The 115015-nt window shown below is 61.4% G+C and carries 104 protein-coding genes and 1 pseudogene (1 of these 105 cut by a window edge); 52 read left to right on the top strand and 53 right to left on the bottom strand.

Annotated elements, in window-relative coordinates; all coding sequences use genetic code 11:
- The first annotated feature begins 76 nt into the window (after positions 1-76).
- Positions 77-1870 (top strand): PAS domain S-box protein, encoded by a 1794-nt coding sequence (locus tag MESOP_RS21685; protein WP_013895487.1) that lies wholly within the window; start codon positions 77-79, stop codon positions 1868-1870.
- 619 nt (positions 1871-2489) lie between these two features.
- Complete coding sequence (locus tag MESOP_RS21680; RefSeq protein ID WP_041164214.1) at positions 2490-2684, top strand: hypothetical protein; 195 nt, start codon at positions 2490-2492, stop codon at positions 2682-2684.
- Positions 2685-3410: 726 nt separating this feature from the next.
- Here the strand turns inward: MESOP_RS21680 and MESOP_RS21675 are convergent.
- Together MESOP_RS21675 and MESOP_RS21670 are read right to left on the bottom strand one after the other, a co-directional pair.
- Positions 3411-5993 (bottom strand): bifunctional diguanylate cyclase/phosphodiesterase, encoded by a 2583-nt coding sequence (locus tag MESOP_RS21675; RefSeq protein ID WP_041164916.1) that lies wholly within the window; start codon positions 5991-5993, stop codon positions 3411-3413.
- A 315-nt stretch (positions 5994-6308) separates the two neighbouring features.
- Positions 6309-7178, bottom strand: a complete 870-nt coding sequence (locus MESOP_RS21670) for a class I SAM-dependent methyltransferase (RefSeq protein WP_013895484.1) — start codon at positions 7176-7178, stop codon at positions 6309-6311.
- 863 nt (positions 7179-8041) lie between these two features.
- On the opposite strand from MESOP_RS21670, the gene cyoA reads away from it, so the two are divergent.
- Genes cyoA through cyoD form a run of 4 tightly spaced genes read left to right on the top strand, consistent with a single transcriptional unit; the run spans position 8042 to position 12160 of the window.
- Entirely contained in the window at positions 8042-9064 is a 1023-nt protein-coding gene (cyoA, locus tag MESOP_RS21660; protein WP_013895483.1) for a ubiquinol oxidase subunit II, read from the top strand.
- 2 nt (positions 9065-9066) lie between these two features.
- Positions 9067-11070: a cytochrome o ubiquinol oxidase subunit I gene (gene cyoB / locus MESOP_RS21655; RefSeq protein WP_041164913.1), complete on the top strand. Its 2004-nt coding sequence runs from the start codon at positions 9067-9069 to the stop codon at positions 11068-11070.
- A complete protein-coding gene (locus MESOP_RS21650; RefSeq protein WP_013895481.1) occupies positions 11067-11753 on the top strand; it encodes a cytochrome (ubi)quinol oxidase subunit III in 687 nt (228 codons plus the stop codon). The genes cyoB and MESOP_RS21650 overlap by 4 nt, the downstream gene beginning before the upstream one ends.
- Positions 11750-12160: a cytochrome o ubiquinol oxidase subunit IV gene (cyoD, locus tag MESOP_RS21645; protein WP_013895480.1), complete on the top strand. Its 411-nt coding sequence runs from the start codon at positions 11750-11752 to the stop codon at positions 12158-12160. The genes MESOP_RS21650 and cyoD overlap by 4 nt, the downstream gene beginning before the upstream one ends.
- A gap of 78 nt (positions 12161-12238) precedes the next feature.
- Here cyoD and MESOP_RS21640 read toward each other — a convergent pair whose 3' ends face one another.
- Positions 12239-14230 carry an AI-2E family transporter gene (locus MESOP_RS21640; protein WP_013895479.1) on the bottom strand — a complete coding sequence of 664 codons (1992 nt, stop codon included), beginning with the start codon at positions 14228-14230 and terminating at the stop codon, positions 12239-12241.
- Positions 14231-15133: 903 nt separating this feature from the next.
- Between MESOP_RS21640 and MESOP_RS35770 the strand changes: the two genes are divergently transcribed.
- Positions 15134-15310, top strand: a complete 177-nt coding sequence (locus tag MESOP_RS35770) for a hypothetical protein (protein WP_167313568.1) — start codon at positions 15134-15136, stop codon at positions 15308-15310.
- Here the strand turns inward: MESOP_RS35770 and MESOP_RS21635 are convergent.
- Positions 15272-15607 (bottom strand): DUF1003 domain-containing protein, encoded by a 336-nt coding sequence (locus tag MESOP_RS21635; RefSeq protein WP_224729887.1) that lies wholly within the window; start codon positions 15605-15607, stop codon positions 15272-15274. The two genes, MESOP_RS35770 and MESOP_RS21635, sit on opposite strands and share 39 nt — an antisense overlap.
- Positions 15608-15765: 158 nt before the next feature.
- Positions 15766-16998 carry an alpha/beta fold hydrolase gene (locus MESOP_RS21630; protein WP_245264930.1) on the bottom strand — a complete coding sequence of 411 codons (1233 nt, stop codon included), beginning with the start codon at positions 16996-16998 and terminating at the stop codon, positions 15766-15768.
- Between the two features lie 46 nt (positions 16999-17044).
- On the opposite strand from MESOP_RS21630, the gene xth reads away from it, so the two are divergent.
- Positions 17045-17830 carry an exodeoxyribonuclease III gene (gene xth, locus MESOP_RS21625; RefSeq protein ID WP_041164910.1) on the top strand — a complete coding sequence of 262 codons (786 nt, stop codon included), beginning with the start codon at positions 17045-17047 and terminating at the stop codon, positions 17828-17830.
- Between the two features lie 72 nt (positions 17831-17902).
- Here xth and MESOP_RS21620 read toward each other — a convergent pair whose 3' ends face one another.
- Entirely contained in the window at positions 17903-18151 is a 249-nt protein-coding gene (locus tag MESOP_RS21620; RefSeq protein WP_013895476.1) for a hypothetical protein, read from the bottom strand.
- Positions 18152-18425: 274 nt separating this feature from the next.
- On the opposite strand from MESOP_RS21620, the gene MESOP_RS21615 reads away from it, so the two are divergent.
- The gene (locus tag MESOP_RS21615) at positions 18426-21578 is read left to right on the top strand and encodes a GAF domain-containing protein (protein ID WP_013895475.1); all 3153 of its coding nucleotides are present in this window, start codon (positions 18426-18428) and stop codon (positions 21576-21578) included.
- Positions 21579-21613: 35 nt separating this feature from the next.
- Here MESOP_RS21615 and MESOP_RS21610 read toward each other — a convergent pair whose 3' ends face one another.
- The gene (locus MESOP_RS21610; RefSeq protein WP_013895474.1) at positions 21614-22123 is read right to left on the bottom strand and encodes a metallophosphoesterase; all 510 of its coding nucleotides are present in this window, start codon (positions 22121-22123) and stop codon (positions 21614-21616) included.
- 141 nt (positions 22124-22264) lie between these two features.
- Here MESOP_RS21610 and MESOP_RS21605 point away from each other — a divergent pair, with 141 nt between their 5' ends.
- The 11 genes from MESOP_RS21605 (at position 22265) to MESOP_RS21555 (ending at position 32779) form a co-directional block, all read left to right on the top strand.
- Entirely contained in the window at positions 22265-23233 is a 969-nt protein-coding gene (locus MESOP_RS21605) for a manganese catalase family protein (RefSeq protein ID WP_013895473.1), read from the top strand.
- 356 nt (positions 23234-23589) lie between these two features.
- Positions 23590-24324 carry a heme-binding protein gene (locus MESOP_RS21600; RefSeq protein ID WP_224729884.1) on the top strand — a complete coding sequence of 245 codons (735 nt, stop codon included), beginning with the start codon at positions 23590-23592 and terminating at the stop codon, positions 24322-24324.
- A 5-nt stretch (positions 24325-24329) separates the two neighbouring features.
- A complete protein-coding gene (locus MESOP_RS21595; protein WP_425339708.1) occupies positions 24330-26201 on the top strand; it encodes a methanol/ethanol family PQQ-dependent dehydrogenase in 1872 nt (623 codons plus the stop codon).
- Complete coding sequence (locus MESOP_RS21590; RefSeq protein ID WP_013895470.1) at positions 26182-27051, top strand: substrate-binding domain-containing protein; 870 nt, start codon at positions 26182-26184, stop codon at positions 27049-27051. Before MESOP_RS21595 ends, MESOP_RS21590 begins: the two co-directional genes overlap by 20 nt.
- On the top strand, positions 27048-27581 hold the full coding sequence (locus MESOP_RS21585; protein WP_013895469.1) for a c-type cytochrome: 534 nt from the start codon (positions 27048-27050) through the stop codon (positions 27579-27581). The genes MESOP_RS21590 and MESOP_RS21585 overlap by 4 nt, the downstream gene beginning before the upstream one ends.
- Positions 27578-28591 (top strand): cytochrome c oxidase subunit II, encoded by a 1014-nt coding sequence (gene coxB, locus MESOP_RS21580; protein ID WP_013895468.1) that lies wholly within the window; start codon positions 27578-27580, stop codon positions 28589-28591. Before MESOP_RS21585 ends, coxB begins: the two co-directional genes overlap by 4 nt.
- Positions 28588-30564, top strand: a complete 1977-nt coding sequence (gene ctaD, locus MESOP_RS21575) for a cytochrome c oxidase subunit I (RefSeq protein ID WP_013895467.1) — start codon at positions 28588-28590, stop codon at positions 30562-30564. The genes coxB and ctaD overlap by 4 nt, the downstream gene beginning before the upstream one ends.
- Complete coding sequence (locus MESOP_RS21570; RefSeq protein WP_013895466.1) at positions 30561-31166, top strand: cytochrome c oxidase subunit 3; 606 nt, start codon at positions 30561-30563, stop codon at positions 31164-31166. The genes ctaD and MESOP_RS21570 overlap by 4 nt, the downstream gene beginning before the upstream one ends.
- Entirely contained in the window at positions 31166-31507 is a 342-nt protein-coding gene (locus MESOP_RS21565) for a hypothetical protein (RefSeq protein WP_013895465.1), read from the top strand. Before MESOP_RS21570 ends, MESOP_RS21565 begins: the two co-directional genes overlap by 1 nt.
- Positions 31504-32382 (top strand): cytochrome c oxidase assembly protein, encoded by an 879-nt coding sequence (locus MESOP_RS21560; RefSeq protein WP_013895464.1) that lies wholly within the window; start codon positions 31504-31506, stop codon positions 32380-32382. The genes MESOP_RS21565 and MESOP_RS21560 overlap by 4 nt, the downstream gene beginning before the upstream one ends.
- Positions 32363-32779, top strand: a complete 417-nt coding sequence (locus MESOP_RS21555; protein ID WP_013895463.1) for a c-type cytochrome — start codon at positions 32363-32365, stop codon at positions 32777-32779. The genes MESOP_RS21560 and MESOP_RS21555 overlap by 20 nt, the downstream gene beginning before the upstream one ends.
- A 17-nt stretch (positions 32780-32796) precedes the next feature.
- Here MESOP_RS21555 and MESOP_RS21550 read toward each other — a convergent pair whose 3' ends face one another.
- The 8 genes from MESOP_RS21550 to MESOP_RS21515 all read right to left on the bottom strand — a co-directional run bounded on the left by MESOP_RS21550 (position 32797) and on the right by MESOP_RS21515 (position 39427).
- Positions 32797-33600 (bottom strand): ABC transporter permease, encoded by an 804-nt coding sequence (locus MESOP_RS21550; protein WP_013895462.1) that lies wholly within the window; start codon positions 33598-33600, stop codon positions 32797-32799.
- On the bottom strand, positions 33597-34322 hold the full coding sequence (locus MESOP_RS21545; protein ID WP_013895461.1) for an ABC transporter ATP-binding protein: 726 nt from the start codon (positions 34320-34322) through the stop codon (positions 33597-33599). The genes MESOP_RS21550 and MESOP_RS21545 overlap by 4 nt, the downstream gene beginning before the upstream one ends.
- Positions 34319-35281: a PQQ-dependent catabolism-associated beta-propeller protein gene (locus MESOP_RS21540; protein WP_013895460.1), complete on the bottom strand. Its 963-nt coding sequence runs from the start codon at positions 35279-35281 to the stop codon at positions 34319-34321. Before MESOP_RS21540 ends, MESOP_RS21545 begins: the two co-directional genes overlap by 4 nt.
- Positions 35269-36444 (bottom strand): type 1 periplasmic-binding domain-containing protein, encoded by a 1176-nt coding sequence (locus MESOP_RS21535; RefSeq protein WP_013895459.1) that lies wholly within the window; start codon positions 36442-36444, stop codon positions 35269-35271. The genes MESOP_RS21540 and MESOP_RS21535 overlap by 13 nt, the downstream gene beginning before the upstream one ends.
- Entirely contained in the window at positions 36441-37115 is a 675-nt protein-coding gene (locus MESOP_RS21530) for an ABC transporter ATP-binding protein (protein ID WP_049802469.1), read from the bottom strand. The genes MESOP_RS21535 and MESOP_RS21530 overlap by 4 nt, the downstream gene beginning before the upstream one ends.
- Complete coding sequence (locus MESOP_RS21525; RefSeq protein ID WP_013895457.1) at positions 37115-37882, bottom strand: ABC transporter permease; 768 nt, start codon at positions 37880-37882, stop codon at positions 37115-37117. The genes MESOP_RS21530 and MESOP_RS21525 overlap by 1 nt, the downstream gene beginning before the upstream one ends.
- A gap of 10 nt (positions 37883-37892) precedes the next feature.
- A complete protein-coding gene (locus MESOP_RS21520) occupies positions 37893-38927 on the bottom strand; it encodes an ABC transporter substrate-binding protein (protein ID WP_013895456.1) in 1035 nt (344 codons plus the stop codon).
- A 167-nt stretch (positions 38928-39094) separates the two neighbouring features.
- Entirely contained in the window at positions 39095-39427 is a 333-nt protein-coding gene (locus MESOP_RS21515; protein ID WP_013895455.1) for a hypothetical protein, read from the bottom strand.
- 137 nt (positions 39428-39564) lie between these two features.
- On the opposite strand from MESOP_RS21515, the gene MESOP_RS21510 reads away from it, so the two are divergent.
- The 5 genes from MESOP_RS21510 to MESOP_RS33045 all read left to right on the top strand — a co-directional run bounded on the left by MESOP_RS21510 (position 39565) and on the right by MESOP_RS33045 (position 44704).
- Positions 39565-40497 (top strand): NAD(P)/FAD-dependent oxidoreductase, encoded by a 933-nt coding sequence (locus tag MESOP_RS21510; RefSeq protein WP_013895454.1) that lies wholly within the window; start codon positions 39565-39567, stop codon positions 40495-40497.
- A 172-nt stretch (positions 40498-40669) separates the two neighbouring features.
- Positions 40670-41956: an SDR family oxidoreductase gene (locus MESOP_RS21505; protein WP_013895453.1), complete on the top strand. Its 1287-nt coding sequence runs from the start codon at positions 40670-40672 to the stop codon at positions 41954-41956.
- The gene (locus MESOP_RS21500; protein WP_013895452.1) at positions 41956-42438 is read left to right on the top strand and encodes a DUF2269 family protein; all 483 of its coding nucleotides are present in this window, start codon (positions 41956-41958) and stop codon (positions 42436-42438) included. Before MESOP_RS21505 ends, MESOP_RS21500 begins: the two co-directional genes overlap by 1 nt.
- A gap of 114 nt (positions 42439-42552) precedes the next feature.
- Positions 42553-42879 (top strand): low affinity iron permease family protein, encoded by a 327-nt coding sequence (locus MESOP_RS21495; protein ID WP_041164212.1) that lies wholly within the window; start codon positions 42553-42555, stop codon positions 42877-42879.
- Positions 42880-44383: 1504 nt separating this feature from the next.
- Entirely contained in the window at positions 44384-44704 is a 321-nt protein-coding gene (locus tag MESOP_RS33045; protein ID WP_013895449.1) for a hypothetical protein, read from the top strand.
- 47 nt (positions 44705-44751) lie between these two features.
- Here MESOP_RS33045 and MESOP_RS21485 read toward each other — a convergent pair whose 3' ends face one another.
- The 3 genes from MESOP_RS21485 to MESOP_RS21475 form a co-directional block, all read right to left on the bottom strand.
- Complete coding sequence (locus MESOP_RS21485) at positions 44752-45036, bottom strand: hypothetical protein (protein ID WP_013895448.1); 285 nt, start codon at positions 45034-45036, stop codon at positions 44752-44754.
- A gap of 90 nt (positions 45037-45126) precedes the next feature.
- Positions 45127-45486: a hypothetical protein gene (locus MESOP_RS36795; protein ID WP_013895447.1), complete on the bottom strand. Its 360-nt coding sequence runs from the start codon at positions 45484-45486 to the stop codon at positions 45127-45129.
- Positions 45487-45916: 430 nt separating this feature from the next.
- Positions 45917-46780, bottom strand: coding sequence for an ATP-dependent DNA ligase (locus MESOP_RS21475; RefSeq protein WP_013895446.1), 864 nt, complete (start codon positions 46778-46780; stop codon positions 45917-45919).
- A 395-nt stretch (positions 46781-47175) separates the two neighbouring features.
- Between MESOP_RS21475 and MESOP_RS21465 the strand changes: the two genes are divergently transcribed.
- The 3 genes from MESOP_RS21465 (at position 47176) to MESOP_RS36245 (ending at position 48329) form a co-directional block, all read left to right on the top strand.
- Positions 47176-47406, top strand: coding sequence for a hypothetical protein (locus tag MESOP_RS21465; protein WP_013895445.1), 231 nt, complete (start codon positions 47176-47178; stop codon positions 47404-47406).
- Positions 47357-47644: a DUF982 domain-containing protein gene (locus MESOP_RS33915; RefSeq protein ID WP_245264926.1), complete on the top strand. Its 288-nt coding sequence runs from the start codon at positions 47357-47359 to the stop codon at positions 47642-47644. Before MESOP_RS21465 ends, MESOP_RS33915 begins: the two co-directional genes overlap by 50 nt.
- Positions 47645-47768: 124 nt before the next feature.
- Positions 47769-48329 carry a hypothetical protein gene (locus tag MESOP_RS36245; protein ID WP_245264924.1) on the top strand — a complete coding sequence of 187 codons (561 nt, stop codon included), beginning with the start codon at positions 47769-47771 and terminating at the stop codon, positions 48327-48329.
- Between the two features lie 1224 nt (positions 48330-49553).
- Here MESOP_RS36245 and MESOP_RS33900 read toward each other — a convergent pair.
- From MESOP_RS33900 to MESOP_RS21430, 4 genes are all read right to left on the bottom strand, one after another.
- Positions 49554-49853, bottom strand: coding sequence for a DUF982 domain-containing protein (locus tag MESOP_RS33900; protein WP_083833279.1), 300 nt, complete (start codon positions 49851-49853; stop codon positions 49554-49556).
- 719 nt (positions 49854-50572) lie between these two features.
- A complete protein-coding gene (locus MESOP_RS21440; RefSeq protein WP_013895440.1) occupies positions 50573-50776 on the bottom strand; it encodes a hypothetical protein in 204 nt (67 codons plus the stop codon).
- Between the two features lie 1307 nt (positions 50777-52083).
- Positions 52084-52224, bottom strand: coding sequence for a hypothetical protein (locus MESOP_RS21435; protein ID WP_245264922.1), 141 nt, complete (start codon positions 52222-52224; stop codon positions 52084-52086).
- Positions 52225-52875: 651 nt separating this feature from the next.
- Positions 52876-53100 (bottom strand): hypothetical protein, encoded by a 225-nt coding sequence (locus MESOP_RS21430; RefSeq protein ID WP_013895437.1) that lies wholly within the window; start codon positions 53098-53100, stop codon positions 52876-52878.
- A gap of 319 nt (positions 53101-53419) precedes the next feature.
- On the opposite strand from MESOP_RS21430, the gene MESOP_RS21425 reads away from it, so the two are divergent.
- Positions 53420-53683: a hypothetical protein gene (locus tag MESOP_RS21425; protein ID WP_013895435.1), complete on the top strand. Its 264-nt coding sequence runs from the start codon at positions 53420-53422 to the stop codon at positions 53681-53683.
- Between the two features lie 447 nt (positions 53684-54130).
- Here MESOP_RS21425 and MESOP_RS21420 read toward each other — a convergent pair whose 3' ends face one another.
- The 4 genes from MESOP_RS21420 to MESOP_RS36790 all read right to left on the bottom strand — a co-directional run bounded on the left by MESOP_RS21420 (position 54131) and on the right by MESOP_RS36790 (position 55872).
- On the bottom strand, positions 54131-54622 hold the full coding sequence (locus MESOP_RS21420; protein WP_013895433.1) for a class I SAM-dependent methyltransferase: 492 nt from the start codon (positions 54620-54622) through the stop codon (positions 54131-54133).
- A gap of 134 nt (positions 54623-54756) precedes the next feature.
- Positions 54757-55113, bottom strand: a complete 357-nt coding sequence (locus tag MESOP_RS21415) for a VOC family protein (RefSeq protein ID WP_013895432.1) — start codon at positions 55111-55113, stop codon at positions 54757-54759.
- Positions 55114-55222: 109 nt separating this feature from the next.
- Positions 55223-55621 (bottom strand): MAPEG family protein, encoded by a 399-nt coding sequence (locus tag MESOP_RS21410; RefSeq protein WP_013895431.1) that lies wholly within the window; start codon positions 55619-55621, stop codon positions 55223-55225.
- An 89-nt stretch (positions 55622-55710) separates the two neighbouring features.
- Positions 55711-55872, bottom strand: coding sequence for a hypothetical protein (locus MESOP_RS36790; RefSeq protein ID WP_425339695.1), 162 nt, complete (start codon positions 55870-55872; stop codon positions 55711-55713).
- A 1060-nt stretch (positions 55873-56932) separates the two neighbouring features.
- Here MESOP_RS36790 and MESOP_RS21405 point away from each other — a divergent pair.
- Together MESOP_RS21405 and MESOP_RS21400 are read left to right on the top strand one after the other, a co-directional pair.
- On the top strand, positions 56933-57247 hold the full coding sequence (locus MESOP_RS21405) for a preprotein translocase subunit YajC (RefSeq protein WP_013895429.1): 315 nt from the start codon (positions 56933-56935) through the stop codon (positions 57245-57247).
- Positions 57248-57985: 738 nt separating this feature from the next.
- Entirely contained in the window at positions 57986-60142 is a 2157-nt protein-coding gene (locus tag MESOP_RS21400) for an amylo-alpha-1,6-glucosidase (protein ID WP_013895428.1), read from the top strand.
- A gap of 365 nt (positions 60143-60507) precedes the next feature.
- Here the strand turns inward: MESOP_RS21400 and MESOP_RS21395 are convergent, their stop codons facing one another.
- The 4 genes from MESOP_RS21395 to MESOP_RS21380 form a co-directional block, all read right to left on the bottom strand.
- Positions 60508-60804 carry a DUF982 domain-containing protein gene (locus tag MESOP_RS21395; protein ID WP_013895427.1) on the bottom strand — a complete coding sequence of 99 codons (297 nt, stop codon included), beginning with the start codon at positions 60802-60804 and terminating at the stop codon, positions 60508-60510.
- Positions 60805-60992: 188 nt separating this feature from the next.
- On the bottom strand, positions 60993-63161 hold the full coding sequence (locus MESOP_RS21390; protein ID WP_013895426.1) for an amylo-alpha-1,6-glucosidase: 2169 nt from the start codon (positions 63159-63161) through the stop codon (positions 60993-60995).
- 192 nt (positions 63162-63353) lie between these two features.
- The gene (locus tag MESOP_RS21385; protein WP_041164897.1) at positions 63354-64466 is read right to left on the bottom strand and encodes a glycosyltransferase family 4 protein; all 1113 of its coding nucleotides are present in this window, start codon (positions 64464-64466) and stop codon (positions 63354-63356) included.
- Between the two features lie 14 nt (positions 64467-64480).
- Positions 64481-65875 (bottom strand): Do family serine endopeptidase, encoded by a 1395-nt coding sequence (locus MESOP_RS21380; RefSeq protein WP_013895424.1) that lies wholly within the window; start codon positions 65873-65875, stop codon positions 64481-64483.
- A gap of 246 nt (positions 65876-66121) precedes the next feature.
- On the opposite strand from MESOP_RS21380, the gene MESOP_RS21375 reads away from it, so the two are divergent.
- The 6 genes and pseudogenes from MESOP_RS21375 to MESOP_RS21350 all read left to right on the top strand — a co-directional run bounded on the left by MESOP_RS21375 (position 66122) and on the right by MESOP_RS21350 (position 69328).
- A complete protein-coding gene (locus tag MESOP_RS21375; protein WP_013895423.1) occupies positions 66122-66481 on the top strand; it encodes a hypothetical protein in 360 nt (119 codons plus the stop codon).
- 268 nt (positions 66482-66749) lie between these two features.
- A pseudogene (locus MESOP_RS21370) lies at positions 66750-67219 on the top strand (Hsp20 family protein).
- Positions 67220-67294: 75 nt separating this feature from the next.
- Positions 67295-67789, top strand: coding sequence for an Hsp20/alpha crystallin family protein (locus MESOP_RS21365; protein ID WP_013895421.1), 495 nt, complete (start codon positions 67295-67297; stop codon positions 67787-67789).
- Positions 67790-67860: 71 nt separating this feature from the next.
- Entirely contained in the window at positions 67861-68607 is a 747-nt protein-coding gene (locus tag MESOP_RS21360; protein ID WP_013895420.1) for an NADH dehydrogenase ubiquinone Fe-S protein 4, read from the top strand.
- Between the two features lie 9 nt (positions 68608-68616).
- Entirely contained in the window at positions 68617-68937 is a 321-nt protein-coding gene (gene rpoZ / locus MESOP_RS21355) for a DNA-directed RNA polymerase subunit omega (protein ID WP_013895419.1), read from the top strand.
- Positions 68938-68962: 25 nt separating this feature from the next.
- Positions 68963-69328: an SPW repeat protein gene (locus MESOP_RS21350; RefSeq protein ID WP_013895418.1), complete on the top strand. Its 366-nt coding sequence runs from the start codon at positions 68963-68965 to the stop codon at positions 69326-69328.
- A 42-nt stretch (positions 69329-69370) separates the two neighbouring features.
- Here MESOP_RS21350 and MESOP_RS21345 read toward each other — a convergent pair whose 3' ends face one another.
- Genes MESOP_RS21345 through MESOP_RS33890 form a run of 3 tightly spaced genes read right to left on the bottom strand, consistent with a single transcriptional unit; the run spans position 69371 to position 72346 of the window.
- Entirely contained in the window at positions 69371-70540 is a 1170-nt protein-coding gene (locus tag MESOP_RS21345) for a two-component system sensor histidine kinase NtrB (RefSeq protein ID WP_013895417.1), read from the bottom strand.
- Between the two features lie 11 nt (positions 70541-70551).
- Positions 70552-72039, bottom strand: coding sequence for a circadian clock protein KaiC (gene kaiC, locus MESOP_RS21340; RefSeq protein WP_013895416.1), 1488 nt, complete (start codon positions 72037-72039; stop codon positions 70552-70554).
- On the bottom strand, positions 72026-72346 hold the full coding sequence (locus MESOP_RS33890; protein WP_013895415.1) for a circadian clock KaiB family protein: 321 nt from the start codon (positions 72344-72346) through the stop codon (positions 72026-72028). Before MESOP_RS33890 ends, kaiC begins: the two co-directional genes overlap by 14 nt.
- A gap of 257 nt (positions 72347-72603) precedes the next feature.
- Here MESOP_RS33890 and MESOP_RS21330 point away from each other — a divergent pair, with 257 nt between their 5' ends.
- On the top strand, positions 72604-73347 hold the full coding sequence (locus MESOP_RS21330; RefSeq protein WP_013895414.1) for a Crp/Fnr family transcriptional regulator: 744 nt from the start codon (positions 72604-72606) through the stop codon (positions 73345-73347).
- Between the two features lie 262 nt (positions 73348-73609).
- Positions 73610-74782: an MFS transporter gene (locus MESOP_RS21325; RefSeq protein WP_013895413.1), complete on the top strand. Its 1173-nt coding sequence runs from the start codon at positions 73610-73612 to the stop codon at positions 74780-74782.
- Between the two features lie 1468 nt (positions 74783-76250).
- On the opposite strand, the gene MESOP_RS21310 is transcribed toward MESOP_RS21325, so the two are convergent.
- On the bottom strand, positions 76251-77447 hold the full coding sequence (locus MESOP_RS21310; RefSeq protein WP_013895410.1) for an MFS transporter: 1197 nt from the start codon (positions 77445-77447) through the stop codon (positions 76251-76253).
- Between the two features lie 177 nt (positions 77448-77624).
- Here MESOP_RS21310 and MESOP_RS21305 point away from each other — a divergent pair, with 177 nt between their 5' ends.
- Positions 77625-78560, top strand: a complete 936-nt coding sequence (locus tag MESOP_RS21305; protein WP_013895409.1) for a LysR family transcriptional regulator — start codon at positions 77625-77627, stop codon at positions 78558-78560.
- Between the two features lie 1105 nt (positions 78561-79665).
- Here MESOP_RS21305 and MESOP_RS21300 read toward each other — a convergent pair.
- The 8 genes from MESOP_RS21300 to MESOP_RS21265 all read right to left on the bottom strand — a co-directional run bounded on the left by MESOP_RS21300 (position 79666) and on the right by MESOP_RS21265 (position 88282).
- On the bottom strand, positions 79666-79968 hold the full coding sequence (locus MESOP_RS21300; protein ID WP_013895408.1) for a DUF982 domain-containing protein: 303 nt from the start codon (positions 79966-79968) through the stop codon (positions 79666-79668).
- A 132-nt stretch (positions 79969-80100) separates the two neighbouring features.
- Positions 80101-81087: an ABC transporter ATP-binding protein gene (locus MESOP_RS21295; protein ID WP_023764958.1), complete on the bottom strand. Its 987-nt coding sequence runs from the start codon at positions 81085-81087 to the stop codon at positions 80101-80103.
- 44 nt (positions 81088-81131) lie between these two features.
- Complete coding sequence (locus MESOP_RS21290) at positions 81132-82091, bottom strand: ABC transporter ATP-binding protein (RefSeq protein WP_013895406.1); 960 nt, start codon at positions 82089-82091, stop codon at positions 81132-81134.
- A complete protein-coding gene (locus MESOP_RS21285) occupies positions 82088-83059 on the bottom strand; it encodes an ABC transporter permease (RefSeq protein ID WP_013895405.1) in 972 nt (323 codons plus the stop codon). Before MESOP_RS21285 ends, MESOP_RS21290 begins: the two co-directional genes overlap by 4 nt.
- Positions 83059-84075: an ABC transporter permease gene (locus MESOP_RS21280; RefSeq protein ID WP_041164208.1), complete on the bottom strand. Its 1017-nt coding sequence runs from the start codon at positions 84073-84075 to the stop codon at positions 83059-83061. Before MESOP_RS21280 ends, MESOP_RS21285 begins: the two co-directional genes overlap by 1 nt.
- A 58-nt stretch (positions 84076-84133) precedes the next feature.
- Positions 84134-85795 (bottom strand): ABC transporter substrate-binding protein, encoded by a 1662-nt coding sequence (locus tag MESOP_RS21275; protein ID WP_013895403.1) that lies wholly within the window; start codon positions 85793-85795, stop codon positions 84134-84136.
- A 2-nt stretch (positions 85796-85797) separates the two neighbouring features.
- Entirely contained in the window at positions 85798-86718 is a 921-nt protein-coding gene (locus MESOP_RS21270; RefSeq protein WP_013895402.1) for a proline iminopeptidase-family hydrolase, read from the bottom strand.
- A gap of 49 nt (positions 86719-86767) precedes the next feature.
- Positions 86768-88282: a leucyl aminopeptidase gene (locus MESOP_RS21265; protein WP_013895401.1), complete on the bottom strand. Its 1515-nt coding sequence runs from the start codon at positions 88280-88282 to the stop codon at positions 86768-86770.
- Between the two features lie 251 nt (positions 88283-88533).
- Between MESOP_RS21265 and MESOP_RS21260 the strand changes: the two genes are divergently transcribed.
- Together MESOP_RS21260 and MESOP_RS21255 are read left to right on the top strand one after the other, a co-directional pair.
- Entirely contained in the window at positions 88534-89436 is a 903-nt protein-coding gene (locus MESOP_RS21260) for a LysR substrate-binding domain-containing protein (RefSeq protein ID WP_013895400.1), read from the top strand.
- A gap of 238 nt (positions 89437-89674) precedes the next feature.
- Positions 89675-91132: an NCS1 family nucleobase:cation symporter-1 gene (locus tag MESOP_RS21255; protein WP_013895399.1), complete on the top strand. Its 1458-nt coding sequence runs from the start codon at positions 89675-89677 to the stop codon at positions 91130-91132.
- A gap of 67 nt (positions 91133-91199) precedes the next feature.
- Here MESOP_RS21255 and MESOP_RS21250 read toward each other — a convergent pair whose 3' ends face one another.
- The 5 genes from MESOP_RS21250 to tpiA form a co-directional block, all read right to left on the bottom strand.
- On the bottom strand, positions 91200-91745 hold the full coding sequence (locus MESOP_RS21250; protein WP_013895398.1) for a DUF1697 domain-containing protein: 546 nt from the start codon (positions 91743-91745) through the stop codon (positions 91200-91202).
- A gap of 25 nt (positions 91746-91770) precedes the next feature.
- Positions 91771-93408 (bottom strand): CTP synthase, encoded by a 1638-nt coding sequence (locus MESOP_RS21245; RefSeq protein ID WP_013895397.1) that lies wholly within the window; start codon positions 93406-93408, stop codon positions 91771-91773.
- Positions 93409-93672: 264 nt separating this feature from the next.
- Positions 93673-94800: a L,D-transpeptidase gene (locus tag MESOP_RS21240; RefSeq protein WP_013895396.1), complete on the bottom strand. Its 1128-nt coding sequence runs from the start codon at positions 94798-94800 to the stop codon at positions 93673-93675.
- 212 nt (positions 94801-95012) lie between these two features.
- On the bottom strand, positions 95013-95489 hold the full coding sequence (gene secG, locus MESOP_RS21235) for a preprotein translocase subunit SecG (RefSeq protein WP_013895395.1): 477 nt from the start codon (positions 95487-95489) through the stop codon (positions 95013-95015).
- Between the two features lie 167 nt (positions 95490-95656).
- Positions 95657-96427, bottom strand: coding sequence for a triose-phosphate isomerase (tpiA, locus tag MESOP_RS21230; protein ID WP_013895394.1), 771 nt, complete (start codon positions 96425-96427; stop codon positions 95657-95659).
- A gap of 143 nt (positions 96428-96570) precedes the next feature.
- On the opposite strand from tpiA, the gene MESOP_RS21225 reads away from it, so the two are divergent.
- From MESOP_RS21225 to MESOP_RS21205, 5 genes are read left to right on the top strand one after another with little or no spacing between them, the layout of a single operon-like run.
- A complete protein-coding gene (locus MESOP_RS21225) occupies positions 96571-98463 on the top strand; it encodes a SurA N-terminal domain-containing protein (protein ID WP_013895393.1) in 1893 nt (630 codons plus the stop codon).
- Positions 98460-99470: an anthranilate phosphoribosyltransferase gene (trpD, locus tag MESOP_RS21220; protein WP_013895392.1), complete on the top strand. Its 1011-nt coding sequence runs from the start codon at positions 98460-98462 to the stop codon at positions 99468-99470. Before MESOP_RS21225 ends, trpD begins: the two co-directional genes overlap by 4 nt.
- 3 nt (positions 99471-99473) lie before the next feature.
- Positions 99474-100286 carry an indole-3-glycerol phosphate synthase TrpC gene (gene trpC, locus MESOP_RS21215; protein WP_013895391.1) on the top strand — a complete coding sequence of 271 codons (813 nt, stop codon included), beginning with the start codon at positions 99474-99476 and terminating at the stop codon, positions 100284-100286.
- Positions 100287-100288: 2 nt separating this feature from the next.
- A complete protein-coding gene (gene moaC, locus MESOP_RS21210; protein ID WP_013895390.1) occupies positions 100289-100771 on the top strand; it encodes a cyclic pyranopterin monophosphate synthase MoaC in 483 nt (160 codons plus the stop codon).
- Positions 100771-101976, top strand: coding sequence for a molybdopterin molybdotransferase MoeA (locus tag MESOP_RS21205; RefSeq protein WP_013895389.1), 1206 nt, complete (start codon positions 100771-100773; stop codon positions 101974-101976). The genes moaC and MESOP_RS21205 overlap by 1 nt, the downstream gene beginning before the upstream one ends.
- A gap of 45 nt (positions 101977-102021) precedes the next feature.
- Here MESOP_RS21205 and MESOP_RS21200 read toward each other — a convergent pair whose 3' ends face one another.
- Complete coding sequence (locus MESOP_RS21200) at positions 102022-102852, bottom strand: alpha/beta hydrolase (RefSeq protein WP_013895388.1); 831 nt, start codon at positions 102850-102852, stop codon at positions 102022-102024.
- A 306-nt stretch (positions 102853-103158) separates the two neighbouring features.
- Between MESOP_RS21200 and MESOP_RS21195 the strand changes: the two genes are divergently transcribed.
- Both MESOP_RS21195 and kynA read left to right on the top strand, forming a co-directional pair.
- Entirely contained in the window at positions 103159-104784 is a 1626-nt protein-coding gene (locus MESOP_RS21195; protein ID WP_013895387.1) for an AMP-binding protein, read from the top strand.
- Entirely contained in the window at positions 104781-105617 is an 837-nt protein-coding gene (gene kynA / locus MESOP_RS21190; protein WP_013895386.1) for a tryptophan 2,3-dioxygenase, read from the top strand. Before MESOP_RS21195 ends, kynA begins: the two co-directional genes overlap by 4 nt.
- A gap of 4 nt (positions 105618-105621) precedes the next feature.
- Here the strand turns inward: kynA and kynU are convergent, their stop codons facing one another.
- From kynU to MESOP_RS21170, 4 genes are read right to left on the bottom strand one after another with little or no spacing between them, the layout of a single operon-like run.
- On the bottom strand, positions 105622-106869 hold the full coding sequence (gene kynU, locus MESOP_RS21185; RefSeq protein ID WP_013895385.1) for a kynureninase: 1248 nt from the start codon (positions 106867-106869) through the stop codon (positions 105622-105624).
- Between the two features lie 18 nt (positions 106870-106887).
- A complete protein-coding gene (locus MESOP_RS21180; RefSeq protein WP_013895384.1) occupies positions 106888-107811 on the bottom strand; it encodes an ABC transporter permease in 924 nt (307 codons plus the stop codon).
- A gap of 5 nt (positions 107812-107816) precedes the next feature.
- Positions 107817-108596: an ABC transporter ATP-binding protein gene (locus MESOP_RS21175; protein WP_013895383.1), complete on the bottom strand. Its 780-nt coding sequence runs from the start codon at positions 108594-108596 to the stop codon at positions 107817-107819.
- A gap of 57 nt (positions 108597-108653) precedes the next feature.
- Positions 108654-109640, bottom strand: a complete 987-nt coding sequence (locus MESOP_RS21170; RefSeq protein WP_013895382.1) for an ABC transporter substrate-binding protein — start codon at positions 109638-109640, stop codon at positions 108654-108656.
- Positions 109641-109766: 126 nt separating this feature from the next.
- Between MESOP_RS21170 and MESOP_RS21165 the strand changes: the two genes are divergently transcribed.
- The 3 genes from MESOP_RS21165 (at position 109767) to lexA (ending at position 112663) form a co-directional block, all read left to right on the top strand.
- Positions 109767-110564 carry a GntR family transcriptional regulator gene (locus tag MESOP_RS21165; RefSeq protein ID WP_013895381.1) on the top strand — a complete coding sequence of 266 codons (798 nt, stop codon included), beginning with the start codon at positions 109767-109769 and terminating at the stop codon, positions 110562-110564.
- Positions 110561-111535 carry a pyridoxal-phosphate dependent enzyme gene (locus tag MESOP_RS21160; protein WP_013895380.1) on the top strand — a complete coding sequence of 325 codons (975 nt, stop codon included), beginning with the start codon at positions 110561-110563 and terminating at the stop codon, positions 111533-111535. Before MESOP_RS21165 ends, MESOP_RS21160 begins: the two co-directional genes overlap by 4 nt.
- A gap of 375 nt (positions 111536-111910) precedes the next feature.
- Complete coding sequence (gene lexA / locus MESOP_RS21155) at positions 111911-112663, top strand: transcriptional repressor LexA (RefSeq protein ID WP_013895379.1); 753 nt, start codon at positions 111911-111913, stop codon at positions 112661-112663.
- Here the strand turns inward: lexA and MESOP_RS21150 are convergent.
- A protein-coding gene (locus MESOP_RS21150; RefSeq protein ID WP_013895378.1) for a ComEC/Rec2 family competence protein crosses the window boundary here: on the bottom strand, positions 112657-115015 show its 3' portion. 95 nt of this gene lie beyond the right edge of the window; only the last 2359 of its 2454 coding nucleotides appear in the window; its start codon lies off the right edge, out of view — the gene reads right to left on this strand; the stop codon is at positions 112657-112659. The genes lexA and MESOP_RS21150 overlap by 7 nt on opposite strands.

Here is a 115015-nt window from a genome sequence, read left to right as displayed (position 1 = left end):
TCCCGCGAGGGACGAGCTACAGGAACAAATTGGCGACACCCGCGTTACCGCCGGTTGAGCAGAAAGGGGTTTTGGGATGAATGAAGTGCCGCAGGCGAATGTTGTCGCGTTCAAGAACCCGGACATGCCTTGTGAGGATAATCGGAACTTCGACTACCAGGATTTCTTCGAAAACGGCGCCGTTGCGCTCCATCTGGTAAGTGCGGATGGTGTCGTTCTTCATGCCAACCAGGCCGAGCTCGACCTTCTCGGGTTTCCGGCGCAGGACTATATCGGTCGCCACGTCGCGGAGTTCTATCCCGACCGGGAAGTGATCGAGGACATTTTGGACCGCCTCTCCCGTGGCGAGAAGATCGCCAGATATCCGGCGCGATTGAGAGCCCACGACGGATCGATCAAGCACGTTGAAATTTCTTCCAGCGGGCATTTCCGCGACGGCAAGCTAATCAACACACGCTGTTTCACTGTCGATGTAACCGACCTGGAACGCACCCGCACGGAGCTCAAGCGGCAGGACAGCACCTATCACCAGGTCCTCGACAGTCTCCCTGTCGCCATCTACACGACTGACCCGGATGGGGTCATCACCTACTACAACCGAGCCGCCGCCGAAATGGCGGGCCGCGAGCCCGAGATCGGCAAGGACAAGTGGTGCGTGACGTTCAAGCTGTTCACACCGGACGGCAAGGACCTTCCTCACGATGAGTGCCCCATGGCGATCGCGCTGAAGGAAAACCGCCCTGTGCGTGGCCAGCAGGCGATAGCGCAGCGCCCTGACGGATCTTTCTTCCCATTTCAGCCATATCCGACGCCGCTCCGCGATGAGACGGGCAAGCTGATCGGTGCCGTCAACATGCTGTTTGACCTCACCGACCGCCAGAATGCCGAGGAGGCCAGGCACCATTTGTCGGCGATCGTGGAATCCTCGTTCGATGCCATCGTGAGCAAGGACCTGAACACCATCATCAAGAGCTGGAATCGCGGCGCAGAACGGCTGTTCGGCTACACCGCCGAGGAAGCGATCGGCCGTTCGGTGACGATGCTGATCCCGGATGACCACCAGGACGAGGAACCCCGCATCCTCGAACGCATCCGCCGTGGGGAAGTCGTCGACACATACGAGACGGTCCGTCAGCGCAAGGATGGCAGTCTGGTTCCGGTCTCGCTGACGGTATCGCCCGTGCGCAGCGCAACCGGGCAGATCATCGGCGCATCGAAGATTGCCAGGGACATCACATCGGCAAAAGAGAACGAGCAGCGGATCCGCATGCTGATGCGCGAGGTCAACCACCGGGTCAAAAACCAGTATTCCGTCATCCTTTCGATGATCAGGGAAACCAACAAGCGCGCCGAGAACCCTGCGGTGTTCGAACGGCAGGTTCGCGAGCGGATCATGGCCCTGTCACGCTCGCACGATCTGCTTGTCGCTGGCGATTGGAGAGGCGTGACCCTTTTCGAACTGCTGCTGTCGCAAGCCAAACCGTTCGGGAATGAGGGGCGGATTTCCATGTCGGGACCATCCATAGTGCTGAGCCCCAACGCCGTCCAGTATTTCGGCATTGCCTTTCACGAACTCGCGACCAACTCAGCCAAGTACGGCGTGCTTTCGGGAGACAGGGGCACGATTTCCGTCCAATGGCATACGAACGGTTCGGGAGATTCGAAGCTCTTTAACCTCGCCTGGGCCGAAACCGATGGGCCGAAGGTCCAGGCCATCGGTCAGGGCGGCTTTGGAACCGTGGTGCTGAAGCGGGTAGCGCCTGAGGCTGTCGGCGGGAAGGCCGATCTTGAGTGTGGCTCGCATGGGATCAATTGGACGCTGGAAGCGCCGCTGGCTGCCGTGGAGGCATCTGTTGTGAGTGAGGCCTAGGAACTCGGCATTCGGTGGGTAGGTAAATGGACCGTCCCCTGTTGGGGCCTCAATTAGCGCCGCTTCCCGGACCGCCACCAGCTGTTCTTCAGGATCCAGCCAGAACACCCAACCTGCGCGTCCTGCACGAGGTGCTGTTGAACACCGTGCGGCGAGCCCCGGGAAGGAAGTCGAGTTCATCCGGTGGGACACTACAGGACCGGTGCTGCCGCCTGGAGGTGGGTGGCGCCTCGTAACAACGGGTTTAACGTGGGGATAACCGCCAACTAAGAAAGGGGCGCTTCGTCCCATGTCATCAATTCGATTTGGATCTGCAATCACAAAATATTAGATTGACGCTGCTCAAGTATGGATGTTCTTCTCTGAAGAAAACGCGAAGCATCTCGCGTCGCGCAAACCGAGAACGGGGATGGTGGGTGGAGAACCAAACGGGGTGCGGGTTAAACAGTCGAGAACCGGTGGATCGTCCGTGTCGTTGAGAGTGGCGAGTCAACGGTCGAAGTGTTCGCGACGCAGGCTCTTGCCGAGTACTACGCACACAATCATCGAAACAGACTTGGGCTTCCCGGGAAGCCGCCTGTAGAACCGGTGGGATTGCGAAACATTTAGGGCCAAACAATTGGACAAGACAGTCGATTTTGTCGTCAAGGACGTCTTGGATCAGCCCGGACAATCCGATTCCGGGATCTTTGTTGAACTCGTTGACCCCGAAAGAGGCCACGTTCGTCTCCACCTCACGACTGATACTGCGGAGCTCCTTTGCGAGCGCATAGCCGATGCGCTGGAACGCCGCTACGGCGATGGCGCCAATTGAACGGCAGTTTTGATATCCACGGGAAAATGCCCCCGCACCGCGATCAATTCCCGATGGTAAGAAGAAGGTCTCGAGCGAGCGGTCCTGAGGAGGTAGGACAGACATGTGAGATTTCCAACCGGGCATTTTTAGTTGCTGCGGACGCAAGCGAGAGAGGAGTGTTTCTCTCAACCTCCGGGCAGTGGACTGCAGCGAGACGCAGCCGGGACCATTTCATAGGCCTTGCGTGGCCTGCAACCCAAGCGAGGACGGTCTCCTTGTGGCTCAAAGCTGCCGTTCAAAGGTAGCAAGCGTGGGACTTCGTGCTGACACGCAATCTGGCGTATGTGCAAGAAGTCGATGCCTTCAAAGCTTCCTAAAACCGAATCTAGTGTCCCACTTTGTTCAAAAGCAACCGCAATTCGGACTGAGGCGCCACCCAGAAATTTCGAAAAACTTCCAAGAACCCCAGTCAATCACGAATTGTAGAACTGTTGAATGACCGCTTGGCCGTGAGCAGACTGGCGGCCTTGGGCGATCTGGACCGGACAGCTGCCATTCCGCCAAGCAGGTAGCCGGTACGACCGTTTTCGCCCAGAGCCGGTATGTTGTCACGTCCTTGTAGATCCAGATTGCGGGGAGCGAGATATTGCCTTCTGACACGATGTATAGGCGAAGGCGCTAGCGTCAACGTCCGCGGTTCCAGTATATGCGAAGCAGGCAGGCAGCAAACGCAGCAGCTATCACTCAGCTGGCCGCACGCAGACGCCGAGAGCGAACCAAGACCTTCAGGCGGTCGGAATCCAATGCCTGCCCAAAGGCATAACCCTGCAGTATATCGCACCCCAACCCCTTGAGCACGCGTGCGTGCTCCATCGTCTCGACGCCTTCCGCTATAACCTCGATACCCAAGGACTTGCCAATTTCGATGATCGACGAGACAACCTGCCTTCGTTGCGGCGATTCGACAATTGGGATGACCAGCTGCCGATCTATCTTCAGTCGGCGAGGCTGTAGCTTGAGCAGGCTGACTATGGAGGCATAGCCGGTGCCAAAATCATCTATCTCTATATCAATGCCCAGTTGCTTGATCTGGTCGACATTCCAAGTCACCAAATCGTCGTTTTCATCAAGGAAAATGGATTCAACAAGCTCGAACGAAACTGTTCCCTTCTTGATATTTAGTTCTCTCAAGCTCTTTATGAGTTCTTCGTCCTGAAGCCGCCGTGCCGAAACGTTGACCGATACGCGCGGTATATGAAGACCCGCAGCAGACCAGCCTTGGAAATCTGAAAGCGCTTGGTTCAGTATGGTTCGATCGATCGTCGACACGACATTTAGTTCTTCTGCAATCTTTAGAAAGACATCCGGCGCTAAAATACCCTCCTTTGGGTGTCTCCATCGCGCAAGGGCCTCGACTCCGACAATTTCGAGCGTTTTTGCGCTAAATTGGGGCTGGTAGAAGGCTATGAACTCGTTACGCTCGAGGCCGCCAAGCAGCTCATCGGCAATCTGCTTTGTGTCGACGATTTCGCTTTGCATCGCCTCAGTGAAGAATTCGTGTCGATTGCGCCCACGACTTTTTGCTCGGTAAAGCGCGATGTCGGCGTTCATCAGCAGGTGCTTGGCTTCGGCGTCTTTTCGGTTGTCGACTGCAATTCCCACGCTGACACCAAAACGGCATCGGTGACCGCGGTAGTAGACGGGTTCGCCCATCTGACTGATGATGCGGTCAGCCAGCAGCGCTAGTTGCTTGATATCGTCATTCACCGTGCACAGGACGACGAATTCGTCTCCTCCGATCCGAGCGACGAATCCCCCATTCTCGACCTTGGATCGGAGGACGGCAGATGCGTGTACCAACATCGCGTCACCCGCGGCATGGCCAAGAGTATCGTTGATGTGCTTGAACCGGTCCAAGTCGATGTGAAGCAGGGCCGCATAGCACCCATCACGCTTTGCATTTGCTGTGTACTCCTCCAACATCTGGTCGAGGTAACGACGGTTGGGCAGACCGGTCAGCGAATCGTGAAGCGCAATATGCTCTATGCGCGCCTTGGCTGCCCCGAGTTCCGCATTTTTCGACTCAGACAGCTGTTTTGCGCGAACCAGATCGGTATTCAGCAAAACGTCGGCTGTTACATCCCATTCCGCACCAATCATTTTGGCCGTCTCGTTTGGAGCCTGGTATATCGTCGCCTTGGCTCGGACATGACGAATCTCGCCGTCCGAACGAATAATCCGGTACTCCGACGAATATGTTCCGCGGCTGGCCACGGCACGGTCGAAATCTGCGTTGGCGCCGGCTAAATCCTGGGGGTGAATTGCCCCCGCCCAATCCGAGTAGCCGCGAGGTCCTCCATCGCTGGGTTTGCCGTATATTTCGTTGACGCGGTCGTCCCAGGACAGATCATTGGTCGCGAGATCGTGTTCCCAAACGCCAATAGCCGACGCCTCCAGAGCGAGTTCGAGGCGTCTCGACAATCGACGCAGTTCCGCATAATTGCGCTGCCTCTCGCCAATCAGACGACTGGTGACCAAGAATGGGATCACAACCAGCGCCCCGGCCGCGGCCATGATCGCGCGCAAGAACCACGCGTTGCTAGGTGTCGAAGGCCAGCCGCTTTTGGGGATGGCCGCTATTTGCCAGGAACCTGAGGGGAGCAGAACTTCGGCCGTCACTGGATTGCTTTTGCGGACGCCGATATTGCCGAAGAATTGATCTCCACGCGGGCCGAGGGCGTCTTTACCGATGAGCGCGACGTCAATCCCGAGATCATCGTCAAACAGGCCGCTTGCCCTGTAAAGGCGCTGCACGTCGACAACGGCGGAAATGATGCCCCAGAATCTTTCAGTATTGCCCGCGCTCGGCACGAAAACCGGAAAACGGCCGATGAAGCCTTGGCCGCCCTGCTTCAGGTCGACCGGACCGGCTAGAATCAACTTGCGCTCGTCTCGTGCCCGCAGCGCGGCGTTGCGCTGCCGATCGTCCATTCGGTAATCGAGGCCCACCGCTTTCTCGTTGCCCTTCAGAGGGTACATTAAGGAAACGACCAGATCGGGCGCGCCAGCAATATTGTTCAATTGCGAGTCGCCGCCAAACAGGTTGCTCGCGAGCGAGGCGAAGCGTTGCTGTCCCATATAGGGTTCAGTCACGACCGTCGCGACCAGTCCATGCACGAGTTGAAGGTTTCCGTTGATGTTCCCTTCTAGCTTGGCGCGGATCAGATTGACCTTGACCAGAACATCCGCACGAGCGGTTTGGTCCGAAACGATTTTGTTCTGGTGGTCCGCATACGCTGCGCTAATCGCAATAACCAAGACCGCCATTGCGGCCGGGATGTTTGCCGAGGAAAAAACAGCATCCTTTATGCCGCCGAACCTAGCGCCGAAAAGAGCCAATAGGGTGAGACTCCCCTGTGTTGTTCAGATTCTCGGATCTATCCGCCGATAGAACATTAGCTTTCATTAATTAATTTTGAACTTCACAGTTCTGAAAACTTTGCACTGTCCGACCGCGGAGGTCGTTCTGGCACGTCGCCGGAGGCGATTGGACCCAGCGGCCACTCAATGAGGCAACGTGTCGGCGGGGATGATCCCCGGGTCCGGGTGATCGTGCCCAGGGGATGACAGTGCAAAACTGGATTAACAGTGGTCCGCAATCGTTTTGGGAGCAACAAGGTATGGTATCTTGCCGACGCTTCGCTTAGTCGCGCCAATGGAGTAGGCCATTGGGATCTTGGGAGAGTTGTTGGGTAAGCCGTACATATCCTTGCCGGCTCTCACCGCGAATGAAAAGTGCTGCCAAGAAACCGTGTCATGCTCATTCAGAAAATCGAGCGTCATCCCAGCTGAAATCAGCGCGTTCACCACGTCGCTGATCGGATGAATCCACTCATAATAGCGAGAATGCTTCAAAATGCGGTCGTCGCCAGTATAGGTCCGTTCCTCGTTCCATGTGAGCGGCAGAGCTGTAGGCGTTCGCCAATCGTGCTTAAACTCCAGCGCCGCGGCCTTGCGATCACATTGAAACATCAACGGATGGCCCTCGGCCATATAGAGCCTGCCGCCGGGTCGCAGGAGATCAGCAACAACCCGCGCCCAGCGGAACACGTCGTCCAGCCAGTTTACCGAGCCCCAGGTAACATAAACGACGTCGAAGGTCCGGCCGAGTGCTTCAACTGCCTCGAACAGTGGCGCCTCGACGAAGCGCACCTCAGTGCCTGCCTTCGCAGCGAAATCCCGCGCAGCGGCGATCGCCGTCGGTGAAAAGTCGAGACCGGTCACGCTGCCCGCGCCGAGATTCTTCAAGCTGATCGTGTCGAGCCCAATATGACATTGCAAATGGACGATGTCTTTGCCGACAATATCACCGACCTCCTCCGTCTCCAGTTCATAAAGATTGGATCCGCCTGCCAGCACATTTTCGATGTGATAGCTGCCTGTTGTGTCGGTCGAATGCAGTTCGGCCCGATCATCCCAATTGAGGCGGTTCGTACCCAGAAACGGTTCCAAAATCCCCCCAAGTTCCCAGCGGTGACTGGCGCCTGGTAAACAAATCGTTAATATATCCTTGCAGCGAAAGGGTCGCGCGTCAATGCGCCGGTTGGTAATGGGTCGGTTTGAAATTCAGCCATTTAATTGAGCCAGGCAGGAAACGGGCGGCGGCTTTACCCGCCAACGGTCAACTCCACCGATATGGCCCGCCGCCCGGGGTCGAGCAGGCCTGTCTCGGAGCACCGGACACTCTGATTGCGGCGTGTTGGGAGGGAAAGCAGGAAGCCGCACACGCGAACCGGCATTCCCTGGTCGATGTTCCAAAAGAAAACCCGTCGACCGAAATCGACGGGCTACCTTCCTCATATCTGCCCCTAGTTCCCAGACGGTCCACCGTGCCCAGGAAACCCCTACGCAAAGATCTTGTAGACTAAAACCAGGTATTGCGCTGTAACCCGGGGCAACACTGGCCTTAGATGTGTCTCGTTTTGGGACCGAAGGGCCGGCATCCGGCTTGCACGGAAGATGCTGTCGGTATCGAAACCAGGCGATCTCGGCTTGCGGTGCGCAATCCAGAAGGACTGCGCTCGCTCGCGTGCGAGTGCAACAAGGCCGTCAGCCGCCATTTCAATGATGTTTTGGAGGGTGTCTATCCGGCGGGGAAAACGGGTTAGCGGTGCGGCGGGCGTCTCGCCGAGGAAACGACAATAAGGCCCCAGCGGTCTTCGCCACCCGGTCTTGACCTCCACTTTTGCGCCGAAGCCGGGCATGATCACCAATGGCATGGACCGGCGGAACAAACTCGGGAGGCGCCGGTTAGGGCGTCCGGCGGAGGGCGGCGTCCGGCCGTGCCTTGAAGTTGCATCACGGGAAGAGGTCAGATGGAAAGCGCGAAGAACGCGCGCCCCAAGGACGCGTCCTCTCCAGGATTGCTGGGCGAGCCAGTGTTGTTGCCATCCAGCCCCAAGCCGGGGCGGCAACTGTTCTGGGTCCCGGCAATCGCATTCTTCCCCGGCTGCGCGGGAGGTGTGCTCGACCCGCAAGGACCCATTGGCTCGGGCAACCGCACGATCCTCTTGAACTCACTGGCGGTGATGCTGGTGATCGTTGTCCCGACGCTTGTTGCGCTCCTGGCCTTCGCATGGAAATTCCGCGCCTCGAACAGCAACGCGCGCTATGACCCGGAGTTCACCTATTCGGGGCGCATCGAGTTGATCGTCTGGTCGATCCCGACGCTCACCATCTTTTTCCTTGGCGGGCTGATCTATTACGGATCGTACCAGCTCGATCCGCGCAAGCCGATCCCTTCCGCGCAGCCGCCGCTTGACATCCAGGTGGTGGCGCTCGACTGGAAATGGCTATTCCTCTATCCCGAGCAGGGCGTGGGCGCGGTCAATCAATTGGTCATCCCCGCCGGCGTTCCAGTGCATTTCAAGCTGACCTCGGCCAGCGTGATGAACACGTTCTTCGTGCCCCAGCTTGGCAGCATGGTTTACGTCATGAACGGCATGCAGACCGAGTTGCATCTGCAGGCCGACCGCGAGGGCAGCTTTTACGGCCAGTCGGCGCACTTCAGCGGCGACGGCTTCTCGGACATGAATTTCAGCGTGAGCGCAGTGTCAGCCGATGCCTTCGCCCGCTGGGCGTCGTCGCTGCGCGGCGGCGGCGGCGTGCTCAACGCCAATGCCTATCGCGAGCTCGCCCGGCAAAGCACCAACGTGGCGCCGTCCACGTTCGGCCATGTTCAGCCCGGGCTGTTCGATGCCGTCGCTCAGCAGACATTGCCCCCGGGTCCGGGGCCCGCTGAAAGTGCAGCCGGCGGCGAGCCACAGGTGAGCCCAAAGGCATTGCCCGCGGCGGCGGCGGCGACCGGGCATCATCCACAGGCAGAAGGGGCGCAATGACGATGCTGGGCAAGCTCGACTGGTCGGCCATTCCCTTCGATCAACCCATCCCGCTCGTCGCGGCTCTCGGCGTCTTTCTGGCAGCGGCCGCCGTGCTTGGCTGGATAACGGTGAAGGGCTACTGGCCCTATCTGTGGAACGAGTGGATAAGCTCGGTCGACCACAAGCGCATCGGCGTGATGTACATTGTGCTGGCGATGCTCATGCTTCTGCGTGGCTTCATCGATGCCATCATGATGCGCACGCAACAGGTGCTGGCGATCCACGGGCCGGGCTACCTGCCGCCGGAGCATTACGACCAGATCTTCTCCGCGCACGGCACGATCATGATCTTCTTCGCGGCGATGCCTTTCATGATCGGCCTGATGAATTTCGCCGTACCGCTGCAGCTTGGCATACGCGATGTAGCCTTTCCGACGCTCAACTCCGTCAGCTTCTGGCTGACGGCTTCCGGAGCCCTGCTGGTCAACATCTCGCTTGTCATCGGTGAGTTCGCGCGCACCGGCTGGCTGCCCTATGCCCCCTTGTCGGAGACAACCTACTCGCCGGGCGTCGGTGTCGATTACTATCTTTGGTCGATCCAGATCTCCGGCGTCGGCACGCTGCTTACCGGCGTCAACCTGGTGACGACCATCCTCAAGATGCGTGCGCCTGGTATGGGCTACCTGCGAATGCCGATGTTCTGCTGGACCTCGCTCGCGTCCAACCTGCTCATCGTCGCCGCCTTCCCGATCCTCACCGCCACGCTGGCGATGCTGACGCTGGACCGCTATCTCGGCTTCCATTTCTTCACCAACGAAGCCGGCGGAAATCAGATGATGTTCGTCAACCTGATCTGGGCCTGGGGCCATCCCGAGGTCTACATTCTGGTGCTTCCCGCCTTCGGCATCTTCTCCGAGGTCTTCTCGACATTCTCGTCAAAGCCGCTGTTCGGATACCGTTCGATGGTCGCGGCCACGATGTTCATCTGCATCGTCTCGTTCATGGTCTGGCTGCATCACTTCTTCACCATGGGCGCCGGAGCAGACGTCAACGCCGCCTTCGGCATTGCCACGTCGGTCATCGCCGTCGGCACCGGGGTGAAGATCTACAACTGGCTCTTCACCATGTATGGCGGGCGTATCCGCTTCGACACGCCGATGCTTTGGGCGCTGGCCTTCGTGACCACCTTCACCGTCGGCGGCATGACTGGCGTTCTGCTTGCCGTCCCACCGGCCGATTTCGTGCTGCACAATTCCCTTTTCCTCGTGGCGCATTTCCACAATGTCATCATTTCGGGCGTGCTGTTCGGCGCGTTCGCCGGCTTCACCTACTGGTTTCCCAAGGCGTTCGGCTTCCGCTTGCACGAAGGCTGGGGCAAGGCCGCATTCTGGGTCACCTTGGCCGGCTACATGCTGGTCTTCGTGCCGCTCTATATCGTCGGTCTGCTCGGCATGACGCGGCGCCTGCAACATATCGATATGGATCTGTGGGCGCCATGGCTGGTGGTGGCCGCGTTCGGCGTGCTGGTGATGATCGCCGGCGCCGCACTGCAGATCATGCAACTGGCCGTTTCGATCCGACATCGCGATAAACTTCGCGACGAGACAGGCGATCCATGGGACGGGCGTTCACTGGAATGGTCGACATCCTCCCCTCCCCCCATCTTCAACTACGCGCGGCTGCCTTACGTCGAGGATGAAGAGCCCTACTGGGGCATCAAGCAACAAGCAAGGGAGGAGAAGAGGCCCGATGCGGAGGAAGCATACGAGCCTATCGAGATGCCGCGCAACAGCCCGACAGGCTTCGTCACCGCCTTCTTCAGCACGCTGATCGGCTTCGCGCTGATCTGGCACATATGGTGGCTGGCAATCGTCGGCTTCATCGGCGCCTACGCAACCTTCGTCGTCTTCGCCTGGCGCGATCATGGGGATTATGAGATTCCCGCCGAAGAGGTCGCGCGCATCGACGAGGGCCGCAAGGCCGCGCAGTTTGCCTGGTTGCGCAGAAGGGAGCGCCCGACATGAGCGATCACGCTTTACCCGGCGACTTCGGCGCGGGCACCCAGACACGAGACCCCTATCGGCTTGTTCACGGCGGCCGGTACGGCGTGCGCTCCGCGACCGGCCACGGAGAAGGCGGCCCGGCGTCGAAATTCGTCACCGTGGCATATGGCTTCTGGATCTTTCTGCTGTCTGACATCATCATATTCTCGGCCTTCTTCGCGGCGTATGCCGTGCTTGCCAAGGCGACCGCCGGCGGACCGACCGGCAAGGAATTGTTCGAGCCCACCCGCGTTGCGGTGCAGACGGGCCTTCTGCTCACGTCGAGCTTCACCGGTGGCCTGGCAACGCTCGCGACCGATCGCAGATCGATGGCTGCCACGCAGGCTTGGCTGCTCGTCACCGGATTGCTCGGGGCAGCCTTCCTGTTTCTAGAGGTGCAGGAATTCGCGGCGATGATCGGCGAGCAGGCGGGGCCTTCGCGCAGCGCATTTCTATCAGCCTTCTTTGCCCTCGTTGGCTGCCACGGCACCCATGTCGGGCTCGGCCTGCTCTGGCTGGGCACGATGATGGCGCAGCTGTGGGTCAAGGGTTTTCGGTCGGACATTTTGCGGCGGCTCCACTGCTTCGGGCTTTTCTGGCACGCACTCGACATCATCTGGGTCGCCATCTTCACCCTGGTCTATCTGTTGGGAGCATCGCCATGACCGACATCGAGAGCGGGCCCGGCGAGATGCAGGATCGCCGCGATTCCGCACCGGGCGAGGAACGCATAACCGAGCACGAAGTGGCTGGAGGGCTGTTGGGCTATGTGATCGGCTACGGCCTGGCCATCCTGCTCACGATCGCGTCATTCCTGGCGGCTCAAACCGACCTGATTTACCAGCCGGCGGTGATCTCGGCCCTGGTGGTGCTCGCGGTCGCTCAAATGGGTGTGCATCTCGTCTTCTTTCTGCACCTGACCACCGGGCCGGACAACACCAACAACATTCTCGCCCTGGCCTTCGGCGTGCTGATCGTTGCGCTGGTGGTCCTGGGATCGGTTTGGATCATGGCCCACCTGAACGAGAACATGGCCGCCATGACGGCCCATCAAGCCGGAACGATGCCTTGAACGACCTGCACCCTCCCAAGGCACGGTCACCGAAGCCCATTTTCCTGAATCCGACAGGCCGGAGCGCCCTCCTCCAGCTCATTTGGCCGGCACTAGGGCGTCTTTTTTGCGTGCCGGCGGCCTGCGACGAGCACGCCGCTTGGCAACGGCCTTCAGCGCCACCGCAGGATCCCTCGATAGCGCTCCGGTCACCGCGGCGACCATGTCGAGCGCGATGAAATCGGCATTGATGTCATTGCCCGTTTTACCGGCTGTCTCGCCGTGATCTTCGCCGTTTCCTCCCCAGAACACCACGCCCACCCGTATCGCTGGATTGATACGTTTTATGCGGCGCACCATAAAACGTGCATGTTTGACGGAGTTGCGGTTCAGGAACCCGATCACGACAGCGTTGAGCCCTCCCAGCTCCAGCCGGCGAATGCCCGCCGGATGCAGATCTACGAAACTGGCCTTCGACGTCGCCGCGCCTTGGATCAGCAAGATCTGCGCCAGCATCGCGGCGGCCGCGTCGTCGAGTTCGCCGCGCCCGCCGGCGCAAAGCACGGTCAGGCCTGTGCCGTCTGGGAGCTCTACGTCCTGTCCGGCTTCCGCGTCGATTGCCTTCTCCTTTTCCGAGCCGGACGCCTCGCCCGGGGCGAGATCGTCCTCCTCCGCTTCCTCGTGAGCGCTGTCGTCAAGATTGGCTACCAAGGTCTGGGCGCTGGCAGCCAGCTGCCGCAGCTGGTGATCATCCATCACGCCCCTGACCCGATCCTGTTCGCCCAGCAGAAGGGCGGGAACCGCGACCTTGCCGTAGAACTCGACCAGATATTGTTCCTCGAGAATTTCCTCGGCGTGGTCCGTGGCTTCTTCTGGATCGCCGGCCAGCAGGCGCTGATACAGCCGGGCATGCGGCTCGAGCACCGGTTCGTTACCGAACAGGACGTCGAGGAACTCGAACTGCGTCACATGCCTGCCCAGCACGACAAGGCAGACCGTGAGCGGAGTAGACAAGACCAGACCGAGAGGTCCCCAGAGCCAGGTCCAGAAAATCGCTGCCACGATGACGGCCAAGGGAGAAAGCCCTGTGCGCGATCCGTAGAGCCAAGGTTCGATGACATTGCCGGTGATGACTTCCATGATCACGAACAGCGCGGCTGTCCACAGTAGGAGCGACCACCCGGGCGCCACGGCCAGGGCAAGGAACAAGGGCAGCAGTGCACCGATGACAGGACCGATATAGGGAACGAAGCGCAGCGCCAATGCGAGCAAACCCCATAACAGCGCATTGGGGATCCCAAGGATCCACAGCCCGATCGAGATGGGGACGGCATACAAGATGTTCACGACCAGTTGCATGAGCAGATAGCGGCCGAGCCGTTTGCCGGCGTCCTGAAGCGCTTCGGTGGTTCTGTGAAGATCGCCGTAGCCGACCAACCGTATGAAGCGATCGCGAAGATCCTCGCGCTCAAGCAGCATGAAAATGACGACGACGATGATGAGCCCCGCCGACGCCAGCGGACTGACAAGCGGGGCGATCAAATTTTGCAGGATCTCGAGCGGCCTTTCATGTGACACGATCTCAACGGGAACCGGCTCGCGTTGAGGCTGGCTGGCTGCTGGCTGGGCCGGCTCCTGCTTGTTGATCTCCTGGCCGACGCGCTCGATCACCCCGGTCAATCTGGCGATGATGCCGCCGCCGACGCCGGTTTCCTTGAGCGACCTGACCTTGGCCAGGATATTTGTTTGGTAAAGCGAAACATTCTGCGCCAGTTCCCCGACTTGCGTAACGACAATGAAGGAGAAGAAGGCGAGCGCTGCGAAGGTACCAAGCACGCTGGAGATGACGGCGGCAAGGCGGGGAATGCCAATCCGTTTGAGCGCCGAAACCACCGGCGCAAGCGCGAAAGTCAGCAGCAGCGCGATCGCGATCGGCAGGAATACCTCGCGGCCGAAATACAACGCGGCGACCACTGTCACGACGGTCGCTACGGTGGGCAAAGCAGTGCGCGGGTGAGCCGTGGCCGCGGTGTCGATGTCCCTCAATCTAGGAACAGAGGGCTGCGCGCCGTTTAGCCGACTTATCGCCATCCAATTCTCCTGCCCAACTTCACATGATCAGACATATTCGCGCAGAGCGCAACTTGCGCTGCCCCAAGTGGCTTTCGGCACGTTGGGCGTGGAGCGGGAACATTGGTCCCAGCACCAAGTTTGGTCATAAAAGAGGATTCGCGCCTCGTTTCGTGAAGACATCATGATCGAGGTTGCCGAGATATTTCCGGCAGTCACTCACGAGAGCGGAGCCGACCGCTGAATGCCTGTCGAGGTGCCGAACTTCCCACACGATCTGGAGCCGGTAGTCCGCGCGAATCCGCCATATGCGGTGTGGCCGCAAGGCGCAGTTGACTGCAGCCGGATTCCAAGCATGCCGGAACGGGCGCGGGTTAATGTCGCGCGTGCCCGTGACCATGAGATCGCCGATGCTCACGGGTTCGGGCAAATCACGTCACCCGACTGGGCGGCGCGCACGGCGCCAAGTGCCAGGCGGACTGCATCGGCGTCCGAGGCCTGGACTGATCGCCTGAAAATCAAGCGGCCGTTTCGGTATCCAGGCCCAGCGCCTTCCTGTTGCGCCATAGGGACGCCATCGGCTTCTTACGCAAGGTGATCGCAACGGCTTCGGGGCCCACGTCGACTTTGCCGACGCCCAGTTCCGATGCTGCTATTCGCAACCTGGCTGAGCCTCTCGCTTCAGGTCAAATTGATGAAATAGCTTTTCTGATGCAGCCAAGGTGATCAGCCCACCACCCCCACGGCGCACGGTCTTTGCCACGTGTCCGCACCCGCTGGGCATCCTCGATAGGTCGGCCATCGGGCCGCAGTAAGCCGTGTCGCCTGCAGACTGTTGTTCAACTCGCCTCGGTTCTGCACCCGACCGGGGAACCATCGAAGACCCGCCGAGTTCGAGCCGCGGACAAAGTTCGGGTGCATAACATGGAAGAAATCGGCAAGGCACAACAGAAGGTCATAGCCCGTCTCATTCGTCAGTGGATTTCATCAGATGCCAGTCGTCGCCAGTTGCGCCAATTGCTGGATTTGCCAACTGATGCGGACATGCCCAGCGAGCATCGGTCACTGCTGGACGAACTCGACCGAAAGCTCAGCCAATGAGACCGGGGTCGGGACAATCAGACGCGCCGTCAAGGCGGCCATCATCTCGATCAGTCGAGTGGTTTCATGTTCGTTGAGAAGGCTGATCTGTAGATCCAGCTCCGCTCGGCGCTCACTGTGTTCGGCCATTCTGTTCTGATTGATCAGCACGAAGGTCGACAGGAAGATTGCCTCGACAGAGGCGACCATGGCCAGGATCACAAACGTTGGGTCCCAGGCTGGAAGGGTTGGTATCACGCCAAGGTTCGCAACAACCCAGGCGGCAAGAATTGCGAGATGCAGATAGACGAAAGTCATGCTTCCCGCGAAGCGCGAAATGGCACAATGCGCACCTGTGCTCCTCCTGTTGTCGCCTCTGCTCGACCAGAGCCTGTATGTTCTGGTGCAGTACCGACTGCATGTCGGCTTGATCACTCATGTTGAGAACCCCGTTTGAACGGTTCGTGCAAACGGCATCACTTGTCGCCCGCCTGGAACCTCTGCGAGGCCGGACCTGCCTCGAACTCCTCGGCACACGGCTCGAGCCGCCGCCGACGGGGCCTTTCGGACATGGCGTGCCGTCCTGCAATCGCGTGCAACATGCCGACCACGGCCTGCGGGGCGCTCTGATGAACCATATGGCCAGTGTCCGGAATGACCTCAAGGAGAGAGCCACAGATCTCCGCATGCAGGCGTCGCGCATCCCGTTCCGCGTCGAACAAGCGGTCGCCGGCTCCCGCCAGGATGCCGGTAGGCACGGCAATGTCCCTATAGCTGGCCTTCCTCGACAGAGCCGCGCCCAGCATCGACGCCGACTCGAAACAAACCGCCCGCAGTTGCGATGGCCGGCTGGCGACATCTTTTGCGAGTGCGGCGAAATCGCCCGCTATTGCCGCTGGTTGAAAGATCTTCCCCATTGCCCAAGGCCAGGCATGCCTCACCAGCAGCGGCAGCAAGGTGTGACGAAACACGGTGCCGATCACAGGCAATGCCGGCAGCGCGGCCAGTGCAAGATCCAGCCGCGGTGGTGGATAGTAGTAGCCTGAGACCAGCACGATGCCGGCGACGGATGGAGAATGCCTGCGCGCCAGCTCGAGGGCGATCCAAGCTCCCCAGGAATGTCCAAGCACGAGATATTTCTCTATACCGAGCCTGTTGACGGCGGCATGTATGAGGTCGGCTTGGTCGCCAGCGGACCAGCGCCGGCGCGACCGTGAGCTTCTCCCAAAGCCGGGACGGTCGAATGCGAGTACCCGGTAGGTCTTTGCCGCCTCATCGAAGATGCCGCTCCATTTGAAATCCTCCGCCATCGATCCGTTGCCATGCAGCAGAAGCAGCGGCATGCCGGATCCGGCTTCGATAAAATGCAGGCGCAGACCACCGATCTCCATCACACGTCCGTATGCCCGGGCGGCGATCGCCCGTCTGGCGCGGACGGCGTTGTATCCCGCCAGTGCCGCCAATGCCGCGACAAGCAGTCCGGCCGCGAGTTTCGCATCCTCTCTGTCGAACGCCATGCCCGTGCCTGTTGGAACCTGTCTGCGTGCCCCCAACCTTCGGGGCCACAGCTTGTTCCGCCAGACACCGACAACGCTGCACAGCCGGTTCAACAGCTTGGAAATAAGCTCTCCATGAGCATGGGCGCGGCGGATCTGTCTGTGTTCGCGTCGAAACCTTCTTGGCGATTGGTGGTTGATGCTGATTGTCAAGATGAACTCACCGAATGGAGAGCACCATGAGTGGATCGCCTCGAAGATGATCAGGGTCGCGACTTTCAATGTGAACGGCGTCAACGGGCGGTTGCCGGTTCTGCTCAAATGGCTGGGCGAGACGCAGTACGACATTGTTTGTCTTCAGGAATTAAAGACATCGGACGAGAAGTTTCCGGCCGAGGCCATCAGGAACGCCGGCTACGGAGCGATATGGCATGGGCAGAAGTCCTATAATGGCGTAGCCATTCTCGCGCGAGGCAAGCAGCCGCAGGAACGTCGCCGCGGTTTGCCGGGTGACGTCGACGATACGCACAGCCGGTACATCGAGGCGGACATCGACGGGCTTGTCGTCGGCTGTCTCTACTTGCCCAACGGCAACCCAGCACCCGGTCCGAAGTTCGATTACAAGCTCCGCTGGTTCGAGCGGCTGATCGACTACGGACGGCTCCTGATCAGGGACTCGCCTGCCAGCGTGCTCTGCGGCGACTATAATGTTGTGCCCGCGCCGATCGACGCCGCGGTGCCGGCTCGATGGCTGAGTGACGCCGTCTACTTTCCGGAGAGCCGGCAAGCTTACGCCGAGATGCTTGCCGAGGGCTGGATCGACGCAGTCAGGCTGATCCAGCCCGAAAGGGGTGTCTATACCTATTGGAACTTCTCCTACCGGGGCGGCTACGACCGCAGCTCCGGCCTTCGCATGGACCATCTTCTCGTGAGCCCCTCGCTCAGGGAGCGGCTGGGTGGCGCGGGCGTGGATGTTGCGGTGCGAGGATGGGAAAAGCCGAGCGATCACGCACCAGCCTGGATCGAGTTGGATTGGCCTCGTTGAGTTGAGACATGCGCCTCAGCTCGGGCGCTGCTGTCGGTGGCGCCATGGATCGGCACGCCTGGCCATCAAACGTCAGGCAGCGCTGCTGTGTTCCATTTTCCAATCGCCTTGCCACCGCGCACGCACGGCAACCATCAGCATGGCCGCTTCCGTCATTCCGGTCTGGAAAAGCCTGACAAGTTCCCTGGCGATGGAATGGGCCGCCGTGCTGTCCGGCAGAACGGCAAATTCCTGGCACATTGCGTCGAAAACCGCGCGAAGAGTGTCCAGGTCATTCGGGTAGAGAGCTTCCGTGTTCGTGCGAGTGGCTCGGTCAAGCATCAGCGTCTCCAAACGCGCGAGAGTGCGATCGTCGCTCCCAGGCAGCGGAGCTCGTCACATGTCCGCTGGTCCGACGTTTATGCGACGCGGCGCACCACGTGTCATTAAACTATGATGTACCCAAATAAGGATTCATGAGGGAAGACCGTCATCGGCAGAGCCGATGTGGCCAGTGTCGGGCTCGCAGCCGTCACGTCGGTCAGAACGTGCCGTCCTTTAAGGGAACTCTTGGCCGTCCACCGCATTATTCAGTCCGGGCAAAAACGGGGGCGAGATGGGGGACACTTCACGCGGTCGTCAGTCTGAACTGCAGCGCTTCGAGCTTTTGGCAGCGCTGGGCGACCGGATTCGCGAGATTACGGATCCTGCAGAACTGGCCTACGCAGCCGCGGAACTGCTGGGGCACCATTTTGGCATCAGCCGAGCCGGATACGGCACGATCGATCTTGAGAATGAAACCATCACCATCGACAGGGATTGGAACGCACCCGGCATCAAAAGCCTGGCCGGGACGCTGAATTTCAGGAACTACGGTTCGTACATCGACGATTTGAAGCGCGGCGAAACCGTCGTCTTTGAGAACGCCGAGACAGACCCGCGAACCAGCGGCCATGCGGATGCCCTCAAAGCCATCAGCGCTCAATCCGTCATCAACATGCCCGTTACCGAGCATGGAGGGTTGGTGGCGCTGCTATACCTGAACCACTCCGCGCCCAGACGTTGGGCGACCGAGGAGATCGCCCTCATCTCGGAGGTGGCGGACCGGACGCGTACCGCGATAGAGAGGCTTCGCGCCGAGAACGCCCTGCGCGAGAACGCCGAGCGTCTCGCCTTTCTGGACCGCCTCGGCAGGGAGATTGCCCTCGCGGCCGATGCCGACGCCGTCATGCGGATCACCACTCGTCTCCTCGGTGAACACCTGGGCGTCTCGATTTGCGCCTACGCCGACATGGAGCAGGACCAGGACCATTTCACTATTCGCGGCGACTGGAGCGCACCCGGCTCGCCAAGCATCAGGGGGTATTACAGTCTTGCCGATTTCGGTCGCCTGGCAGTCACCAATCTTCGCGCCAATCGGCCGCTTATCATCAACAACAACCTTGCGGAAATTGCTCCCGAGGAGGCCAAGACCTTTCAGGATATCGGCATAACGGCAACCATCTGCATGCCTCTGGTCAAACAGGGCCGGCTGACCGCCCTGATGGCCATCCATGACAAGCAGCCTCGCGTCTGGTCGCAACGCGAACTGTCCTTGCTGACCGAGGTGACGGAGAGGTCCTGGGCTCACATCGAACGCGTTCGCTCGGAACAGGCGGCCCGGGCGAGCGAGGAGCGGCTGAGGCTTGCCACCGACGCGGCCGCTATCGGCACCTGGGACTACGATCCCGTAACCAGGGTGCTGCGCTGGGACGATCGCTGCAAAGCCCTTTTTGGGCTGCCGCCGGACGCGGAGGTGACATATGAAAGCGCATTCTTGGCGGGCCTCCATCCAGAGGATCGAGCACGGGCCGACGAGGCCGTACGCCAAGCGCTCGCGCCAGGCACCTCTTCGCGCTACGACATCGAATACCGGACCATTGGCCTGCGGGACGGCAAGGAGCGCTGGATTGCCGCAACGGGGGAATCGATTTTCCAGTCCGGCCGCGCGGTTCGCTTCATCGGCACCGTCGTGGATGTCACCGAGCGAAAACGGGTGGAGCATCAGCTCCAGTTGATGAACGCCACCGCTGCCGCCGTGGCGGCCGAGCTTGACGTGGAGCGGATCGTCCAGACAGTCACCGATGCCGGCGTAGAACTGTCGGGCGCACAATTCGGAGCCTTCTTCTACAATGTGATCGACGACAAGGGCGACAGCTATATGCTCTACGCCCTGTCCGGGGCACCTCGGTCCGCATTCGAAAATTTCCCCATGCCGCGCAACACCGCGGTTTTCGAGCCCACATTCCGCGGGACAAGCGTCGTGCGCTCCGACGATATACTCGCCGATCCGCGTTACGGAAAGAACTGGCCCCGCAAGGGAATGCCGGAGGGCCATCTGCCGGTGCGTTCCTATCTTGCCGTACCGGTCGTCTCGCGTTCGGGCGAGGTGCTGGGCGGCCTCTTCTTTGGTCATTCAGAGACCGGCGTCTTCGCCGAACAGCAAGAGACGGCGTTGCTGGGGCTTGCGGGCCATGCCGCGACGGCAATCGACAACTCCCGACTGTTCAAGGCGCTGCAGACACTCAACGGCACGCTCGAACAGCGTGTCATAGACGAAGTTGCCGAACGCACCAGAGCAGAAGAGCACCTGCGCCAGGCCCAGAAGATGGAAGCTGTCGGACAGCTCACCGGTGGTATCGCGCACGACTTCAACAACATGCTGGCTGTCATCATCGGCGGCCTCAATCTTGTGCAGCGCAAGCTCAGAAACGGCGACACCAACGTCCACCAATTCGTGACCGGCGCGATAGATGGAGCACAGCGCGCGGCGGAACTTACCAAGCGGCTGCTTGCCTTTTCCCGCCAGCAGCCGCTGGCGCCGAAGCGGCTGAATCCAAATCGCCTTGTCTCCGGCATGAGCGAATTGCTGAACCGGACGCTTGGCGAGACCATCCAGATCGAGACCGTGCTCGCCGCGGGACTATGGCATGTGGAGGCCGACGCAGGGCAATTGGAAAGCGCGCTGCTCAACCTTTGCGTCAACGCACGGGATGCCATGCCTAGCGGTGGAAAGCTGACGATCGAGACATCCAACACCCACATCGACGATCGCTATGGCAGGGAGAACGCTATTCCCTCCGGCCAGTACGTAATGATAGCCGTTACGGATACCGGAACCGGCATGACTGCTGACGTTTTGGCCAGAGCCTTCGATCCGTTCTTCACCACCAAAGGGGTCGGCAAAGGCACCGGGCTGGGGCTGAGCCAAGTCTATGGGTTTGTTCGTCAGTCGGGCGGCAGCGTGAAGATCTATTCCGAGCAGGGTATCGGAACCACTTTGAAAATTTACTTGCCGCGTTCGCACGGCGGAGTGCTCGACAGCCAAACCGAGGCCGTGGCGGGCGAGCACCCCGGCAGTGCGGACGAGATCATCATGGTCGTCGAGGATGAAGATCGCGTCCGGCTGATGGCCGCGGAAGCGCTGCGGGAACTGGGCTATTCCGTGTTGGAAATGCAAGGGCCAAGGGAGGCGCTGGCGGCTGTTCAAAACGGGCAAGTGCCCTCGCTTCTGTTCACTGACGTGGTCATGCCAGAGATGTCGGGCCGCGAACTGGTCGACCAGGTCAAACAAGCGCACCCCTCGCTAAAAGTGCTCTACACCACCGGCTACACGCGCAACGCAATTGTCCACAACGGTACGCTCGATTTTGGAACGGAGCTTTTGACCAAGCCCTACACGATCGACGAATTGGCCGAGAAGATCCGCAAGGTGCTGGATCGAAAGTGAACGGGCAACGGCCAGCCTCGCTCACCGATCTCTCTTCATTTCAGCCGCGAGACCGAGCCGCGCTTGCCGCGCAAGATGGGCAATGGAACGGGCCGGAAGTCCCAGCTGTCGACACCGACATCATATTGGCGTGTCAGCGGCTTCAATTTGCCGTGCGAATGTCCGTGCAGGTTTATCGACTTCTTGCCCATCCGGTTCCACGTCCGGAACGGATAGTGGCACAACACGATGAGCTGGTCCTCGTGCATGAACTCCCTATAGTGCTGGACGCTGTTCCACCCGCCCGCAGCCGTTGTTTCGGAAGCATCATTGTTGCCGACGATGAGGTTCTTGCGGCCGTTTAGGCGGGCCAGCAGTGCTTCGACGCTCGACTTGCCGAGGCGCGCGAAATCGCCAAGGTGCCAGATTTCATCCTCGGGGCCGACAGTCTCGTTCCACCGCGCAATCAGCGCCTCGTCGTGCTCGGCCAGCGACCCGAACGGCCGGCGATCGATCCGGAGGATGCGTGGATCGTTGAAATGCGTATCGCTCGTAAAAAAGACCATTGCCTTCACGCGCTTATGGGGAGGGCCGACGACACCATCGGCTGGGATCGGTCATCGAAACAGAAAACGGGCCAGGAGTCAGCCGCTGAGGGAACAATCGTCTTGCGGGGATGTTCGGACGTTTTAACCGGAGAAATGTCCATGTTCATGCATAACAAGCGCCTGCAATACACCGTTCGCGTCTCGGAGCCCAATCCCCGCCTGGCCTGCATGATCATGGAGCAGTTCGGGGGCGCCGATGGCGAGCTTGCCGCGGCGATGCGTTATTTCACGCAGGGGCTTGGCGAAGACGATCTTGGCCGTCGCGACATGTTGCTGGATATCGCGACCGAAGAACTCAGCCACCTCGAAGTGGTGGGATCGATCGTCACCATGCTGAACAAGGGGCTCAAGGCACAACTTGCCGAGGGCCAAATGAAAGAAGCGGACCTTTACCTGATGATCGGCGCCAGCGGTACAACGGCCAAGGAATCGATTCTGTTCGGCGGCGCTCCCGCGCTTTGCGACTCAGCCGGCGTTCCCTGGACCGCCGCCTATGTCGACTCGCGCGGCGAGCCTACGGTGGACCTGCGATCCAATATCGCCGCCGAAGCGCGCGCCAAAATCGTTTACGAACGCCTCATCAACATCACCGACGACCCGGGCATCAAGGACGCGCTCGGCTTCCTGATGACGCGCGAGATTGCTCACCAGAAGTCGTTTGAGAAAGCACTCTATGCGATCGAAAACAATTTCCCGTCAGGCAAGCTCCCGGGCGTCGAAAAGTTCGCCAGCATGTACGTCAACACCTCTCAGGGCGACGGCGACGTCAATGGCCCATGGAATTCGGGCGAAGAGTGGGATCGGATCGATGATCTCGAACAGGTGATGCCCGTCGATGGCGGAGACGGCCTAGCGACCGTCAAGTTGGGCGCCAAAGACATGAAGGTGGTGGCCAAGATGGCCGAGCGTACTCTTTCCGATCCCGCTTCCGATCCGACTACAGGCGCTGACCTGGGTGCCGGTCCGGGAGCCGGTCGTACCAAGAACGTGGATTTCGGAGGCGCGGCCGACATCGAGGAAGCTCCGGCCGCGGCAGAGCGCGCCGCCAAACGCTCACGTAAGGGTTAGTTGAGAGCCGAACGTCGTTGCGGGAGCAGCGACGTTCGGCGACAAGCCTGGAACAGGTCGGTGGTGAACGCCCTCGCAAGGCAACAGCCTTGTCGCGGAGAGGCGAGTGCCTCCGCGGTCCCCGTTTTCGCGTTTCAGGTGCTCGCCGCAGGCGCCGTGAACGGCTAGCGTTCCAATCCAGCTGCACGAATTTTTCCAACGCAGGAACATAGAAGCATTCTGCGAGTTACGCACCGACCGCGTTGAACTCACCCTCCTGTTTCGGGTTTGCAGGGTGCTCTTTTGGTGTCGAACGAATGCGCAGGACGATGTGTGGCCGTCAGCTTTTGGTGCCTGTCTTTGGTCTGCTGTTGCTGATGGCTGACCTGTTCCACGCCGACAAGGCCATGGCGCAGCAGCCCTGCCCGGCCGATCACGACAAGCTGCTTACAACCCTCAAGGCCAATGTGAAGGCAAGCGGCGGACCGGCCAATGGCGGCTTTGACACCAATGAATGGGCGGCGATCATTGCCCGCGACGGCACTGTCTGCGCGGTTGCGTTCAGTGGACCTGCCGTCGATTCGCAATGGCCGGGCAGCCGGCTGATCGCAGCGGAGAAAGCCAACACGGCCAACGGCCTCAGCCTGGCTCAGATGGCGCTGTCGACGGCCAATCTCTACGCGGGAGTGCAGCCGGGCGGGCCGCTGTTTGGCTTGCAGGCGACCAATCCCGTCAACCAGGCCGCGGCTTATGCGGGCGATCCCAAAACCTTCGGAAGCGCGAGCGATCCGCTGGTCGGCAAGCCGATCGGAGGCGTCGTGGTGTTTGGCGGCGGGCTTGCCCTTTACGACGGCAAGGGCATCGTGGGCGGCCTCGGCGTTTCCGGGGACTCCTCATGCGCCGATCACAATGTCGCCTGGCGCATCCGGGCCGCGCTCGGCCTCGACAAGGTTCCCGCAGGCGTCAACCCCAATCGCAAGGACGCCATTGTCTACGATCTCGACCCCGGCGGCAAAAGCGCTTCCGGCTGGGGCCATCCGCTTTGTGCCGGCACCGAGGCCGACATTGCAGCGGAACTCGGTGCCGGCGTGGGAGGCTCGATCCATAAATGAAAGGCATGCCGCAGCTGGGACCAACGCGCGTTGACGCAGGACGACACACCCGCACGTTGGCCACCCGGAATTCCCTCGGCACGGGCATCTTTGTAGTAACGTTGCTCACCTGGCTCCCGCTCCAGGGCGCTGTCTCGGAGCCCTCTAAGACAGAAGCGATTGCACCGCCCGCCGCAGCCTCGCCACCCGATGACGGTCAATGGGCGATGCCGGCCAAGAACTATGCGTCGACGCGCTTCAGCGAACTCTCCGAGATCAACGAAGGCAACGTGAAGAACCTGCAGGTTGCGTTCACGTTCTCGACCGGCGTGAACAAGGGGCAGGAAGCAGCGCCCCTGGTCGTCGGCAACACCATGTACATCGTCACGCCATTCCCCAACTTCGTCTATGCGCTCGATCTCTCCAAGCCCGGCGCGCCGATGAAGTGGAAGTACGAGCCCAATCCCGAGCCGGCGGCACAGGGGGTGGCCTGCTGCGACGTCGTCAATCGAGGGGCGGCCTTCGCCGACGGGCGCATTTTCTTCAATACGCTGGACGGCCACACCATTGCCCTCGATGCGAACACCGGAAAGCCGATCTGGAACACGCATATCGGCAACATCAACATCGGCGAGACCATCACCATGGCGCCGCTTGTGGTGAAGGGCAAAGTGCTGGTCGGCAATTCCGGCGGCGAGATGGGCGTGCGCGGCTGGGTCAAGGCGCTCGATGTGGGAGACGGGCATGTCGTCTGGACGGCATACGGCACCGGCCCCGACAAGGACGTGCTGATAGGGCCGGACTTCAAGCCGCATTACGACGCGGACAAAGGCAAGGACCTTGGCGTAACCACTTGGCCGCCGGAAGCCTGGAAGATCGGCGGCGGCAACATGTGGGGCTGGATTTCCTATGATCCCGATCTGAACCTGATCTTCCACGGCACTGGCAATCCAGGACCATGGAATCCGGATTTGCGGCCGGGCGACAACAAATGGACGTCCGGCATTTTTGCGCGCGATCCCGACACCGGGGCGGCGAAATGGTTTTATCAGTGGAGCCCGCATGACCTCCACGACTATGACGGCATCAACGAACAGATCCTGCTCGACATGACCTGGCAGGGCAAGCCGCGCAAGGTGCTGGTCCGGCCGGAGCGCAACGGCTATCTCTACATCCTCGACCGGACCACCGGCGAGGTCCTGTCGGCAAAGCCGTTCGGCCCCGTCAACTCCAGCAAAGGTGTCGATCTCAAGACGGGCCGGCTGATCGAAAACCCGGACAAGAAGACCGGCACCGGCAAGGTCGTTCGCGATATCTGTCCGACGGCATCGGGTCTCAAGGACTGGCAGCCGTCCGCGTTCTCGCCGAAGACCGGCCTGCTCTACATCCCGCACAACAATCTGTGCATGGATGAAGAAGGCGTCGAGGTGAATTACATCGCCGGCACGCCCTATGTGGGAATGAACGTCCGCATGATCCCCGGCCCCGGCGGCAATCGCGGCGCCTTCACCGCCTGGGACATAGCCGCGGAGAAACCCGCCTGGAGCTTGAAGGAGAATTTCCCGGTGTGGAGCGGCGCGGTGGTGACCGCGGGCGATGTGGTCTTCTACGGCACGATGGAGGGCTGGTTCAAGGCGGTCAGCGCTAGGACCGGAGAGCTGCTTTGGCAGTTCAAAACATCGTCGGGCATCATCGGCCAGCCGATCACGTATCGCGGACCCGACGGGCATCAATATGTCGCCATCCTCTCCGGCGTCGGCGGCTGGGCCGGCGCCATCGTCTCCGGCGACCTCGACCCACGTGACGCCACTGCCGCGCTTGGCTTCGTCAACGCCATGAAGGATCTGAAGAACGCGACCACGGCGGGAGGCACGCTCTATGTGTTCCGGCTCCCTTGATGTGTTCGAGACAGCCGTGAGGCTGGGACGCTGGGCCCTCGTGCTGCTTGCGATTGGCATCGGCACGCTGGCCCCGATGCTTGCGGCGACAGCGGCCGATGCACGCGAGCTCAGGGTATGCGCCGATCCCAACAACATGCCCTTCTCCAATGCGGATGGTCAGGGCTTCGAGAACAAAATCGCGCAAATCGTGGCGGGCGAGCTCGGGGCAAAGCTGTCCTACACCTGGTGGGCCCAGCGGCGCGGCTTCGTGCGCAACACCCTGAAGGCCGGATTGTGCGATCTTGTTCCCGGCACCCCGGCTAATCTCCAAATGCTGCGCACCACCACGCCATATTATAGGTCGTCCTACGTTTTCGTCACGCGCCAGGACGGTCCGGACATCGGATCCTTCAACGATGCGCGCCTGCGCGAATTGCGGATCGGCGTTCAGCTCATCGGCGACGACGGCGCCAACTCGCCGCCGGTCCAGGCGCTTGGCCGCCGCGGCATCGTCGGACATCTCGTCGGCTATCCTGTCTATGGCGATTATTCCGCGCCCAATCCTCCGGCGCGCATCGTCGAAGCGGTGGCCGCGGGTCAGATCGATCTCGCCGTCGTATGGGGACCGCTTGCCGGCTATTTCGCCGCTAGGCAGAAGGTGCCGCTCCGCGTCACGCCGGTCGTGCCTCTCATAGACGGGCCACTGTTGCCGATGGTCTACGACATCTCCATGGGGGTACGCCGCGAGGACGATGCGTTGCGCGGCGAAGTGAATGCCGCGCTCGCCAAGCACAGGGCCGAGATCAACGCCGTGCTGGCCCAGTACGGCGTTCCCCGTCTCGACGCTTCCGGGAGTACGGTACGATGATGCGCGCGGTTGCCGTGCTGGTTTCGGCAACGATGATCCTGGCCGCCTGCCAACGCGAGGAGCGTGACACGCGCCCGCAATCGGCGCTCGGATCCGGCGAACAGCCGACGCCTGTGACCACGCTGGAGCCGGGCGGCCAGCGACCCTCCCCCACCGACAACAAGGCGGCGAGCTTCGCAGCCAACGCCTTCCACATGAGCGAGGGCAAGCGTCTGTTCAGCTGGTTCAACTGTTCGGGGTGCCACGCCAATGGCGGCGGCGGCATGGGGCCGGCGCTGATGGACCAGAAGTGGATCTATGGCAGCTCGATGGAAAGCATCCATGCCACGATCCGCGACGGCCGGCCGAACGGCATGCCGAGCTTTCGCGACAAGATCCCCGACGACCAGATCTGGGAGCTTGCGGCTTATGTACACTCGCTGAGCGGCAACGCGCCGTCTTCCGCCGCGCCGCAACGCAATGACGACATGATGGTGCATCCTTCCGAAAACCGCATGCCGGACGCGGCCACGCTGGGGAAGTCGCCGTGAACCGCCTCATCTCGATGGCGTTCGCCACCGCCGGCACTCTGTTGCTCCAGGGATGCGCGGGCTGGCAATCGGCCCTCGACCCGAAAGGTCCCGCCGCGAGCGAGTTGGCGTGGCTGATCTGGTTCTTCACCGGCCTCTGCGCGGTGGTGTGGGTGCTGGTGATGATCGCCCTCGCCGCGCCGCTGATGATGCGGTCGCGCGCGCAGGCGGAACCGCTCGCGATCGACGCCGGCGCCGACAGCCGGAAGTTGCGCGTGGTCCTGACCGCCGTGGGATTGACCGCCATGATCCTGATCGGGCTGACGCTGCTGAGCTTCTTCGCCAACAGGACGCTCGCCGCGATCGGCTCGGACGCCGCGCTGACCATTCGGGTCACGGGCCATCAATGGTGGTGGGAGGTACGCTATGAGGATGCCACGCCGAGCCGCATCCTGACCACGGCGAACGAGATCCATATCCCTGCAGGCGAGCCGGTGCGGCTTCTTCTGACCTCGACCGACGTCATCCATTCCTTCTGGATTCCGAGCCTTTCCGGCAAGCTCGACCTCATTCCCGGCCACGTCAACGTGCTCGACATCAAGGCCGACAAGCCCGGCGTCTACCGGGGCCAATGCGCCGAGTTCTGCGGCGCGCAGCACGCAAACATGGGCACCTTCATCATCGCCGAGCCGCGTGCAAAGTTCGACGCCTGGTGGAACGACCAGTTGCAGCCGGCCGCTGCTCCGACCGGGGACGAGGCCAAAGCCGGCGAAGATCTGTTTCTGCGGCGCCCCTGCGTGATGTGTCACAGGATAGGCGGCACGGCCGCGGGAGGAACCGTCGCCCCCGATCTCACTCATATAGCCAGTCGGCAGACGCTCGCCGCCGGAACATTGACGATGAGCCGCGGCAATCTCGCCGCCTGGATAGCCGACCCGCAAGGCATCAAGCCCGGGTCGCACATGCCGGTGGTCGATCTTAGCGGCGACGAGCTCAACGCCATCGTCGCCTATCTCGAGGGTCTGAAATGAGCAGCGCTGACCTCACAAGCCAGCGCGACCTGCCGCCGGAGCGCGAAACATCCGCCAAGGGCGATGTCGCACCCGAGCATGACGGACCGCGCGACACCGGCATGGACGATGCCAGCCTGCATCGCTGGCTGGCGCGGACATGGCGCACGCCGCCCGGCATCATCGGCGCGCTGTCGAGCGTCGATCACAAAGTCATCGCCCGGCGCTATCTGATCACCGCCTTCGTATTTCTGTGCCTGGGCGGGCTCAATGCGGTGGCCATGCGCATCCAGCTCTCAGGTCCACAGCGCGGTCTGATCGGACCGGACCTCTATAACCAGCTGTTCACCATGCACGGCGTTACCATGATGTTTCTGTTCGCGGTGCCCATCGTGCAGGCGACTGGAATTTATCTCGTGCCGCTGATGGTCGGCACCCGCAACATCGCGTTCCCTCGCCTGAACGCCTTCAGCTATTGGATCTACGTTTCGGGTGGCGTTTTCGCCTGGGTGTCTTTCGCGCTCAACATGGCGCCCGATGTCGGCTGGTTTGCTTACGTGCCGCTGTCCGGCCCCGAATTCGCACCGGGCAAGCGGGCTGACGTCTGGGCGCAGATGATCACCTATACGGAAGTGTCGTCCCTGGCCGTCGCGGTGGCGACCATCGTTACGGTGTTCAAGCAGCGGGCGCCCGGTATGTCGCTGGACAAGATCCCGCTCTATGTCTGGGCGATGCTGGTCACTTCCTTCGTCGTCGTTTTCGCGATGCCGGCGGTGATGATCACCTCCACCTTCCTGATCCTGGACCGGCTGGTCGGCACCCATATCTTCAACCCCGCGGAAGGTGGGGACGCTCTGCTGTTCCAACATCTCTTCTGGTTCTTTGGCCACCCGGAAGTCTACATCATCTTCCTGCCGGCTACCGGCATGGTGTCTTCGATCATCCCCGCCTTCGCCAGGCGGCCGACCTTCGGCCACCTCGGGCTTGTCCTGTCGCTGATCGCGGTCGGCTTCCTCTCGTTCGGGCTTTGGGTCCATCACATGTTCGCCACCGGCTTGCCGAAGCTTGGCGCCAGCTTCTTCACCGCATCCAGCATGATGATCGCCATTCCGAACGGTGTGCAGATCTTCTGCTGGCTCGCGACTTTATGGGACGGCAGACCCGTGGTTCGGACCCCATTGCTGTTCGTCTTCGGCTTCTTCTTCATCTTCGTCATCGGCGGCCTGACCGGAGTCATGCTCGCCTCGGTGCCGTTGGATCTCCAGGTCCACGATACCTACTTCGTCGTCGCGCATTTCCACTACGTGCTGATCGGCGGCTCGGTGTTTCCGCTGCTTGGCGCGGCTTATTTCTGGTTCCCGAAGATCAGCGGCCGCATGATGAGCGAACGCCTCGGCCGCTGGCATTTCTGGCTGGCGTTTATCGGCTTTAATGCCACCTTTTTCCCGATGCATCTCGTCGGGCTGTGGGGCATGCCGCGAAGGGTCTACACCTATCCGGCCGAACTTGGTTGGGGAAACATCAACCTTTTCATCTCGGCCGGGGCGGTGCTCTTCTTCCTGAGCTTCGTCCTGTTCACTTTCAACCTTGCGCATGGCGCGCTGAAGGGCGCACCGGCCGGAAACAATCCCTGGGATGCCGGAACGTTGGAATGGGCGACGTCTTCGCCGCCGCCGAGCTATAATTTCGCGCGCATTCCGATTGTCACGCATGTCGAGCCGCTCTGGGCCGAGCGCGAAGCGCTGCCCGTGGCGACAGGGTTGCGGGTCGATGCGCGCGAGCTTCTCATCTCGACCGTTGCGGAAGCCCATCCAGACATTCGCGAGAAATCGGCGACGCCGTCGATCTGGCCGCTGCTTGCGGCGCTCTCCGTCGGCGGTACCTTTGTCTATTCGATATTCACGCCGTGGGCGATTGTCTGGGGCGCCGCGCCGATCGCCATCACTTTGGTCGGATGGTTTTGGCCCAAGGGCGATCCGGAGGACGAGGAATGAGCCAGCGTCCTGAGCTAGATCTTTCCGGCCTCCCGACTTTTGGACATGGCCCGCGCAGCCCGACTTGGTGGGGTACGCTTGGTTTCATGGCGCTGGAGGGCACGGGCTTTGCGCTGGCCGCAGGCGCCTACCTCTATCTGACGACGGTGTGGCCCAACTGGCGTCTAAGCGCTCCGCAGCCTAACCATTGGCCGGGGACGATCGTGACCCTGCTTCTCATCGTCAGCCTAGTGCCGAACCACATCCTCAACCGGTACGCCAAGCAATGCGCGATCGGGCCGGTGCGGATCGGCATGGTGGTGATGTCGCTGCTCGGCTTGGCTCCGCTTGTCGTGCGCTGGTTCGAGTTTCCGGCGCTGAACATCTATTGGGACACCAATGCTTATGGATCCATGCTCTGGGTGCTGCTCGGGCTGCACACCACGCATCTCATAACCGATATCGGCGACACGATCGTTTTGACGGTGCTGATGTTCACACGCCACGGCTATAGCGGCCGGCGCTTCGGCGATGTCGGCGACAATGTCTTCTATTGGGATTTCGTGGTCCTGACCTGGATCCCGATCTATCTGCTCATCTACTGGATGCCGAGGCTGGGCTGATGCGCGCGTTGCGAATGGGAACGTCCTGGGGCGGTCTTCTGTCAGGGCCGATGGCTTGGGCAATCTCCACGCAGCTGAACTACGCAATCGTGCCGTGGCAGTGCAACCGTCAGGTCGAGGTGGTACTTCCCTCGGCACTGATGCTCGTCGTGCTTTCGCTGCTCGGCGGCGCCTTGTCATGGCGGGCGGAGCGGCAGGGCGGCGCCGCCTTCAAGCCGGAGCGCACGCGCAGCACCGAGCAATTCGTCGCCAATCTCGGCATGTTGTCGGCTCTGCTGTTTGCACTTGTCATCGTCATGCAAGGCAGCGCCGCGCTTATCCTGGACGAGTGCCTGCGATGAACCTCGACGCGCTGTTCTCAACCTCGATCTGCTATGGTGCCGGCGCCCCGGAAGCCGGATGGACGCTCGCGCTGCCCATTACGCTGCCGCTTGCCATACTCGGTCTCGTCTATGTCGTGGGTGCGAGCCGGCTCTGGCGGCGCAGCGGCCGCGGTAGGACATTGCGGTTGCGCCAGGCGCTGCTGTTCACGGCCGGATGGGGCGTGTTGACGGCCGCGTTGGTCAGCCCCATTCATGCGCTCGGCGAGCAGGTGTTTGCCGCGCATATGATTGAGCATGAGCTGCTGATGGCCGTGGCGGCGCCGCTGTTGGTCGCTGCCTGCCCGGCCGCGGCCCTGATGTGGGGCCTCCCTAGCCGGTTCCGCCGCGTTCTGGGAATTGCCGGGCACGCCGAATGGCTGAAGGCGGTCTGGGCTTTCGCAACCCGGCCGCTCAGCGCGACCATCATTCACGGCATCGCCATATGGATCTGGCATATTCCGGCGCTGTTCGTGGCCGCGCTGGAGCGCGGCGTGCTGCACTATGCCCAGCATGCGAGCTTCCTTGGAACCGGCCTGCTGTTCTGGTGGGCGATCTCGCCGCGCTCCGGTCGTCAGCACAACTATGGCGGCGCGGTGATGCATCTCTTCGTCACCTCGCTGCACACTGGCCTGCTCGGCGTTCTCCTGTTGCTTTCGCCACGGCTCTGGTACCCGGAGAACGCCGTGGGGGCGGCGCTGTGGAATTTGAGCCCCCTCGAGGACCAGCAGCTTGCCGGGCTGGTGATGTGGGTGCCGGCCGGATTGATCTATGGCGGGGCGGCATTGCTGCTGGCCGGGCTGTGGATCAGGGCGAGCGGAAGGAGGGAGGCGGCGCATGCGCTCGGGCCTGTCTAAATTGCTTGCCACCGCCAGTGCCACGCTGCTGCTGCTCATCGCCGTTGTGGTCGGGCTGACCTGGCGGTCCGATCGGGCCGCGCGCATCCGGCACGAGGCGCAGGCCGCCACGGGCGGTGACGTTGCGCGCGCTCTGCCGATCATGACCGCGAATGGCTGCTCCGGCTGTCACACGATTACGGGCGTGCCGGGCGCGCAAGGGCAAGTCGGCCCTCGCCTCGACGCAAGCCTTGCCGACCGTGTCATTATCGGCGGCGTCATGGCCAACAATCCGGAGAACCTGGTGCGCTGGATACGATCGGCCAGGGAGATCAATCCGCACACGGCCATGCCATCGACAGGGATCACGGAGCAGCAGGCGCGCGATATCGCAGCCTACCTCTATGCCTTGAAGTGATTGGAGCAGTTTATCGTTCAGCTTCCGGGGCGCCGCGACCACAGGCCGCGACCGGGGTCATAACCGACCACGGCAGCGAGGAAGAACGCGAGCAGACAGATGAATACGACGAAGGCTGAAGCGGCATCGAACCGCAGATACAGCGCAAAGCGGATCAACTCGACCGCCGAGCTGAACGGGTTCCACGCGGCGATCGTTGCCAGGACCGGCCCCGCCTCGGCGAGACGCCACAGCGGATAGAGCGCCGTCGAAGCAAAGAACATCGGGAAGATGACGAAATTCATCACGCCGGCGAAGTTCTCCATTTGCGTCGAGACCGACGATACGAGCAATCCGAAGGCGCCAAGCATCAGGCCCGACAGCAAGAGCGCCGGAAACGCCGCGACATAGCCGAGAGCCGGCGGCCGGACGTCCCAATAGCGCGCGATAACTAGGAATAGATAGACCAGAGGCATGACGACAATGACGCTGGCCAGCAGCCGCGCGGCAAGCAGGTACCAGCGTGGCAACGGCGCCGTCAGCAACAGGCGCATGCTGCCCATCTCGCGGTCGTAGACCATGGCCAGCGAGCTCGCCATGGCGTGGAAGAGCAGCATCATGGCCGCCAGCCCGGGCACCACATACACTTCGTAGAGCACATAGGTCTGGTAGGGCGGCGTGATCGACAGGCCGAGAACGGAGCGGAAGCCGGCGGCAAAGATCGCCAGCCAGACAAGCGGCCTTACCATCGCTGAGAGCAATCGGCCGCGTTGCCGCAGCGTGCGTAGCATCTCCCTGCGCAGGATACCGTTCAGCGCCCGCACGGCGTGAGACGTTTTCATTCGGCCCCCGTCAGCAACGCGAAGGCTTCCGCCGTGCTGGCGACACCGAGATCGGCAGCGAGGCGATCGGCGCGGCCGGCCCAGCGTACTGTTCCTCGATGCAGCACCACCACATCGTCATCGGCCGTTAGTTCCTCCAGAAAATGCGTTGCCCACAGAACAGCAATGCCGCGCTCACGGCAAAGCTCCCTTACGTGCCGCTCGAGCGCGCGGCGGCCCGGCACGTCGAGCCCGGTGGTCGGCTCGTCCAGCAGCAAAAGGCGTGGGTCATGCATCAGAGCGCGTGCGATCTCGACACGGCGACGCTGCCCCCCGGAAAGCGCGCGGACAGGATCGTCGATCCTGTCGGCCACTTCGAGCCGGCTGAGCTCCTCAATGGACCGCTCTTTGCTCAACGCCTTAGAGAGCCCATGCAGGGCAGCATGGTAGCGCAGGTTCTCGCCGGCCGTCAGGTCGAGGTCAAGCGTCAGCTGTTGGAAGACAACACCCATTTGAGCAAGAGCGGTTGACGGGCTCGCCTTCATCGCATGGCCAAGGACAAGGACTGACCCGGCGCGGGCGTGATAGAGCCCGGTGACAAGCGAGAACAATGTCGTCTTGCCGGCGCCGTTGCGTCCAAGCAGAATGCACATCCCGCCCTCCGGCACCGAAAACGACACCTCGTCCAGAACCCGCCGGCTTCCGAAACTGTGGCTGAGATGCTCGACCGACAAGACGTTCATGGGCCGATCACCACGCCCCATGGACCGCGGCCTACCGGCAGCGATTTCACCACCTCCTGGTTCTCGATATCGATAAAGGAGATGTCGCCGGAATTGCCGTTGGCGCTGACCAGACGCTTCTGGTCGGCGGAGAGCGCAACGTGCCAGGGCCGTAGGCCAACAAGGTAGAGCCGACGGACCGTCAGCGTTTTCACATCGACTTCAGCCACCCTGTTGGCTGGTCCAAGCGCCACGTAGGCGGTCGCGCCGTCGCGCGAAATGGCCAAGCCGACCGCCTGCACGCCCTCGGGTCGGATACCCGGCACCGCGAACTCGATCTTGCCGGTTTGCGCGCGCGTTGCCGTGTCGAAGACGGTGACGGTGCCCCGTATCTCCGACGAGACCCACAATTGCTTACCATCCGGCGAGAATGAAGCCGCTCGCGGTCGGGTGTCGACGAGCAGATTGTCGACCAGTTCGAGCGTGCCTGCGTCGATCAGATGGACCATGCTGGTGGTCTCCGACGTGCAGGCGACATAGCGGCCATCGGCGCTGGCCGCCATGCCTTCCGGTTCGACGCCGACATCGACCGTGCCGATGACTTTGGCGGCGGCAATGTCCACTACCGACACCAGATTGTCGTTCTCGTTGGCCACGAACAGCCGCTTGCCGTCCGGATGGACCACGAAGAATTCCGGATCGGCTCCCGAGGGCAACTGCCCGACCATCCGGCGCGTCGCGACGTCGACCACGTCGATGCGGTTGTCGTCACCTTCCGCGACGAACAGCGCCTTGTTGTCGACCGAAAGCGCCAGTCCACGCGGACGTCGGCCGACGTCGATCGTCGCCATCATGGTCATTGTCGCACCATCGACGACCGCGACAGTATTGTCCTGCTCGTTGGACACGTAGATGGTCTCGGCGGCGGCGGGAGCAGGAAGTACGAACGACGCCAGCAACAGCGCCATCAGAACTTGCATAGGCTCTCCTCCAGGTCGATGCCCAGGGTATCGAGCGGCGTGCGCTGATGCAGGAAGCCCGGTTGCGGCGAGCTGGAAATCAGCAGGCGCGGCCCGGCGATCAAGATGGGCTGGCGCATCTGTCCATCCCAGGCACGGAAACTGAGCCCCTGCCCCTTGAAGCCGGCGAGAAGAAACGTGTCGCCGCGCATGTATCTCCCGATTGCCGCGGGATCGAGACTGTGCAGACGCGTCGCTGCCTCGCCGAGGCTGCGTACCGCGAGCCAGGCGGCGTAGTCGCTGGGCAGCATCCACCGCCCCGCCTGCCTGCGGAAACGATCCTGCAGTTGAGTTGCGCCCCACTCCTCGCTCACGGGGCTCCAGCCGGTCGCGACCAGCCCTTGCGTGCCGGCGATGATCCTCGGCAGGGCGGTGCGGCCCTCGAGGTAGGCGCCGAATTCATCCGCCTCGTCGGCGGCCACGAGCACATCATAGTCGCTGACCTGCGTGACCGCGGGTATTTCGGTTTGCAGCGTGACGTGCCCGGTATCGGCGCGTCCGTTGGCGGGCCTGAACGTCCACGGCTGGTCGATCGTGATCTCGGCTCCGAAGCGAGCCGCCGCCCTTCGAAAAGCCGCCGCCATGGCCTGATCCTGCGGGTGCGGCCCCACAAGCAGGAACCAATGCTGCCACCGCTTCCAGACGAGATATTGCGCCAACCCGTCGGCGAGCATGGCGCGGCTCGGAATCGTGTGCAGCACGTTCCTGCGGCAATCCTGCTGGCGCAGCACGTCGTCCGGCGCTCGGCTGTTGAGCAACGTCATCCGCTCGGCTCCGGGCGCGGCACTGGCCTGCAGAAGCTGACCGGCATCGAGATCGGCAATGACAAAGACGATGCCGGCATTGGCGAATTGCCTTACCGCGTCGGCCGGAGGTTCAGTGGGCGCCAGGATCCTTTCCTCCAACCGAAATTTCTGCCCAAGAAACCGGCCGGTGCTGTCGTCGTCGGCAATACCGAGCCTTGCGCCTTGCAGGCCATCATCGGCGACGGTTTCGTCAAGGGGTCCCAAGGGCAGAGCCGGTTTGCGCTGCTGGCCGATATAGCCGATTAGCATTGTCTGTTCCTCGGCGGCGCCAGGGCCGGCGATCAACAGAAGACAGAGAAGGGCCAGCACCAGTCTCATTGTACCGGACTTCCCAGCCTAAAGCGCGACGATCCGGCTTCATCGCGACGTGAGATTGCCACATCGCGCACGATGCGCGCCGGCGATCCTTCCAGAACGATGACCCGGTCGCCCAGCGACGAGGCGTATGCAAGATCGTGGGTGACCAGCAGCGTGGTGGGGCGCCGCTTGGCGAAACTATCCTGCAGCAGGCGGCGCATGGCTTGCGCCGTCGCCTCGTCGAGTGATGCGAACGGCTCGTCGAGGAGCAGGAGCGCGGGCTCGACGGCGAGCGCCCGGGCGAGCGCTACGCGCCGCGCCATGCCGCCCGAGAGACGTTGCGGAAAATCCTGCTCATGACCTTTCAAGCCGACAGCGGCGAGCCACCGGGCGGCATCGGGCGCGTGGCCCGGGACGGCGAGTTCGACATTGCGCAAGGCGGTGAGCCACGGCAGCAGCCTCGGCGTCTGGAAAAGCATGCCTACTGGAAGCGCGCGGCCGCTCACGCTGCCGGAGAATTCGCCGTCGACCCCCGAAACGATCGACAGCAGCGTCGACTTGCCGACACCGGACGGGCCGGTCAGGACGCAGACCTGCCCGTCGGCTATATCGAGCGACAGCGGACAAAAGATCGTCCGGCGTTGGCCGTCGTCACCCGGGAAAGTCTTCTCCTCGATTCTGATCCTGAGCATCAGCGTCGCCATGCGAGCAGACGGCGTTCCAACGGCACAAGCAGCCCATACTCTATGGCAAGCATCACGACGCCGAAACTGATGGCATAGGCAAGGATGTGGGTGACGTCGAAGTTCTGGAAATAGACCTGCAGCTGGAACCCGACGCCGTTGGAGCGGCCGAGCAGTTCGGCGAGCAGCACGATCTTCCACGTCAGTGCCAGCCCGTTGCGCAGGGTAACCAGGAAGAAAGGCGCCAGTTGCGGCAGCACGACATACCGCAGCATCGCAGCGCGGCCGAAACGATAGAGCTCGGCCATTTCGGCAAAGTCCTTGTCTAGCCGGCCGGCGCCTTCACGGATAGTCACCACAACATTGGGGATCTTGTTGAGCGCGACGGCCAGGACAAGCGCCGTGTCGGCAAGGCCCAGCCAGATATATATCAGGATGACGGTGATCAGCGCCGGCATGTTGAGGAGCAACACGATCCAAGGCCTCATCCAGACGTCGGCCCTGCGCGAGCGGCCTGCCGCATAGCCAAGGACCGCTCCGATCAGGATTGCCGCCCCAAGGCTTGCGGCGACGCGGGCGAGCGAGATGCCGAGATGGTACAGCAGCTCGCCCCGAACCGCTTCGTGCAAGAGAACCGACACAACCTGGACCGGACCGGGAAACAGCCTATTGGCGGCAATCGATGCCGCGATCTGCCATGTAAGCACCATGGCAAGCAATGCCGCAGCGGACTGCCAACGCTGAATGTTGGTGGTAATGGCTGAGACCTCGGTCATGATCGCCAGCTCAAGCCAGTATGGGCCAGAAAACACCGGGATCCAAGCTCGTTGCCTTGCCGACCAGATCCTCGCCGCCCAATTCAGCCAGAATTGCAAACAACCGCGCCGCGCCATCACGTTCGTCTTTGCCGAAGCGACGAGGGATTCCGGCCCGATAAGCGTCGCGTAGCGCCGCCTGGAGGTGAAGATCGTCAGTGCCCAATTGCGGCGCAAGCATCCGCCATTCGTCGTCCGAGGACGCGAGCAGCGACTTCGCCGCCACAGTGGCGTTCGTGAATCGCGCGAGGGCGATCGGGTTGGCTCGGGCCCAGCTTTCATGGAAGACGTAGCCGAGCATCGGCAGTTCCCTGGATACGCCAAGCCCCTGCAGCACTTGCGCGACGCTGAGCAGAGGCCTTGCTCCCCCCGATTCGAGACGGGCGGCGAAATTCCAGAATGTCAGCAGGCCATCCAGTCGCCGCGCCAGGAATTCCTGCTCCAACAAAGGCGGCGCGCCGAACACCGGATACACCTCTTCAGCAAGATCGCGCTTCACCTGACGGAGGCCGAGCGCGCGCAACAGAATCCAGCTTTTGTCCAGCGGCCCACCCGCGATCCCCAGCCTTTTGCCCTTGAGGTCCGCAAGAGTTCGGATGGGCGAACCTTGTGGCAGTTCCAATGCGCCGACGGCACGAGAATAGGGATAGAAGACCAGATCGGCGCCTTCGCTCCGCTGGCGCATAACCCACACCCAATCCGAAACGATAACGTCGACACTGCCCGCCAACAATGCGGTCTTGCCCGCTTCGGCTCCAGCAAGCCGCTGCGCCTCGATTGATACTCCGAATGCAGTGTCCAACGCGTGCCGCCGCATGACGTCGACTTCCCAAGCAGCGGTGCCATATCCCAGCACGCCAAACCGCACGCGCGGCTGTGGCCGTGCCTCGGCTTCCGAGGAAACAGCCAGCAGCCAGCAACCGATACCTGCAAGAGCCGTCCGCCGCGAGATGTGGCCCTGTTCGTGCCGGGTGAGCCATTCGCCTGGGAGGTTCGCAGTTAACACGGAGCAGCACCGGTGTGAAGGAACTCAGCTAACGTCTTGGCGGCAGGAATGTTCCTCTACGGTGCATGGAACTAACTCGGAATTGACCTGGCGCCCATTACGAGACGGGCCTCGCTATGCCACCTCCCGCGGGATTGGTCAGGCGAACGGAAGGCGGTTGTTAGGGCCTACGGCCCCCTCTTGGGATCATCGACCTCCAGCGCGTCCATCACAGGCGCCAGATCGTCCCCTTCGGATCTCAGGCTCTGCACCGCGGCGTTCTTTATCGTTTGCTCGATAGCATCCTCGATGTTTCCGAGTTCGTCCTCCCTTACGTCGTGCCCGTAACCAGCCACCTCGGCATCCTGTTCGAATTGCTGGGCGAGCACCGTGACGCTGACTTCCTCTCTGCCAGGAAGGGTGCCGACGTTCTCCTGTAACCAATTTTCAAAAGATTCTCTGGTCGCGCTCATCTCAGACCCTTTCGCCAGATTAAGCACGGCGGTGATCCGAAGTTCCATGACGGCTTCACTTTCCTGGTGGCGCTGTATTCACGGGATGGCAGCTACGACGTTTATGCCTCGGTTCAAGGCTCGCTCTTGTTGGGTGTCCATTCGACACCACGTGGAACAAGGTTGTTTCGCGTGGGTTGGGCGCTATGCCATGTTCTTCCGGCTCACAAATTTTTGACGTTGCTATCGTCGGCGGCGGCCCAGCAGGGCTCGCCGCAGCCACGTATTTGGCCAGGTTTCTGCGTTCGGTGATCTCATTCGACGCGGGGGATGCGCGTGCCAAGCTCATTCCAAAATGCCATAACTGTCCCGGCTTCCCCGACGGCATCAACGGGGAAGAACTGCTCGGCCGCCTACGAGCCCAAGCACGTCTATACGGGGCGAGTGTCGCCGACGGTTACGTAGCTCACGCCGAAAAACGCGAGGGATATTTTCTTCTGACGACGGCCTGCGGGATGGTCCAAGCAAGGCGCGTAATTCTGGCAACGGGCATTGTGGACAAGGCACCTTCGATTAAAGGACTGCAGCAGGCGATCGCGGATGGCATTGTCAGACTATGCCCGGTTTGCGATGCGTATGAGGCCAGGGGCAGCCGCATCGGCGTCGTTGGCCCGGAGCATCTCGCCGTCAGGGAGGCTCTGTTCCTGAAGGAATATGGCAGTCGAGTTGCCTTGCTCGCCAACCACCCGGATGATGTTTCCGAGGCTGCCCGCGACGTCGCATTGGCAGGCGGAGTAGAAATCTGGGACGCTGTCGATGACCTGATCCCTCGACGAACCGGGTTCGATGTCGTCATGGCCGAGGGCGCCCCGCTGCGCAACATTGATGTGGTGTACCCCTCCATGGGCTGCGACGTACGCTCCGAACTCGCGGTTGCGCTCGGGGCTATCCGTGACGAAGAGGGCTATGTCCTGGTCAATCGGCACCTTGAGACTTCAACGCCAGGGCTCTATGCCATCGGTGACGTGGCGGAGGGGCTCAATCAAATTGCCGTTTCGTTCGGACATGCCGCCACGGCTGCAACTCACATTCACAACGACCTGCGCGATTGCGCCAAGCCGGCGCCGAAATGTCGATGAAGTAGACCTGCAGATGCGAACGCACTCTACCGCCGGCCACTCTTCGCTGCATTGTCGCCTGGAGCTTGTTCCACCGGTGTGACACTGCTGGCTTCGGCCTTGATCAAGTTCTCTCCGGCGCGGTGGCCGGGTCTATGAAGGCGCACGCGCCGGCGAACGGCGGGAGGAAGGAATGAAAGTTCTCGTCACCGGCGCGTCGGGTCTGATTGGGGACGCGCTTTGCGCGCGCCTGACAGGTGAGGAACATGAGGTAGTTCGCGTGCTTCACCGCCCAGGTACTGGCGTCCACCCGGATATCCCAACAATTTCTCTGGATATGGCGCGGGCCTTGCGACCTGAGGATTGGACGCCCTATCTGGCCGGTGTGGACGCCGTCGTAAACTGTGCCGGCGTTCTGCAGGATAGTGCCCGGGAAAACACCCGGCATGTCCATTCGACCGGCGCCTCGGCTCTCTTCATCGCGTGTGAGCAGGCAGATGTGAACAAGGTTATCCACTTTTCCGCCATCGGGGTCGATCGCCAGCAGCCGTCCGCCTTTTCCATCAGCAAGCTCGCCGGCGATGAAGCATTGATGGCGCGCAGTCTTGACTGGGTGATCCTGCGCCCATCGGTAGTTCTGGGAAGGCCGGCTTTCGGCGCCAGTGCGCTTTTTCGCGGCCTCGCGGCTTTGCCGCTCTTGCCTGTGATGCCCGACACGGGCCGGCTCCAGGTCGTTCAGCTCGATGACGTGATCTCCACCGTTCTCTTTTTCCTCGAACCCGGCAGTCCATCGCGCCTCACACTTGATCTGGCTGGGCCCGAGGCGCTTTCGATGAGAGAGGTCGTGGGTTGCTATCGCCGCTGGTTCGGATGGAGCAGTGCTCAAGAGTTCATCTTGCCCAATTGGACCGCAGCTACCTTGTACAGGTTGGGGGATGCCGCGGCTCAGCTAGGCTGGCGCCCGCCGATGCGCACCAATGCTGCAAAAGAGATCACGCGTGGCGCTGTCGGCGATCCCCAGCCGTGGATGAGGGTGACCGCCATTCAGCCATCTAGTCTTACAGCCGCGCTATGTCTAAATCCTGCGACGGTGCAGGAGCGATGGTTCGCCGGTCTTTACTTTGTGAAGCCGGCGCTGTTTGTCGTTTTGCCGCTCTTCTGGATTTTGACCGGTATCATTTCCCTCACCGCCGGCTGGCGCAGCGGAGTTGACTTGCTGATTGGCACTGCTGCCGGCGCCTTGGCCGAACCGGCGGTCGTCGCCGGCGCGCTGGCTGACATGGTCGTGGGGGCGTTTATCGCTTGGCGTCCAACCAGCCGGCTTGGTCTTTTCGGCGCTATCGCGGTAACGCTTTTCTATGCGATCGCTGGGAGCATTCTGCGGCCGGATCTTTGGTACGAGCCACTCGGGCCGCTGTTGAAAATCTTCCCGATCCTCGTTTTGCATTTTGCAGCGCTGGCCATTCTGGAGGAACGCTGATGATGTACTTTGTGCTCAAATACCTGCACGTCATCGGTGCGGCTGTGCTGCTCGGGACTGGCGCCGGCATCGCGTTTTTCATGCTTATGGCACACCGGACCGGAAACGCCGCGACGATCGCCGCCGTCGCCCGCATTGTCGTCCTGGCTGATTTCCTGTTCACGGCTACGGCGGTTGTCGCACAACCTCTGACCGGACTAGGCCTTGCCTGGCTTGCGGGGTATTCACTGTCCGAAGGCTGGATCGTCCTCTCGATCCTGCTTTACATCGCAACCGGCGTGTTCTGGCTGCCTGTCGTGTGGATGCAGATCGAGATGCGAAATCTGGCGACACAGGCCGCCCTATCCAACCAGGCCCCGCCCGAGCGCTACAATCAACTGTTCAGACGCTGGTTTGTCTTCGGCTTCCCGGCTTTCGGCGCGGTCCTCGCCATTTTCTGGCTGATGATTGCGCGCCCGGCAATCGCATGGCCAGCGTTGTAGCTAGGCACGATCGGCAACCATCATCCTGTCAACTAGCCTGTCGCGCCTGGCAGGCTCATGGCGGCGCAATGTACTGCGCTCGGGAACAAGGCTCGCCGCCGCAAGTTCTTTGGGATGACCAACCATCCCGTCACCCGCGTGCTTACCTCAATCGGCACATTGACCTCTCGTCCCGCGGCATTCCTGATCTTGTTGGTCTATGCGGTGCTTTGGATGATCTTCGAGCGACAGAGCCTGGACTGGCATGGAGCGGCCACCTTGTTCACCTGGGCCATGACGCTGTTCATTCAGCGAGCAGAGCACCGCGATACCCAGGCCATCCATGCCAAACTGGACGAGATCCTGCGATCAGATCACAATGCTTCCAACATCACCAGCATCGACGATGAAGAGCCCGAGGAAATCGAAAAACACCGCCATCGCAAACAGGAGGGCGATTGATGAGCGGCGCTCCGGTTTGCGGCAGGGCTTCAATCGAGGATTTCCGAGATAAGGCCGAACTCAATGGCCTCTGCCGCCGTCAGGTAGCAGTTCGTCTTCGCCCTTCGCGAGCAACTCTGTTCCTGACGCGGCACGAGAACGCCCGGAGCCAGTTCGAGCATCACGCTTATGAAACGATGCAGACGGGGCGTAGAACGGCCGGCTAAGGGCTGCTGCTCTGTGCGGCACTGCGGTTCGTAACGTCATCCCGACAATGGGGGGTAGCTGGGCCTTCACTATGGTTGGATTTATGCCTGTCGCCCCCATGCTTCGTGAAGGATGTTTCTTCCGGTGAGAAGCTATTCGTGGTTGCGATGCTTAGCGATTTGGGGCTCGTGCATCTATTTCTTCCGACATGTCATTGGCTGGCTGTTCTTCGCGGCCGCTGGAATGAGGAAGGCGATCCGCTAAGCCGGCAACCTCTCGCTTGTGTAGATGCTTCTGGCCGGATAGCGGATCGAATTCACAAGCTCCACGCGCTGCTTGACCACGCCGTGTGACATGATCCCATAGCAGCCCCTCGTGACGCTTGGCTGTGTATTCACGCGCGCCATCCCTGAACGTTCGAAAAGCTTTCATTGAGCCGGTCAAGCTGCACAGCTGGACACTTGGAGCGGGACAATGAGGTTCGACGGAAATCCGGCGAACAGCCGCATTGGGGAGGCGAATGCCGTCGGCACAAGAGCATCCCAAAAGGGCTATCGGCGGCTCCATCGTGGGAGCGAAAAAAGAAGAGAAGCAGAACTTTCGTGTGCGATTTTTGCACACAGAAGCTCGTAACTAGCTGATTTTACTTATGTATCTGCCCGATCCATCATCCGATTTATATCCGGCCCTATCCGTCGCTACTACGCTAGGGAACGCCGAGGTTGTCGGTCCTGCACATGGCTCGTAAACAACCGAGGTCTATTGCGGCTGGATTTCAAAGCCAAGGTGTGCGCCGGCTCGAATGTGCAGACCAATATACTACGCCTCGTTTGTTCTGTCGTGACCACTCGGCTTCGAGCATCCCGACGCGAGACCGCCACCGACGCTAATGATAATGAGCGTGGGAAGAAAGCGGACTCATTGCCAACCGCTGCACACCGGCTGGCTAATCATGACCTGAAATCGCGAAGGGTAGGCTTAGGTGAAAGGTTGCACTGCGCCCGTGGGAACCGATCGCCCACATGCGCCCACCATGCGACCCGATGATTGAACGGGCTACTTGAGGCCCCATGCCCGTTCCGTCTTGGCGGCGGGGGGAGCTCGACAACGGATCACGTCCGTGGCTGCGACGTAGCGCCCTCCCCGCACTCACGTGATGACCACATATTTTGTCGGAGGCACCCTATCTAGAGACAGGGAAGCCCGCCACCGTGAGGCAGCGGGCCAAATTGCGTCATCCAACTCAACGCGCTGCCGTGCCCTAACCAGCGCCACCTTCCTCGCTTGTTTCCGCCATCATCGAGCCGAGGAACACGGAATGACGCGCCTTTCCGTCGCCAAGGAGCTTGAGAACGCCGCCGATAGCATCGCCGACATGTCTCGGACGGATCTTCAGATCATCTTCGGCGGGGCTGCATTGATGCTCCGGAACGTCGCAGGCCTCCCGCTAGAGCCAGCCACGGAGGAAGCACTGAACTCCATTGCCGCCGAAATGAAAATCGGCCGTCGGATCTCATTCAGATCGTCCTGCGTGAGTGGCTGGAGACTCCGGATGATTGACGAGGAAAGCGAGACCGACGGGAGCCCTTACCAACATGGCTCGCAAGGGAATGGCCTGCAGAAAAAGGCCCGTGCCTAAGGGACGGGCCAAATACGTTTCGGGAACTATGCCTAGAGCGGTTATTCTTAGCCGCCCATCTTCTTCGCCATGGCGCAGAAATCCGCGTGCGACTTGTTGAGCGTGGTGTCGCCGCAGTCTTTCAGCACCGCCGTTTTTTCATCCGGCTTCATGGACATCCATGCGGTCTTGAAATCCGCTTCCGACCTCAAGGTTTTCATGCCGGCATCCGTGAAGAAAGGTGACATCGTTGCAGGATCATCGAGCGCGGAGGTGGTGTTGCTGCCTGCCAGCGCTGAGCCCGTCATAATTGCGAGCGCCATCGCGCCCATCGTAAGCATTTTGATGCTCATTTTTTCCTCCGTTAGTTCTACACGCGCAAATCGCGTGACCTGGGGAAAAAACGTCGGCGTCTGAACTCTGTTCCCGCATCTTGCCGATTCCTAATCGACAGCCCTCGGACGCTTGACGAGAATTTGCGACGGCGGACTTGATGCCGTCGCTACGCGCATCGCGGGCATTGTCAGATCTGCAGGTTCGGCTGATCGATCTCCGCCGCTACCGCCCAGCCTTAGGGGGCAGCACGGTCCCGTGGTGTTCCACCGGATGAACTCGACTTCCTTGCCGGTCACTTCCCGCACGGCTTTCAACAGCGCCTCATGCAAGACACGCGTCTGCCTGTAGTGGTCGCAGTGTGGCGATATGAACGGCTTTATGATGCTCAAGTGAAGGGCTTCCGCAGCCGCCAGAAAGCGCTCGATTTCAGCCTGCGATAATTGCTTGGAAGGTTTTGATCTGGCCATTGGTGGCGAACTCCGTTTGAGGGTGATCGCCGCGACTTGAGGACTATATTCCTGAACTTGTCGGCGCGGCAACCGCGCCCGGCAAAACCGCCGCTCATTTTGTACGAAATCAACCAACCCTCTCAGCGGGGAACACGCTCAGCGACTGAGCGTTGATGGGATCATATAACGCCGCCGCCGCACTGAGGCGGGGCTGAGGTTCGCGTATGTTGAACCAGCGTGGCTTTAGAACCTGCATCAGCCCTTACGATCTGGCTGTTTGCCAACGTGTCTTCGACAGGGTTTGCGCCGCCGAAAATCTCGATCCCCTAAGCCGAGACGCTGCGATATTAGCATCGATGGTAGTTGGGATTTTTCGAAATGCTCACACCAACGAACGCGAATTGCTCGAAGCAGTTATGTCTCGTCGCCTTCCAAAGGTCACATCCCCCTAAGTTTCCTCCCTGAAATCTAGCAGCTTGGCGTGGCGGAGCTTTTCCTCTCCCTTCAGGAACCGCACGCGACCGACGAGACCAGGCTTCAGCCATTCGGCCTTTTCCTTCTTGAGACCGATAGGCGGCGGCCCGCCGACTTTCCCTTGCACGCGATCCCATAGTCGCTGACGCTTGTCGGCTTTGAAGGCAACGAAAGCGCCGCCGGCATATTGACCCTTGTCGGCCATGAGCACCATTGCGGGCTTACCTGCCTCGCGCTGCACCCCGATGATGTCCATTTCTTTTTCGGTATAGCACTTGATCTTGCGCCAGTTCATCGTCGGGCCGCTGCGGTAGACGCTGTCCTTACGCTTTGAGACCATGCCCTCCAGCCCTGCCCTGTCCACCCGGCTATAAACTGCGGCCCCGGTGCCGGGCATGGCTTTGCTGACCTGAATGCGACCGACGGCTGGTATCAATTCCTGCAGGATTTCGCGGCGGTCTTCCACCGGCATGTTGCGCAAATCATGCCCGTTCAGGTGCAGGAGATCGAACGCCACCAGATAGAGGTCGCGCGACGGCTTCCGGCGGGTGACGGCTGATTGCAGGGCGGGGAAGTCGGACAAGCCGGCCTCGTTGACTGTGATCGTCTCGCCATCGATGATGAAACTTTCGGCCTCGATCGCCTCCGCCTCTCCGGCAAGTTCGATATAGCGGCCGGTCCAGTCGTAACCGTTCTTGGTGAACAGACGGATCCCGTCTTCATCCTTGATAATCTGGGTGCGATACCCGTCAAATTTGATCTCATGGAGCCATTCGTCGCCTTGCGGTGGCGTGTCGACCAGCTCGGGTTCCATCGGTTTGATGAACTTCAGAGGCATGCGCTGACTCGCATAGTGCGATTCAATTAGTGCGCGCTAAAATGGTTCCGGAACATTTTAGGTAAATTGAAAGTTCGACGGGGATGACGAAGCTATCCGATCTTGGACCACCAATCCCCGGCAAACAGCATGGCGGCGAGCCGGCCGACGAGAACGACAATTTCTATACCTGCCCGACTTGCGGGCAGCAGGTCGACATGCGCGACTTGCGCCAGGTGATTTGGCACGAACGGCCGAAGCACAAACCGCTCCTCCTGTTGGTAAATTAGGCGGCGACATTCAGAGCGCCCTTTATCAGGGCTCCGCATCCGCTCTGTACGCTTCCGGCTCTTGATTTTTCCAGGGCGCGCTCCCCAGAATAGCTGATTGAGTTCCTGTCTCTTCGGGAGGATGGGATGGACATTCAAGCACCTGTCTGGCCTGTGCAGCAAACAGCGAAAGAGCTGGTCTGCGAGACCCTTCTTGGTTCTCAACCCGGCGACATAATCTCCGTAAAAGCGACGATTGCAGAAGTCCGCGAGCGTGGTCGTGAGCTCCATGAAACCGACTGCCAGTTGGTCGCAATGATCGTCGATTTTGCCGTCAAACGCGGGCTGTTCGTGGCATTCGACGTCCGCGAGCCCTAATGCCGCGCTGGTTCGCTCCCCCGGTCTATGTGAGGACCGACCGCCCTGGGTTTCGCCTTGGGGTCCCCGTGTCGATGCTGCCGCAGAGGAACTCCTGAAGTGGCCCAACCGTGGACCCAGATGGCGACTGGCGGCTGAGGCATGCCTTTCGGCCATGGATGGCAAGATGCCAACCAACGAGTTCCGACTGCTGTTTGAGGACGCGGCTCAGGAGGAGGAGATGCTGCTGCCCGATTAACATGTGTTAGTCCGCGGGGAAGTTCGGGACTTCCGTTCGTTGCGCGTCGGGCGCAACAGCAAGCCGCTAGCTTCCGATGACCTCAGGTGCAGTCCTAGTTGTGGAGGATGAGAGCCTCATCCTGTTGGACGTCGAGCAATCCCTCGTTGAGGCAGGGTGCGAGGTCATAGCGGTTTATACAGGCGATGACGCCATCGCGGCCTTTGATCGAGCAGGGTGGAGCAACAGCCTAGGCAGCATCACAGGTCGCCCCCAGGTCAAATTGCGCTCCCTCCAATGTGAGACCAAAGTCCCATCGGCGGACGCAAAGGTCCTATTCCAGAAACATAAGGCGTTCCGCTTCATTGACACGAAACTGACGGACAAACGTCCCTTCACCGTCAGTTCACAAGATGCCCGATGCCCGCCGCCTCCTGGTGAGGCAGCGGGCATTATGTTTGCGGAGAGCAGGATGCAATTTGGAGAGATCATTGCGAATGTCTTGGCCACCGCCCTGCTCGTGTGCGTGCTGGCAGCCGTATTATTTCTGTTTGGGGGGCCGATTTGGCCCGAGCCCAAGGCCAGGATGGTAATCCTTCTCCCGGCCGATGCCATGACGACGGCTTCCGTCAGGAAAGGCAACGAACCGAGCTTGCCAGAGACCTTTGATATTAAACGCGCGCTGCCCCGACCCAAACTGCAATAGACGCCCCCCGTCTGCTACGTTAGGTATCCTTAATAAATGGTTCGTGAGGGGTGGCGGTGTCGTATCAGATACGGGAGCTTCTGGCGGGGCGCGTGATAGCGGAATTTCGCGCGGAAGCGCCGACATCTTTTCGTGCAGCGGAAGTGGCAACAGGTCGAACTTTGACGCTCCACAGGACGGGAGACTACTTCATCGAGGTGACTGACGAGGCCAGCGGGAGAGTGTCCGAGTTTCAGTTCGCCGACTTGCTGTACTGAACAACCAGGCGCTGCGAGCCGCAGTGGGTCCGCCCCCACTGGCGAGCAGAGGCGGACCCGGCCGAGGGTTGGGGCCACTCGGCTGGCAGCGGGGGACGCTGCCGCCTTTAAAACCTGCTCCGAAATATCAAGTTCCGCTAATGCACAAAAAAGCCCGCCACCGGGTGGCAGCGGGCAGGGTCTGGAGTGCTGGGATCAACCAGCATAGGTCAACGAGCGGCGGCAGGGTTGGTTGCGGATGCATGTCGATCCGCCAACGCTCGGCTCACCCGCCCACTGCGTCCCCTCGCCCTTGTGCCCGCCTGTAGCCAGCCGCATGCATTGATGGGCCATGCCGCGTGACAGGACGCCCGCTCGTGACCGAGTTGGTCAGCTTTATCTGTCATTGGTTGCTCCCTGATTGTTGTTCTCGTACCTCATTCGGATGGCTTTAAATGTATATTAGCATTGGCGCATAAATCACTCCAGCCGACGGTGCCGTGCTCACAAACAGCCCGGTCGGTTAGGCCCGGTTCCTGTTCACATCCCAATCTACAGGCGCCGGGCCGCATCAATCGCCCGTTAACCAGCCCCTAGCAGGTAGAGCAATGCGCTCAGAACCGCAGCGATCGATCCGCCACCTATGAGCCGCCGCTATTTGCGTCGATTAACCGGCTTCTTTTCGTCAGAAGCGGCATAGGCGCTATAGATGCGCCGGCCGTCCTCTCCATATCGGTCGCTGGGTTGAACCAGTGGGTGGCCATCAGGTGAACCTCCCCTGGGAAAGCCTGCTCTTCAGGTCCTCGGCATTCAGTAGGTCGACCAGATCGTCGGCATACTCTGTTGAGGCCAACGGCTGCGATACCATCAGGCGAAACTGGCTGCCCGTTGAACACGTCGAACACCGTCCAGGTCCCGTCTGGGTGTCGCCTCAGGTCATACCGCCGCTCTATCATGAGGGTAATTTAGGGTCCGCTTATGAGCCTCTTCAACCCTCAGGATCGTAGAGAAGCATCCCTTCCTCGATAGCAACGAACGCCCTTCGAGCCACGTGTGGGGGTAATTTGCCATCAAGTGAGGCCAAGGAGGCACCGGCCGCCAGATACCATTTCGGCCCTCTTTTGGTCCACTGAACGAGTTGTTCCCTTGCCGCTTGAACGTCGCTGATGGTGTGCCGGACATCACCCTCGATGGTGGTCTTTACTGTGACCGGAGGATGAACCGACCGAGGGGCATCAGGCTTCACGCACGTCAAAGGCAACGAACATGCCCCGCTTCGGAGCCACATCAACGATAATCTCGATCAGATGACAGTCCGACTCCAAGGGATGCGGCTCGCGTTCCGCACCATTGCAATGGTCGCCTTTAAGGAGACTACGTTCCCCTCTTGAAAATCCCTCAGGACGTCGCAAACCAGGGGCCAACCAGACGCTTGAGCATCCATCCCACCCTCCACCGAGACAGAAGCTCAGTCGACCGATTCTCTCGCGCGTTTTTACAAGAAACAAGAGCGGTAAGCGTACAAAGAAGATGAACGTTGGCTTGCGGACAACCGGTCCCGTCAGGCGAATCGACCGCAAGAGAGTCTGCTCTTCAGGTCGTTGGCGTTCAGGAGCATCACCAGGTCAGTCGCGTAGGTGACGTCCAGGCAGACGGCTGGGTGACCTTCGGGCTCGGCTGGTTTGCCGGTGTGTCGGTCGACCACCGACCACCCCTTCGGCTCCTTCTTCAGTTCATACCTTGGTTCCATGGGACGATAGGTTGTGCTTCCTATTAAGCTCGTCAAGCTTGGACCGCTGCTCCTCGAATAGATCCGGGTCGGCAGGGAGTTTCAGCAGTTGGAAGATGTAATGACGCAGGGTCTCAGAAGTAATCCACTTCCGAATGAGACGCGATATAGCCTGCTGTTGCTCGGTAGACAGTTCTTGCATGGTCGGCCTGCACGGTTGCACTGAGCCCAACCATTGGTGGCCTTGGTGGTTCCCTGATTGGACTGCCTCAAATCGGCTATTTGATTTCCAACGATTGCGCGAGTTCGTCACCGCGCAGCCCAGCCTTGTAGCGGGCGATCAGCGCCAGGGCCGCCGCTTCAGCTTCATGGCTTTGGCGCTCTATCCCGCGCAGCAAACAGAGTTGGTCCAACATTTCGTACAGAAAGGTCAGATCTTCAGGTTCAAAGACGCTGTCTTTCGCGAGGCGTGCTATCGGCATGTGATCCCCTGCCACCGATTTGGCGGGATCATTTGAGCGGCTCGGGTGAATGTCAACTCGCACTAAAGCCCGACCGATCGTGTCGGAATTTAGTGCAAATCTCTGCGCGGGTGATCGGAGCCAGGAAAGGCTCAGGCTAGCCAACTACATGGAGGGTTTAGAGACGAGCCGCGAGCGTTAGAAGCTATGAATGATCGAAGATCTTTCTTGAATAGCACCGGCAAAAAGCCCGTCGCTTGCGGGAGACGGGCTTTCTGACTGGCCGAACGCTAGGAGAGTGTCATACCGCCCTACGGCTGGTTCGCACTTCCTTCCCGGCTGTCCAGATCAACGGCCGGCGATCAGTAGGCAGAGCTGGCGCAGGTCGCGGTCATAAGTCTCTTGGCTGCCAAGCACGTCTACGCACCGCTTCTTCATGCGAGCCAACTTGCCATCCGACATATTAGCGAGGGCACTGGCTACTTTGGGACCGGTCGGATTGCCTGGGTTGCTTGGGCTGCTCGGACTGTTTCCGACGCCGATGCCGAGAGCCATATTGACGCCGTTGCCAATGCCTACGCCCGCCCCAGCACCAACGCCGCTCGTGCCGCCCAAGTTGTACCCAATCCGGCCGTCACACCGTTGGTTCCGCCTACCCGCGCACCGGCTCCGGCATTAATACCGCTGGAGCCGCCGACCGACGCCCCGAGGCCGGCATTGACGCCGCTTGAGCCACCGACCGAAGCCCCCGCCCCTGCCCGCAATGTATTGGGGCCACCGATCTTTGCGCCAATTCTAGCCTTCAAAACCTTCGGGCTGCCCACCGTCGCAGCGGCTCCGGCACTGATGCCAGTGGTGCCTCCAACTGATGTTCCGAGGCCGGCGTTCACGCCGCCTGCCCCTCCAACCGAAACACCAGCACCGGCATTGACGCCGCCCGCGCCACCGTTCGAGGCGCCGACGCCAGCGTTCACTCCGCCCGAACCGCCGATGGAAGCACCCACCCCCGCATTCACGCCGCCGCTCCCACCGACCGAGGCTCCGGCTCCGACGCCGATCCCGCCCGCATATGCCGGCATGCACATAACTGCAATCATTGCACCACTCGCCAATGCTTTGGCGGTTCTCGCAAGGATACTTGCCATGACACTCTCCTGTGGTTGGCTTACTAAGTGCGGCAAGCGTAGGGCCGCCGCTCACATTAGTACGCGCTAAGGTGCCACTTCGTTGCCGAATACACAGGATATTCAGGCGGCATAGAGTCAGTTGCATATAAGACAACGACAAGATTTTACTAAAGTACTTGGGAATGCAGGCCAAGGACGTCGTCACTGATCACCTCGGACGACCCCACATTTCAGGTCTTCGACATTCAGGATCGCTGCCAAGTCCTCGGCGTAGGGCTGGTCGAAGTGTTCAGCCGGTGCCCTCCACTCATCAGCCGGCTGCCCGGTGAACACGTCGAACACCGTCCAGCTCCCATCCGGGTCTCGCCTCAAGTCGTACCTCTGGTGGCTCATGAGGGTAATTTAGGGTTTCCTGATGAGCCTGTTCAATGGCGTCGAGGAGTGAGGCTAACGTCGGCGGCAACTCAGGTTCGACCTCCAACCGGAAGGCCCTCCGAACCTGACGACGGTTGTTCTCGTTTCGGATCAGTTCCTGAAGAGAGTCGGCGACGGTCTTGTGACCGGCATTGTCGCGCTTCGCCATTAGGGAGTCCCCATGAGTCCAGGCGCCTATAACCAATTGTCCGACAAAAGGTTCCATTGGGGTCGCGCCTCAGTCCGTATCTGGGTTCCATCGGGTCATTGCTTGCGTTTCCGATCTAGCTCGTCAAGCATGGACCGCTGCTCGTCGGACACGTCGGGGTTTGCCGGGAGGTTTAGCAAGCGGGTGATGTAACGCCGCAGGGTCTCTGAAGTAATCCACCTCCGAATGAGACGCGATATAGCCTGCTGTTGCTCGGTAGTAAGTTCTGGCATGGTCGGCCTGCACTGCTAACCAAACCCAACTTCGGTGACCTTAATGGTTCCCGAACGATTGCTTGAATGGCTACTTCAGCTGGAGTGCATGAATAAGCTCGTCGCCGCGCAGCCCAAGCGGTCGTAAACCCGGTGGGCCTAATCGTGCAGGTCGAAGAGAACGGCTTTCCCAGTCCGCGCAGCTACTTGGACCACCTTTTCACATAGCGGGTTGTCGTGGCCCAATTCGTCCAGCTCGCCCTTTAGGTCAGGGCGCTTCGTTCGGATGAATGCGATGGCCTTCCTAAGGGAGACGATTTCGCCCTGAATAGCCTGGTCTATGGCTTGTTGTATGACTTCGTCGGACTTCAACAGGCGTTCCATCCGCGTGACCTCCCAATCCCCCTCTCAGTCCATATTGGGAGAACCTGCTGAAAAACCAAATCACATTATGGGGTCGGAATATTTGGTAAAAATTTCTGCGTCGGTGATCGGATAATTGGCCCGCGCGCCGGCCCCGCGGGGGTGCCTCCCGGCCGTCATTGATCCGCGATCCGCGCCCGCGTGAGACGTGATGCGCGCTCTGGGTTCGCTGCTCGCCATTCTCGAGCGTGTATTCATGCATCCCCCTCTCGGCAATCGGAACCAAAGCTGAAAATAATGGTTTGTTAATGGAAGGGATGGGATCCGAGGATGCCGAGCTATGACAGTGCTGTTCGAACCGCTCGAGTCTGACGGGCATCTGCGCAGCTTGATGTACCATGACGCGCGACTCCAGATGCTCCACGATCGCGTCATCAACCGCATGGAGCGGGTTGATCACTTGGCAAATGAAGTTGAGCAGGCGGCGGCGACTCTGGTGGATGCAACTCGCAGTTCCGCCGTTCACGCGTTCCCTGAGGACCCGCTCAGCAATTCCTCGGCTGCCTTCCTTCTTCTGGAAGCCGGGCAAACTATTGGGCTGTGAAATCTGCCGCTCATTCGCCGAGACCCTTCAGGGAAGCGTCGCGGCTCGCCGAGTCGTGCCGCTAACAATCCAGACAGGAACCAAAGTGTGCAACGCTTCTGGCGCCCGAAGACCGCACCCGGCTCGAAACCGAAGACGGTATTCCTAGCTCGAAAGGATGTCGTCCACTTTGCGTCTGAGCGGTCATCCGTCGCCGGTTCTCGAATGACCGCAGTGGGGCCGGCAGCTGAATGTCCGCTTCTGGCGTGAGATGCAAATGAGTGGAAGGACGGGTGGCGACAACTTGTGATCAACAGGCGATCTCAAATTATCTCCGCACACCTGTCGCAACGAGCCACGCGGTTTCCGAACTCGGTCTCAGCACCTCGGTGTCGCTGAACCCTGCATCTTGCAATGCGGCAATGACCTCGTCCGGCTCGCGTGCTGTGAAGATGTCGGCCGGCATGTTTATCCGATCCGTATGCACCTTCGGTAGGAGGCCAAGCACGACTCGCCCGCCTGGCTTGAGCACACGCCCGAGTTCCGCGGACCCAGCTTTAAGGCTTTGCCAGAAATGTGGATGCTGAGAGCCTTGTCGAATGTTGCATCCGGCAAGGGCAGGCTCTCGACCGTGCCGACCCGAAACTCGGCTCGCCCGGCATTGACTGCATCAACGAACCGCCGCGTGGCGGCGTTCACGATGCTCTCAGAGCGATCAACACCGCAGACGAATACTGCGCCCTCAAGAAGTCGCGGCAGCACCGTCCCACCGCCGAATCCGACTTCCACGACACGATCTTCCGGAGCCAAGTGCAATTGATCGACCCCGTAAGTGTTCAGCCGGGCATTGCCGCGGTTCATGCCTGCCCGGACAAGCCAACCACCGATCCCAGTCGGCCACGAAAGCTGTTTGGCTATGAACCTTGGCGTCACATCCAATCCCACCCCGCGCCGGATCATAGGGCGGTTCCTCTGCCAGGGGCAACTCCGTTTGCCCCGATCAGTCCTGTGAGAGCACCTCTCGCAAGGGTGGGTCACCACGCCGGAACGCGCGATGCTGATGCGTTGCGATGAGAGGGCGCGCTTCGGGCTTGTTATGTTTTGAAGAGCCTCGAGGGTGGCTCCGCAAGAGTGATGCGATTTCCGTCAGGGTCTGCAAACTGAGCGATCCTTCCGTAGTCACCCTCCGATTCGCCGGTCAGCCTCACTCCAGTTTCTTCGAGCGACTTGCGGGCATCATCTATTCTGGGCACGACAATTGTCAGTCTACCTGACCCTGCATTCTCTTTGTCTTGGAAGATCTGGATGTTAGCGCCTGCCACGCCACGCCATTGGATCAACCCTTCCATGGGACGATCATCCGGCCCCCGGTCGAACAGGTGAGTATAGAACTTCTCTGCATCGCCCATGCTCGATGTCGCGAGCGCGGCGTATATTCCCTGGATTTCCATTGTGCGCGTCCTTCCAGTCGCCTGACCTGTAATGGGAGAACGCTTGCTTCGGTTCCACGTGCGGAACGCCGGGTAGCGGAGGCTGACGTCACAAGTCTGAGCGCCAGACCTATCCCGGCATCATCAAGAATATGATCCTGCCAAGGGCGCCGAAGAGAAGGGCGAATGCGGCGAGAGCTTGAATAAAGAAGCCGGGGTACCGCCTCAGCGGCGCAGACAGGTAACCGATGAAATAGGCGATCCTTCCGGCTATCCAAAGCAGTCCCAGTGCAGCCGCCCATGGCGCGCTCCAGTAGACTGCGAAAAGCCACATCGACGGCAAAAAGATCGGCAGCCATTCAATTGAGTTTGAATGGGCGCGGATTGTCCGCTCAAGCAACGGATCGCCAGTCATCGTCGGGGCGAGAATCCCTGTCTTTTTGTGGGTTCTGGCGACTGTCAGCGCCATGCCAAAGGTCATCAGGCTGCAGAGCAGCGTCACAATGGCCACCGAGAAATACCGTTCCATGCCTACCTCCTTTCATTGCGAAACGGGTAGGCAAGCAAAGGGTGTCGCCAGTGGCAAGCTTGACCTCTGTCATTCCTGACAAACAACGGTCAGGCGGTTTCACCCACGTGAGAGCTCGACGCGACCTTGACGACGACTAGCTGACTCGCTTGGTCGCGGACGCGGAAGGCAACTTCCCTGAAGCCGCGCGACTTCTGATCCTTGACTATTTCGAGAAGGGCTCTAGTCGCTTCGTTCTCAACGGATTGCAAGGTGGAAAGGTCGACAGCTTCGGTGTCGGGATGAATTCGCCGTCATCAGCTAAGTCGAAGAAAAAACGGGGGCATTGCCTTCTAAGTTCGGATCGCGAAAAAGTCCTCTGTACGATTTTTACGGAGCGAAGCGTTGCGGCGCCGCCGCCTCAAGGCGGTCGATCATGTGCATTGGTCGTGAATGGCATGCGCTTTTTTTGTCCTTAGTAGAACCTCACGTCCCAAGAACCCGTTCCTGCGGCGGCAGCGCCTAGCGCTGCTGGTCAAGGAAAGGCAACCCTTGGCCGGGCTCGCATCACCCCCAAGTGGTGCGAGCCCTCTAAACGCCAATCGGATATGCGCCCGCGCGTTCGATCGTGCTGGCGACACCAAGATGTTCCGGCCGGAACAGTCCATCCTCGAACGAGATCAGGGAAAGCGCCGAAAACAGAAGCCGGTCGCTGCGAAATCCTGCCCATAATTATAGGCCAGGCAAACCGCTTTCTTGACCGCCACCTTCATTTGAGGAACATCAGTCACGCGGCCTCTCTGATGTCTGCGGAGCTGGCAGGAACATGCTGTCGCGACAGGTCAGGCCGCCTAGCCCAGTCCCTCTGAGCGTCGAGCAGTTCATCCTTCCCAGTCAGGCCATTCATGAACAGCTTGAGGACGTGCGCAGCTATGTGCTCTCCGTCCTGCGAAGCAAGCGTTCGTCGTCGTGGACGGCGGCGCAGCGGCTGAAACGCTGCGGCGAGATCAGTACCGGGGCAGTATCAGCATGATCAGCGATGGCCAATCTCGGTCCGTTGATCGGCCGAATCTCTCCACGGACTGCCTTGATGAGGGCCCAGGCACGGACATGATGCGTTGGTGACCCTCGGAAGGGGCCATGTTCGGGAAGTCCGACCGGCCCGATCCGTGAGAACGAAGCCGAATGGCTGACCTCCCAACCAAAGACCGGTTTCAAGCCGTTCACGTTCGTCGGCCTCGGACGGCGGGGAGTGTGGGCTCTCCATTTGCGAGATTTTACGCAACCAACTTAGTTTGCAAGCATTAACCTGGAAAGCACCGGAGGATCCCCATGCTGCATTACAGTGTGCCTCGGGAGTTTGAGATTGGCGACGAGGTCGCGTTGACCTCTACCGTCATCACGGTGCTCCCTAGCGGACGCGCCAGAGTCAGCATTCCGTCCTACGACCATCCTTATCCCGTGGATGCACCACCTAAAGCCCGAGCTGGGGATAAACTTGTTCTTGTTGGAGACATCATCCGCATCGATCGCGAAGCCAATAAGCTGACGGTGCGGATTGATTGCGGCGGGGTGATAACCATCGACAAGTCGGCGATCGCCAGGGTAAGAAAGCACCGTCAGGGTTCGCGGCCTGACGCTCGCTAAGGAAGCCGGCTCCATTCGAGGAATGTCATGCGATCGCTGGACGGGCGCATGCCTACCTGCCTTTGCTTCGAACGCTTCGCCGCCAGAATGAGCGGGCGGCAATGTGCGGACACTCGACCATGGAACCCCGCCAACATGCGAACTGCCGTTGGGGATCGTGCTGGACGCCTGCCCGACCGGATGGAAATACGAATGTATAGATCGGGAGAAGGCAGCGCTCCTTCGCAGCAGCCGAGTTGCTGGGTGGTGTCCGCCTCATTCAACAAGTCACGGGCCGGGTCTTGCGTGATCTTGCCGGGCTTGCCCGGTCCGACGGATACCCTGTCTCAGGTTAGCAACTGATACCACGCCGATATCGCTTTCGGATCCGGCCGCACCGATGGGATGGTCAGGTGTCGAGCTGTACCTTGTGATGACGGTGAACCGGGTAAGTGAGGTGAAACCGCTCTCAAACGCTTGATCGAATTGGGACGAGCTTCGATTGTCCCGCCGATCACTGACCGCGGTTACACCTGAGGCTGCAGGACCGTTCGCGAGGCAAGAGCTCTGCCAAGGGCGTCTGCTCCCCGCGGCCAACTAGCCTCGTGGCCGCGACGTCTTGACGAGGGGCGCTGAAGGTCCAAACTCAATTTTTCGAGACGGAATATTGCCGGCCCGAACGACGAACTAAGGCCGCATTTGGTGTGCTCTTACGGACGAGATCCCTCCGCGGACGCTGCAATTGGATCAGTCGTTGAAATGACGCTAGAGATTACCATTGGACCGCCGCGTTTAGCAATCAACCAGGGGCGCAGCTTCCTAGTGACCGAACCGGACGGCCAGATCCGCTGGCCTACGCAAAACGGGTTGTATGCATCGGACACCCGCCTGATATCCAGCTGGCAGATCTTTGCCAATGGGCAACCATGGGACCTCCTCAATTCCGGAAATATCGCCTACTTCGCAGCCAAGGTCTATCTTGTGAACCAGGCGTTCGCGACTGAAACAGGCCATGTGCTCGCGGGCAGCCTGGGACTGGGGATCGGCCGAGCGTTGGATGAGGGGCTACATGAGGATCTTGACCTTGTAAACCACGGGCAAAAGGCTGTGCGGTTCAATTTGGAAGTTGCTATGCGCAGCGACTTTGCCGATCTCTTTGAAGTCAAGGGCGGCCCGATCATCCGCCGCGGACGGATCACCACGGAATGGTCGTGCAAACTGGCACGCCTTCGCACGTCCTACGTCAATCAGGATTTTAAGCGAGAGGTCACGGTAAAAATCCGCCACACGTCCAAGAAGCCTGTCTATGCCAACGGCCGGATCAGTTTCGACATTAAGCTCGAGCCGGGCGAGGTATGGCATGCTTGCCTTCTCTATGACTTCGGCAACGGTGATGCGGTCTATCGGGCACCACGCGTCTGCATCGACCAAGCCCTTAGCTCTAAAGCGGCGAAACGCCTCGCACAATGGCGAGGCAGTGCCCTGAACTTCAGCTGTTCCAATGACGAATTCTACCGCTTCTATCATCAGGCGGTTGAAGACATGGCGGCGCTGCGGCTGCCGATCGAAGGGACGGACGAGCTAGAATATGTCCCGGCCGCCGGACTGCCATGGTTCATCGGACTGTTTGGTCGTGACAGCCTGATAGTCTCGCTTCAGAATGCGCTGGTCTATCCGGATTTTTCGCGCGGTGCCCTGGACGTTTTGGGACGCCTTCAAGCAACCGAGCGCGACGACTACCGCGATGCGGAACCAGGGAAGATAATGCATGAGCTTCGCACCGGCGAACTCGCCCATTTCAATCTGATTCCCCATACACCGTATTACGGCACAGCCGATGCAACGCCTCTCTACCTCATCGTGCTTCACAACACTTGGCGATCCACCGGTGACTCCAGCCTGCTGGACCGACACATCGCCACGGCCGAAAAATGCCTGGATTGGATTGACCGCTATGGGGACCGCGACGGTGATGGCTTCCAGGAATATGAAACCCGTTCGGCTTCGGGATACGAAAATCAGAGTTGGAAAGACGCCGGCGATGCCCTGGTTTACACAGATGGTACGCTGGTAAAGGGACCCAAGGCGCTTTGCGAATTGCAAGGCTATGTCTACGACGCTTGGCAGCGCATGGCTGAAATCTTCGATGCCAGAGGCGACGGCGCACGTGCCGAGCAGCTTCGTGTCAAAGCCAGGAGCTTGTTCGACCGGTTCAACCGGGTCTTCTGGGATGAGGCGTCCGGCTTCTACGCGTTCGCGCTCGATGGCGACAAGAAACCGGTGCTGAGCGTCGCCTCCAACCCTGGTCACTGTCTTTGGTCGGGAATAGTTCCACCCGAACGAGCCGCTAGGGTGGTGCAGCGGCTGATGATGCAGGATATGTGGAGCGGTTGGGGAATCCGGACGCTTTCAGCCGATCACCCTGCCTACAATCCACATTCCTATCAATGCGGCTCCGTGTGGCCGCATGACAACGGACTGATAGCGCTCGGATTCCGACGCTATGGCTTCTGGGCGGAAGCTTGTCGCCTCTCTCGCGACGTAAGCAGCGCCGCAATCTACTTCATGCAACATCGAATGCCAGAGCTGTTCGCCGGCTTGCCGCGAACGCCCGCAACGTTCCCGGTGCAGTATAAGGGAGCGAACGTTCCGCAGGCCTGGGCGGCGGGGTCGTGCTTTTCACTTTTGCAGGCGATCATCGGCTTCCAGCCCGACGCTCCAAATGGCAAGCTGTACATCGATCCCACGCTGCCGGACTGGATGCCTGAATTCACCTTAAAAGACGTGCGGCTCGGGAAAGAGCGGCTCGAACTCCATTTCTGGCGCTCCGGCGCCGAGAGCTGTTGGGAAGTTCGAAGCGGCGATCCGTCCTTGGTGGAGGCGCGCAGTTGCGCTACCGGGCCCTCCTTGCGCTAGCCTGCCGGTCGCGGTGCGCGTTCGGCGTTCTGGTTAGGTGTCGCCTTACTGCACAAGTCGCAACTTATAGCCAGGCCAGATCGAAGCCCGCCCAGACAGTTTTGCCCCCGTTCGGGGCGGGCTGTGGAAGCTGAATGGAGGCAGCTCCGACCTTGGCTAGGGGGATTCAACCAAGGCAGATTCCGAACTTCACGCGTCTACGAATGTTCCAAATGTCGGTTGGGGACCAGGCTAACGGTTGGCGCAAGATGAGGCGATGACGGACACCAGCCAGTGGCTGGCCGCCCCGGTCTACAGCCCTCAAAGACCACGCTCGAGACCGCCGGATGATCACCGGTGACGAGCATCGTCCCGGTTCCGCACCCTCACACGCGGTCTGCGTTACTGATCTTTGGCCCTGTCATCCACGGCGGTGCTGTAGGCACATCCTCGATGACGCCGATCTTGCGGGCCCAAGTCGTAAAAGCCTTGTGCGCAGCCTCGACAGGCTTGCGGCCATCGTAAGCCGAGTAGCACGCCTCACAGGCCGCCGCGTGAAGGAGACCACGTTTTTCGACAGGCCATTCTTCCAGAAACTCAATAGCATCCATCACGCAGTCGATTTTTTGGATGTAGCCATTCTCCCCTACGAAGACTGGCTGCTTGAAAGCATCACTTTCCATAGTGACCTCCCTTCAACAACTGGACCTGGTGATCGTATCCGCAGATGCACTGCTCGTCCTCGAACCGCTGAATGCCGGTTGGACATCACAGAAGAGATTGGAAGCACCTCTTTTACATTCAAGACCAGCTCGCCAGGCAAACGCCAGCAGCATCTCGAAGCCGACGGCAGGCACTCCGGCTGCGATTGCTAAGAGCGAACGGCCAGCGGCACCAGGCCCTCGTGCCGTTCACCGAGATAGCAGACAACCCGGTCGCCGACGCGCTGGAAATTGAGATCGACCTTCGCCTCCCCAACGGCTAAATGCCGGATGACGATGTTGTCGATGCCGATCGGCAACCGTGGGCGTTCGACATTGATCTCGCGCTTCCAACCATCGATGCGGATCCCAAGACAGGCCTGCAACATCATGAAGGCCGAACCGGCAGACCACGCCTGCGGCAGACAGGCGACAGGATAGGCAATCGGCGCGTCGCCGATGGCGCGCGTAAAGCCGCAGAACAGCTCCGGAAGCCGCATATTGAACTGGACCGCCGCCTCGAACATGCTGCTCAAAAGCTTGACGACGCTGGTGCGCTGCTGATAGCGGGCCAGTCCTGCGGCACAGATTGCCGTGTCATGCGGCCAGATCGAGCCGTTATGATAGGACATCGGATTGAACGGGAGCTCGTCGTCGGCCAAGGTGCGAACGCCCCAACCGCTGTGGAGATGCGCCGACAGCAACTGCTCGGCAATTGATTGCGCCCGTTCCGCCGATGGCAGCCCAACATAAAGCAGGTGCGCCGCATTGGAGGCGCGCACCGCGCATTGCTTGCCTTCCCCATCGATTGCTAAGGCGTAGAAGTTTCGCTCCGGCATCCAGAATCGGCTCTCCACTGCGCTGCGGATTTTTTCCGCCATGGCGCTCCAGTGCGCTGCCTTGGCCGCGTCGCCGCGTTTGGCTGCCAATGCAGCCATGCCTTGATAGGCTGCGAAGACATAGCCTTGCACCTCCACCAGTGCGATTGGCCCCTTCGGTATAGTACCATCGGCATGGAAGATCGCATCGGCGCTGTCCTTCCAGCCCTGGTTGAAAAGCCCGGTATCCGCCGCCCTGCTGTAGGTCACGAAGCCGTCCCCGTTGCGAGCTCCCACCTCCTCCATCCACCCGATTGCCGCACATAGCGAATCCCACATGCGGTCCACGAATTCCTGATCTCCGGTGCGATCAGCGTAGGAACAACCCAGGTAGACATAGAGCGGAGTGGTGTCGACCCCACCGTAGTAGCGGCCGAACGGGAGTTCGCGCAGGACAGCCATTTCCCCCTTGCGCGTCTCGTGCATGATCTTGCCGGGTTCGGCGTCGTCAAATATCGAAGTCTCTGTCGACTGATAGCGGGCAAGGAACGCCAGGACTCCGCGAGCGAGCGCGGGGTTCAGCCACAGCATCTGCAAGGCGGAAATGACGCCGTCGCGGCCAAAAGCGGTCGAAAACCAGGGAATGCCGGCATACGGATATGGCCCGGTCTCCAGATCGGTGGTCAGCAGGGCAATGTCGGCCCGTGTTCGCGTGAGCCAGTCGTTGAACACGCGGCCCGAGCTGAAGATAGTGGCGCCCTGCCGACGCTTTGAGCGCATGGCAAAGCGAGCTCGCGCCGCCGCCGCGCGGAAGCGATCGCTGGATGGCACTTCTTCGTTTTGACCGACCTCCAGGTACAATGCTCTTCTGGCGCGCCTCTCCACCCGAATGAGGAACTCGGCGTGATTGGGGTGCACCTGATCAGGCCTAATCGAAAACGCGATAACAGATTGGCGCGAAACATTGTCGAGGCCTTCGTACCGAAACGTGACGCTCGTCTCACCGACCAGCGCGTCATGGGCGCGACCACGGCGGCTTCGAGTGGTGCCGCGCACCTCGAACATGTCACGAAAATCGGCGTCAAAGTCGAAACGAACCGGCAGCAGGACCTCGCGTCGGGAGTAGTTCGAGAACGCGATTCGCTCGAACATGCGGTCTTGCCAGATGAACCTGGTCCGCTCGATGTGCACGACGCCCGGCAGTGCCTCACTACCGTCGGATCCGATTGTGGACAGATTTGTGAGATTGGCTGTGAATAGGATGTTGTCCTGCGACAGCGAGGCGCCGAGCAGCGAGGGCATGTGGTCGCCGACGAACAGCCGGAAGCGCGACAGCACACGCGTATCGTCGCGGAAAAGCCCGTCGCCAGTGCCGCGTATGTCGCCATAACTGTCCGCAACGACGAAACAGTCCTCGTGCTTCAGCGCAAATTGTCTATGCGGCTCGCGCGGCGCCGATTCATCGAGTGCGGGAAGAGCAACGGCTGGATCAAGCTTACGTTCTTCGACTTCGATGCTCATCTCAACCCTCCTGTTCAGACGGCCGATGCTGGCGCTTATTCCATTATGGCTGCGCCCGGCCATACCCTATCAATGGTGTTTCGCATCAATCCCGCGATGCGCGGTTGCGGAGAGCGTCCTTCGAATCCTTGGCGGATTTTCGGCGAAGTTCCGCTGTTGAAAGTCGACTGAGGCCGGCGGGATCCTGGCGGCTCAGACAGCCAACACTCCCGAAACAGGGCTGGTTATCGTATCTGCTTTTGCCGCGATGCCATTTGGCGAGCCCAGCGAGAATCGTTGGTCGCGCGCCAGCGAGTGGTAGATTGCCAAATAATCGCTGCACATGCGCTCCACCGTGAACCTTTTTTCAAAAGTTTCCCGCACCTTTACCCGATCGAGACCGCCTATCCGCCGTATTGCGTCTACGGCGTCGTCAACGCTTTCCACGATCACTCCGGACACTCCATTGTCAACGACCTCTGGAACGGCTCCGCGGTTGAAGGCTATCACCGGGGTGCCGCAGGCCATCGCCTCGATGGTTACGAGGCCGAATGGCTCCGGCCAGTCTATAGGAAACAGCAGCGCCGCCGCATTGCCGAGAAACTCCGCCTTCTGCCGCTCATCGATCTCGCCAATGAACTCGACCTTCGAATTTCGAAGCAACTGGGGTTCGACTTTCTCACTCCAAAATGATTGGTCCACCGCGTCGATTTTGGCCGCGATCTTCAGTGGCATTCCGGCGCGCGCAGCGATTTCCATCGCGACTTCAGGCCCTTTTTCCGGCGAGATGCGGCCAAGGAACGCCAGATAGCCCGAGGCCTTGGGCTGGAAGGGGAGAATGTCGGGCGGCAAACCATGATAGACGGTTCCGAGCCAATTGACCGGCGGCATCGGCCGCCGCTGGTCATTGGAAATCGAGACCAGCGGAATGTCGTCGAACATCGCGTAAAGCTGCGCCAGATCCGGAAGGTCGAGCCGACCATGAAGGGTGGTAACCGTTCGCCGCGCGAACTCACGGATAATCGGAAAGTGCAGGACATCAACGTGAAAATGCAGAACGTCGAATTCATCCGCCCGTCGGCGGACGCGTTCCAGCATCACGACATGGTACGGGATGTGGTTATGGGCATTCGGGTTCAGGCGCAGTGCAGTATCGCAACACGCCACAAGTTCCGCCGAAGTGCTTGAATCGCCGCTGGCGAACAACGTCACATCGTGGCCCTGTCGAACCAGCTCTTCGGTCAAATAGGAAACGATACGCTCGGTCCCGCCATAAAGCCTCGGCGGTACTGACTCCATCAGAGGTGCGATCTGGGCTATCTTCATCTGCACATAGTCGCTCAAGATTTTGAGACGGCCACGAAGAGCGATTGTCCCTGCCGTTCGATGCGGAACAGGATCGGCTTGTTCTGCTGCCGGGATTTCGCCCACTCCTGTCGGACATCCGAAGGCTGGGTAACATTCTGGTTGTTCGCCGAGACGATCACATCGCCGGGCTTGAGACCGCTTTCAGCCGCAAGACTGTTCGGCGCGACCTCCTGGACAAACACGCCGGTGGTACCCGGCTGGAGACCGAGCTGCTGGCGCGCTTCATCTGGAATTGGGCTGAGCGACAGCCCGAGACCTTGATCCGCCGCTTCTGGATTCGGAACAGCACCGGTCCGCATCTCCTCGTCCTTGCGCTGGCCCACGGTCAATTCCACCTCCTGCTGTGAGCCGCCGCGGTTCCTTGTCAGCGTCGCTCTCGACCCCGGCTTTTCGTTCGCCGCAGCCAGCGTCAAGTCATGGACACCCTGGATGTCCTTGCCGTTGAACCGAGTGATTACGTCGCCTGATCGTAAGCCGGCCTTCTCCGCTGGACTGCCGGGCTCGACGGAGGCGACCAGCGCTCCCTTGGTGCCAGACATTCCAAGCGCCTCGGCAAGCGACGGGGTCACCTCCTGGAGACGCACACCGATGAAACCGCGCTCGATCCGGCCGGTGCGGATCAGTTGATCGGCGATGCTCCGTGCCGTTCGCGACGGCACGGCGAAGCCGATGCCTATGCTGCCGCCCGACGGCGAGACGATGGCCGTGTTGACGCCGATCACTTCGCCGCGTGCGTTAAATAGGGGACCGCCGGAATTGCCTCTGTTGATCGAGGCGTCTGTCTGGAGGAAATCGTCATAAGGGCCGGCCTGGATGTCGCGCGAGCGGGCCGAAAGAACACCGACGGTAACGGTTCCCCCGAGCCCGAAGGGACTGCCGATCGCGATCGTCCAGGCACCCGGCTGCATTGCGTCGGAATCACCCCAGACCGCGATGGTCATGTTGGGCCGTGGATCGACCTTCAGCACCGCGATGTCGGTTGCTGGATCGCGGCCCACCAGTCGCGCGGGCGAAGTCTCCTTGTCGGAGAAGACGACGTGGATTTCGGTGGAGTCGGCCACGACATGATTGTTGGTGACGATATAACCCTCGGGACTGATGACGAAGCCGGAGCCAAGCGCTTCCCGCACCTGCGGCTGGATAGGCCCGCGGCCGTCGAAAGGATTCAGAAAATCGTCGAGCGTCGTTTGGTCCTGGATGATCTGCCTGGTCGTAATGGCGACCACCGCCGGCAGTTTCTGACGCACGATCGCACTGAAGTCGTTTGGGATTTCTTGTGCTGAAACCGGAGCAAAGCCGCCAGCCGAGAGCGTCAAAACTCCTGCGAGGAGGCCAATGCACAGCCGCTTCCTGGAAATGTAAGACATGATTGACTCTCCTGCCCGACTGCCCTGGCGCTGCTGCGCGCCTTGTTCAGACGCCAGAACTGACATTCACGCGGATTGTTTCACCGGTTCGAAAAAATGTTGATGCTGGGCTGAACCGTGAGGATGCGGCCTTGTTGGCGCCATTGAAATTTGGTCGAAACTCTCCAAAATTTCAGTCGGTGGAAATCACGAGAGCCACCAAGATGATGTCAACAGAGGAGCCTAGTGAAAGCGGAGGGACCACCGATGGAAAGAGCCATTTCGACGAGTTTTGTCCCAGTCGGGCCCGAAGCCCCTGATGTTTTTCTTGACCGGTTGCTGCATCCGGCACGGCATTTCGAGCGACCTCAGGACGTGCTGATTGACGAGACGCTGGACGTCCAGGAGAAGCGTGCAATCCTGTCGTCATGGGCATCGGATGCCTGTGCAGTGGAATCGATGCCGGCGCTGCGCATGCCGCCCGGGGTGACCGAACCGGTCAGCTTCGATGCCATCATGGACGCGTTGCGCCAATTGGATCAACGCGAGAAGCTTCCCGCTGCCGGTCGCAGTCACGAGATCGACATCGCGGCCGCCGGTCTCACAGCACTGGTCGATCGACTTTAACCGCAAGCGCCAGCCCTTCCGGAATCCGAGGAGGGCCTTTCTGCTGGCGAATTTCGCCAGCAGAACCACCCAGTGCGTTCTTACCGCCGCATTCCCCTATACGTCCGGATCTTGCCTGAAAATTTTCTTAACCGCCCTCTTGAACGCGCAACCCGCCATTCTAAATCGACAATCGCCGGCCGCCTGATGGGGCCGGCGCTAAGTCAGGAGGCGTCAAGGCTCTCTTGGCGTCCTTTTGTATCCATGTTGCTCAAAGGAGGATATGGCTATGAAGACAAACCTCGATTTTACCCCCTTGTTCCGGTCCAGCATCGGCTTCGATCGCATTTCGATCTGCTCGAAAATGCGAGCCGTGTCACCGCGATAGACAATTGGCCGCCCTACAACATCGCCAAGACCGGTGAGGACGACTATCGCATCACAATGGCGGTCGCCGGTTTTTCGCAGGAGCAATTGACCATCACTCATCAGCCGAACTTGCTGCTTGTGAGCGGCTCGCAATCGGGTGACGACAACGGCCAGTATCTTTATCGCGGCGTTCCCGGGCACGCCTTCGAGCGGCAGTTCGAACTGGCAGACCATGTGAAGGTCGTCGGCGCCAGCCTGGAAAACGGGCTGCTGAACATCGATCTCAAGCGCGAGCTTCCCGAAGAGATGAAACCGCGCCGGATCGCCATCGCCGGCAGCACGGCCCAGGCGAAGCCACGGCAGATCGAAGGCGAGAAGAACGCCGCCTGAACTCAGAGTGAACCAGAAGCGACAGGCACCGGCGGTCGTCCGGTGCCGCGCGGTTGAACATGGAGGTGAATGAAGATGAACATGCGTGACCTTATCCCGTGGGGCCGCAACAACAACCAGGCTCCCAGCATCTATAGCGGTGGCGATCCCTTTGTTTCGCTTCACCGCGAGGTAAACAGGCTCTTTGACGATGTGTTGAGGAGCTTCGAGACGCGTTTGCCTTTCATGGGGCAGCTCTCGTCTTTCGAGAATGGCTGGCCGAAGGTGGAGATTTCGGAGTCGGACAATGAGCTTCGCGTCACCGCCGAGGTCCCCGGTATGGAAGAGAAGGACATCGAAGTCCTGCTCGACGAGGACGTGCTGACCCTGCGTGGCGAAAAGCGGTCGGAGACCGGCGAGAGGGATTACTCCGAGCGCTTCTACGGCCGCTTCGAGCGGCGCATACCCCTCGGCTACGAGGTCGAGGACGACAAGGTCAAGGCGACCTTTGCCAATGGCGTCCTGAGCCTGACGCTGCCGAAGAACCCTAATGCGCAGTCGAAAGTGAAGCGTATCCCGATCACCCACTGACGCATGGAGCAAGTCGGGGGCGGCAGGCAGCCGCCTCCGACGCATCCTTCGCAAAATGGGAGGATGGAATGATGCAGAAGCAAGAAGAAAGAGAAGTCACACAAGCCGCAGAAAATATCGCACCGGCAAACGACAATCGCAAGCGCGCGCTGTCATTCGGCAGATCCGAGTTCCCGCGTGATGCGGTCGCGCGGATCTACAAGCCTTCCCGTTCAGTCACGACCTCGGGCCGTGCGCGGCCGAAAGGCTGGCGGCTGATCTTCGAGCGCCGTATGGCGCCGGTCATCGAACCGCTGATGGGCTACACCGGAAGTGGTGACACGCTGACTCAGGTGGAGCTCGATTTTCCGACGGTTCAGGCGGCCATCGACTATGCCGAACGTCAGGGCCTCGCTTATTCGGTTCAGGTAAATCCCGCGGCGGAAAAATCCGCGGAATCTTCCAGTGCCGAAAAGCGGCTGCAGGCCGGCAGGGACCTTGTCTGGAACCGCCTGCAACTGGCGTTGCTCACGAGCAGCTACGGTGCCGTTTCACATGCCTCGCATTATGGACCGGCATTGGCCGATCCCGAGGCGCTTTATGCATCGCCGATGGACCTCGTTGTCGATCCTCTTCTGACAGTCGACGAGAAACGCGCCATCCTGCGCAACTGGGCGTGGAACGAGTATCTTGTGGATCTCGCGACGGCCGAAGGGATGCCTGAAAACGCGCGTCCGACACGGCTCGACGAAGTGGAATCGGCACTGCTCGCACTGGAGCAGCTTACGACAGCGAAACTGGCCGTTTCCGTTCCTGAACAGAAGCAGAAGGCAGCGTGAGGTGGCATCATGGATCCGATGATCGTGCTCGATTGTGAAAATACCGTGCCGAACCGTTTCGCGCTGGCCGTTGCGGCGGCGGGCCGGGCCCGTGCGCTCAGCCGTGGTGCCGAGCCTCGCCTGACCGGCAGCGTGACGGTGCCCGTCGAACTCGCCCTGCGCGAGATCGCCGGCAACCGCTTCCAGCCCGACGAGGTCAAGCCCTTCGTTCTGGCCGGCTCGGTTCCGCGCGATGACCGCGTTCGGCCCGGCCGACGAAGAAAGCTTAGCGGCGGCGAAGGACAATCCCTGGCCGCCGACCCCGCCCTCGCTCAAGGGGCGGTGCACTGAGCATATAAGGAAAGGAGGATGAACAATGGAGAAATGGCTGAAAACTGAAAATCGTCCGGTGATCGATGTGGTCAATCTGATCGCCGGCATAGCACTAGTACTGTCGCCCTGGTATCTCGGCTTTGCGGCTGAAACCTATGCAGCTTGGAACGCCTGGATCGCCGGTGCGGTGATTGCCCTGATAGCCGTGGGTGCGCTGGTCGCCTTCCATGCCTATGAGGAATGGGCAAATCTGGCGGTTGGGCTGTGGACACTGGTCTCGCCTTGGGCCCTCGGTTTTTCGGCGTTGGCGGCCGCCATGTGGGCGCATGTGATCGTGGGTATTATCGTGGCGGTCTTGGCTGCCGGAAGCCTCTGGTTATTCGGCAATCATCCGCTTTCAACCGCCTGACGGTTCCTCCCCGTGGGCCCGGATTTCCGGGCCCACTTTTTTTCAGCCGCGACGGATGCGGTGTGCCATTGCAGGCGCAGTGTTCAGACCGGTCTCGTCCTGCCTTCGCAGCGGGTCGTTTCCCGTGTTTGGCGCGCGGGGAAGAAAGAGATGAATGCTTGTTCCCTCGCCAACCTCACTCTCGATCCGAATATGACCCCCGGACTGCTTGATGAAACCGTAAACCTGGCTAAGCCCAAGGCCGGTCCCCCGTCCATCGGCCTTTGTAGTAAAGAACGGCTCGAACACCTGGGTCATGATCTCCTTGCTCATGCCGCACCCCGTATCGCTGACCGTGACCCGAACGAAAGAGGCAGCCAAAGCGGGCACCTCTTCAATCTCGCCGGGGGTATCGCTGGTCTCGATCGCCAGCGTGCCTGTGCCGGCCATCGCGTCCTTGGCATTCACAGCCAGGTTTAGGATGGCGACGTCCAGCTGATTGGCGTCGACGACGACAGGACCGAGTGCTGGATCCAGTTCAAGGTTGATACTGATCCCATTCCCCAGCGTCCGCTCCAGCAGCATCGTCATCGCTTCGATTCGTCCATTCAGGTCGATTGTCTGCGGACGCAGCGACTGTCCACGAGAGAACGCGAGCAATTGCTGCGTCAGCGCACCGCCGTTCTGGGTTCGCTTAAGCAACTCTTCGATCAGCATCGACGCGTTCGGATTGGCAGGATCCTCGCGCAGCTGCTTCTGAAGCAGTCGCAGCCCCGATTCGAACACCGCGAGCAGGTTGTTCATGTCGTGAACGATGCCGGCAGCGAGCCGGCCGATCGCTTCGAGCTTTTGCGACTGACGTCGATGCTCCTGCCGCGCGCGTTGCGCGGAAACGTCGCGAAGACTGGCAAGCAGTGCCGGCTTGCCATCCCAACTGAGCTCAACCGTCCGCATTTCCACGTCGGCTGGTGCTCTATCGGGCCGGTGGACGGTAATCTCCATCGTTTCGCCGGAGATGACGGGACGGCCGAGGGGGATGTGGACGAGATCGGCGACCGGACAGCCGAAAATCGCGGCTGCCGCCGGATTTGCATAAAGCACAGTTCCCAACAGACTGACGACGAGAACCCCGTCGGCCGTGTTCTCGATCAGCCGTCGAAAATCAAGTTGACTAATGCCCGTCAGAGTTGCATCGCCGTGTCGGTCTGAGACTTCGGCTGCGCTGCGCGCCATGTCGACGCTCCTCACGCCGGGGATGCGGCGGAATCGCCGAACACGTCGGGGGCGCCGTCGAAGGGCTGACCGAGATGCATGCCGGCACCGTCGATCGCGAAGCGTCGAATCTGCTTGTCATGCTCGCTGCCGCGCATTTTCAGCACCATGATTCCGCGATGCATGAAATCTCCCTCCTGGATGTACCGCAAGAGGATGATCGAGTCCGTAAGGGTTGAAATATGCTGTTCGCTGGCGCTCTGGCCGCCGACGAGCGACTTGTTGGTGGCCGTGCAAAGGCCGGCGATCTCGTGTTTCTTGATGAAGGAAGTGAGACTGATCAGGAACTCCCGGAAACCGGTCTCTGACGCGATCCGTTCCAATGCCGACAGGCTGTCGATGGCGATCCGGTCAGGTTTGAACTCCTCAACGAGTTCGCGGACCATCAGCAGGTGGTCCGGCAAGTTCTGCGCTTCAGGGTAAATGCACACGATCTTCAGCCGGCCATCCGCCTCCATTGCCTCGAAATCGACGCCCCAGCCGCGCGCGTTGCGGAACAGCTGGCCACGGCTTTCCTCGTAGCCGACCAGCAAGGCACGTTCGCCGGCCGCTGCCCCGCCCGCCAGAAAGTTTGTCACCAGCAGCGTCTTGCCGGTGCCCGTCGCTCCGCTGACGAGAGTGACGCTGTCGCGGAAAAACCCACCGCCGCACATCCTGTCGAGTTCGGGATTGCCGCTCGTCACCCGCTTGGTGCTGGATTGCTGCTCGAGCCGCAATGAAGACAATGGCACCGCCACTATGCCTTGCTTCACCACGAGCGTGATCGGCACCTCGCCCTCGACGTGGCGGCTGCCCCGCATCTTGAGAACCTCGATCGTGCGCCTGCGCCGCTCGCGGTCCAGCGCGTTGCGCAAGATCACGACGTTGTCGGCGACGAACTCCTCGATCCGGTGGCGGGAGATATCGCCATATTCGCTGTTGCGTTCGGCGGTCATCAGCACCGTCAAGCCTTCCCGCTTGAGGGCTGTTGCGATGCGCAGGAGTTCCCGACGCACCGATGTCTGCTCGGCGACGAAATGGTCGAAGAGCTGGGTCACGGAATCCAGCACGATGCGCTTTGCCGCGGCGTGTCGCGCAGCGTGCAGGACACGCGTCAGCAGGCCCGACAAATCGAAATTGCCGATGATCATCTGGTCGTGGTCACGCGGGCTGGCGTCGACGAAAACCAGCTTGTTGTTCTCCCGCCAACCGCGGATGTCCCAGCCGAAGCTGGCCATGTTGACCTCGATCTCGGCCGGCGATTCCTCGAACGTGACGAAGACGCCGGGTTCGTCGCGCATTGTGATGCCGTGGGCGAGGAACTGTGTGGCAAATACTGTTTTGCCGCTGCCAGGCGTGCCACCGACGATGGTGGTGCGCCCGCGCGGAAGGCCGCCCATCACAAGATCGTCGAAAGCCTCGATACCTGTCCTGACGCGTTCGAGCGCAGGATCGACGAGGATCTCTTCAGCTGTGGTCATAGCCGCTGTCCTTCTTGCGATAACCGAAATAGTCGAGAACCTGAGCGATGTTGCTGATGTCACCAATCAGCCGGCGTGGAGGGGTGGTTGACTCATCCGAGAGCGTCGGCGTCGCCAGAATGCCGGCCCTTTCCGCCTCTTCAGGATGCGCAAGGACGTCTACGATCTGGATTTCGATACCGCCGGCCAACTCCTCCATTATCCTCAGACGGTTTTCCAGCGCCCGACGCGCACCCGGCGCATCGCCGGCGACATAGAGTCGAAGCAAGCCGTTGGCCCCCGGATCGGACCGATCACTGACGCTCATGCTCACGCCTTGCTGCACAAAGTTGCAGTTTTCGGCGTGCACGAGGCGCCACGCCACGGAATCCAGACGCCAGCATTTTTCTTCCCCGGCAGCCGTCGGTCTGCCTGGAAGCCGATGCACCGCGGCTCGCGCTCGGTGAGGCCCGGATCAGCGCCCCTATGCGGTTTGTAGATAGCCGCGCCCGCCTCGTCTGCGCACTTGTGAACATTTCTCGGCGCGGATCGTTGTAGACGCCGCCATTTGGAAAGAGGAGTGCTATGGAGAATCCGCGAGAACGATCAGACCCGATCGGGAACAACCTGCTTCGGGCTCTCAGAGCCGACGACTGGCAAATCCTGCAGCCGAGGCTCGAACAATGGTTGGCGCCCGCCGGGACTTTGCTGCACGAGCCAGGCGATGCAGTCCGTTATGCCTACTTTCCTCGCGGATCGGCCCTGGTCTCCTATCGTGTCGTGCTGCGCGACGGGCGAGCGATCGAGACTGCGCTCATCGGTCGTGAAGGAGCGGTCGGCGGCATCGTCAGCCAGGGCAGGCTCCCGGCGTATGCACGGGCCGAAGTTCAACTCGGTGGCTCGTTCTTCAGAATCGACCTGAACCATCTCGAAGAGGCCAAGGAGCGTTCCTTGACGTTGCGCCACCTGTTTGCCCGCTATGCCGATTGCCTGATGGCGCAGGTATTCCAGTCCGTCGCCTGCAGCGCGGCGCATTCGATCGAGCAGCGAACGGCAAGATGGCTGTTGGCCGCGACAGAACGCACGGGAGCCGAAAACCTGACGGTGACACAGGAACAGCTTGCAACGATGCTCGGGGTCGGCCGCTCCTATCTCAGCCGTGTCATTCACGAGCTAAGGCACCGTGGCGTCATCGAAACCAGGCGATCTCGGCTTGCGGTGCGCAATCCAGAAGGACTGCGCTCGCTCGCGTGCGAGTGCAACAAGGCCGTCAGCCGCCATTTCAATGATGTTTTGGAGGGTGTCTATCCGGCGGGGAAAACGGGTTAGCGGTGCGGCGGGCGTCTCGCCGAGGAAACGACAATAAGGCCCCAGCGGTCTTCGCCGGTCGGGCTTGACCTCCATTTTTGCGCCTCTGCCGATGCCGCTCGTGCTGGGCGCCCCTCCGGCTTAACCTTGCCGTCAGTGCGATGATACACAGGAACACGGTAGCGTGTCGAAGCCGCTTTCGCGAGGCTGGTTTCTAGGTGGAAGGAGCATGGTCCGCCAGATCTCCCTATGACGCGAGGCGCTTCCGTGGCAGAATTTTGGCATGGCACGTCTCGGCCCGCTGCTGGCGTTTTTAGCGCTCTATGCTGCAATTTACGCGGCATTCGGGACAGCGTCCCCGTTCTGGCCACGGTACTTTGAGGCGCGTGGCCTGACACCTGAAGAGCTGGGTGTTCTGTTCGGGTTAGGCAACGCTGCCCGGCTGATCGCCGGACCGCTCGCGAATCGAATTGCAGACATTTTCGGCGCTCTCCGTGTCACCCTGGCGGTCTGCATCGGGATCGCGGTGGCGGGGACGATTGGGCTGGCTGCCGTGCAAGGTCTGTTTCTTCTGCTGCTCGTTTATCTCACGCAGTCAGCCGGGCTGGCACCGATCACGACCCTTGCCGATGCACTTGCGACGGGCGCGTCGGTGCGCGAGCCGGGTTTTGAGTATGGCTGGGTGCGAGGTGCGGCATCGGCCGCCTTCGTTGTTGGCACCCTCGCTGCTGGCCAGGTGGTCGGAATCTTCGAGCTGGATGCGATTATTTGGATGTACGCCGCGCTGCTTGCCGCAGCGCTGGCAGCCGCAGCACTGGTGCCTGAATCAGACACCAACGCCGAGCGGGCTGCCGATCCGGTCGGGCAAAGCGTAATGGGCGGGCTGCGCGAGCTGCTCGATGTTCCGACTTTCCGGCGCATGGTGGTGCTTGCGGCGCTGATTTATGGCAGCCATGCGATGCATGACATCTTTTCGGTCATCCGCTGGACAGCGGCCGGGGTTGGCACGGCAGCGAGCAGCATACTTTGGTCGGAAGCCGTTGCAGCGGAGGTGGTGGTGTTCGTTTTGGTCGGGCCGATCCTGCTGCGCCGGCTTGGCGTGGCCGGTGCCGCTGCTCTGGCCGCCGTGGCCGGAATACTGCGCTGGGTCGTGGAAGCGGGAACGGCGGCGGGCTGGATGCTTGCGTTCGTGCAACCGCTTCACGGCATAACTTTCGCACTGCTGCATCTTGCCTGTATGCGTGTTATCGCCAGCAGTGTCCCCGCACATCTTGCCGCAACCGCGCAGGCCCTCTACGCGATAGGCCCAGGGCTCGCCACCGCCGGCCTTGTCTGGGTATCAGGTCAGCTATATGGAGCTTACGGTCCCCCCGCGTTCCTCGTGATGGCAGGACTGTGTGCGCTGTCCCTTCCGCTAGTGATTGGACTGCGCGAAAGGCCCCCGTCGCCGGATTGACACAGGCGCACCTGCCTCGTCCCCGCCGCTTCAGCAAAACCAGGCGGACCGGCACTTCCGCATGCACCGGAACGCCCCTGAAGATCACGGCCAAGATGGACGAATTTAAATTGCTTTGGGTGACCGCAGGTGCCTCAGCATTCAATTGTCGAGTTGATGGGCGAGATCAATGAGCGGCAGAAGGCGGAGTTCTTGGGCAGTGCGACCTCGGTTAGAGGCCGAACGGTTCCGGCCAGTTGATGGGAACAGCAGCGGCGTCGGTGAAGCCTTCAGACCCGGTGCCGTTCCGGAAGTCATCGATGATGTTTTGTTCGGACCGATCGTAGCCAGCGTGGACGAAGCTGTGGAGACCCTACGGCGGATAGCTCGTCTCGATCGCGCACGGGTCCGGGAAACTTTTGAAAAGCGGTTCTTGGTCGGGCGCATGTGTCGCGACTGTATGGCGATCTATCGCTCGCCCGCAGGCAACAAGCGATTTGCAAATTTGTAGGTCGGAGACAAATTTCGGGGGAACAATGGTTCCTTATTGTCGTTCATTCGACCCCGGACGCATGTATGGCTGACCCATTCGGTCGCTCGTCCGCCGCTCGATGTTGGCACGGCGGACTGGCGTTGGACGATGAAAATGGAGGAAACTATGATACGCACTGTTATAGTCGCCGCCGCACTAGTAGGCTTGTTGGGTGCTCCCGCAATTGCTGCGACGCACTATTGGGTCGCCAAGGACACGAGCACCAAGACATGCACGGTGGTCTCTATGAAGCCCGACGGAGTTAAGATGACGGCTGTCGGCAAGAAAACCTACTCGAGCTATTCCAGTGCAGACAAAGCTCTGAGAGCATCGGCCGCGTGCAAGAGCTGACAAGCATATGTGACCTGGCCTTTTGCCGCGCCGTAATTGTCGCTGATGCCGCGCTTTCCGGCTTTCGGCTGCGTTCCATATCGAGGCTATTTGTCTCGCCCATGGGTCTATGGCCGCTAAGTCGTTATCTGTCGAGGGAGGCGCAATCTACGGCTGGCGTCGTCAGCGGTATGTCTGCCTATAAGCCGGCATGAAGACCGCAGCGACTTACGATTCGGAGGCAGGCACTTTCACGATCGAGAAAGACAAATGGCGAGGGACCTTCTCGATTGCCGACTTGCCGAAATGGCTGCACTTCTACCGCCAGCAGCAGGAGCGATACCCCGCTCACGCGCATTCCTATGGGTCAGACGTGGAGGCGCTTGAGGGCCTCGCCGTCATACTAGCCTGTGGCCAGTAACTAGCTATCCACCATGGCTGCATCCTAATTGAAGGCGACACAATCGCGCTAACGTGGCGGTGCTCCAGAGCGCCTGCATGATCACCGCCAATTTGTGCGCCACTGCGAAACGAGCGTCTGATGTTGCGCCCCTGACTTCAGAGGCTGAGGAAACGAAGGTCCACTTCAAGCGAACACAGACGGGCGGTACTCAGGATGTCCTGCTGTTACGAGTTTCCGATGTTCCGGATGGGTGCGCGGCAAACGGGGAACAGCACCAGCAGGATGATGGCCGCATCGATCCAGAGGACCCTGTTCACGCCCATAGTATCGACGATCTGACTGCTCGCGAGGGTACCCACGGAGATCGCAAGATTGAAAACGAAGCAGTAGATGGCCGTCGCAGCTTCCGGGCTTTCTGATGCTGCACCTAACACCCACGTCTGCAGCGTGACGGGAGCCGCACCATACGCGAAGCCCCACACCAGCAGCAGGATGGTTCCCGTGAGCGGTGTGACGCCGAGCAACGGGAAGAGAGCCAGCGTGGCCCCGAGCCCAATCACGATACAGGCCAATGTGCGACCCACGGATTTTGCGGCCCAGAAGCCTGCGACGGCGTTGCCAATCATTCCCAGAATACCATACCCCAACAGGAGCCAACCGACGCTCCTTGCGCTGACGCCCGCGACGTCCAGCAAAACTGGGCTCACGAAGGTGTAGGCACCGTAGTGGGCAGCCACCAGCAGCGCGGTCGCAACCACACCCGCCGTGAGGGCAGGATTATGCAACTGTGCACGCAGGGCTTTAATCTCCACGGGCTCCGCCGCCTCGAGCTTCGGAAGCACGAGCAGTGCGGCGAGCAGAATGGCAAAGCTCAGGGCGGCGAGAGACCAGAACGCGCCGCGCCAGCCGACTACATGGCCAATGATCGCACCGGCAGGCACACCCAGCACCGCAGCGGCACTGACACCGCCGAAGACGATCGTCAGGGCACGCGGCACGGACGGTCCAGGGACGAGGCGGACCGCGATACTTCCAGCGATCGCCCAAAAGCCACCGATGGTGATCCCGACGAGCAGCCTGGACGCGAGCAGCACGGGAAAGCTTGGCGCGAGTGCTGAAATCACGCTCGCCGCGGCCATCACCGCGAGCAGGCCGGCCATCAGAATACGCCGGTCAAGCCTGCCCACCGCCAACGGCAAACCGATAGAAGCGAAAGCGGCGATTACACCCGGTATCGTTACCGTGAGACCGCCACTCCCAACAGAGACATTCAACTCAGAAGAAATTGCCGGGATCAGCCCTACAGGCAGTTGCTCCGCGGTGATCATCGAAAAAATACCCATCGAAACAGTGAGCACGCTGAGCCACATGCGCACAGTGGCTCCCCGTTCCTCCTGAAGGACTGCTTTGGTCACAGACATGATCACCTCCAGCCCGCGCGAAAGCACTCGACGCCAGCGTTTCCCGGGCAACGTTAGGGAGACGGATCGGCGAATTGATCCGCGTTTCCTGTGAAATAATTTGTGCATTGCGAATTGATAATTGAGGCAAACATGGATGGTGAATTTACGAAGCGTAAATGAAAGAGGTGATCGCAGTTGGACCATCTGACCAGCATGACCGTGTTTGCCAATGTCGTCAGCGAAGGCAGTTTCGCTGGAGCGGCAAAGCGAATGCGACTATCTCCAGCGGCCGTGAGCAAGCATGTCCATTTGCTGGAGGAGTGGCTTGGCGCACGCCTTCTCAATCGGACGACCCGGCGCATCAGCCTGACCGAGGTCGGCGCGTCGGTCTACGAACGCAGTCTGCGCATCCTGGAGGATGTCGAGGATGTTCGTACGAGCGCAGCTGAGAGCCATGCACGTCCGACCGGCTCACTGCGCGTCAGCGCGCCGATCTCCTTCGGAGCGCTGTACCTGGGTAAAGTCGTTGCGGAATACCTTGCGGCCTATCCGGAGGTGTCGGTTGAGCTGGTGTTGGACGACCGCGTCGTTGATATCGTGGAAGAGGGACTGGACGTCGCGGTACGCATCGCTCCACTCACGGATTCCAACCTTATCGCTCGCCGGATCGCCCCCTCCTGGGAGGTCATCTGCGCTTCGCCCGAATATATAGACAGACGCGGACGTCCCACCAAACCGTCAGATCTCCAGGACCATGACTGCCTGGACTACGCGTTGCGCGCTGGCCGCGGAAAATGGCGGTTCGACGGGCCGGAGGGTGAAGTAGCGGTGAAGGTCAGCGCACGCATGACGGCGACGAACGGGCAGCTCCTGCGCGATGCGGCGCTGAGTGGAGCAGGCATAGTACTTGGTCCTACATTCCTTCTTGGCGAAGCCGTCCGTTCGGGCTGGTTGGAGATAGTGATGCCACTGTTCAAGCCGGTAGGGCGGTCGATATACGCGGTGTACCCATCACGAAGGCATCTTTCCGCCAAAGTACAGAGTTTCGTGACGCTTCTAGCCGACCGTTTCGGCGAGAACCCACCTTGGGACAATTGGAACGTGGCGAGTGGCGTTGACAACCCGGACTGAGTGAGCGGGACATCCCTTCACCCAGCCTTCACCTCCACGCCATCGTGACTAGAGGCACCCGGATGTGCCCTAGCGCCAACCACGTTGACTCACGCCAGGCCGCTACCCGGTGCCAAGCCGGCAAGTATATGGCGAGCAAGCGAGCCACCGGTCCATCGGTGGGGTCGATAACAAAATAATCACTTACCTTCAAAGGCGCGCAACTTCTGCGGTGTGCGCAAGAGAGCACAGTTCGGCCGGACGCATCGGACAGAAATTCGAAAAGCTTCTAGAAACCCCAGGCGAATTGGACGCCATATCGGACAACAAAGGGGTACGGATATCGCAGCGAACGTCTGCGGTGGAACGGTCAATATCGTCGGCAGAAGAATGTCCAGATAGGTCTGTCGGCGGCTCCGTCGCGGGAACGAAAAAAGAAGAGAAGCAGAACTTTCGTGTGCGATTTTTGCACACGGTCTCTCGCAACTATCTGATATTATTTATAAATCTGCCCCATCCATCATAGGGGCTATGGCAAGTTTGGGAGATAACATACCAATTTTACGATCTTTGTTATGTCTCGGTCCGTCCAATACCCCGCTGGAACGACAGACGAATTTGGCGATAGACGCCGCTGAAAGTAGCCTAATTTGTGGTTACGCCGCCGCAGCGGAAACCACTTGCCTATATCGAGGTTCTCACCGCACACATAGTGCACACGACAGCGGTTGGTCTAGTGCCCTCCAGACGTTACTGGCTTTATGCCAGACTGCGCCCGATCCGCCACTGATATGGCGGCGGCGCGTCTTTGACGCCGTAGCCACCAACGACGCGATCCCTGTAGATGCGCGGGGGTGTGCGGTTGGCATTCATGCGGCTATTTTCAGGAATATTTTTTTGGCTGCGGCCATGAGCGCGACAGGTGCCTTTGCAGCAGACGTGGTCGAGCCGGTGGCATCCATGGAGCGTTTTCCTGGACAGGCTTCCGGCGGTGGCGTCGAATATGCATTGCAGTGACAAGTAGCGTATTTGCCGCCCCCCCTCAATCTGCCTGATAACCTAGCGCCGCGCGCCAACGCACCCCCCGCGCGCTATCACGACGCGAGGGCTACGCCTCTGAAGCTTCTTAACGCCGCAGCGCGTATATGTCCGCCATGTTTTCGCCGGCTACGGGCAACGCCATGTCATCGTCCAGAAGCCGCGTGATCCGGGCAAAGCCGGTGAACGCCTTCCTTGCTTCTTCGGCTGACATCTGGCCCGACAACGCGGCCGCGCAGCAATTCAGCGCGCACTGATACACAGGCCCGCGCCGGCCTGTCGGCCATTTGCGCAAGAAAACCATCGCCTCGGCGACATTATCCACTTCTTCTACAGGATGCCCCTGCCCGCGCGAAATCCGCACGGGCGAAAAGAAATGCAGGTAGTCCATTGGTTCCTCCCGTTCGATCGCAATGCGTGCGATCGAACCGATTGAAACGCGCGGCTTGGCGGTTGGTTCCACGCTGACGGTGGAATTTTTCAAAAACTGTCGGCCATCGTCCAGGCGCCGATGGGCGGCCGGCTATACCGTCGGAAAGTGGCAGGCGACCTTTCGGCCCGGTCGATATTCCCTCAACTCCGGCCGCTCGGTGCGGCAACGCTCCGCCGCGATCGGGCATCGCGGATGGAAACGGCACCCGGATGGCGGCTTGAGCGGGCTCGGCACGTCGCCGGTCAGGATGATGCGCTTGCGCGTCCCGCTAGGCGTCGTCTCCACGACGGGAACCGCCGAGATCAGTGCCTGGCTGTAGGGATGGGCAGGTGTTGCGAACACCTCTTCCGCCGGACCTTCCTCGACGATCGAGCCGAGATACATGACCGCGATGCGGGTCGACACCTGGCGCACCACCGACAGGTCATGGGCGATGAAGATGTAGGTGAGGTTGAGCTTCTCCTGCAGGTCGGCAAGCAGGTTGACGATCTGCGCCTGCACCGACACGTCGAGCGCGGAGACGGGCTCATCCAGCACGACCAGATCGGGGTTGAGGGCAATGGCCCGTGCAATGCCGACACGCTGGCGCTGCCCGCCGGAAAATTCGTGCGGGAACCGCATGACGTGATCCGGCAACAGCCCGACGAGGTCGAACAGTTCGGCAACCCGCGCGGTGATCTCGCGAGACGAAAGCTTGCCGTGGATGCGCAGTGGCTCGGCCACCAGGTCGCCGACACGACGGCGCGGATTGAGCGAGGCCGACGGGTCCTGGAAGACCATTTGCAGGCGCCGCCGCAGCGGCCTGAGTTCGGAGAGCGACTTCGAGGTGATGTCGTCACCTTCGAACAGAAGCGTGCCGTCCGTGATGTCGTAGAGCCTTACCAGGCAGCGCGCCAGCGTGGACTTGCCGCATCCGGATTCGCCGACCAGCCCGACAGTCTCGCCGCGCCGCACCGTCAGCGAAACATTGTCGACCGCATGGACGGTTCGCCTGCCTTCCGCCGAAAACCGGGTGCCGATCGAGAAGCGCTTTCCCAGCGAACGCGTCTCGAGGATTGGCTGATCCCTGTCGGTCATCGGTTCCTTGTCGGCCATCGATTCTTTGTCGATCATTGCTCCGCTCATGCCTGCACCGCCCGGAAGCATGCGGCGGCGTGGGCTCCAGCCCCGAGGTCGGGCTTGCCGGTCGCGCAGGGTTCGTAGTGGACCGGGCAACGCGGACCGAAAGCGCAGCCCTGCGGCAAGCGCAGCAGCGACGGCGGCGAGCCGGGAATGGCCGGCAGGCGGCGCGGTTTTTCACCGGTCAGCGGCGGAATCGAACCGAGCAGCGCGCGCGTATAGGGGTGGCGCGGATCGGAAAACAGTTCCATGCGGCTGCCCCGTTCCACCACGCGGCCCGCATACATGACCATGACGCGGTCGGCGAGTTCGGAGACCACGCCCATGTCATGGGTGATGAAGACCACGGCCGACTTATGCGTCGCGCGCAATTTGCGCACGAGATCGAGAATGCCGGCCTGCACCGTGACGTCGAGCGCGGTGGTCGGCTCGTCCGCCACCAGCAGGGCCGGATTGCACGACAGCGCCATTGCGATCACCGCCCGCTGGCGCATGCCGCCGGAAAGCTGGTGCGGGTAGCGCGACATCGCCTCGTGCGGGTTGGGAAAGTTCACCTCGGCCAGCAGTTCCTCGACGCGCTCCATCGCTTTGGATTTGCTGATATTTCGATGTGCGCGGATCTGCTCGGCGATCTGCCAGCCGATCGTGTAGACCGGCGTCAGCGCCGTCATCGGATCCTGGAAGATCATCGCGATCTCGTTGCCGCGCAGGCGCCTCAGTTCGCGCGCCGGCAGTCCCACCAACTCGCGGCCCTTGTAACGGATCGAGCCCTCGATGACGGCATTGGGGTCGGTGATGAGGCCCATCACGGCCAGCAGCGATACGGTCTTGCCGGAACCGGATTCGCCGACGACGCCGAGAATCTCGCTTTCCCCAAGATCGAAGGAAACGCCGTCGATGGCCCGCACCAGGCCGTCATCGGTCCGGAAGGATACTCTGAGGTCACGCACCGACAGTATCATGACGTCCTCAGGCGGGGATCGAGGAGGATGTAGACGAAATCGACCACCGCGTTGGCGATGACCACGAACATGGAAGCATACATCACCGTTGCCATGATCATCGGCAGATCGAGATTCTGCAGCGCGTCATAGGTGAGCTTGCCGATGCCGTGCAGCCCGAACACCACCTCCGTCAGCAAGGCGGAGCCACCCACCAGCGCGCCGAAATCGAGACCGAACAGCGTGACGAATGCGATGAGCGACGTGCGCAGCGCGTGGCGCAGCAGGATGCGGGTTTCCGACAGGCCCTTGGCGCGGGCCGTGCGGATATAGTCTTCCTGCAGGGATTCGATGATCGCCGCGCGCAGCACGCGCCCATAGATGCCGATGTAGAGAATGGCCAGCGTGATCCACGGAATGACCAGCGTCAGGAACCAGCCCTTGGGATCGTCCGAGAAATTCTTGTAGCCGAGCGGCGGTACCCAGGAGAACAGCCAACTGTCGTGGTAGCGGCTCTGGGTGATCAGGTTCATCACCTCGCCCAGCCAATAGACCGGCATGGAAATGCCGAGCAGTCCCAGCGCCATCAGAACCTTGTCCAGCCAGCTGTCGCGCGTGGCGGCGGCGATGATGCCGATGATGATGGACACCACCACCCACAGGATCGCCGCCCCGAACACCAGCGATAGCGTGACCGGGATCGAATCCAGCACGGCCGGCACCACCTTCCAGCCGCGGTTGACGAAGGAGGTCAGATCGCCGGTGACGAAGATCTTCTCCATCATCGTCACGTACTGGACGTAGAGCGGCCGGTCGAAGCCGAAGCTGTGGCGCACCGCCTCCAGCACTTCGGGCGACGCGTTGCGGCCGGCGATGCGCGCCGCCGGATCGGCGCCCGGCGTCGCGAAGAAGATCAGGAAGACGATGACCGAGATGCCGAACATCACGAACAGCATCTGACCGAAGCGGCGCAGGATCGCGTAGATCATCAGTCGCGCCCCAGCCGAACTTTGGAGCGTGGGTCGAGCGCATCGCGCAGGCCGTCACCGAAGACGTTGAGCGCCATGACGGACACCGCGATCGCCAGGCCCGGCGCCAGCGCCACCAGCGGCCGCGTATAGAGCAATGCCTGTCCGTCCTGGATGATTGTGCCCCAGCTCGCCGCCGGCGGCTGCACGCCGATCGACAGGAAGGAGAGCGCCGATTCCGTCAGCATGTTCAGCGCCATCATCAGCGGCACGAAGACGATGAGCGTGGTGGTGATGTTGGGCAGGATGTCGCGCCACAGGATGCGCCATCCAGGCACGCCCAGATTGACCGCGGCGTGGACAAATTCGCTGCGGCGCAGCGACAGGACCTGCCCGCGTATGGGGCGCGCCACATAAGGCACGTAGACGATGCCGATGATGATGACCGGCAGCCACAGGCTGCCGGATTCGATCTCGATCGGGCCGATCGAAATGCCTTGCGCGATGGTGACGATGGAAAGCGAAATCGCCAGAAGATAGATCGGGAACGCCCACAACACATCCAGGAGGCGCGACAGGACCGTATCGGTGATGCCGCCGAAATAGCCGGCGATCAGTCCGGCTGACGTGCCTAGGATCAGGGTGAAGATTGTGGCGGCGCCGGAGATCAACAGCGAACTCAGCCCGCCATAGAGCATCCTGGCCATGACGTCGCGCCCCTGGCTGTCGGCGCCGAGAAAGTAATTGCCGAGCCGCCAGGTCGGGCCGAGCGGCGTATAGCCAAGGCCCAGCCCCTCCGTCGACGGCTCCATCACCGCGACGTCGGCGCCATCGATCTGGATGACGGCGTCGAGCGTCGAGGCGAAAGGGTCGACTTGCGCCCAGTGCGCATAGAGAGGCGCACTGACGCAAGCCAGGACAATAAGGAGGAACACTGCCAGGGACGCCATGGCGGCCCTGTTCCTTGCCAGCTTCGCAAATGCGACAGCCCAGGGCCCTCGCGTCTTGCGCGGCATGGCAGCGACTTGGTTCGACACGGACGCGCCCCTCTCCGCAGTTCGTTACTGCACCCAGGCCATCACTGCACCCAGGCCATCACTGCACCCAGGATTGGGTGATCATCCAGTTGAACTGCCGGTTGAACTTGAAATTGCCCACGCGCTTGCTGACGAAGTCAAGCCGCTTCGGTGTGAACAGGCCGACAGCCGGCGCCTTGTCCGTGATCTGCTTGTCGATCTCGGCCCACATCTTGTCTGCAGCCTTCTGGTCGGTCACCCCGAGATCGAGCGCTTTCTGCATCTTTGCGTCGATATCCTTGTCGCAGAAGCCGGCGATGTTGATCGAAGCGTCCGACCCTTCACGGAAGGAAGCGCAGGAGAACAGGATGTTGAGGAAGTCGGAAGCCGCCGGATAGTCCTTGTACCACTGGGTGATGGACATCTGCACTTTGTTGTTGGTGTTCTGGATGTAGGTGAACTGGATATTGGACGAGATCGGCTTGACGTCGGCGACATAGCCGATGGTGGTCAGCACGCTCTGCAGATAGACGCCGATGGAGCGTGAGATGGCGGTGTCCTCGGCGATGATGGTCACCTTCTGGCCCTTGGTGCCGGATTCCTCGACGAGTTGCTTTGCCTTGTCGAGATCGGGCGCCGACCATTTGGCGCCAGGGTTCTTGGTGAAGGGGCAATAATCTTCGTGGCCGGGGAAGTCCGGCGGCAGGACCTGGCAGACCGGCGAAGCCAGCACCTTGCCGCCGAACAGCTTGACCAGCGTGTTGCGGTCGATCGCATAGGCAACGGCCTGGCGCGCCTTTTCGTTGTCGAACGGCGCGAGACGGTTGTTCAGCGGCGCATACCACCACGCCGAAAGCGGTGAGATGTGCAGCTGGTCCATGGACTTGCTGCCAAGTTCACCGAGGCGATCGCTCGGCAGCGCATCGAACATCCAGTCTGCTTCGCCGTTCTGGATCGCCGAGACGGCCGCTTCCTCGGACAGGCCGAAATCATATTGGACGACATCCGGATAGCCGTCCGGCTGCGCGTCTTCGCTCCACTGCTTGAAATTGGGGTTGCGCGACACCGTCATGCCCTTGTTGGGGTCGAAGGCGGAGATCATGTAAGCGCCGGTGCTGGGAATCGGCTTGGAGCCCATGTCTTCCGCGGGCGTGTCCGCCGGCAGCACCACGGCGTGCGGCAAGGCGAGCTTGTAGAGGATCTCGGCGTCAGGCTTGGTGAGGTTGAGGGTGACGGTGCCGGCGGCCTCATCCCCGACAACGCCGCCTTCAAGCGTGCAGCTCTTGGTGTCGGCCAGGCATTTGTCGGCGCCGACAATGCCGGCATAGAAAGTGCCGGAGGTCGGCCCGGAAACCTTGAAGATGCGCTGGAAGGACGCAACGACGTCCTTCACACTGAGATCATGGCCGTCGGAGAACTTGATGCCCTTGCGCAGCTTGAAGGTGAAGGTCTTGCCGTCATTGCTGACCTGCGGCAGCGCCTCGGCGAGGTCGGGTACGATGGTGAAGCCGTCCATGCCCTCGGCTTTGCGGAAGGCGACCAGGCCATCATAGATCGGCTGGTACATCTGCCAGCCCTGGTCGGTGTAGTTGATGTGCGGATCGAGTGTTCCCGCCGCTGAGCGGGCCAGAAGGCGAATGGTGCCGCCTCGGTGCTCTTTGAGATATTCGGCCTGCGCCGGAGCCAGCCATGCGCTGGCCAGCAATGCCGCGGCTGACGCCGCCAGAAGCAGTTTCTTCATGCTTAGTTCCCCTTTTCTCTGTTGTCGTTGTCGTCCAGGAAGTCTCCCACCACCCGCATGCACAGGTCCTGCTCTTCGACATGCGGCATATGGCTGGAATGCTCGAATATCTCCCAGCGCGATCCCTTGATGCCGTCCTTGTAGGGCTGCACGGTCGCGGGCGTGGCCTCGTCATGGCGTCCGGAGATGATCAGCGTCGGAACATCGACAGCCGGCAGGCGATCGATGATGCTCCAGTTCTTCAGCGTTCCGATGACATGGAACTCGTTGGGCCCGTTCATCACATGATAGACCGTCGGATTGCGCACGACCTGGGCGAAGGTCTCGGTTACCTCGGGCGGAAAAGGCACCACCCGGCAGACATGCCGTTCGTAGAAGACCATCGTTGCTGCCTGGTAGGCCGGATGGTCCGTCGTGCCGGCCTGCTCGTGGCGGGTCAGTGTCTCCTGGACATCCCCGGGCAGGTCGGTGCGCAACCGGTTGGCCTCTTCGACCCACAGCTTCATGGAAGCCGGCGAGTTGGCGATGGTCAGCGACTTCAGACCCTTCGGCCGCGTCACCGCATATTCGGCGCCCAGCATGCCGCCCCAGCTTTGGCCAAGGACATGGAAGCCCGCGCGAATGCCGAGATGGTCGACCAGGTTTTCAAGCTCGTCGATGAAGAGCCTGGGCGTCCAGAAGTCGGCGCCCTTATCGGGTAACAAAGTCGAATTGCCGCAACCCAACTGGTCGTAGTGGATGACGGCGCGATCCCTTCGGGCAAGAAGCTTGTAGGCATCGACATAATTGTGGGCGACACCCGGACCGCCGTGCAGGATCACGATTGGGGCCTTGTCGGTATCCAGTTCGCCGGAGATTCGATACCAGGTTTCGTAGCTGCCGAAGACGGCCCGCCCTTCCCTGCTGCTGATCTCAGACGACATCCCGGCTCCTTGCATGTTTGAAAGGCATCTTGTCGTTGTCCGTGGGCGCCTAGTTCATCTTGCGGTTGGCCTGGACCCATTCTTCCAGCATCTGCACGCCGAACGCCGTGGCGCCTTCCCGGCCGAGCGGCTGATCCTTGTCGGCCATTTCCTTGCCGGCTATGTCGAGATGCACCCAGGGCCGATCCTCGGTGAAGTGGCGCAGGAACGCCGCCGCATAGGGCGCGTCGCCATCTTCCATGTCCTTGGCGTGGTGCCGCATATCGGCGAATGGCGACTGCAGCCCCTCATCGTAGGCCCGGTCGAGCGGCAACTGCCAGAAACGCTCGCCGACCGTTTCCCCGGCCGCGATCATCTGCGTCGCGATGGCATTGTCGGTGCTGAACAGACCGGCGAATATCGATCCGAGGCCGCGCATCACCGAATAGGTCAGCGTCGCCAGATCGACGATCACCGAGGGGTTGAAGCGCGAAGCCGCATAGTAAAGGCAGTCGGCCAGGATCAGGCGCCCTTCCGCGTCCGTGTCGAACACTTCCACGGTCTGTCCCGAAGCCGTCGTGATGATGTCGCGCGGCTTCAGCGCGGTGCCGGACGGCATGTTCTCGGCAATGCCCAGAATGCCGACAGCATGCACAGGGCTGCCTTGCCGGGCCAGTGCTATCAGCAGGCCGACAACGGCGGCCGCACCACCCATGTCGGCCTTCATGTCGAACATCTGCTCGCCGCGCTTGATGCAGAGCCCGCCGGAGTCAAAGCATACGCCCTTGCCGACGAAAGCCATGGGCTGCGCGGGAGCACCCTTGCCGCGATAGCGCAGGACAGCAACGCGCGGCAGCCTTACCGACCCTGACCCGACAGCCAGGATCGCATTCATGCCGAGTTCCCCGAGCTTCGCCGTATCGAGGATCTCGACGTCGATGCCGGCTTCGCGCAGCGGCTCCAGGTGATCGTGGAAATTGTCGGGATGGAGATGGTTCGGCGGCAGGTTGACCAGCGTGCGCGCATATTCGACGCCGTCGGCAATGGCGTTCATCCGTGCCAGCGCCGGGGTTAGCTCGGCGCCGCTTGCGCCGACCAGTTGCACACGCAGGGTTCGATCCGCGCCGGCGCCCTGGCGTTGGTTGCGCATGTCGAAGCGATAGCGCCGCAGCCGCATGCCGAGCGCCACGCGCGCCAGGATGTCCGCGCCCGGCAGGTCGACACCGGCGATCGGATCCAGGAGCAAGGTAGCCGCGCACTCGCTCTTGCCTTCGAGATGCACGGCCAGCAAACCGCCGGCACGCGCCAGTGACAGCGCGGTTAGAGCCTCAGCCTTGCCCAAAGCGAGAACGATGATGCGCCGGGCCGATACGGTCTGGGGAGCGATCACATCGATGCAGGTGCCAGACTCGGCCAAAGCGTCCGGGTCGGAGCAGGCACGGGACAAAATCCCGCTTAACTCGACATCCAGCGCCGCTGCCCGTGGACCAAAGCCTGTCTGGGCAGTTTGCAGGATCACGACGACAGAGGCTTCAGCCGAAATCTCGTCGGCCGCTTCAAAGACCGGCACTGGCGATTGAGGCATAAGCAGTCATTCTCCCATTTTGCCCCGGCCTCAGCGCCGCTTTGCGCAAAGCTTCGCCCGCCAGCGGTGGAAAACCGATCAGGCCGGTCTCTGCCACTGGTGGAATGGTGCCGGGGGCCCCAAATAATCGTTTTCTGATGGCGACTTGGTCGCTCTTGCCTTCTGGGTATCCCCGAAGGACCCTGGTGATCAAACGCCAATTTTGTCCATGTCGATTGACAAAAACTCAACTGACAATTCATGATCGGGCAATGGCCTTACCTTCACTCAATGGCATGCGCGCCTTCGAGGCCGCCGCACGTCTTGGCAGCGTCAAGGACGCGGCCGAAGAACTGCACCTGACACCCTCTGCCGTCAGCCGCCACATCCGTGCACTTGAACGGAATCTTGGCCAGGATCTGTTCGAACGCGGCTTTCGCCAGATCACGCCGACCATCAGGGGCTCCTACTATGCGCGCAGCCTCTCGGAAGCATTCGAGGCCATCTGGCGCGCCACCGACGATGTCAGCTTCTCCGATGGCCCGAGCCACGGCCGGACCCAGCGTGTCCGGGTCTTGTGCGTGCCGGCTGTTCTCAATCTTTGGCTTGCGGACCGGCTGCCGAATTTTCGCCGGCTGCATCCGTCCGTCGATCTGGAGATCTCGAGTTCGGGCAAGCGCGCCAACTTCGATTTGGCCATCGTCGACGAATTCGTCTACAAGGCCGGCCCGGCCTTGACGCTGTTGATCCCGCTGCTGCTGACGCCGATCTGCGCGCCCTCGTTGCTCGAAGGGCCGGTGCCGCTGCGATCGCCTGCCGATCTGGTCAATCACCACTTGATCCATGAATGCGAGACGATGAGGTGGAAGCGTTGGCTGGAGCAGGAAGGCGTTTTGGAGACATCGCCGAAATCCAGCACGACCCTGGACGATTGCACACTGATCATGCGCGAGGCGGTCAACGGCGCTGGCATCGCGCTTGCCGACACGATGATGGCACAGGATTTTCTGCAGCAAGGCAAGCTTGTCGCCCCGTTTCGCGCCCGCCACACCTATCCGGCCGGCATCTACCTGCATCAGCGTCGCAGCATCGGCAACAAGCCGGGCACCAGCCTGTTTCAGGATTGGCTGCTTTCCGAAGTCGAGGACCACAAGCGCGCGATGGCCATCACCTAAGCGCGTCGCGCATGCATGTCGTTCTCCCAAAACCGGCGACATGCATTGGACAGTCGAATCACCGATCGTTAGGGTTCAACAGCGACCCACCTTTACGATCCCTCGATAATCGCGGTTCGCATTGAATATCTTTAAGGCCAAAGCCGGCAAATTGGTTGCTTGTCGGTTCCCCTGCGTCAGGCGTAACCTCTGCGGTCAACGCGTGAGGGCGCGTTTTTTGCAAAAGGGGAACATTGCAATGACGATACAGGGCGCATCGCCTGACCTATACAATGAGGACCTCGCTCCGGCTACGGTTCGAAACTGGGGACCATTCTCGATCTTCAACGTCTGGACGTCGGACGTTCACAGCCTGTGGGGTTATTATCTCGCCGCCAGCCTGTTTCTGTTCTGCGGCGGCTTCGTCAACTTCATCATCGCCATCGGCATCGGGTCATTGATCATCTACGTGCTGATGAACATGGTCGGCTATGCCGGCGTCAAGACTGGCGTGCCCTACCCCGTGCTGGCCCGCGCCTCCTTCGGCATCTGGGGCGCCAACATACCGGCGCTTGTGCGCGCCATCGTCGCCTGCTTCTGGTACGGCGCGCAAACGGCCGCCGCCTCCGGCGCGATCGTGGCGCTGCTGATCCGCTCGCAATGGTTTGCCGATTTCAACGCCAACACACATTTCCTCGGCCATTCCGGCCTGGAAGTGATCTGCTTCGTCGTCATCTGGGCGCTGCAACTGCTGATCATCCAGCGCGGCATGGAGACGGTGCGCCGCTTCCAGGATTGGGCGGGGCCTGCGGTCTGGGTGATGATGCTGATCCTGGCGATCTATCTCTGCGTCAAATCCGGAACCTTCGCCTTCACCAGCGACATCCCGATGGATGTGCTGAAGGAGAAGACCAAGGACGCCGGCGTGCCGGGTGAGCCGGGCTCGTGGACCTCGCTGTTTGCGGTCGCAGCGATCTGGGTGACCTACTTCTCGGCGCTCTATCTCAACTTCTGCGATTTCGCACGCTACGCGCCGGACAAGGCTGCACTGCGCAAGGGCAACATCTGGGGCCTGCCGGTCAACCTCATCCTGTTCTCGCTGGTCGCCGGCGTCACCACCATTGCCGCCTACGACGTCTATCACGAAGTGCTGCTGCACCCCGACCAGATCTCGGCAAAGTTCGACAGCTGGTTCCTGGCTGCTCTCGCCGCTCTGACCTTCGCGGTGGCGACGCTCGGCATCAATGTCGTGGCCAACTTCGTCTCGCCGGCCTTCGACTTCTCCAACGTCTTTCCCAGGCAGATCGACTTCAAGAAGGGCGGCTATATCGCAGCGCTGATCGCGCTTGTGCTCTACCCCTTCGCGCCGTGGGAAGGCAGTGCCGCCTCGTTCGTCAACGTCATCGGCGCGACGATGGGACCGATCTTCGGCGTCATGATGGTCGACTATTACCTGATCCGCAAAGGCGAGGTCGATGTCGAGGCGCTCTATCGTGAGGATGGCGAATTCCGCTTCCAGGGCGGCTGGCACGTCAACGCCTTCATCGCCGCCGGCATCGGCGCGTTCTTCTCGTCGATCCTGCCCAACTTCACTAACTGGCTGCCGTCCTGGTGGGGTGTCTATGGCTGGTTCTTCGGCGTGGCGATTGCCGGCGTCATCTACTACGTGCTGCGCACCGCAGCCGTGAGTGCCGGCGCCAAGATGGCGAAGGCTTGAAAATCAGGGAGTAGGCAGTAGGAGCTAGGGAAGACAGACCGCTTCCCTACTGCCTACTGCCTACTGCCTACTGCCTACTGCCAACCATCTCGGCCAGCTTGCGCACCGTGTTCCAGTTGCGCGACGTGCCGATGCCCATGCGCTTGTGACTGGCGGCGGCAAGCAGCCGCGAGCCTGGCCTCTCCCGCGAGAACACCAGCCATATGTCGCCGCCGACCAGAACCACCTTCTCGTCCTCGGCGGCACGGGCCTGGAGTCCCGATAGGGCGTCTTCGGCCACGGGTTTGCGCATCACGCGCACCGCGACCTGGTCGCCGGCGTCCACCGATTCTCTCGGGAATGGATTGCGGCTAGCCAGTTTCAGCCAATCTCCGCTGCTGCGGACAATGATGTCGACGTGGCGGCCGAAGGCCTTTTCGAACGCCGCTTCCAGCCGCTTTTCAAGTGCGGCGATCGAGGTTTTTTCGCTCTCGAAGACAAGGTTGCCGGTCGCAACCAGCGTGCGAACGTTCTTCAGGCCAAGGTTTTCCGCCATCGCCTTGAGGTCCGACATGACGACCCGGCGCCCCTCGCCCAGAATGATGCTGTAGAGGAGCGCGACATAGGTCTGCATGAGGCGCGGTCTCGCTTGACGATGCCTAGACCAGGCGCGACTGCTCGACCGCCGCCTCGATGAAACTGGCGAACAGCGGATGCGGATCGAGCGGCCGGCTCTTCAGCTCGGGGTGATACTGGACGCCGATGAACCAGGGATGGTCGGGATACTCGACCGTTTCCGGCAGCACGCCGTCAGGTGACATGCCGGCAAACACCAGGCCGCAATCCTCGAGCCGCTCCTTGTAATCGACGTTGACCTCGTAGCGATGGCGGTGGCGCTCGGAAATCTGCGTATCGCCATAGATGTCGGCGATCTTCGAGCCCTTGGCGAGTTCGGCCTGATAGGCGCCGAGCCGCATCGTGCCGCCGAGATCGCCGGTTTCACGGCGCTTCTCCAGCATGTTGCCCTTCAGCCATTCGGTCATCAGGCCGACGACCGGTTCCTCGGTCGGGCCAAACTCGGTCGAGGATGCGTGTTCGACGCCGGCCAGCGAACGCGCCGCCTCGATGCAGGCCATCTGCATGCCGAAGCAGATGCCGAAATACGGCACCTTGCGTTCGCGCGCGAACTTCGCCGCCAGGATCTTGCCTTCCGAACCGCGCTCGCCAAAACCGCCGGGAACCAGGATGCCATGCACCTTTTCCAGCCATGGCGTCGGATCTTCCTTTTCGAAGATCTCGCTCTCGATCCAGTCGAGCTTGACCTTGACATGGTTGGCCAGGCCGCCATGCGAGAGCGCCTCGATCAGCGATTTGTAGGCGTCCTTGAGGCCGGTGTATTTGCCGACGATGGCGATGGTCACCTCGCCTTCCGGATTGTGGATGCGGTCGGACACCTTCTGCCAGGGTTCCATGCGCGGCTTCGGCGCCGGATCGATGCCGAAGGCGGCCAGCACTTCCGAATCGAGCCCTTCCTTGTGATAGGCCATCGGCACGTCGTAGATATGCGGCACATCGAGTGCCTGGATGACGGCGCTTTCCCTGACATTGCAGAACAGCGACAGCTTGCGGCGCTCTTCCTTGGGAATGGCGCGGTCGGCGCGCACCAGCAGGATGTCGGGCGCGATGCCGATGCCGCGCAGTTCCTTGACCGAATGCTGGGTCGGCTTTGTCTTCAGCTCGCCCGCCGTCGGAATGTAGGGCATCAAGGTCAGGTGCACGTAGACGGCGTTGTTGCGCGGCAGGTCGTTGCCGAGCTGGCGGATCGCCTCGAGGAACGGCATCGCCTCGATGTCGCCGACCGTGCCGCCGATCTCGCACAGCACGAAATCATAATCGTCATTGCCGTTGAGAACGAAATTCTTGATCTCATCGGTCACATGCGGAATGACCTGCACGGTTGCGCCGAGATAATCGCCGCGCCGCTCGCGCTCGATGATGTTCTTGTAGATGCGGCCGGTGGTGATGTTGTCCTGCTGATTGGCCGAGCGGCCGGTGAAGCGCTCGTAGTGGCCAAGATCGAGATCGGTCTCGGCACCGTCATCGGTGACGAACACCTCGCCGTGCTGGTACGGCGACATCGTGCCGGGATCGACATTGAGGTAAGGGTCGAGTTTTTTGATGCGTGCGCGATAGCCTCGCGCCTGCAGGAGAGCCCCAAGGGCCGCTGCGGCTATGCCTTTTCCAAGTGAGGAAACCACGCCGCCTGTGATGAATACATATCGCGCCATGGGAGTCATCGCTTAACGCGGCCGGATTGATTCCGCCAGAGAAAAAACCGCCGCGAAGGCTTTTTCCCAAAAAGGCGCTCGGACCATGATCCCGAAAAGTGGAATCCGGTTTTCTCGGACAAACGGTTTCGGTTTGTCCGGACAAACGGTTTCGGTTTGTCCAGACAAACGGTTTCGGTTTGTCCGGGGATCACGACCGAACAGGCTTGGTCGTGAGCAAGGCAAAACAAAAGGGCCGGCTGAGCCGGCCCTTTCGGCATGATGGTGGAAACGTCAGATGATGACGACTCTGGTACCGACCCTGACGCGGCTGTAAAGGTCCATGACGTGCTCGTTCATCATCCGGAAGCAGCCGTTGGAGGCGCTGGTTCCGATCGACTGCGGCGCGATGGTGCCATGGATACGCAGATGCGTGTCCTTCTTGCCGTCATAGAGATAGATGGCGCGTGCGCCGAGCGGGTTCTGGCCGCCACCGGGCATGCCGTCCTTGTACTGGGCGTAGTGCTTCGGCTCGCGCTTCTGCATGTCCAGCGTCGGGATCCAGCGCGGCCATTCCTGCTTGTCGCCGACGGCGACCGTGCCCTTGAACTGCAGGCCTTCACGGCCGACCGCGATGGCGTAGCGACGCGCGGTGGTCGATGATTCGACGAGATAGAGCCGGCGCGCACTGGTGTCGATGACGATGGTGCCGGCATCGTAGCCCGTGAATTCGACGTCCTGAGGCACGAATTCCGGCTTCACCTTGAACGGCTTCTTGGCGTTCTTCTGGGCAAGCGCCGAGTCGAGCGCGCGCGTCTCGGGCAGATAGCTGATCGAGGAGCCGGATGACGAGGTCCCGCCGAACAGGCCGGCGAACAGACCACCGCTCGGCTGCTTCTGGCCGCCGATGACCTCGCTGCGCAACTCGCCATTGTTGCCGGTCAAGGCGACGTTCATGGCCTCGGCCGGGAGCGGCTCGGCCGACTGGATCGGCGCGATCGGTTCAATCGGCTCGATGACCTTGACGGTCTTCTTGGCCGGCTTGGCTTCGGCCACTTCAGTGGCAGAGGCACTTTGGCCCCTTTTTGCCAGGAAGTCCTGGCGTGCTGCCTCGGCCTTCGCCTTGGCCGCTTCGCGCATCGCCAGTTTCCTGGCTTCAAGCGCCTTGGCCTTGGCGTCCTCCTTGTTGGCAACGATCTTGGCCTCGATCTTCTTGATCTGGGCGAGATCGTCCGGAGTCGGGTTTTTCTTCTTCTTGAGAAGCCTCAACTGCGCCGCATCGCTCTTGACTGCGATATTGATGGCGTCGGTCCTGTCGACCGACTGATTGGCGGCCATATTGGCCGGCATGCCGGCCAAAGCCGGGGAACTGAGGCCGAGTGCGGCGCAAAGTCCCAGGAAAATGAAGCTGCGAAGCTGCATGGCGAAGATCCGATCGTTCAATGCTGGTTGCCCACGGCGTCGCCCGGCGTCCCCCAAGGACACCGAAAATGCCGCGTGCAATCTATAGTCGAATAAATGCGGATGCCTCAAGCGCGAGGCAGCACCACTACCCGTCGAATCTTCGTGATTGCGCAGCATTTGCCGCGACTGTGTTCAAACGATCACAGATCGCGGTTTTGAGCGAGCGGAAGCTACTGGTTCGGAACCTGGGGGGCGGCCGGCGCGGTGTTGGTGGTGCCATTGCCTGCCGGCGGCGTCGAGCCGGCGGCCGGCGCGGTGGCCGGAGCCTTTGCCGGAGGCGTCGTCGCGGCATCGTTGCCGGATGGCGGCGTCGGCGTGGCGTTGCCGGCGGGTGCCGGGGTGGTCGTGCCGGGCAATTGGTTGAGCACGCCCTTGCCGGCTTCACCCGATGTCGCGGGAACGCGGTCGAGGATATCGATCGGCTTCTCGCCGTAGCGGGCAATGATCGACAAGGTCAGCGATGTGACAAAGAACGCAGCCGCCAGGATCGCAGTCGCGCGGGTCAGCGCGTTGGCAGCGCCACGCGCGGTCATGAAGCCCGATCCGCCACCAATGCCAAGGCCGCCGCCTTCGGAGCGCTGCAGCAGCACCACGCCGACAAGGGCGAGCACGACCATGAGATGGATGACGATCAGTACGGTTTGCATAGTTTATCCTGGCAAGGCCTTGCCCGGCCGCGAACACGACCGGTGAATTGGAGGCGGCTCAATACAATGCTTTCACGGCATTTCCAAGCCCGTGGCCGGAATATGGGAAGCAACGCCACCTTTGCAACGAATTTGGACGCGCCGCGACGCGTCCATCGTCGCAAATCTCATCCTGAAATGCTGCGATAGGCTTCCGCGATAGCAAGGAAATCCGCCGCTTTCAGGCTGGCGCCACCGACCAGCGCGCCATCGACATTCCTGACACCCAGCAGTTCAACCGCGTTGGATGGCTTGACCGAGCCGCCATAGAGAATGCGCATTTTGGCGGCTACGGCGCCGAGCTTTTCCGCCAGCTTTTCGCGGATATGCGCATGCGCTTCGGCAACGTCGGCCGCGGTTGGCGTCAGGCCGGTGCCGATCGCCCATACCGGCTCATAGGCAATGACGGTGTTGGACGGAGTGGCGCTTGGCGGCACCGAGCCGGCGACCTGGCGCGACAGCACCTCCAGCGTGGCTCCAGCCTCGCGTTCCTGCTGTGTCTCGCCGATGCAAACGATGGCCACGAGCCCGGCGCGCCATGCGGCGGTGGCCTTGGCCTGGACCGTCGCATCGTCCTCGCCGCGTTGTTCGCGGCATTCGGAATGGCCGACAATGACGTGGCTCGCGCCGGCATCCTTCAGCATCTCCGCCGAGATGCAGCCGGTGTAGGCGCCGCTTTCCTTGGCGTGGCAGTCCTCGCCGCCGGCATGGACCGGCGTGCGCGAAAGAATCTCCGCGGCATGGGAAAGCAGCGTCGCGGGAACGCAGACCAGGGCTTCGGTTTCCGCATCGAGCCCGCTCATGAACCCGTTGCCGATCATCCTGAGTTCGTTCAGCGAGGCACTGGTGCCGTTCATTTTCCAGTTGCCGGCGACGAGCGGGCGAATTCCTGGCGTCATGGTCTGCTTCTCCGGGCAATATCTGGCTCTGGCCCTCACTACCAAAATCAGGCCACAAAGCAATCGACAGTGGACCGGAAGGGCGCTATTGCGCTTGTTTCAGACTCGGCGCATGCGAAAATGCGCATAAATCGGAAGTAACCATGCTTGGTACATTGAGAAGCGCGGCGGGTACCTGGGTCGCGAAGACACTGCTTTCGCTCCTGGTGGTCAGTTTCGCCGCCTGGGGCATTTCCGGGCGCCTGATGGGCGGCTTTGCCGGCCACGATTCGGTGATAACCGCCGGCGGCACCAAGGTGTCGATCAACGAATACCGCCTCGCCTACGATCGCCAGCTGGCCGTCATGTCGCAGCAGTTCGGCCAGCGCCTGACCCACGAACAGGCCAAGGGGCTCGGCATCGACAACCAGATCCTGGCTCAGCTCGTTTCCGGCGCCGTTCTCGACGAACAAGCAAGGAAACTGGGGCTCGGCCTGTCCAAGGACAGGCTGGCGGAACTGACACGCGAGGATCCGGCCTTCAAAGGCCCAAGCGGCCAGTTCGACAGAAGGACGTTCGAATACATGCTGCACGAGGTCGGCATGCGGCCCGAGGATTATCTGAAGAACCGCGCCCAGGTGGCGGTGCGCCAGCAGATCGTCGAGGCGGTTTCGGACGGCCTCAAGGCGCCGGACACTTTCTTCAAGGCGGTCGCGCTCTATCGCGGCGAGGACCGCACGGTCGACTATCTGACATTGCCAAAGGCGCTCGTAGAGCCAGTCGAGGCGCCGAGTGACAGCGTGCTTCAGGCCTATTTCGAGGCCAACAAGAAAACCTACGCCGCGCCTGAATACCGCAAATTCTCCTATGTCCGCCTCGAACCGGTGGACATCATGGATACGACCGCCGTCACCGACCAACAGGTCAGCGACGACTACAACAAGAACAAGGCGCGCTACACGACGCCCGAAATGCGCACCATCGAGCAGCTTGTGTTCAAGACGCCGGACGCGGCCAAGGCCGCGCTTGATTCGCTCAAGGCGGGCGCCACCTTCGACAAGCTCGTCGCGGCCGAAGGCAAGACGCCGGCCGACACGTTGCTCGGCACGCTCGCCAAGGACAAGATCGCCGACAAGGCGGTCGCCGACGCGGCCTTCGCGCTCAACGCCAACGAAGTCAGCCCGGTTGTCCAGGGCGCCTTCGGTCCGGTGCTGCTGCGCGTTACCGAGATCAAGCCCGAAGTCGTGAAGCCGCTGGCCGAGGTGTCGGACCAGATCCGCAAGGACCTGGCGCTTGGCGAGGCAAGCCGCATCCTTTTGGATGTGCACGACAATTACGAGGACACCCGCGCCTCCGGCAGCTCGCTGGCCGACGCGGCGGCCAAGCTGAAGCTCAAGGACATCACGATCGACGCCATCGATCGCTCAGGCCTCAGGCCGGACGGTTCGATCGTCAAGGACCTGCCGGAATCGCCGGAGCTGATCAAGGCCGTCTTCGATGCCGAACCCAACACTGAAAACGACGGGCTGACCACGGCGGACAATGGCTTCATCTTCTATGAGGTCGGTTCGGTCACGCCGGCTCGCGACCGGACGCTGGATGAGGTCCGCAAGAAAGTCGTCGCCGACTGGACGGCCGCCGAGACCACCAAGCGCCTTGCCGCCAAGGCGGACGAACTCGAAAAGCGGCTCAAGGCCGGCGCCACGCTGGACGTCATCGCCGGTGAGCTCAAGCTGGAGAAGCAGACCAAGCGCGGTCTGAGGCGTGAAGCCGACGATGCGGACTTCGGCAAGGAAGGCGCAGCTGTGATGTTCGGCGTCGGCGAAGGCGGCACCGGGTTGATCCCCTCGCCCACCGGCGACGGACAGATCCTGTTCAAGGTCGCCGAAGTGTTCGAACCAGCGGGGGCCGATGCCAGCTCGGTACCGGAGGACGCGCAGAAATCCTTCACCTCCGGCATGTCCGACGATCTGCTCGACCAATTGGTGGCGCAGTTGCAGACGCAGTACGACGTCCGCGTCGACCAGGCCGCCGTCGCCCAAGCCTCGACAAGATGAGCGCGCTGAAAACCCATATCGCCAAGGTCGCGACCGGCAGCGCGCTTTCCTTCGAGGAAGCGCGCGAGGCCTTCGACATCATCATGTCGGGCGACGCGACTCCCGGGCAAATAGGCGGCTTCCTGATGGCGCTGCGCGTGCGCGGCGAGACGGTGAGTGAGATCTCCGGTGCCGTCGCCACCATGCGCGCCAAGATGCTTCGCGTCGAGGCGCCGCCAGGCGCGATCGATATCGTCGGCACCGGCGGCGACAATTCCCATAGCGTCAACATTTCGACAGCCTCGGCCTTCGTCATTGCCGCCAGCGGCGTCCCGGTCGCCAAGCACGGCAATCGCGGCCTGTCCTCGCTGACCGGCGCCGCCGATGTCCTGGTCGCGCTTGGCGTCAAGATCGACCTCTCGCCCGAGTTCATCGGCCGTTGCATCCACGAGGCCGGCGTCGGCTTCATGTTCGCACCCGCGCACCATCCGGCAATGAAGCATGTCGGCCCGACCCGCGTCGAGCTCGGCACCCGCACCATCTTCAACCTGCTCGGGCCCCTCTCCAATCCGGCCAGCGTCAAGCGGCAGATGGTCGGCGTGTTCCTGCCGGAATGGGTCATGCCGGTGGCCGAGACGCTGAAGGCGCTGGGCACCGAACATGCCTGGGTCGCCCACGGCGATGGCTATGACGAGATCACCACCACCGGCGAGACGCAGGTCGCCGAACTGGTTGGCGGCGAAATCCGCAGCTTCACGCTGACCCCGGAAGAGGTCGGGCTGAAGCGCCATACCAAGGACGATCTCCGGGGCGGCGACGCCGCCTACAACGCCAGTGCGTTGCGCGATATGCTGGGCGGAGCTGCCGGCGCCTATCGCGACACCGTGCTGATGAATGCCGGCGCCGGGCTGGTGATTGCGGGCAAGGCGACGACGCTTGGCGACGGCATCGCGATCGCCGCGCAGGCCATCGACAGCGGCCGCGCCTTGCAGGTGCTTGACCGGCTGGTCGAAATCTCGAACGGGTGAACCGTGTCTGACATTCTGCGCAAGATCGAAGCCTACAAGCGAGACGAGATCGCCGCCGCCAAGGCACGCGCGCCGCTGGCGGAGATCAAGGCACGAGCCAAGGATGCCGACGCACCGCGTGGTTTTCTCGCCGCACTCGAGGCGAAGCGCAGATCCGGCAACTTCGCCCTGATCGCCGAGATCAAGAAGGCGAGCCCGTCCAAAGGGCTGATCCGGGCCGATTTCGATCCGCCGGCATTGGCGCAGGCCTATGAAAAAGGCGGCGCCGCCTGCCTTTCCGTGCTGACCGATGCACCGTCCTTCCAGGGCGCGCCGGAATTTCTCACCAAGGCACGGGCAGCCACCGCCCTGCCCGCGCTGCGCAAGGATTTCCTGTTCGATCCCTATCAGGTCTATGAGGCCCGCGCCTGGAGCGCGGACGCCATCCTGATCATCATGGCCAGCGTCGACGATGCCTTGGCGAGCGAATTGGAAGCGACCGCATTCGAACTCGGCATGGATGCTTTGATCGAGGTGCATGATGAGGCCGAGACGCAGCGTGCGGTAAAATTGTCATCGCGGCTGATCGGCATCAACAACCGCAATCTCAGAACATTCGAAACCAGTCTTAAGACCTCGGAGCGGCTGGCGCCGATGGTGCCGGGCGACCGGCTGCTGGTCAGCGAGAGCGGTATCTTCACACATGACGATTGCCTCAGGATGCAAAAGACCGGCATCGGCACCTTCCTCGTCGGCGAAAGCCTGATGCGGCAAGAGGATGTCACCGCGGCGACGCGCCTGCTTTTGACGGGCAAGGCGTTGACTGAGGTCATCTGACGATGGCGGCCGCGCTCACCCATCTCGGCGCGCAAGGCGAGGCCAACATGGTCGATGTCGGCGACAAGCAAGAGACGACCCGCACCGCGATCGCCGAGGGTTTCGTCTCGATGCAGCCCGAAACACTGAAAACCATCCTCGCCGGCAACGCCAAGAAGGGTGACGTGCTCGGCACCGCGCGCATCGCCGGCATCATGGCGGCGAAGAGGACGCACGAGCTTGTTCCGCTCTGCCATCCGCTGCTCTTGACCAAGGTTTCCGTCGACATCGAGCCGGACCACGCCCTGCCTGGGCTGAAAGTCACCGCTCTGGCGCGCGTCACCGGCAAGACAGGCGTCGAGATGGAAGCGCTGACCGCCGCTTCCGTGGCCTGCCTGACCATTTACGACATGGCGAAAGCTGTCGACCGCGCCATGGTCATTTCCGGCATCAGGCTGGTCGAAAAGACCGGCGGCAAGTCCGGCGACTACAAGGTGGGCGCCTGATGGCACTGCTTCCGGTCGCCGAGGCGCTCGAGCGCCTGCTTGACGGCGCAGCACCCTTGGCTGGCGAAAGCGTTTCTCTTTTCGAGGCGATCGATCGCGTGCTGGCGGAGCCGGTCGTGGCGCTTCGCACCCAGCCGCCTTTCAACGCCTCGGCGATGGACGGTTATGCGGTGCGCGCCGCCGACATGGCCTCGGTGCCATCGAAACTCTCGGTGATCGGCATGGCGCCGGCCGGGCGTGGCTTTGACGGTACGATCGGCAAGCGCCAGGCGGTACGCATCTTCACCGGCGCGCCGCTGCCTGATGGCGCCGACACCATCGTCATCCAGGAAAATGTCCGCGATCTCGGCGGCGGCGATATCGAAGTGATCGAACCCACCGCCGAGGGACGCAACATCCGCCGCACCGGCCTCGACTTCGCGACAGGCGATGTGCTGCTGCAAAGAGGCCGGGTGCTGGATCCGGCGGCGCTTTCCCTGACCGCATCGGCAAATCATCCCCGGGTAAGCGTGGTGAAGAGGCCGCTGGTCGCCATCATTGCCACCGGGGACGAGCTGCTGGCGCCCGGCAGCGAGCTCGGGCCGGACCAGATCATCTCATCCAACGCCTATGGCGTCGCCGCGGCGGCGCAATCGGTCGGCGCCCGCGCGCTCGATCTCGGCATTGCCGCCGACCGCAAGGACGCAATCGCGGCGCTGGTCAGGAAAGCTGTCGCTGCTGGCGCTGATGTCATCGTCACGCTGGGTGGCGCCTCGGTCGGCGACCACGATTTGATCCATGACGTGCTGACCGGCGAAGGCATGACGCTCGGTTTCTGGAAGATCGCCATGCGCCCCGGCAAGCCACTGATGTTCGGCCGCCTCGGCGACATCAGATGCATCGGCCTGCCCGGCAACCCGGTGGCAAGCCTGGTCTGTTCGCAATTGTTCCTGAAGCCGCTTCTGGCAAGGCTTGGCGGCCGCAATTATCGCCAGGACGTCCGCCAGGCCAGACTGGGCGCCGCAATGGCGGCCAATGACCTGCGCCAGGATTATGTACGGGCGGTGGTCAGGGAAGACGATGGCGGACTGGTGGCGACGCCATTCAGTATCCAGGATTCCTCGATGCTGCGGATGCTGGCCGACGCCAACGGGCTGGTCGTGCGCGCGCCCTTTGCCCCCGCATCCACTGCCGGTGACACCTGCAACGTGCTGATGCTACGCTGAAGAATAGCCCTATAAGCTACTGATATAGGTCAAAAAAGATCTCGGCTATTCCGAGATCCAGAGCCGTGTCAGCGGATGCGCCGGATCGGCAAGCCCATCGACGATATCGAAATGATGCCGATCTGGTTCGACCACGGCGCTAGTCGTGGCGCCAAGGCCGGTCCAGATGTTGGCCAGCAGCGCATTCTGGCGCAGGAATTCGGAACGCTCACCGCCGCCAGCCCAGCAGGTGATGCGGGCGCCATCCATGGGCCGCAGCAGCGCCGGGCTTTCAGTCAGCGCCTCATGCTCGTCGATTGCCAGTGCCTCGTTCATGCCCGTACGCATCAGCGGACGCAGGTCATGCAGGCCCGAAATCGAAACGACATGGCGTATGCGCCTTGCCACATCGGCGGCCAGAGGCGTGGTCGTGGTCACCATTCGGGTGGCGAGATGGCCGCCGGCCGAATGCCCGGTCAGCATCAGCGGTCCCCCGACCATTGCCGCTGCCTTGCCGATCGCCGCGCCGATCTCGCTGACGATGCCGGCGATGCGTATGTCCGGGCACAGCGTGTAGGACGGCATCGCCACGGCGAAGCCGCTGCTGACCGCGCCCTTGGCGAGGTGCGACCAGCCGCTTTTGTCGGATTCCAGCCAGTAACCGCCGTGGATGAACACCACGAGCCCCCTGGGAGCGGCCTCGGGCAGGAAAAGATCGAACCGGTTGCGCGATCTATCGCCGTAGGCGATATCGAACCTCGCCCGGCCTTGCGCCGACAGCGCATCGCGAAACGCTTGCGCCGGTTCCGCCCACGCGGCCGGCCACCGGTCGCTACCGGCGATATTCGCGCCGTTGGCGTAGGCATTGTTCCAATCGGCAATGCGATGTTCGATCATCGGCACCCTCCCCCCGAAAGCGGCATGGTTTCAGCGCTACCAATGGCGGCCACCATGTCACGCGTCAATGCTCCAGGGCAAAACATTTTAGGCTTGAAACAAATTTCGACTGGTGCGATCCTGCCTCCGGAACAGTCGGCAAAATGGGAGGTCTGCTGTGCTGCCCATCTGCGGATCATCCTTTCTGGATGGCATGATCGAGCAATCGGCGACACGAAACCTCCACGAAAGACAGGAACGACAGATTAACCGCCTTCGGCCAGATGCTTCGCGCATTGGCCAGGCAGCAAATGGGATAGCGGCGAGATGCTTGGGCCTTCAGCGCATATCGACACGTTCACGCGCGACCACCTGCCGCCGCCGGAACAATGGCCCGATATCCTGCTCGACGGTTTTGATTATCCTGAACACCTCAACGCCGGTGTCGAACTGACCGACAGGCTGGTGCAGAAGGGACTTGGTGACCACACCGCCTTGATCGGCAACGGCCGCCGCCGCACCTACAAGGAACTGTCCGACTGGACGAACAGGCTGGCGCACGCGCTGGTCGAAAATTATGGCGTCAAGCCGGGCAACCGGGTGCTGATCCGCTCCGCCAACAACCCTGCCATGGTCGCCTGCTGGCTGGCCGCCACCAAGGTCGGCGCCGTGGTCGTCAACACCATGCCGATGCTGCGCGCCGGCGAGCTCTCCAAGATCGTCGACAAGGCCGAGGTCACCATCGCGCTCTGCGACACCAGGCTGATGGACGAGATGACGGCCTGCGCCAAGGACAGCGCGTTCCTGAAACAGGTCATCGGCTTCGACGGCACCGCCAACCATGATGCCGAGCTCGATCGTGCCGCGCTCGACAAGCCGGTGACCTTCACCGCCGTCAACACCGGCCGCGACGATGTCGCCCTGCTCGGCTTCACCTCGGGCACGACAGGCGTGCCGAAGGCGACGATGCATTTCCACCGCGACCTCCTGATCATCGCCGACGCCTATGCCCGTGAAATCCTGCAGGTGACGCCCGACGACATCTTCGTGGGCTCGCCGCCGCTCGCCTTCACCTTCGGCCTGGGCGGGCTTGCCATCTTTCCCCTGCGCTTCGGCGCCGCGGCGACGCTGCTGGAACAGGCGACGCCGCCCAACATGATCCACATCATCGAAACCTACAAAGCGACCGTCTCCTTCACCGCGCCGACCGCCTACCGCGCGATGCTGAAGGCCATGGACGAAGGGGCGGACCTGTCGTCGCTGCGCGTCGCCGTATCGGCGGGCGAGACATTGCCGGCTCCGGTCTTCGAGGAGTGGACGAAGAAGACCGGCAAGCCGATCCTCGACGGCATCGGCGCCACCGAAATGCTGCACATCTTCATCTCCAACCGTTTCGACGACATGAAGCCTGCATCGACCGGCAAACCGGTAGGCGGCTACGAGGCGCGCATCGTCGACGACGAGATGCGTGAAGTGCCGCGCGGAACGACCGGACGGCTTGCGGTGCGTGGACCGACCGGTTGCCGCTACATGGCCGATGACAGGCAAAAGGACTATGTCCGCGACGGCTGGAACCTCACCGGCGATACCTTCACGCAGGACGAAGACGGTTTCTTCCATTTCGCCGCCCGCTCCGACGACATGATCGTCAGCGCCGGCTACAACATCGCCGGACCGGAGGTCGAGGCAGCGCTGCTGTCGCATCCTGATGTCGCCGAATGCGCTGTCATCGGCGCCGGTGATGCCGAGCGCGGCCAGATCGTCGAGGCGCATGTCGTGCTGGTGCAAGGCGTGGCGCCGGACGCGTTGACCGTCAAGCGCCTGCAGGACCACGTCAAGGCCACCATCGCACCTTATAAATACCCGCGATCGGTGAAATTCATCGCCGCGCTGCCCAAGACCCAGACCGGGAAGATCCAGCGCTTCCGGCTGCGCACGGAGACCGTCAATTGAGCGAGCCCTACGATCCAGCGTCGGAAGGCGCCCAGATGTCGTTCAAGGAACGCATGTCCTACAGCGACTATCTGCATCTGGAGAAAGTGCTGGAGGCGCAGACGCCGCTGTCGTCGGCGCATGACGAAATGCTGTTCATCATCCAGCACCAGACCTCCGAGCTTTGGATGAAGCTCGCTTTGCACGAAATCGGTGCCGCGATCCGTTCCATCCGTGCCGACCGGCTCGAGCCCAGCTTCAAGATGCTGTCGCGCGTCGCTCGGATCTTCGAGCAGTTGAACAATGCCTGGGACGTGCTGCGCACGATGACACCCAGCGAATACACCGAATTCCGCGATGCGCTCGGCCAGTCCTCGGGCTTCCAGTCCTGGCAATATCGCGCCATCGAGTTCATGGCCGGCAACCGCAACCTTGCAATGCTCGGGCCCCACAAGCACCGGCCGGACCTCAGCGGTAGGCTGGAGGCGATCCTGGCGGAGCCATCGCTCTACGACGAAGCGCTGCTGCTTCTGGCCCGCAACGGGTTCGACATCGGCGCCGACGCCGGACGAACCGACTGGCGCGAAACCCGGACCGAGAATGAGGCGGTCCTGGTCGCATGGCAGACCGTCTATCGCGACCCGCAGCGCTACTGGATGTTTTACGAACTGGCCGAAAAGCTGGTCGATTTCGAGGACTATTTCCGCCGCTGGCGCTTCAACCATGTCACCACGGTCGAGCGGATCATCGGCCTGAAACGCGGCACCGGAGGCACATCGGGCGCCTCCTATCTCAAGAAGATGCTCGAGGTCGTGCTGTTCCCGGAACTCTGGACGGTCCGCACCCGGCTCTAGTTTCTCAAGTCACCGCCGTCTTGACTGCAAATCGCGCCTCTTTCCAAGCTTCGGTGCGCAAAATGTCCTCCAGCACCTCGACCGCCTGCCAGACGTCCCTGTAGCCGACATAGAGCGGCGTGAAGCCGAAGCGGATGGTCGACGGCGCGCGGAAATCGCCGATCACGCCGCGCTCGATCAAGGCCCGCATCACCTGGTAGCCATGCGGATGCATGAAGGAAATCTGGCTGCCGCGCCGATTGCCGTCCCGCGGGCTCTCCAGTTCGAGGCCATAGGCGCCGCATCTGGTCTCGACGAGCCGGATGAACAGGTCGGTCAGCGCGATGCTTTTCGTGCGCACCGCAGCCATGTCGACATCGTCCCAGATATCCAGCGCACCTTTCAGCGCCCGCATCGAAAGCATGGGCTGCGTGCCGCACAGGAAGCGGCGGATGCCGCTGCCGGCTGCAAAACCCTGTTCGAAGGCAAATGGCCGCGCATGGCCCCACCAGCCGCTGAGCGGTTGATGGACATCGTCGTGGTGGCGTTTGGCGGCGTAGATGAAGGCCGGAGCGCCCGGACCGCCATTGAGATATTTGTAGGTGCAGCCGATGGCGAAATCGGCATTGGCGCTGTCGAGTTCGACCGGCAAGGCGCCGGCGGTGTGGCAGAGATCCCAGACGATCAGCGCGCCGGCCTGATGGGCCCTGCGCGTCAGCGCGGCCATGTCGCGCAGCTGCCCGGATTTGTAATTGACGTGGTTGACCAGGATAACCGCGACGCGCTCGTCGATCAGCCCTTCAATGGTTGCCGCATCGACGCCTTCGAGCCGCAGCACGGTGCCCGGCCGCGTCGAGGCGACGCCTTCGGCCATATAGAGATCGGTCGGAAAGCTATCGCCCTCGGCGACGATGACCGACCGGTCCGGCCGCATCCCGAGCGCGGCATGCAGTACCTTGTAGATGTTGATGGAGGTCGTGTCGCAGACCACCGTCTGGCCCGGGGCGGCGCCGATCAGCCGGCCGAGCTGGTCGCCAAGCGCGACCGGCATATCGAACCAGCCGGCGGTGTTCCAGGCACGGATGAGGTCCTGCGCCCACTCTTTGGTCGCGGCCTTCTGCAGCTCGTTGAAAACCGCAGGCGCCGCGGCGCCGAGCGAATTGCCGTCGAGGTAGATCACGCCTTCCGGCAAGGTGAACCGATCGCGCATGGCGCGCAGCGGATCCGCCGCATCCATGGCTTCGACGGCCGTGAGGTCGAGCGTTGCGTTCATGATTGGTGATGTCCTCGATTATTCACGAATGGCTTCGCGAGCCGGCGCGGGCCCCCGGCTGCGCTTGAGGCTGGGCAGAGCAAGCATGGCGAGCACGAACAGGCCAGTGGCAAGCTTCAAATCGGGAGGCGGCATGCCGGCGGCAAGGCAGAACGACACCAGCTGGTAGTAGATGATCGCGCCGGCAAAGGGCGCCAGCAGCTGGCGCCAGACGGTCTGCTTGCCGACAACCGCCTCGCCGATCATCAGCGCGGCCAGTCCGTTGATGAGGATGCCCAGCCCCATATTGACGTCGGCGAAGCCCTGCGACTGCACCATCAGCGCGCCGCTTGACGCCGAAAACGCGCTCGCCAGCCCGACGCCGCCTATAGTCGCCGCCCAGACATTGATGCCTTGCGCCTCGGCCATATCAGGATTGGCGCCCACGGCGCGCACCGCGGTCCCTTTCTCGGTCCTGAAGAACATGTAAAGCGCCACGAAGACGACGAGCGCGAGAAGACCGGCGACGACGATCTTGCTGGTCGGAAAACCCGGCCGCGCGAACGGCACCCAGTCGAACACCGTGGGCGAACCGAAGACGGAGAGATTGGACTTGCCCATGATGCGAAGATTGATGCTGTAGAGCATCGTCATCATCAGAATACCGGCAAGCAGCGTGTGGATACGGAAGCGCAGATGGATGAAGGCGGTGCAGCAGCCCGCCGCGAAACCCACGATGAATGCGACCAGGATGCCGGTCACCGGCTCTGCTCCGGCAGCCAGCAGCACGCCGCAGACGCAGCCGCCCAGCGGAAACGCGCCTTCGCTGGTGAGATCGGGAAAATTCAGCATGCGAAACGGGATCATGATGCCGAGCACGACGAAGGCCAGGATCAGGCTTTGCGCCAGGGTGACCGGCATGATCGAGATGAAGCTTGAGAGAACTTCCTGAATAAAGCCCATGGGGATCAGCTCGCCAACAACATGCGGTCGGTCTTGACGGAAAAATGGCCGATCAGATCGATAACCGTGACCCTAGCCTTTTCCTCGCCGGTGACTTCCAGCAGGACCCGGCCCGCGTCGAGCATGATCACCCGGCTGCCATAGTCCACGGCGTGCTGCATGTTGTGGGTCACCATCAGTGTGGTCAGCTTCAGCGCGCTGACGGCACGCACCGTGGCCTGCATGACGATCTCGGCCGTGCGCGGGTCGAGCGCCGCTGTGTGCTCGTCGAGCAAAAGCAAGTCTGGCGATCCGCCGACGGCCATGATCAGCGACAGGGACTGCCGCTGCCCGCCTGAGAGCAGGTCGACGCGCGTATCGAGACGATTTTCAAGGCCGAGGCCAAGTATGGACAGGCGCTCCTTATAGGAGGCGAGCCGTGTGGCGTTCAGCCCTTGCCGCAGGGTGCGCTTGTGGCTGCGCAGATCGGCCAGCAGCATGTTCTCCGCCACCGTCATGCTGGCGGCGGTGCCGCGCATCGGATCCTGGAACACCCGCGCCAATCTTGCGGCACGCTTGTGCACCGGCATATTTGTCACATCGGCGCCGTTGATCAGGATCTTGCCGGAATCGAGGATGAGCGCTCCGGAAATGGCATTGAGCATGCTGCTCTTGCCGGCTCCGTTGGAGCCGATGACGATGCCGAACTCGCCAGTCGCCAATGACAGGCTGAGGCCGTCCAGCGCGATCTTCTCGTCGGCCTGGCCCCTGTAGAATACTTTGCGCGCGGATCGGATCTCGAGCATCGTTCCTCCCTGACCTGAGGGTGACGGCGCCCCTGCCGTCACCCTTCAGTCCCGATATCAGTCGACGATGCAGCCGCAATCGGCCATCGAAGCCGGTATCTCGATGCCGAACGCGGCCATCGCCTTGCGGGAAATCGTTGCCATGTGGTCCTTGTAGGCCGGGCGCGACGGCGCGATCGTCTTCGGATCCTTGCCCTTGAGGATCTCGGCGGCGATGTTGCCGGCGTTGACGCCGACCTGCGTGTAATTGACCGCGAAGCTCGCCGGTACGGTGCCGTTGCGGACCGCGCTGTCGTCGGCGTTGACGACAGGGATGCCGGCCTGGCGGGCGGCCGCGGAGACGGCGGCGATCGCCGGCTGGATCAGGTTCGAGGTCGGGCCGTAGATCACGTCGGCCTTGCCGGCGAGCGATGCGATGCGCTGCTGGATGTCATTGACGTTGTCGATACCGACTTCCACGACTTCGAAGCCGGCAGCGGGCGCCGCCGCCTTGATCTTCTCGATCAGGGCAACGTCGTTGGCCTCGCCCGGATTGTAAGGCACGCCGAAACGCTTGGCGTTCGGCAGAAGCTTCTTGGTGAAGGCCATCACCGCGGCGACGTCCTGCAGATCGGTGGCGCCGGTCATGCCTTCGTCGCCTGCGTCCCACGACGGCACCAGCTTGGCCGCCACCGGGTCGGTGACCGCGGCAAAGACGATCGGAATGCCGGAGCCGGCGAGCGCCTTCTTGGCGATCTGCGAGACCGGCGTGGTGATGGTGTAGATCAGCTTGGGCTGCTCGGCCTGCAGCTTGGCGATCATCTGCGGCACCAGCGATGCATCGAAATTAGTATGGCTCTCTGTGTAGACGACGTCCTTGCCCTCGACGAAGCCATTGTCCGTCAGCGCCTTCTTGAAGCCGGCTATGGCGGCGTTCAATTGCGGATGCTCGCCGAAATTGGCGATGCCGATACGGATCTGATCGGCCGCGGCGCTCCCGGCGCTGACCATCAATGCGCCTGCCAGAGCCAATCCCGACAGCCATGCGGATTTCGACTTCAACATCATTTCCTCCCAGATTTGATCAGCGCCGCCTCGGGGCACCTCCAGCGATCATGGTCAGTCCATCGGCGCATGTCAAACATTATATATAATTCTTGCCATCACCAATCATCATATATAATTTCTCCAATGGCAGAGAACGAATGGATCGCGATGCAGGACCAGAAGAACTCCACCAAGACGGAAGCCGCCTACCAGCTTCTGCGGCGCGATATCCTCACCACCCGTCTCATGCCGGGCGCCCCGCTCAAGCTCAGCGCCCTGCGCGGCATCTATGGAGTTGGCTGGACGCCGCTGCGCGAAGCATTGTCGCGCCTCGAAGCCGAACGCCTGGTCACCGCCATCAGCAATCGCGGCTTCGCGGTCGCCCCCGTATCCCGGGCCGAACTTGAGGATCTGGCGCGCGCGAGGATGGTCGTCGAGATACCGCTCTTCCAGGAATCGATGGAGAAAGGCGGCCGGGAGTGGGAAGACGCGGTTGTCACCGCGCACTACCGGCTCGCCCGCTGCAAGACCGCGGTGGACGACCCATCGGATGCCGCCGTCGACCAGTGGGACGAGAACCACGAGGCTTTTCATGCCGCGCTGCTGAGCGCTGCGACATCCAGCTGGCTGTTGCGGTTTCGCTCGACGATCTCGGACCAGCTGCGCCGGCACCATCGCTTTCTTGGGCTGGCGCCGACATTGCGGGCGGCGGCCGGCCTCAAGGACGGCTACGAAGAGGCCATGAACGCGCTGCGCGAGGCGATGGCGATCGAGCACCACACGGCGATCATGGAAGCCGCCCTGGACCGCGACGTCGAGCGGGCAAAAGCGCTGATGACGGCCCACATCGGTTATACGCTGCACGTCTATGTCCACAGCGAGGACGGCGACGCGAACAAGGACGTCGCGCGCGCCGGCAGCTTGAAAGCGGTTGCCGGATGATCTCGGCACCTCCGCATCGTCCGACGCTTGACGAGATTGCCGAAGCCCGCGATCGGCTGGCCGCCTGGCTGCCGCGCACCCCGCTGCTGCGCCTCGATCTTGGCCGTGCCGACCAGCGGATATTCCTCAAGCTCGAGACCCTGTCGCCGATCGGCGCCTTCAAGCTCAGGCCGGCGCTCAATACCTTGCTTTGTCGTGACGCCGATGAACTCAGGCACGGTGTTGCGACCGTCAGTTCGGGCAACATGGCCTATGGGTTGGCCTGGGCGGCACGGGCTCTTGGCGTTCCGATGGCCGCCTACATGTATGCCGGCGCGCCGCAGACCAAGATCGACGGTGTCCGCCGTCTTGGCGGCGAGGTGCGCTTTGTCTCCCACGAGACCTGGTGGCGCTACATCACCGCGATCGAGCGGCCCGACATTGACGAACTTCTCATCAATCCCGTCACCGATCAGGCGGTGTTGGCTGGCAACGGCACCATCGGCCTCGAGATTGTCGAGGATCTGCCGGAGGTCGATTTCGTGCTGACGCCATATGGCGGCGGCGGCATGACGACCGGCGTTGCAAGTGCGCTCAAGGCCCTTCGTCCGCAGGCGAGGGTCTTTGCCGTCGAGGACGAGAACGCGGCGCCGGTCACCGCCGCACTGGCGGCCGGACGTATTGTCGAGATCGAGACACGGCCCTCCTTCATCAAGAGCATTGGCGGTCCCTCCCTGATCCCCGAGCTATGGCCGTTGGCGAACCAGCTCATCGACGGTGCCATCGCCGTCAGCCTGCAACAGGTGACGGAGGCCATGCGGCTCCTGTTCTCGAAGGCCAAGGTCGTCGCCGAGGGCGCGGGCGCCGCCTCGCTGGCCGCGGCTCTCAGCAGTGAGCGGGCGACCGGCAACGTCGTCTGCGTCATCTCCGGCGGCAATATCGATGCGGAATTCTATGCGCAGGTGCTGGCCGGTGCGATCCCGCCAGCCTGATCCCGTACCTGCTTCCGAACCGGCGATTGTTGGCGTTTTGATTTCGTTTCGTTCACGGCAGGCAAGCCGATCGCAAGCGCCGAAATCGGCCTCGACGGGCTCTGCCGTCGGCTGATGCCGAGCCATGTCGCAAGACAGGCCACAGGCTATTAACCAAACATTTCAATGCGGGCGACGGGCGGCAACGGGCGAAAAACCCCGATTTCCGGCCTGTCCGGGCCGCAAATGATTTCGGCTCTCTTACCAAATTCACTAAACTTTAAACGGTTGCAGAACACAACTGGAACAGATAGTGTTTGTTCTGGGTTTGTTTTTCGATTCTGGATCAGAACCATTCTGGATCAAAACCCTTGTCCAGATGCCTTGGGGGCCGCCATGCTGACACGCAAGCAACATGAACTCTTGATGTTCATTCATGAACGGCTCAAGGAAAGCGGTATTCCGCCCTCCTTCGACGAGATGAAAGAGGCGCTCGACCTCGCCTCCAAATCAGGGATCCATCGCTTGATCACGGCGCTGGAGGAACGCGGCTTCATTCGCCGGCTGCCCAACCGGGCGCGTGCGCTGGAAGTGCTGCGGCTGCCGGATTCGATCGCGCCGGGCCTCAACGCGGCAAAGAAGTTCTCGCCAAGCGTCATCCAGGGGAGTCTCGGCCAAGGCGGTCTCGGTCAGGGCAGCCTCGGCCGCCAGATCAAGCCGGCACCGTCGCGCTTTGCCGCTGCTGGCAACGACGACGATGCGGTTCCAGCGGTGTCCATCCCGGTCATGGGTCGCATCGCCGCCGGTGTGCCCATCGATGCCATCCAGCATCAGACGCATACCATCTCGGTGCCGCCGGACATGATCATGGGCGGCGAGCACTATGCGCTGGAAGTCAAGGGCGACTCGATGATCGAGGCCGGCATCTTCGATGGCGACACGGTCATTATCCGCAACGCCGATACGGCGAGCCCGGGCGAGATCGTCGTGGCGCTGGTCGACGAGGAGGAAGCGACCCTGAAGCGGTTCCGCCGCAAGGGTGCTTCGATTGCGCTTGAAGCCGCCAATCCGGCCTACGAGACGCGCATCTTCGGGCCGGACAGGGTCAAGGTGCAGGGCAAGCTGGTTGGGCTGATCAGGCGCTACTGAGCCGGCACGGCACTTGGCTTGTCAGGTTTGCGATAGGGCTCCAGGCCTCTCGCCTCGCGCGAAAACTTTCGCTGCGCGTGCCAGGGCCGATACGGGCTGTCCACCGCGAAGCTGATGGTTGGCGGACCGGTGGCCGATTGGCGGTCGAAGAAGATGGCCGCACTGCCCTTGCGGGCGAGCTGCCGTTTGGTAACGACGAGAACCAGCGGATTGTGGCAGGCATCGTAGGCTGTCGCGTCATTGACGATGATCAGGTCGGCGAAGCCACAGGCCTTCCAGGTATCCTTGCGGTCTTCGACATGCGCTATGATCGCACCGGACGGGTGCCTGGCGAGACAGACACCGTCTGTGCAATAGAACGGCGCTCCCGGCGGGAGATTGACGGCATCGGCAATATCGAATTGTCCATCCGCCTTGTCGAACATCTCTGGCGGGATGATGGTTTCGGACGTCAGCGCGCGTTTCCAGTTGTCGACCGTGAATTCGTTCGGCCGGGCCCGGCTGACCGCGAGTTCGCCACCGCCGATCGGCAGCGCGACCAGCCGCGCGTCTTCCGAGACCAGCACATCCGGCGTGCGCGTGTCGGACACCGCCAGCAAGCCGGCGAGCGCGAATGGAAGCGCTGCAAGCCGCAGCCACGTCGTCGCCATCGTCGCGATGACCAGGGCAATCGTCACCAGCAGCACGGATTGCTGTGAGATGAGCCCGACCGCATCGACCGGAGAGCGTTCTGATATCCACGCCGAAATGGCGATCATCGCGGTCAGGCCCTTGCCCATCAGGTAAAGGGATGGCGCATCCAGTCCGAACGGCATCAGCAGCGCGCTGGCAACGGCCAGGAACATCACCACCGACACGATCGGCATGACGGCCAGATTGGCGAACAGGCTGAGCGGCGACACCCGCTGGAAATGCCAGATGGCAAACAGCGCCGTGGCGCTGCCGGCGATAATCGAGGTCATGGCCAATCCGCCTGTCGCCAGCAGGAATTTTCGGGTCAGGAAACCGGGCAAGGATCGCTTCGGCGGCGGTGGCCTCGTTTTTCCCGCCCGGTGATCCGCCCAGCCGGCATAGGCGCCGACCAGGGCCGCGGTCGCGGCGAACGACATCTGGAAGCTCGGGCCGACCACCTCATGCGGGGAAACCAGGATGACGGCGATCGCCGAGATCGCCAGATTGCGCATGGTCAGAGCCGCGCGATCGAACAGGACGGCAATCAGCATCACCGCCAGCATGATGAAGCTGCGCTCGGCGGCGACGACGACGCCGGAGATGACGAGATAGGCGGCGATCGACAAAAGTGCGGCCGCGGCCGCGTATTTCTTCACCGGCCGGCGCGCGGAAAAGTCCGGGAACAGCGCGAAGGCGCCGCGCAGCAGCCCCATGATGGTTCCGGCGACCAGCGCCATGTGCAGTCCCGAAATGGAGATGATGTGATAGATGCCGGTGCGCCGCATCGCTTCGTTGATTTCGTCGGGGATGCCGGCGCGCACGCCGACGATCAGCGCCGCCGCGATCTCGCCTTCGGCGCCGCCGACGCTGCCCCTGATATGGTCGGCGATGGCTTCGCGGGCGTTTTCTATCCCTGAGGAAAGGCGGGCCGACAGCGGCATGCCACCGTCATCGGCCGCAACGACTTTTGGATTGCCGAGAAAGAACCCGCTGCCGCCAATGCCGGCGAAATAGCTGTCGAAGGAGAAATCGTAGCTCTCCGGCCGCACCGGACCGGTTGGCGGCAACAGTTTGGCGTAGCCCGTGATTAGGGAGCCGGCGGTCATTTCCGGCGGTATCTTGCGTGCCGAAAGCCGGACCCTTTCCGGCGCGTAGCGCAGTTTCGGCCGAGCGGTCGATGTCACGTCGATGGTCAGCCGGATGCGGCCGGTCTCCATCTCTTCGATCGAGACCACGCGGCCGCTCAGTTGCGTCGAGATTTCCGAGCCCAGCATCCGGGTTCCCGTGCGCCACGTCTCGACCTTGGCGGCGAGCAAGCCAAGCGCGCACAGCAATGCCGCCATCAGGAACAGATGGGTTTTCGGCCACGAGCGCGAGACAATCGCCAGGAAGCCCATGAGGACGACCACCGCGACAGGCCTGGCGAAGTCCGGTTCGACCGTCAGCGAAAAATAGCCGATCGCGCCGATTGCAAGGCAAACCGGCACCAGCAGGAAGCCAATGCCGCGGTCAAGCTCCAGCTCCGCCGCCGCAGTGATGCCGTTGCGCAGGCGCGGCAATGACAGCCGGCCGAGTTGCCGACGCACACGCACGATCCTGCCGGCCGGCGACGAAACTGGGGCGGGGATATCCGGTAGCGACTGCTTGCCTGAACCCGGCACGAGAGGCGATTGCGTCGGC

The sequence above is a fragment of the Mesorhizobium opportunistum WSM2075 genome (genome assembly GCF_000176035.2).
Lineage (GTDB): Bacteria > Pseudomonadota > Alphaproteobacteria > Rhizobiales > Rhizobiaceae > Mesorhizobium > Mesorhizobium opportunistum.
The sequence above is the reverse complement of the archived record's forward strand: the minus strand, read 5'-3'. Positions and strand labels throughout refer to the sequence as shown.

What these genes read in the sequence shown, in the direction of transcription:
- MESOP_RS21685 (WP_013895487.1), top strand. Translation starts at nt 77, where the DNA reads ATGAATGAAGTGCCGCAGGCGAATGTTGTCGCGTTCAAGAACCCGGAC.
- MESOP_RS21675 (WP_041164916.1), bottom strand. Translation starts at nt 5,993, where the DNA reads ATGGCGGTCTTGGTTATTGCGATTAGCGCAGCGTATGCGGACCACCAG.
- cyoA (WP_013895483.1), top strand. Translation starts at nt 8,042, where the DNA reads ATGGAAAGCGCGAAGAACGCGCGCCCCAAGGACGCGTCCTCTCCAGGA.
- cyoB (WP_041164913.1), top strand. Translation starts at nt 9,067, where the DNA reads ATGCTGGGCAAGCTCGACTGGTCGGCCATTCCCTTCGATCAACCCATC.
- MESOP_RS21650 (WP_013895481.1), top strand. Translation starts at nt 11,067, where the DNA reads ATGAGCGATCACGCTTTACCCGGCGACTTCGGCGCGGGCACCCAGACA.
- cyoD (WP_013895480.1), top strand. Translation starts at nt 11,750, where the DNA reads ATGACCGACATCGAGAGCGGGCCCGGCGAGATGCAGGATCGCCGCGAT.
- MESOP_RS21640 (WP_013895479.1), bottom strand. Translation starts at nt 14,230, where the DNA reads ATGGCGATAAGTCGGCTAAACGGCGCGCAGCCCTCTGTTCCTAGATTG.
- MESOP_RS35770 (WP_167313568.1), top strand. Translation starts at nt 15,134, where the DNA reads ATGGAAGAAATCGGCAAGGCACAACAGAAGGTCATAGCCCGTCTCATT.
- MESOP_RS21635 (WP_224729887.1), bottom strand. Translation starts at nt 15,607, where the DNA reads ATGACTTTCGTCTATCTGCATCTCGCAATTCTTGCCGCCTGGGTTGTT.
- xth (WP_041164910.1), top strand. Translation starts at nt 17,045, where the DNA reads ATGATCAGGGTCGCGACTTTCAATGTGAACGGCGTCAACGGGCGGTTG.
- MESOP_RS21620 (WP_013895476.1), bottom strand. Translation starts at nt 18,151, where the DNA reads ATGCTTGACCGAGCCACTCGCACGAACACGGAAGCTCTCTACCCGAAT.
- MESOP_RS21615 (WP_013895475.1), top strand. Translation starts at nt 18,426, where the DNA reads ATGGGGGACACTTCACGCGGTCGTCAGTCTGAACTGCAGCGCTTCGAG.
- MESOP_RS21610 (WP_013895474.1), bottom strand. Translation starts at nt 22,123, where the DNA reads ATGGTCTTTTTTACGAGCGATACGCATTTCAACGATCCACGCATCCTC.
- MESOP_RS21605 (WP_013895473.1), top strand. Translation starts at nt 22,265, where the DNA reads ATGTTCATGCATAACAAGCGCCTGCAATACACCGTTCGCGTCTCGGAG.
- MESOP_RS21600 (WP_224729884.1), top strand. Translation starts at nt 23,590, where the DNA reads ATGGCTGACCTGTTCCACGCCGACAAGGCCATGGCGCAGCAGCCCTGC.
- MESOP_RS21595 (WP_425339708.1), top strand. Translation starts at nt 24,330, where the DNA reads ATGCCGCAGCTGGGACCAACGCGCGTTGACGCAGGACGACACACCCGC.
- MESOP_RS21590 (WP_013895470.1), top strand. Translation starts at nt 26,182, where the DNA reads ATGTGTTCCGGCTCCCTTGATGTGTTCGAGACAGCCGTGAGGCTGGGA.
- MESOP_RS21585 (WP_013895469.1), top strand. Translation starts at nt 27,048, where the DNA reads ATGATGCGCGCGGTTGCCGTGCTGGTTTCGGCAACGATGATCCTGGCC.
- ctaD (WP_013895467.1), top strand. Translation starts at nt 28,588, where the DNA reads ATGAGCAGCGCTGACCTCACAAGCCAGCGCGACCTGCCGCCGGAGCGC.
- MESOP_RS21570 (WP_013895466.1), top strand. Translation starts at nt 30,561, where the DNA reads ATGAGCCAGCGTCCTGAGCTAGATCTTTCCGGCCTCCCGACTTTTGGA.
- MESOP_RS21565 (WP_013895465.1), top strand. Translation starts at nt 31,166, where the DNA reads ATGCGCGCGTTGCGAATGGGAACGTCCTGGGGCGGTCTTCTGTCAGGG.
- MESOP_RS21560 (WP_013895464.1), top strand. Translation starts at nt 31,504, where the DNA reads ATGAACCTCGACGCGCTGTTCTCAACCTCGATCTGCTATGGTGCCGGC.
- MESOP_RS21555 (WP_013895463.1), top strand. Translation starts at nt 32,363, where the DNA reads ATGCGCTCGGGCCTGTCTAAATTGCTTGCCACCGCCAGTGCCACGCTG.
- MESOP_RS21550 (WP_013895462.1), bottom strand. Translation starts at nt 33,600, where the DNA reads ATGAAAACGTCTCACGCCGTGCGGGCGCTGAACGGTATCCTGCGCAGG.
- MESOP_RS21545 (WP_013895461.1), bottom strand. Translation starts at nt 34,322, where the DNA reads ATGAACGTCTTGTCGGTCGAGCATCTCAGCCACAGTTTCGGAAGCCGG.
- MESOP_RS21540 (WP_013895460.1), bottom strand. Translation starts at nt 35,281, where the DNA reads ATGCAAGTTCTGATGGCGCTGTTGCTGGCGTCGTTCGTACTTCCTGCT.
- MESOP_RS21535 (WP_013895459.1), bottom strand. Translation starts at nt 36,444, where the DNA reads ATGAGACTGGTGCTGGCCCTTCTCTGTCTTCTGTTGATCGCCGGCCCT.
- MESOP_RS21530 (WP_049802469.1), bottom strand. Translation starts at nt 37,115, where the DNA reads ATGCTCAGGATCAGAATCGAGGAGAAGACTTTCCCGGGTGACGACGGC.
- MESOP_RS21525 (WP_013895457.1), bottom strand. Translation starts at nt 37,882, where the DNA reads ATGACCGAGGTCTCAGCCATTACCACCAACATTCAGCGTTGGCAGTCC.
- MESOP_RS21515 (WP_013895455.1), bottom strand. Translation starts at nt 39,427, where the DNA reads ATGGAACTTCGGATCACCGCCGTGCTTAATCTGGCGAAAGGGTCTGAG.
- MESOP_RS21510 (WP_013895454.1), top strand. Translation starts at nt 39,565, where the DNA reads ATGCCATGTTCTTCCGGCTCACAAATTTTTGACGTTGCTATCGTCGGC.
- MESOP_RS21505 (WP_013895453.1), top strand. Translation starts at nt 40,670, where the DNA reads ATGAAAGTTCTCGTCACCGGCGCGTCGGGTCTGATTGGGGACGCGCTT.
- MESOP_RS21500 (WP_013895452.1), top strand. Translation starts at nt 41,956, where the DNA reads ATGATGTACTTTGTGCTCAAATACCTGCACGTCATCGGTGCGGCTGTG.
- MESOP_RS21495 (WP_041164212.1), top strand. Translation starts at nt 42,553, where the DNA reads ATGACCAACCATCCCGTCACCCGCGTGCTTACCTCAATCGGCACATTG.
- MESOP_RS33045 (WP_013895449.1), top strand. Translation starts at nt 44,384, where the DNA reads ATGACGCGCCTTTCCGTCGCCAAGGAGCTTGAGAACGCCGCCGATAGC.
- MESOP_RS21485 (WP_013895448.1), bottom strand. Translation starts at nt 45,036, where the DNA reads ATGAGCATCAAAATGCTTACGATGGGCGCGATGGCGCTCGCAATTATG.
- MESOP_RS36795 (WP_013895447.1), bottom strand. Translation starts at nt 45,486, where the DNA reads ATGGCCAGATCAAAACCTTCCAAGCAATTATCGCAGGCTGAAATCGAG.
- MESOP_RS21475 (WP_013895446.1), bottom strand. Translation starts at nt 46,780, where the DNA reads ATGCCTCTGAAGTTCATCAAACCGATGGAACCCGAGCTGGTCGACACG.
- MESOP_RS21465 (WP_013895445.1), top strand. Translation starts at nt 47,176, where the DNA reads ATGGACATTCAAGCACCTGTCTGGCCTGTGCAGCAAACAGCGAAAGAG.
- MESOP_RS33900 (WP_083833279.1), bottom strand. Translation starts at nt 49,853, where the DNA reads ATGTGGCTCCGAAGCGGGGCATGTTCGTTGCCTTTGACGTGCGTGAAG.
- MESOP_RS21440 (WP_013895440.1), bottom strand. Translation starts at nt 50,776, where the DNA reads ATGCCGATAGCACGCCTCGCGAAAGACAGCGTCTTTGAACCTGAAGAT.
- MESOP_RS21430 (WP_013895437.1), bottom strand. Translation starts at nt 53,100, where the DNA reads ATGGAACGCCTGTTGAAGTCCGACGAAGTCATACAACAAGCCATAGAC.
- MESOP_RS21425 (WP_013895435.1), top strand. Translation starts at nt 53,420, where the DNA reads ATGACAGTGCTGTTCGAACCGCTCGAGTCTGACGGGCATCTGCGCAGC.
- MESOP_RS21420 (WP_013895433.1), bottom strand. Translation starts at nt 54,622, where the DNA reads ATGATCCGGCGCGGGGTGGGATTGGATGTGACGCCAAGGTTCATAGCC.
- MESOP_RS21415 (WP_013895432.1), bottom strand. Translation starts at nt 55,113, where the DNA reads ATGGAAATCCAGGGAATATACGCCGCGCTCGCGACATCGAGCATGGGC.
- MESOP_RS21410 (WP_013895431.1), bottom strand. Translation starts at nt 55,621, where the DNA reads ATGGAACGGTATTTCTCGGTGGCCATTGTGACGCTGCTCTGCAGCCTG.
- MESOP_RS21405 (WP_013895429.1), top strand. Translation starts at nt 56,933, where the DNA reads ATGCTGCATTACAGTGTGCCTCGGGAGTTTGAGATTGGCGACGAGGTC.
- MESOP_RS21400 (WP_013895428.1), top strand. Translation starts at nt 57,986, where the DNA reads ATGACGCTAGAGATTACCATTGGACCGCCGCGTTTAGCAATCAACCAG.
- MESOP_RS21395 (WP_013895427.1), bottom strand. Translation starts at nt 60,804, where the DNA reads ATGGAAAGTGATGCTTTCAAGCAGCCAGTCTTCGTAGGGGAGAATGGC.
- MESOP_RS21390 (WP_013895426.1), bottom strand. Translation starts at nt 63,161, where the DNA reads ATGAGCATCGAAGTCGAAGAACGTAAGCTTGATCCAGCCGTTGCTCTT.
- MESOP_RS21385 (WP_041164897.1), bottom strand. Translation starts at nt 64,466, where the DNA reads ATGAAGATAGCCCAGATCGCACCTCTGATGGAGTCAGTACCGCCGAGG.
- MESOP_RS21380 (WP_013895424.1), bottom strand. Translation starts at nt 65,875, where the DNA reads ATGTCTTACATTTCCAGGAAGCGGCTGTGCATTGGCCTCCTCGCAGGA.
- MESOP_RS21375 (WP_013895423.1), top strand. Translation starts at nt 66,122, where the DNA reads ATGGAAAGAGCCATTTCGACGAGTTTTGTCCCAGTCGGGCCCGAAGCC.
- MESOP_RS21365 (WP_013895421.1), top strand. Translation starts at nt 67,295, where the DNA reads ATGAACATGCGTGACCTTATCCCGTGGGGCCGCAACAACAACCAGGCT.
- MESOP_RS21360 (WP_013895420.1), top strand. Translation starts at nt 67,861, where the DNA reads ATGCAGAAGCAAGAAGAAAGAGAAGTCACACAAGCCGCAGAAAATATC.
- rpoZ (WP_013895419.1), top strand. Translation starts at nt 68,617, where the DNA reads ATGGATCCGATGATCGTGCTCGATTGTGAAAATACCGTGCCGAACCGT.
- MESOP_RS21350 (WP_013895418.1), top strand. Translation starts at nt 68,963, where the DNA reads ATGGAGAAATGGCTGAAAACTGAAAATCGTCCGGTGATCGATGTGGTC.
- MESOP_RS21345 (WP_013895417.1), bottom strand. Translation starts at nt 70,540, where the DNA reads ATGGCGCGCAGCGCAGCCGAAGTCTCAGACCGACACGGCGATGCAACT.
- kaiC (WP_013895416.1), bottom strand. Translation starts at nt 72,039, where the DNA reads ATGACCACAGCTGAAGAGATCCTCGTCGATCCTGCGCTCGAACGCGTC.
- MESOP_RS33890 (WP_013895415.1), bottom strand. Translation starts at nt 72,346, where the DNA reads ATGAGCGTCAGTGATCGGTCCGATCCGGGGGCCAACGGCTTGCTTCGA.
- MESOP_RS21330 (WP_013895414.1), top strand. Translation starts at nt 72,604, where the DNA reads ATGGAGAATCCGCGAGAACGATCAGACCCGATCGGGAACAACCTGCTT.
- MESOP_RS21325 (WP_013895413.1), top strand. Translation starts at nt 73,610, where the DNA reads ATGGCACGTCTCGGCCCGCTGCTGGCGTTTTTAGCGCTCTATGCTGCA.
- MESOP_RS21310 (WP_013895410.1), bottom strand. Translation starts at nt 77,447, where the DNA reads ATGTCTGTGACCAAAGCAGTCCTTCAGGAGGAACGGGGAGCCACTGTG.
- MESOP_RS21300 (WP_013895408.1), bottom strand. Translation starts at nt 79,968, where the DNA reads ATGGACTACCTGCATTTCTTTTCGCCCGTGCGGATTTCGCGCGGGCAG.
- MESOP_RS21295 (WP_023764958.1), bottom strand. Translation starts at nt 81,087, where the DNA reads ATGACCGACAGGGATCAGCCAATCCTCGAGACGCGTTCGCTGGGAAAG.
- MESOP_RS21290 (WP_013895406.1), bottom strand. Translation starts at nt 82,091, where the DNA reads ATGATACTGTCGGTGCGTGACCTCAGAGTATCCTTCCGGACCGATGAC.
- MESOP_RS21285 (WP_013895405.1), bottom strand. Translation starts at nt 83,059, where the DNA reads ATGATCTACGCGATCCTGCGCCGCTTCGGTCAGATGCTGTTCGTGATG.
- MESOP_RS21275 (WP_013895403.1), bottom strand. Translation starts at nt 85,795, where the DNA reads ATGAAGAAACTGCTTCTGGCGGCGTCAGCCGCGGCATTGCTGGCCAGC.
- MESOP_RS21270 (WP_013895402.1), bottom strand. Translation starts at nt 86,718, where the DNA reads ATGTCGTCTGAGATCAGCAGCAGGGAAGGGCGGGCCGTCTTCGGCAGC.
- MESOP_RS21265 (WP_013895401.1), bottom strand. Translation starts at nt 88,282, where the DNA reads ATGCCTCAATCGCCAGTGCCGGTCTTTGAAGCGGCCGACGAGATTTCG.
- MESOP_RS21260 (WP_013895400.1), top strand. Translation starts at nt 88,534, where the DNA reads ATGGCCTTACCTTCACTCAATGGCATGCGCGCCTTCGAGGCCGCCGCA.
- MESOP_RS21255 (WP_013895399.1), top strand. Translation starts at nt 89,675, where the DNA reads ATGACGATACAGGGCGCATCGCCTGACCTATACAATGAGGACCTCGCT.
- MESOP_RS21250 (WP_013895398.1), bottom strand. Translation starts at nt 91,745, where the DNA reads ATGCAGACCTATGTCGCGCTCCTCTACAGCATCATTCTGGGCGAGGGG.
- MESOP_RS21245 (WP_013895397.1), bottom strand. Translation starts at nt 93,408, where the DNA reads ATGACTCCCATGGCGCGATATGTATTCATCACAGGCGGCGTGGTTTCC.
- MESOP_RS21240 (WP_013895396.1), bottom strand. Translation starts at nt 94,800, where the DNA reads ATGCAGCTTCGCAGCTTCATTTTCCTGGGACTTTGCGCCGCACTCGGC.
- secG (WP_013895395.1), bottom strand. Translation starts at nt 95,489, where the DNA reads ATGCAAACCGTACTGATCGTCATCCATCTCATGGTCGTGCTCGCCCTT.
- tpiA (WP_013895394.1), bottom strand. Translation starts at nt 96,427, where the DNA reads ATGACGCCAGGAATTCGCCCGCTCGTCGCCGGCAACTGGAAAATGAAC.
- MESOP_RS21225 (WP_013895393.1), top strand. Translation starts at nt 96,571, where the DNA reads ATGCTTGGTACATTGAGAAGCGCGGCGGGTACCTGGGTCGCGAAGACA.
- trpD (WP_013895392.1), top strand. Translation starts at nt 98,460, where the DNA reads ATGAGCGCGCTGAAAACCCATATCGCCAAGGTCGCGACCGGCAGCGCG.
- moaC (WP_013895390.1), top strand. Translation starts at nt 100,289, where the DNA reads ATGGCGGCCGCGCTCACCCATCTCGGCGCGCAAGGCGAGGCCAACATG.
- MESOP_RS21205 (WP_013895389.1), top strand. Translation starts at nt 100,771, where the DNA reads ATGGCACTGCTTCCGGTCGCCGAGGCGCTCGAGCGCCTGCTTGACGGC.
- MESOP_RS21200 (WP_013895388.1), bottom strand. Translation starts at nt 102,852, where the DNA reads ATGATCGAACATCGCATTGCCGATTGGAACAATGCCTACGCCAACGGC.
- MESOP_RS21195 (WP_013895387.1), top strand. Translation starts at nt 103,159, where the DNA reads ATGCTTGGGCCTTCAGCGCATATCGACACGTTCACGCGCGACCACCTG.
- kynU (WP_013895385.1), bottom strand. Translation starts at nt 106,869, where the DNA reads ATGAACGCAACGCTCGACCTCACGGCCGTCGAAGCCATGGATGCGGCG.
- MESOP_RS21180 (WP_013895384.1), bottom strand. Translation starts at nt 107,811, where the DNA reads ATGGGCTTTATTCAGGAAGTTCTCTCAAGCTTCATCTCGATCATGCCG.
- MESOP_RS21175 (WP_013895383.1), bottom strand. Translation starts at nt 108,596, where the DNA reads ATGCTCGAGATCCGATCCGCGCGCAAAGTATTCTACAGGGGCCAGGCC.
- MESOP_RS21170 (WP_013895382.1), bottom strand. Translation starts at nt 109,640, where the DNA reads ATGTTGAAGTCGAAATCCGCATGGCTGTCGGGATTGGCTCTGGCAGGC.
- MESOP_RS21165 (WP_013895381.1), top strand. Translation starts at nt 109,767, where the DNA reads ATGGCAGAGAACGAATGGATCGCGATGCAGGACCAGAAGAACTCCACC.
- MESOP_RS21160 (WP_013895380.1), top strand. Translation starts at nt 110,561, where the DNA reads ATGATCTCGGCACCTCCGCATCGTCCGACGCTTGACGAGATTGCCGAA.
- lexA (WP_013895379.1), top strand. Translation starts at nt 111,911, where the DNA reads ATGCTGACACGCAAGCAACATGAACTCTTGATGTTCATTCATGAACGG.